107 protein-coding genes and 1 other RNA gene (2 of these 108 cut by a window edge) are annotated in these 114,267 nt (G+C 58.8%); 63 read left to right on the forward strand and 45 right to left on the reverse strand.

What is annotated here, in order from left to right:
• The 3 genes in view from ubiH to ACTZWX_RS08990 are tightly spaced (at most 12 nt apart) and all read right to left on the reverse strand, a layout consistent with a single transcriptional unit that may run on beyond the window.
• On the reverse strand, positions 1-974 hold the 5' portion of the coding sequence (gene ubiH / locus ACTZWX_RS08980; RefSeq protein WP_444713642.1) for a 2-octaprenyl-6-methoxyphenyl hydroxylase. Its footprint begins 313 nt before the window's first position; 974 of the gene's 1,287 nt are visible here — the first part of the coding sequence; the start codon lies at positions 972-974; its stop codon lies off the left edge, out of view.
• A 4-nt stretch (positions 975-978) separates the two neighbouring features.
• On the reverse strand, positions 979-2,298 hold the full coding sequence (gene pepP / locus ACTZWX_RS08985; RefSeq protein WP_444713643.1) for a Xaa-Pro aminopeptidase: 1,320 nt from the start codon (positions 2,296-2,298) through the stop codon (positions 979-981).
• A gap of 12 nt (positions 2,299-2,310) precedes the next feature.
• Positions 2,311-2,907, reverse strand: a complete 597-nt coding sequence (locus ACTZWX_RS08990; protein ID WP_431474233.1) for a UPF0149 family protein — start codon at positions 2,905-2,907, stop codon at positions 2,311-2,313.
• A 187-nt stretch (positions 2,908-3,094) separates the two neighbouring features.
• Between ACTZWX_RS08990 and ACTZWX_RS08995 the strand changes: the two genes are divergently transcribed.
• A complete protein-coding gene (locus ACTZWX_RS08995; protein WP_444713644.1) occupies positions 3,095-3,694 on the forward strand; it encodes a ZrgA family zinc uptake protein in 600 nt (199 codons plus the stop codon).
• Between the two features lie 12 nt (positions 3,695-3,706).
• Here ACTZWX_RS08995 and ACTZWX_RS09000 read toward each other — a convergent pair whose 3' ends face one another.
• Positions 3,707-4,222, reverse strand: coding sequence for a DUF3299 domain-containing protein (locus tag ACTZWX_RS09000; protein WP_152439154.1), 516 nt, complete (start codon positions 4,220-4,222; stop codon positions 3,707-3,709).
• A 126-nt stretch (positions 4,223-4,348) separates the two neighbouring features.
• Between ACTZWX_RS09000 and ACTZWX_RS09005 the strand changes: the two genes are divergently transcribed.
• From ACTZWX_RS09005 to ACTZWX_RS09030, 6 genes are all read left to right on the forward strand, one after another.
• A complete protein-coding gene (locus ACTZWX_RS09005; RefSeq protein ID WP_444713645.1) occupies positions 4,349-5,005 on the forward strand; it encodes an ATP-binding cassette domain-containing protein in 657 nt (218 codons plus the stop codon).
• The gene (locus tag ACTZWX_RS09010) at positions 5,002-6,279 is read left to right on the forward strand and encodes an ABC transporter permease (protein WP_444713646.1); all 1,278 of its coding nucleotides are present in this window, start codon (positions 5,002-5,004) and stop codon (positions 6,277-6,279) included. The genes ACTZWX_RS09005 and ACTZWX_RS09010 overlap by 4 nt, the downstream gene beginning before the upstream one ends.
• Before the next feature lie 119 nt (positions 6,280-6,398).
• Positions 6,399-6,605 (forward strand): TIGR02449 family protein, encoded by a 207-nt coding sequence (locus ACTZWX_RS09015; protein WP_061330711.1) that lies wholly within the window; start codon positions 6,399-6,401, stop codon positions 6,603-6,605.
• Positions 6,605-6,901: a cell division protein ZapA gene (locus ACTZWX_RS09020; RefSeq protein WP_444713647.1), complete on the forward strand. Its 297-nt coding sequence runs from the start codon at positions 6,605-6,607 to the stop codon at positions 6,899-6,901. The genes ACTZWX_RS09015 and ACTZWX_RS09020 overlap by 1 nt, the downstream gene beginning before the upstream one ends.
• Before the next feature lie 63 nt (positions 6,902-6,964).
• Positions 6,965-7,144, forward strand: a non-coding RNA gene (gene ssrS, locus ACTZWX_RS09025) — 6S RNA.
• A 4-nt stretch (positions 7,145-7,148) separates the two neighbouring features.
• Positions 7,149-7,784, forward strand: coding sequence for a 5-formyltetrahydrofolate cyclo-ligase (locus ACTZWX_RS09030; protein WP_444713648.1), 636 nt, complete (start codon positions 7,149-7,151; stop codon positions 7,782-7,784).
• Here ACTZWX_RS09030 and ACTZWX_RS09035 read toward each other — a convergent pair.
• Together ACTZWX_RS09035 and ilvA are read right to left on the reverse strand one after the other, a co-directional pair.
• A complete protein-coding gene (locus ACTZWX_RS09035) occupies positions 7,766-7,933 on the reverse strand; it encodes a hypothetical protein (RefSeq protein ID WP_444713649.1) in 168 nt (55 codons plus the stop codon). The two genes, ACTZWX_RS09030 and ACTZWX_RS09035, sit on opposite strands and share 19 nt — an antisense overlap.
• A gap of 341 nt (positions 7,934-8,274) precedes the next feature.
• Complete coding sequence (gene ilvA / locus ACTZWX_RS09040; protein WP_444713650.1) at positions 8,275-9,816, reverse strand: threonine ammonia-lyase, biosynthetic; 1,542 nt, start codon at positions 9,814-9,816, stop codon at positions 8,275-8,277.
• 133 nt (positions 9,817-9,949) lie between these two features.
• Here ilvA and rpiA point away from each other — a divergent pair, with 133 nt between their 5' ends.
• The 3 genes from rpiA to ppa all read left to right on the forward strand — a co-directional run bounded on the left by rpiA (position 9,950) and on the right by ppa (position 12,846).
• Positions 9,950-10,630 carry a ribose-5-phosphate isomerase RpiA gene (gene rpiA, locus ACTZWX_RS09045; protein ID WP_444713651.1) on the forward strand — a complete coding sequence of 227 codons (681 nt, stop codon included), beginning with the start codon at positions 9,950-9,952 and terminating at the stop codon, positions 10,628-10,630.
• Positions 10,631-10,773: 143 nt separating this feature from the next.
• Positions 10,774-11,913 (forward strand): acyl-CoA dehydrogenase family protein, encoded by a 1,140-nt coding sequence (locus ACTZWX_RS09050; protein ID WP_444713652.1) that lies wholly within the window; start codon positions 10,774-10,776, stop codon positions 11,911-11,913.
• A 405-nt stretch (positions 11,914-12,318) separates the two neighbouring features.
• Positions 12,319-12,846: an inorganic diphosphatase gene (gene ppa / locus ACTZWX_RS09055; RefSeq protein ID WP_058092462.1), complete on the forward strand. Its 528-nt coding sequence runs from the start codon at positions 12,319-12,321 to the stop codon at positions 12,844-12,846.
• Positions 12,847-12,919: 73 nt separating this feature from the next.
• On the opposite strand, the gene ACTZWX_RS09060 is transcribed toward ppa, so the two are convergent.
• Both ACTZWX_RS09060 and ACTZWX_RS09065 read right to left on the reverse strand, forming a co-directional pair.
• Positions 12,920-13,972, reverse strand: coding sequence for a DUF2333 family protein (locus tag ACTZWX_RS09060; protein ID WP_152439168.1), 1,053 nt, complete (start codon positions 13,970-13,972; stop codon positions 12,920-12,922).
• 25 nt (positions 13,973-13,997) lie between these two features.
• Complete coding sequence (locus ACTZWX_RS09065; RefSeq protein ID WP_444713653.1) at positions 13,998-15,977, reverse strand: EAL domain-containing protein; 1,980 nt, start codon at positions 15,975-15,977, stop codon at positions 13,998-14,000.
• A gap of 195 nt (positions 15,978-16,172) precedes the next feature.
• Between ACTZWX_RS09065 and ACTZWX_RS09070 the strand changes: the two genes are divergently transcribed.
• The 12 genes from ACTZWX_RS09070 to ACTZWX_RS09125 all read left to right on the forward strand — a co-directional run bounded on the left by ACTZWX_RS09070 (position 16,173) and on the right by ACTZWX_RS09125 (position 29,807).
• Positions 16,173-17,786: a diguanylate cyclase gene (locus ACTZWX_RS09070; protein ID WP_444713654.1), complete on the forward strand. Its 1,614-nt coding sequence runs from the start codon at positions 16,173-16,175 to the stop codon at positions 17,784-17,786.
• A 255-nt stretch (positions 17,787-18,041) separates the two neighbouring features.
• Entirely contained in the window at positions 18,042-18,482 is a 441-nt protein-coding gene (gene aroQ / locus ACTZWX_RS09075) for a type II 3-dehydroquinate dehydratase (RefSeq protein ID WP_444713655.1), read from the forward strand.
• A 27-nt stretch (positions 18,483-18,509) separates the two neighbouring features.
• Positions 18,510-18,974 carry an acetyl-CoA carboxylase biotin carboxyl carrier protein gene (gene accB / locus ACTZWX_RS09080; protein WP_106693879.1) on the forward strand — a complete coding sequence of 155 codons (465 nt, stop codon included), beginning with the start codon at positions 18,510-18,512 and terminating at the stop codon, positions 18,972-18,974.
• 18 nt (positions 18,975-18,992) lie between these two features.
• The gene (accC, locus tag ACTZWX_RS09085) at positions 18,993-20,339 is read left to right on the forward strand and encodes an acetyl-CoA carboxylase biotin carboxylase subunit (RefSeq protein ID WP_444713656.1); all 1,347 of its coding nucleotides are present in this window, start codon (positions 18,993-18,995) and stop codon (positions 20,337-20,339) included.
• A 2-nt stretch (positions 20,340-20,341) separates the two neighbouring features.
• Entirely contained in the window at positions 20,342-21,238 is an 897-nt protein-coding gene (gene prmA, locus ACTZWX_RS09090) for a 50S ribosomal protein L11 methyltransferase (RefSeq protein ID WP_444713657.1), read from the forward strand.
• 107 nt (positions 21,239-21,345) lie between these two features.
• Positions 21,346-22,611 (forward strand): DUF3426 domain-containing protein, encoded by a 1,266-nt coding sequence (locus ACTZWX_RS09095; protein WP_444713658.1) that lies wholly within the window; start codon positions 21,346-21,348, stop codon positions 22,609-22,611.
• A 203-nt stretch (positions 22,612-22,814) separates the two neighbouring features.
• Positions 22,815-23,810, forward strand: coding sequence for a tRNA dihydrouridine synthase DusB (dusB, locus tag ACTZWX_RS09100; protein WP_444713854.1), 996 nt, complete (start codon positions 22,815-22,817; stop codon positions 23,808-23,810).
• The gene (gene fis, locus ACTZWX_RS09105; RefSeq protein WP_106693883.1) at positions 23,807-24,124 is read left to right on the forward strand and encodes a DNA-binding transcriptional regulator Fis; all 318 of its coding nucleotides are present in this window, start codon (positions 23,807-23,809) and stop codon (positions 24,122-24,124) included. Before dusB ends, fis begins: the two co-directional genes overlap by 4 nt.
• Before the next feature lie 101 nt (positions 24,125-24,225).
• Entirely contained in the window at positions 24,226-25,806 is a 1,581-nt protein-coding gene (gene purH / locus ACTZWX_RS09110; RefSeq protein ID WP_444713659.1) for a bifunctional phosphoribosylaminoimidazolecarboxamide formyltransferase/IMP cyclohydrolase, read from the forward strand.
• Between the two features lie 22 nt (positions 25,807-25,828).
• Positions 25,829-27,115, forward strand: coding sequence for a phosphoribosylamine--glycine ligase (purD, locus tag ACTZWX_RS09115; protein ID WP_444713660.1), 1,287 nt, complete (start codon positions 25,829-25,831; stop codon positions 27,113-27,115).
• 106 nt (positions 27,116-27,221) lie between these two features.
• Entirely contained in the window at positions 27,222-28,157 is a 936-nt protein-coding gene (locus ACTZWX_RS09120) for an alpha/beta fold hydrolase (protein WP_444713661.1), read from the forward strand.
• 78 nt (positions 28,158-28,235) lie between these two features.
• A complete protein-coding gene (locus ACTZWX_RS09125) occupies positions 28,236-29,807 on the forward strand; it encodes a cation:proton antiporter domain-containing protein (protein WP_444713662.1) in 1,572 nt (523 codons plus the stop codon).
• On the opposite strand, the gene senA is transcribed toward ACTZWX_RS09125, so the two are convergent.
• The 3 genes from senA to ACTZWX_RS09140 all read right to left on the reverse strand — a co-directional run bounded on the left by senA (position 29,777) and on the right by ACTZWX_RS09140 (position 35,739).
• Positions 29,777-31,123 (reverse strand): selenoneine synthase SenA, encoded by a 1,347-nt coding sequence (gene senA / locus ACTZWX_RS09130; protein WP_444713663.1) that lies wholly within the window; start codon positions 31,121-31,123, stop codon positions 29,777-29,779. The two genes, ACTZWX_RS09125 and senA, sit on opposite strands and share 31 nt — an antisense overlap.
• Positions 31,124-31,459: 336 nt before the next feature.
• Complete coding sequence (locus tag ACTZWX_RS09135) at positions 31,460-34,573, reverse strand: efflux RND transporter permease subunit (RefSeq protein ID WP_444713664.1); 3,114 nt, start codon at positions 34,571-34,573, stop codon at positions 31,460-31,462.
• A complete protein-coding gene (locus tag ACTZWX_RS09140) occupies positions 34,573-35,739 on the reverse strand; it encodes an efflux RND transporter periplasmic adaptor subunit (RefSeq protein ID WP_444713665.1) in 1,167 nt (388 codons plus the stop codon). Before ACTZWX_RS09140 ends, ACTZWX_RS09135 begins: the two co-directional genes overlap by 1 nt.
• Positions 35,740-35,910: 171 nt before the next feature.
• Between ACTZWX_RS09140 and ACTZWX_RS09145 the strand changes: the two genes are divergently transcribed.
• Positions 35,911-36,507 (forward strand): TetR family transcriptional regulator, encoded by a 597-nt coding sequence (locus ACTZWX_RS09145; protein WP_444713666.1) that lies wholly within the window; start codon positions 35,911-35,913, stop codon positions 36,505-36,507.
• Between the two features lie 6 nt (positions 36,508-36,513).
• On the opposite strand, the gene ACTZWX_RS09150 is transcribed toward ACTZWX_RS09145, so the two are convergent.
• Together ACTZWX_RS09150 and ACTZWX_RS09155 are read right to left on the reverse strand one after the other, a co-directional pair.
• Positions 36,514-38,331, reverse strand: coding sequence for an SLC13 family permease (locus ACTZWX_RS09150; RefSeq protein ID WP_444713667.1), 1,818 nt, complete (start codon positions 38,329-38,331; stop codon positions 36,514-36,516).
• 188 nt (positions 38,332-38,519) lie between these two features.
• The gene (locus ACTZWX_RS09155) at positions 38,520-40,112 is read right to left on the reverse strand and encodes an isocitrate lyase (protein ID WP_444713668.1); all 1,593 of its coding nucleotides are present in this window, start codon (positions 40,110-40,112) and stop codon (positions 38,520-38,522) included.
• Between the two features lie 307 nt (positions 40,113-40,419).
• On the opposite strand from ACTZWX_RS09155, the gene ACTZWX_RS09160 reads away from it, so the two are divergent.
• From ACTZWX_RS09160 to ACTZWX_RS09170, 3 genes are read left to right on the forward strand one after another with little or no spacing between them, the layout of a single operon-like run.
• On the forward strand, positions 40,420-41,907 hold the full coding sequence (locus ACTZWX_RS09160; RefSeq protein ID WP_444713669.1) for a DUF1538 domain-containing protein: 1,488 nt from the start codon (positions 40,420-40,422) through the stop codon (positions 41,905-41,907).
• Complete coding sequence (locus tag ACTZWX_RS09165; protein WP_444713670.1) at positions 41,904-42,254, forward strand: P-II family nitrogen regulator; 351 nt, start codon at positions 41,904-41,906, stop codon at positions 42,252-42,254. The genes ACTZWX_RS09160 and ACTZWX_RS09165 overlap by 4 nt, the downstream gene beginning before the upstream one ends.
• Before the next feature lie 13 nt (positions 42,255-42,267).
• Positions 42,268-42,657 carry a CBS domain-containing protein gene (locus ACTZWX_RS09170; RefSeq protein WP_444713671.1) on the forward strand — a complete coding sequence of 130 codons (390 nt, stop codon included), beginning with the start codon at positions 42,268-42,270 and terminating at the stop codon, positions 42,655-42,657.
• 19 nt (positions 42,658-42,676) lie between these two features.
• Here the strand turns inward: ACTZWX_RS09170 and ACTZWX_RS09175 are convergent, their stop codons facing one another.
• Positions 42,677-44,620, reverse strand: coding sequence for a CASTOR/POLLUX-related putative ion channel (locus ACTZWX_RS09175; protein ID WP_444713672.1), 1,944 nt, complete (start codon positions 44,618-44,620; stop codon positions 42,677-42,679).
• Positions 44,621-44,694: 74 nt separating this feature from the next.
• On the opposite strand from ACTZWX_RS09175, the gene ACTZWX_RS09180 reads away from it, so the two are divergent.
• Positions 44,695-45,936: a hypothetical protein gene (locus tag ACTZWX_RS09180; protein ID WP_444713673.1), complete on the forward strand. Its 1,242-nt coding sequence runs from the start codon at positions 44,695-44,697 to the stop codon at positions 45,934-45,936.
• Positions 45,937-45,941: 5 nt separating this feature from the next.
• Here ACTZWX_RS09180 and dauA read toward each other — a convergent pair whose 3' ends face one another.
• Positions 45,942-47,687 (reverse strand): C4-dicarboxylic acid transporter DauA, encoded by a 1,746-nt coding sequence (gene dauA / locus ACTZWX_RS09185; RefSeq protein WP_444713674.1) that lies wholly within the window; start codon positions 47,685-47,687, stop codon positions 45,942-45,944.
• Positions 47,688-47,784: 97 nt separating this feature from the next.
• On the opposite strand from dauA, the gene ACTZWX_RS09190 reads away from it, so the two are divergent.
• From ACTZWX_RS09190 to ACTZWX_RS09200, 3 genes are read left to right on the forward strand one after another with little or no spacing between them, the layout of a single operon-like run.
• Positions 47,785-47,973 carry a CopG family transcriptional regulator gene (locus tag ACTZWX_RS09190; RefSeq protein WP_444713675.1) on the forward strand — a complete coding sequence of 63 codons (189 nt, stop codon included), beginning with the start codon at positions 47,785-47,787 and terminating at the stop codon, positions 47,971-47,973.
• Between the two features lie 9 nt (positions 47,974-47,982).
• Positions 47,983-49,002: a ChaN family lipoprotein gene (locus ACTZWX_RS09195; protein ID WP_444713676.1), complete on the forward strand. Its 1,020-nt coding sequence runs from the start codon at positions 47,983-47,985 to the stop codon at positions 49,000-49,002.
• 29 nt (positions 49,003-49,031) lie between these two features.
• The gene (locus tag ACTZWX_RS09200; protein WP_444713677.1) at positions 49,032-49,739 is read left to right on the forward strand and encodes an SIMPL domain-containing protein; all 708 of its coding nucleotides are present in this window, start codon (positions 49,032-49,034) and stop codon (positions 49,737-49,739) included.
• 7 nt (positions 49,740-49,746) lie between these two features.
• On the opposite strand, the gene ACTZWX_RS09205 is transcribed toward ACTZWX_RS09200, so the two are convergent.
• The gene (locus ACTZWX_RS09205; protein ID WP_444713678.1) at positions 49,747-50,814 is read right to left on the reverse strand and encodes a beta-N-acetylglucosaminidase domain-containing protein; all 1,068 of its coding nucleotides are present in this window, start codon (positions 50,812-50,814) and stop codon (positions 49,747-49,749) included.
• A 180-nt stretch (positions 50,815-50,994) separates the two neighbouring features.
• Here ACTZWX_RS09205 and ACTZWX_RS09210 point away from each other — a divergent pair, with 180 nt between their 5' ends.
• The 7 genes from ACTZWX_RS09210 (at position 50,995) to ACTZWX_RS09240 (ending at position 58,454) form a co-directional block, all read left to right on the forward strand.
• Entirely contained in the window at positions 50,995-52,065 is a 1,071-nt protein-coding gene (locus tag ACTZWX_RS09210) for an acyltransferase family protein (protein WP_444713679.1), read from the forward strand.
• Positions 52,066-52,205: 140 nt separating this feature from the next.
• Positions 52,206-52,664, forward strand: coding sequence for an ATPase (locus ACTZWX_RS09215; protein WP_444713680.1), 459 nt, complete (start codon positions 52,206-52,208; stop codon positions 52,662-52,664).
• A 171-nt stretch (positions 52,665-52,835) separates the two neighbouring features.
• Positions 52,836-53,912: a TRAP transporter substrate-binding protein gene (locus tag ACTZWX_RS09220; protein ID WP_444713681.1), complete on the forward strand. Its 1,077-nt coding sequence runs from the start codon at positions 52,836-52,838 to the stop codon at positions 53,910-53,912.
• Positions 53,913-54,012: 100 nt separating this feature from the next.
• Positions 54,013-54,558, forward strand: coding sequence for a TRAP transporter small permease subunit (locus ACTZWX_RS09225; protein ID WP_342631259.1), 546 nt, complete (start codon positions 54,013-54,015; stop codon positions 54,556-54,558).
• The gene (locus ACTZWX_RS09230) at positions 54,555-55,853 is read left to right on the forward strand and encodes a TRAP transporter large permease (RefSeq protein ID WP_444713682.1); all 1,299 of its coding nucleotides are present in this window, start codon (positions 54,555-54,557) and stop codon (positions 55,851-55,853) included. The genes ACTZWX_RS09225 and ACTZWX_RS09230 overlap by 4 nt, the downstream gene beginning before the upstream one ends.
• Before the next feature lie 163 nt (positions 55,854-56,016).
• Positions 56,017-57,330 (forward strand): class I SAM-dependent methyltransferase, encoded by a 1,314-nt coding sequence (locus tag ACTZWX_RS09235; RefSeq protein ID WP_444713683.1) that lies wholly within the window; start codon positions 56,017-56,019, stop codon positions 57,328-57,330.
• Positions 57,330-58,454, forward strand: coding sequence for an NAD(P)/FAD-dependent oxidoreductase (locus ACTZWX_RS09240; RefSeq protein WP_444713684.1), 1,125 nt, complete (start codon positions 57,330-57,332; stop codon positions 58,452-58,454). The genes ACTZWX_RS09235 and ACTZWX_RS09240 overlap by 1 nt, the downstream gene beginning before the upstream one ends.
• 58 nt (positions 58,455-58,512) lie before the next feature.
• Here ACTZWX_RS09240 and ACTZWX_RS09245 read toward each other — a convergent pair whose 3' ends face one another.
• The 3 genes from ACTZWX_RS09245 to ACTZWX_RS09255 all read right to left on the reverse strand — a co-directional run bounded on the left by ACTZWX_RS09245 (position 58,513) and on the right by ACTZWX_RS09255 (position 62,049).
• Entirely contained in the window at positions 58,513-59,538 is a 1,026-nt protein-coding gene (locus ACTZWX_RS09245) for a porin (RefSeq protein ID WP_444713685.1), read from the reverse strand.
• A 204-nt stretch (positions 59,539-59,742) separates the two neighbouring features.
• On the reverse strand, positions 59,743-61,407 hold the full coding sequence (locus ACTZWX_RS09250) for a choice-of-anchor I family protein (protein ID WP_444713686.1): 1,665 nt from the start codon (positions 61,405-61,407) through the stop codon (positions 59,743-59,745).
• 168 nt (positions 61,408-61,575) lie between these two features.
• Positions 61,576-62,049 carry a Dps family protein gene (locus tag ACTZWX_RS09255; RefSeq protein WP_444713687.1) on the reverse strand — a complete coding sequence of 158 codons (474 nt, stop codon included), beginning with the start codon at positions 62,047-62,049 and terminating at the stop codon, positions 61,576-61,578.
• 223 nt (positions 62,050-62,272) lie between these two features.
• Between ACTZWX_RS09255 and ACTZWX_RS09260 the strand changes: the two genes are divergently transcribed.
• Positions 62,273-62,548, forward strand: coding sequence for a DUF2061 domain-containing protein (locus ACTZWX_RS09260; protein ID WP_444713688.1), 276 nt, complete (start codon positions 62,273-62,275; stop codon positions 62,546-62,548).
• A 22-nt stretch (positions 62,549-62,570) separates the two neighbouring features.
• On the opposite strand, the gene ACTZWX_RS09265 is transcribed toward ACTZWX_RS09260, so the two are convergent.
• On the reverse strand, positions 62,571-64,010 hold the full coding sequence (locus ACTZWX_RS09265) for a dihydrolipoyl dehydrogenase (RefSeq protein ID WP_444713689.1): 1,440 nt from the start codon (positions 64,008-64,010) through the stop codon (positions 62,571-62,573).
• Positions 64,011-64,187: 177 nt separating this feature from the next.
• Here ACTZWX_RS09265 and ACTZWX_RS09270 point away from each other — a divergent pair, with 177 nt between their 5' ends.
• Entirely contained in the window at positions 64,188-64,835 is a 648-nt protein-coding gene (locus ACTZWX_RS09270) for a LysE family transporter (protein ID WP_444713855.1), read from the forward strand.
• Here the strand turns inward: ACTZWX_RS09270 and ACTZWX_RS09275 are convergent.
• Positions 64,780-65,832, reverse strand: a complete 1,053-nt coding sequence (locus ACTZWX_RS09275) for a 3-deoxy-7-phosphoheptulonate synthase (RefSeq protein ID WP_444713690.1) — start codon at positions 65,830-65,832, stop codon at positions 64,780-64,782. The genes ACTZWX_RS09270 and ACTZWX_RS09275 overlap by 56 nt on opposite strands.
• A 363-nt stretch (positions 65,833-66,195) precedes the next feature.
• Between ACTZWX_RS09275 and ACTZWX_RS09280 the strand changes: the two genes are divergently transcribed.
• Positions 66,196-66,981: a secretin N-terminal domain-containing protein gene (locus tag ACTZWX_RS09280; protein WP_444713691.1), complete on the forward strand. Its 786-nt coding sequence runs from the start codon at positions 66,196-66,198 to the stop codon at positions 66,979-66,981.
• Here the strand turns inward: ACTZWX_RS09280 and ACTZWX_RS09285 are convergent, their stop codons facing one another.
• Positions 66,982-67,482 (reverse strand): DnaJ domain-containing protein, encoded by a 501-nt coding sequence (locus tag ACTZWX_RS09285; protein WP_444713692.1) that lies wholly within the window; start codon positions 67,480-67,482, stop codon positions 66,982-66,984.
• Between the two features lie 332 nt (positions 67,483-67,814).
• On the opposite strand from ACTZWX_RS09285, the gene ACTZWX_RS09290 reads away from it, so the two are divergent.
• The 6 genes from ACTZWX_RS09290 to ACTZWX_RS09315 all read left to right on the forward strand — a co-directional run bounded on the left by ACTZWX_RS09290 (position 67,815) and on the right by ACTZWX_RS09315 (position 76,037).
• Positions 67,815-68,912, forward strand: coding sequence for an efflux RND transporter periplasmic adaptor subunit (locus ACTZWX_RS09290; protein WP_152439207.1), 1,098 nt, complete (start codon positions 67,815-67,817; stop codon positions 68,910-68,912).
• Positions 68,912-71,995, forward strand: coding sequence for an efflux RND transporter permease subunit (locus ACTZWX_RS09295; RefSeq protein WP_444713693.1), 3,084 nt, complete (start codon positions 68,912-68,914; stop codon positions 71,993-71,995). The genes ACTZWX_RS09290 and ACTZWX_RS09295 overlap by 1 nt, the downstream gene beginning before the upstream one ends.
• Before the next feature lie 153 nt (positions 71,996-72,148).
• On the forward strand, positions 72,149-72,460 hold the full coding sequence (locus tag ACTZWX_RS09300) for a DUF3301 domain-containing protein (RefSeq protein WP_444713694.1): 312 nt from the start codon (positions 72,149-72,151) through the stop codon (positions 72,458-72,460).
• 118 nt (positions 72,461-72,578) lie between these two features.
• Positions 72,579-73,505 carry an esterase/lipase family protein gene (locus tag ACTZWX_RS09305; RefSeq protein ID WP_444713695.1) on the forward strand — a complete coding sequence of 309 codons (927 nt, stop codon included), beginning with the start codon at positions 72,579-72,581 and terminating at the stop codon, positions 73,503-73,505.
• Positions 73,506-73,515: 10 nt separating this feature from the next.
• On the forward strand, positions 73,516-74,607 hold the full coding sequence (locus ACTZWX_RS09310) for a lipase secretion chaperone (protein ID WP_444713696.1): 1,092 nt from the start codon (positions 73,516-73,518) through the stop codon (positions 74,605-74,607).
• A 74-nt stretch (positions 74,608-74,681) separates the two neighbouring features.
• The gene (locus ACTZWX_RS09315; protein ID WP_444713697.1) at positions 74,682-76,037 is read left to right on the forward strand and encodes a sensor histidine kinase; all 1,356 of its coding nucleotides are present in this window, start codon (positions 74,682-74,684) and stop codon (positions 76,035-76,037) included.
• Here ACTZWX_RS09315 and ACTZWX_RS09320 read toward each other — a convergent pair.
• Complete coding sequence (locus tag ACTZWX_RS09320; RefSeq protein ID WP_444713698.1) at positions 76,006-76,668, reverse strand: response regulator transcription factor; 663 nt, start codon at positions 76,666-76,668, stop codon at positions 76,006-76,008. The genes ACTZWX_RS09315 and ACTZWX_RS09320 overlap by 32 nt on opposite strands.
• Before the next feature lie 225 nt (positions 76,669-76,893).
• Between ACTZWX_RS09320 and ACTZWX_RS09325 the strand changes: the two genes are divergently transcribed.
• Together ACTZWX_RS09325 and ACTZWX_RS09330 are read left to right on the forward strand one after the other, a co-directional pair.
• On the forward strand, positions 76,894-78,189 hold the full coding sequence (locus ACTZWX_RS09325; RefSeq protein WP_444713699.1) for a pyridoxal phosphate-dependent aminotransferase: 1,296 nt from the start codon (positions 76,894-76,896) through the stop codon (positions 78,187-78,189).
• Positions 78,190-78,237: 48 nt separating this feature from the next.
• Positions 78,238-79,062, forward strand: a complete 825-nt coding sequence (locus tag ACTZWX_RS09330; protein WP_444713700.1) for an inositol monophosphatase family protein — start codon at positions 78,238-78,240, stop codon at positions 79,060-79,062.
• Positions 79,063-79,502: 440 nt separating this feature from the next.
• Here the strand turns inward: ACTZWX_RS09330 and slmA are convergent, their stop codons facing one another.
• From slmA to ACTZWX_RS09375, 9 genes are all read right to left on the reverse strand, one after another.
• Positions 79,503-80,090, reverse strand: a complete 588-nt coding sequence (gene slmA, locus ACTZWX_RS09335; RefSeq protein ID WP_444713701.1) for a nucleoid occlusion factor SlmA — start codon at positions 80,088-80,090, stop codon at positions 79,503-79,505.
• 109 nt (positions 80,091-80,199) lie between these two features.
• Positions 80,200-81,009 (reverse strand): thiazole synthase, encoded by an 810-nt coding sequence (locus ACTZWX_RS09340; protein ID WP_058091455.1) that lies wholly within the window; start codon positions 81,007-81,009, stop codon positions 80,200-80,202.
• Between the two features lie 51 nt (positions 81,010-81,060).
• Entirely contained in the window at positions 81,061-81,261 is a 201-nt protein-coding gene (gene thiS / locus ACTZWX_RS09345; RefSeq protein WP_058091456.1) for a sulfur carrier protein ThiS, read from the reverse strand.
• 17 nt (positions 81,262-81,278) lie between these two features.
• Entirely contained in the window at positions 81,279-81,632 is a 354-nt protein-coding gene (locus ACTZWX_RS09350; protein WP_444713856.1) for a DUF423 domain-containing protein, read from the reverse strand.
• A gap of 31 nt (positions 81,633-81,663) precedes the next feature.
• Positions 81,664-82,467 carry a symmetrical bis(5'-nucleosyl)-tetraphosphatase gene (locus ACTZWX_RS09355; protein WP_072676172.1) on the reverse strand — a complete coding sequence of 268 codons (804 nt, stop codon included), beginning with the start codon at positions 82,465-82,467 and terminating at the stop codon, positions 81,664-81,666.
• Entirely contained in the window at positions 82,460-83,293 is an 834-nt protein-coding gene (gene rsmA / locus ACTZWX_RS09360) for a 16S rRNA (adenine(1518)-N(6)/adenine(1519)-N(6))-dimethyltransferase RsmA (RefSeq protein ID WP_072676171.1), read from the reverse strand. The genes ACTZWX_RS09355 and rsmA overlap by 8 nt, the downstream gene beginning before the upstream one ends.
• A complete protein-coding gene (pdxA, locus tag ACTZWX_RS09365) occupies positions 83,290-84,300 on the reverse strand; it encodes a 4-hydroxythreonine-4-phosphate dehydrogenase PdxA (protein WP_444713702.1) in 1,011 nt (336 codons plus the stop codon). Before pdxA ends, rsmA begins: the two co-directional genes overlap by 4 nt.
• Positions 84,297-85,640 carry a peptidylprolyl isomerase gene (locus ACTZWX_RS09370; RefSeq protein WP_444713703.1) on the reverse strand — a complete coding sequence of 448 codons (1,344 nt, stop codon included), beginning with the start codon at positions 85,638-85,640 and terminating at the stop codon, positions 84,297-84,299. Before ACTZWX_RS09370 ends, pdxA begins: the two co-directional genes overlap by 4 nt.
• Positions 85,641-85,709: 69 nt before the next feature.
• The gene (locus ACTZWX_RS09375) at positions 85,710-88,031 is read right to left on the reverse strand and encodes an LPS-assembly protein LptD (protein ID WP_444713857.1); all 2,322 of its coding nucleotides are present in this window, start codon (positions 88,029-88,031) and stop codon (positions 85,710-85,712) included.
• Positions 88,032-88,269: 238 nt separating this feature from the next.
• On the opposite strand from ACTZWX_RS09375, the gene ACTZWX_RS09380 reads away from it, so the two are divergent.
• The 3 genes from ACTZWX_RS09380 to ACTZWX_RS09390 are packed head-to-tail and all read left to right on the forward strand — an operon-like array spanning position 88,270 to position 90,754.
• Positions 88,270-89,316 (forward strand): aminoglycoside phosphotransferase family protein, encoded by a 1,047-nt coding sequence (locus tag ACTZWX_RS09380; RefSeq protein ID WP_444713704.1) that lies wholly within the window; start codon positions 88,270-88,272, stop codon positions 89,314-89,316.
• Positions 89,313-90,002, forward strand: coding sequence for an N-acetylmuramate alpha-1-phosphate uridylyltransferase MurU (murU, locus tag ACTZWX_RS09385; RefSeq protein WP_444713705.1), 690 nt, complete (start codon positions 89,313-89,315; stop codon positions 90,000-90,002). The genes ACTZWX_RS09380 and murU overlap by 4 nt, the downstream gene beginning before the upstream one ends.
• On the forward strand, positions 89,999-90,754 hold the full coding sequence (locus ACTZWX_RS09390) for a DnaJ domain-containing protein (RefSeq protein WP_444713706.1): 756 nt from the start codon (positions 89,999-90,001) through the stop codon (positions 90,752-90,754). Before murU ends, ACTZWX_RS09390 begins: the two co-directional genes overlap by 4 nt.
• Before the next feature lie 30 nt (positions 90,755-90,784).
• Here the strand turns inward: ACTZWX_RS09390 and ACTZWX_RS09395 are convergent, their stop codons facing one another.
• The gene (locus tag ACTZWX_RS09395; protein WP_444713707.1) at positions 90,785-91,708 is read right to left on the reverse strand and encodes a DUF3530 family protein; all 924 of its coding nucleotides are present in this window, start codon (positions 91,706-91,708) and stop codon (positions 90,785-90,787) included.
• Positions 91,709-91,803: 95 nt separating this feature from the next.
• On the opposite strand from ACTZWX_RS09395, the gene rpe reads away from it, so the two are divergent.
• From rpe to ACTZWX_RS09430, 7 genes are all read left to right on the forward strand, one after another.
• Complete coding sequence (gene rpe, locus ACTZWX_RS09400) at positions 91,804-92,490, forward strand: ribulose-phosphate 3-epimerase (protein WP_072676164.1); 687 nt, start codon at positions 91,804-91,806, stop codon at positions 92,488-92,490.
• Positions 92,487-93,176: a phosphoglycolate phosphatase gene (locus ACTZWX_RS09405; protein ID WP_444713708.1), complete on the forward strand. Its 690-nt coding sequence runs from the start codon at positions 92,487-92,489 to the stop codon at positions 93,174-93,176. Before rpe ends, ACTZWX_RS09405 begins: the two co-directional genes overlap by 4 nt.
• 236 nt (positions 93,177-93,412) lie before the next feature.
• Positions 93,413-94,900 (forward strand): anthranilate synthase component I, encoded by a 1,488-nt coding sequence (gene trpE / locus ACTZWX_RS09410; protein ID WP_444713709.1) that lies wholly within the window; start codon positions 93,413-93,415, stop codon positions 94,898-94,900.
• Positions 94,901-94,916: 16 nt separating this feature from the next.
• Entirely contained in the window at positions 94,917-95,495 is a 579-nt protein-coding gene (locus ACTZWX_RS09415) for an aminodeoxychorismate/anthranilate synthase component II (protein WP_444713710.1), read from the forward strand.
• Positions 95,496-95,510: 15 nt separating this feature from the next.
• Positions 95,511-96,539: an anthranilate phosphoribosyltransferase gene (gene trpD, locus ACTZWX_RS09420; protein ID WP_444713711.1), complete on the forward strand. Its 1,029-nt coding sequence runs from the start codon at positions 95,511-95,513 to the stop codon at positions 96,537-96,539.
• Between the two features lie 164 nt (positions 96,540-96,703).
• Entirely contained in the window at positions 96,704-97,516 is an 813-nt protein-coding gene (gene trpC / locus ACTZWX_RS09425) for an indole-3-glycerol phosphate synthase TrpC (RefSeq protein ID WP_444713712.1), read from the forward strand.
• Between the two features lie 27 nt (positions 97,517-97,543).
• On the forward strand, positions 97,544-98,911 hold the full coding sequence (locus tag ACTZWX_RS09430) for an MATE family efflux transporter (protein WP_444713713.1): 1,368 nt from the start codon (positions 97,544-97,546) through the stop codon (positions 98,909-98,911).
• Here the strand turns inward: ACTZWX_RS09430 and ACTZWX_RS09435 are convergent.
• The 7 genes from ACTZWX_RS09435 to ACTZWX_RS09465 form a co-directional block, all read right to left on the reverse strand.
• Positions 98,908-99,186, reverse strand: a complete 279-nt coding sequence (locus tag ACTZWX_RS09435; protein WP_444713714.1) for a DUF2218 domain-containing protein — start codon at positions 99,184-99,186, stop codon at positions 98,908-98,910. The two genes, ACTZWX_RS09430 and ACTZWX_RS09435, sit on opposite strands and share 4 nt — an antisense overlap.
• Positions 99,187-99,210: 24 nt before the next feature.
• A complete protein-coding gene (locus tag ACTZWX_RS09440; RefSeq protein WP_152439235.1) occupies positions 99,211-99,996 on the reverse strand; it encodes an ABC transporter ATP-binding protein in 786 nt (261 codons plus the stop codon).
• Complete coding sequence (locus ACTZWX_RS09445; protein WP_444713715.1) at positions 99,993-101,087, reverse strand: FecCD family ABC transporter permease; 1,095 nt, start codon at positions 101,085-101,087, stop codon at positions 99,993-99,995. Before ACTZWX_RS09445 ends, ACTZWX_RS09440 begins: the two co-directional genes overlap by 4 nt.
• A complete protein-coding gene (locus tag ACTZWX_RS09450) occupies positions 101,084-102,232 on the reverse strand; it encodes an ABC transporter substrate-binding protein (protein ID WP_444713716.1) in 1,149 nt (382 codons plus the stop codon). Before ACTZWX_RS09450 ends, ACTZWX_RS09445 begins: the two co-directional genes overlap by 4 nt.
• A gap of 8 nt (positions 102,233-102,240) precedes the next feature.
• Positions 102,241-104,214 carry a TonB-dependent receptor domain-containing protein gene (locus tag ACTZWX_RS09455; protein ID WP_444713717.1) on the reverse strand — a complete coding sequence of 658 codons (1,974 nt, stop codon included), beginning with the start codon at positions 104,212-104,214 and terminating at the stop codon, positions 102,241-102,243.
• A gap of 88 nt (positions 104,215-104,302) precedes the next feature.
• Positions 104,303-105,649 carry a histidine kinase sensor domain-containing protein gene (locus ACTZWX_RS09460; protein WP_444713718.1) on the reverse strand — a complete coding sequence of 449 codons (1,347 nt, stop codon included), beginning with the start codon at positions 105,647-105,649 and terminating at the stop codon, positions 104,303-104,305.
• Positions 105,646-106,350, reverse strand: coding sequence for a response regulator transcription factor (locus tag ACTZWX_RS09465; RefSeq protein ID WP_444713719.1), 705 nt, complete (start codon positions 106,348-106,350; stop codon positions 105,646-105,648). The genes ACTZWX_RS09460 and ACTZWX_RS09465 overlap by 4 nt, the downstream gene beginning before the upstream one ends.
• Before the next feature lie 224 nt (positions 106,351-106,574).
• Between ACTZWX_RS09465 and ACTZWX_RS09470 the strand changes: the two genes are divergently transcribed.
• From ACTZWX_RS09470 to soxZ, 4 genes are read left to right on the forward strand one after another with little or no spacing between them, the layout of a single operon-like run.
• Positions 106,575-106,898 carry a c-type cytochrome gene (locus tag ACTZWX_RS09470; RefSeq protein ID WP_058091478.1) on the forward strand — a complete coding sequence of 108 codons (324 nt, stop codon included), beginning with the start codon at positions 106,575-106,577 and terminating at the stop codon, positions 106,896-106,898.
• Positions 106,899-106,926: 28 nt separating this feature from the next.
• On the forward strand, positions 106,927-108,249 hold the full coding sequence (locus tag ACTZWX_RS09475) for an FCSD flavin-binding domain-containing protein (protein ID WP_444713720.1): 1,323 nt from the start codon (positions 106,927-106,929) through the stop codon (positions 108,247-108,249).
• 9 nt (positions 108,250-108,258) lie between these two features.
• On the forward strand, positions 108,259-109,323 hold the full coding sequence (locus ACTZWX_RS09480) for a YeeE/YedE family protein (protein ID WP_444713721.1): 1,065 nt from the start codon (positions 108,259-108,261) through the stop codon (positions 109,321-109,323).
• 37 nt (positions 109,324-109,360) lie between these two features.
• Positions 109,361-110,137, forward strand: coding sequence for a thiosulfate oxidation carrier complex protein SoxZ (soxZ, locus tag ACTZWX_RS09485; RefSeq protein WP_444713722.1), 777 nt, complete (start codon positions 109,361-109,363; stop codon positions 110,135-110,137).
• A gap of 19 nt (positions 110,138-110,156) precedes the next feature.
• Here soxZ and ACTZWX_RS09490 read toward each other — a convergent pair whose 3' ends face one another.
• The 4 genes from ACTZWX_RS09490 to ACTZWX_RS09505 all read right to left on the reverse strand — a co-directional run bounded on the left by ACTZWX_RS09490 (position 110,157) and on the right by ACTZWX_RS09505 (position 113,307).
• Positions 110,157-110,756, reverse strand: coding sequence for a DUF4202 domain-containing protein (locus ACTZWX_RS09490; protein WP_444713723.1), 600 nt, complete (start codon positions 110,754-110,756; stop codon positions 110,157-110,159).
• 19 nt (positions 110,757-110,775) lie between these two features.
• Entirely contained in the window at positions 110,776-111,393 is a 618-nt protein-coding gene (locus ACTZWX_RS09495) for a glutathione S-transferase family protein (protein ID WP_444713724.1), read from the reverse strand.
• A gap of 74 nt (positions 111,394-111,467) precedes the next feature.
• Complete coding sequence (locus ACTZWX_RS09500) at positions 111,468-112,205, reverse strand: alpha/beta fold hydrolase (protein WP_072676153.1); 738 nt, start codon at positions 112,203-112,205, stop codon at positions 111,468-111,470.
• A gap of 1 nt (position 112,206) precedes the next feature.
• Entirely contained in the window at positions 112,207-113,307 is a 1,101-nt protein-coding gene (locus ACTZWX_RS09505) for a M14 family zinc carboxypeptidase (RefSeq protein WP_444713725.1), read from the reverse strand.
• Positions 113,308-113,458: 151 nt separating this feature from the next.
• On the opposite strand from ACTZWX_RS09505, the gene ACTZWX_RS09510 reads away from it, so the two are divergent.
• Entirely contained in the window at positions 113,459-114,100 is a 642-nt protein-coding gene (locus ACTZWX_RS09510) for a substrate-binding periplasmic protein (protein ID WP_444713726.1), read from the forward strand.
• On the opposite strand, the gene ACTZWX_RS09515 is transcribed toward ACTZWX_RS09510, so the two are convergent.
• Positions 114,073-114,267 carry the 3' portion of an META domain-containing protein gene (locus ACTZWX_RS09515; RefSeq protein WP_444713727.1) on the reverse strand. The gene runs 783 nt beyond the window's last position, so only the last 195 of its 978 coding nucleotides appear in the window; the start codon falls outside the window, past its right edge; the stop codon is at positions 114,073-114,075. The two genes, ACTZWX_RS09510 and ACTZWX_RS09515, sit on opposite strands and share 28 nt — an antisense overlap.

A 114,267-nucleotide genomic window follows, 5' to 3' on the forward strand; every position in this document is an offset into this window, starting at 1 on the left:
ATCAGCCCACGCAGGGCCAGGTTAAACCCCTGCCCGGCGACCGGGTGCAGCGCGTGGGCGGCATTACCCACCAGGGCAACGCCCGGGCGCACGGCTTCATCCACAGTGGTCAGTTTCAACGGGTAATGATGACACTCGCCTATCCGGGTAAAACGCCCCAGGCGCCAGCCAAAGCGCTCCTGCAGGGCCTGGCATCGCTGATCATCGGACAGCGCCAGTATCTGCTCCAGTGCGCTGTCGGTGAGCGTCCATACCAGGGCGGACTGGTTTGCCGCCGTCACCGGCGAACCATGGGGCAGCAAGGCCATGGGGCCCGCCTCGGTGAAGCGTTCGAAAGCGGTAAACCCGTGTGCGTCACTGGTGGAGACGTTGGCAATCAGGGCATTCTGACCGTAGTCCTCGGTGCGGGTCACAAACCCCAGCTGTTCCCGCAGGCCAGAGCGGCCGCCATCAGCCACCACCAGGCACTGCCCGGTCAGACTGTAATGTTCGTCACCCTTACGAATCTCGACACAAACACCACCAGGTATCGGCGTCATACCGGTAACTTCCGCCGGTGCCTGCCAGCTCACGCGGGTATCCAGCAGTGCCCGCATCAGGCTCAGACCCATCCAGCGGTTATCGGCAACATAGCCCAGGGCTGCCTGACCATGATCCTGCGCATGCAAACGGGTTGCGCCAAATCGCCCCCGGTCCGACACGTGGATGTGATGGATTGGTGTCGCATGTTCCGCCAGTACCGACCAAAGCCCAAGGTTTTCGAAGATCAGCCGTGAGCCCCAGGCCAACGCCGTGGAGCGTGCGTCGTAACTGGGCTGGTAGTCTTCGGGCAAAGCATCTGGCGATAGTGGAAAGGTTTCTACTACCGTTACCCGTAACTCCGGCACCACGCGCGCCAGCGCCAGCGCCAGGGTGGCCCCGGCCAGGCCGCCACCGGCAATGATCAGATCAGTATCGGTACGGGTGTCTGTCACAGTGTCAGTCCGCCATCAGCGCTTCGATCTCGGCAATGGTCTTTGGAACATCGCCGGTCAGAACACGGCAACCTTCTTTGGTGACCACCACATCGTCTTCAATGCGAATACCAATGCCTCGCCATTTGGCGTCTACATCGGCGTTGTCCGGCGCGATGTAGAGACCGGGCTCTACTGTCAGCGCCATGCCCGGCTCCAGTTCGCGCCAGGCATCGCCCACCTTGTAGTCGCCCACATCGTGAACATCCAGGCCCAGCCAGTGGCCGGTCCGGTGCATGAAGAAGGGCTTGTAGGCCTCGCCGGCAATGGCATCCTCAAGGGAGCCAGACAGCAGCCCCAAATCAATCAACCCCTGGGTAAGCACCTTCAGTGCCGCTTCGTGGGGATGGTTCCAGTGATTACCGGGCCGTACGGCATCAATCGCCGCGTACTGGGCCGCCAGCACCACTTCGTACAGGGCTTTCTGTTCCGGGCTGAACCGGCCGCTGACCGGGAAGGTACGGGTAATATCCGAGGCATAGCATTCCAGCTCGCACCCGGCATCGATCAACACCAGGTCTCCATCTTTCAGGGGCGCGCTGTTCTCAATATAATGCAGGATGCAACCGTTGGCACCGCCACCTACGATGGAAGGATACGCCGTCGAGCGGGCCCCGTGTTCCATGAAGGTGTGAATCAGCTCGGCTTCCAGGTTGTATTCATAACCGCCCCGGCGCGCCCGCTTCATGGCACGGCAATGAGCCTCGGCACTGATCTGACCAGCCTTGGCCATCACTTTCACTTCTGCCGCGCTCTTGTACAAACGCATGTCGTGCAGCAGGTGTTCCAGGGCCACAAACTCACCGGGGGGGTGGGCGCCTGCACGCACCTTGCTGCGGATAACCTTGACCCAGTCCATCACCCGGTTATCGAAGGCGTGGTCCTTGCCCAGCGGGTAATAGACCCGGCTGCGGCCTTCAATCATTCCGGGCAGGATGTCGTCGATGTCGGAAATCGGAAAGGCATCGTCCATACCGAAGCGCTCAATGGCGCCCTCCGGCCCCACCAGGAAACCATCCCACAGTTCTTTCTCCGGGTTCCGCTCTTTGCAAAACAGCACGGTTTCACCGTGCTCACGGCCGGGAATCAGAGCCAGCACTGCTTCGGGCTCACCGAAGCCAGTCAGATACTGGAAATCGCTGTCCTGGCGGAACGGATGCAACACATCCCGGTTTCTGACCCGTTCCGGGGCCGCCGGCAAAATAGCGATGCTGTCTGGTGCCATACGGTCCATCAACTTGCGCCGACGCTCAGCAAACTCTTTAACGGAAATCATTGAGGTCATGATGTCTCCAGGTCAATGCAGGGTCGGGGTGTTGGCCGGTTTTTCCGGTTCGTTAAACTCGGTAAATACCGCCAGGGCACCCAGCCGGATGTATTCGGTTATCTCCAGCAACTGCTGCTCGCTTTCTTCATCCGATTCTTCATCTTCCGACAACTGGCTGATAGCCACCATGTCTTCAATCAGCTCGCGAATCTCGTCCGGAGCCTGCCCCAGGGATGCTCCGGCCGCCAGTGCCATGCCTTCCAGGAAACCCCGAACCCAGGCCACCAGTGCCTCAAGGCGCTGATCAATGGCGTAATCGTCATCCGGCAGCAACGGGTGAAAACTGAGGTCTGACGACTGCAACTGCGCCAGCGCCGTCTGGTAGGCGCCGTTCATAAAGGGCGCCAGATCCCCGGACTCTTCCACGGCCTGGATGCCAAGCCCCATCTGTTCACAAACCATGGCCAGCCATTCGTCTTCCTGAATACGGGAACCGGCCGCCAATCGACCACACAATGCACCGTGCAGCTCAGAGGGGTGGCTGAACGCCTTGTGTGTGGTGTAAACGTTGGCCCAGCGTTCAAATTCAGCGGCGCGGGCAGCACCTGTGCTATCGGTGTCAGACATGAAACCCTGTGTTCCTGTGTCAGGGGAGCCTGGCCGTTCTACCAGCCGGGTTCCGTATACATTTGAGCAAGCCTCTATCCTAGCATTCCGGCAGACAAGTGGCACTTCCGGGTACCGGCAGGCTTGCTTTTGCACTGGCAAAAATCAAAAATGTTATAACGTATCAAAGCTGCGAGAGGTACCAACCATGTTTTACCCACGCGCATCCGCACGTTCTGCAACCCTGCTGCTATCACTCAGCCTGGCCGCATGGCCGGTTCTAGCCTCCGACAACCCGGGCGCACACCAGCATGGGCACGCCGATCTGCAAATGGCGATTGATAACGAGCGCGTAGATCTGCTGCTTCTGTCACCCGCCTACAACCTGATCGGCTTCGAGCACAAGCCCCGCACTGATGAACAGCAACAACGGGTGAACGACACCGAACAATGGGCCAGTGAAACTGCCATGATCAATACCGTGGCCGGCAACTGCACCCTGGTCTCCAGCGCCATGCACGTGGGCTGGGGTGAAGCGAAAGGCGACGGCCAAAAGCATGACCATGGTCACAGCCATAGCCATAGTCACAATCATGACCACGACCATGACCACGACTCCGGTCACGCAGACATCGAAATTACCCAGACGCTCAACTGCCCGAATCTATCGGAGTCCGCTCAGTTCGAAACCGGCCTGATGGCCCGCTTCCCTGAACTCCAACACCTGAACGTGCAGTGGGTCGGCCCACTGGGACAAGGCGCCACACGTCTGTCACCGGGTAACATCCAGTTCCGGCTGACCCGGTAGAAGCCCGGCGAACTACTCGCTGTAGGGTTTGACCGACGTCGCTACCAGCGAGTAGGAGGACGTACCGAGATCATTCTCGGTACGTTCGATGACCAATTCGCCTTCTATCCACACCGGGTCATACAAAGCCCGGAGCGTGAATCCTTCTTCATATTTGACGTGAATAATCTGGTTCGGTGGTGGCGGAGGCACATGAATGCAGGCGCCGTAGTAGGGGACCAGGAAGAACTCGAGGATACGCATGTCGTTGGTGACTTTCAGGGGCACGACAAAACCCGGAATCCGACCTTCAACGTTACCCATCTCCGGAACAACCCGGCCGGTCATGATTTCATCCGGCAACAGGGCGGGGCCGTCTCCTTCGTGTTCAATTTCCGGCATACTCTCCAGCAACGCCAGATCCTCGGCCGGCATCAGTTCCAGCCAGTCGATCTCCCGCGGCTCTGCCAGGGCAATGGATGAAACCATCAGCAGTATCATCGGTCCAAGCCGCGCAAGCAGGTTCCGGGTTTGCAAGGTATCGAACATGTACAACCACTCCCCATGGGGTCAACCGTGTAACGGACGCCATCATACAACGGCAAAGACAATACGGATATGAGCACCGAGACAGCAAGAAACCAATCCGGTTCCAGTATACCGGAACCTGCAATCGTGACACGCCAACTGGCCTTTCGATGGCCCGGCCAGACAACCGCCACGGCCTTTCCCGATATCCGGCTTGCCCAGGGAGAGCATCTGTTCCTGCATGGCCCCAGCGGCACCGGCAAGAGTACTCTGCTGGGATTACTGGCGGGTATGCTGGCCCCGGAGTCGGGCACTATCGAACTTCTGGGACAGCCGATGTCCAGCCTGAAGGCCGGCGCTCGCGACCGGTTCCGGGCAAATCACATGGGCGTGGTCTTCCAGCAGTTCAACCTGGTGCCTTACCTGAGCGCGTTGGCCAACGTGACCTTGCCCTGCCGCCTGTCTGCGGTACGCCGCACCCGCACCAGCCCAGACCCTGAGACATCGGCAGCGGACCTGCTCAGGCAGCTGGCGATCCCGGATGACCACTGGCACAAAGGCGTGACCGAACTCTCCGTTGGCCAGCAACAGCGGGTGGCGGCTGCCCGGGCACTGATTGGCGCGCCGGAAGTCATCCTGGCTGATGAGCCAACCTCGGCACTGGATGCCGACAACCGGGACCGTTTTCTGGACCTGCTACTGGCGTTGGCTGAACAGCGGCGCAGCTCGGTTGTCTTTGTCAGCCATGACCGCGCACTGGCCAGCCACTTCCATCACCAACAAGCTTTGGGAGCGACCCCATGAGCAAAGTCACACTTGCCCTCTCCCTAGCTACCGCCAGCCTCTGGTATCGCCGCCGGGTGCTCGTTCTGGTCTGCCTGACACTGACCCTGAGCGTGTCTCTGCTGCTGGGCATCCAGTACCTGCGCACCGAAATCCGCCAGTCTTTCACCAGCACCATCAGCGGAACTGACCTGATTGTCGGCGCCCGGAGTGGCCAGCTTAACCTGCTGCTGTACACGGTGTTTCATATTGGTGATGCCACTAACAACATCCGCTGGTCCAGCTTCCAGAAACTGGAGCAGGATCGCCGCATTGACTGGGCCATCCCCATTTCACTGGGGGACAGCTATCGTGGTTATCGGGTGGTCGCCACCAACGACCAGTTTCTGGCCCGGCTCCAGTTCGGCAACAACCAGTCTCTGGAACTGGCCCAGGGCGAGTGGTTTGACGACCTGTTCGACGTGGTCCTCGGCGCAGGTGTTGCCAGGCAGCTCGACCATCACCTCAACGATGAGATCGTCCTGTCTCACGGGGGCGGTCGCACCAGCTTCTCCAATCACACCGACCTGCCCTTCAGGATATCCGGCGTGCTTGCACCCACCGGAACGCCGGTCGACCAGGCCGTCTATATCAGCCTTGATGCCATGGAAGCTATCCATGTTGGCTGGGAATCCGGTGTCGCCATCCCTGGCCGGGGTTTATCCCCGGACCGCGCCAGAGCCAGGGACTTTACACCAGACGCCATCACGGCAGCCTTTGTCGGCCTGAGCCAGCCCATCCTCACGTTTCAGGTACAACGGGAACTGAACCAGTCCCGGGATGAGCCGTTATCCGCCATTCTCCCCGGTGTCGCGCTGAGTGAGCTTTGGCGCATGATGGGGCAGTTTGAAAAAGCGCTGCTCGGCATCAGCGCCTTCGTGGTTGTTACCAGTCTGATCGGACTGGTGGCGGTGCTGCTTACCTTGCAGGCTCAACGCCAGCGCGAAGTGGCAGTTTTAAGGGCCACGGGTGCATCCCCGGCGCTGATCGCATCGCTCTACAGTTTCGAGTGTGTGGTATTGGCCCTCACCGCCTGTCTGCTCGCCCTGATTGTCGGGGCTGGCGCAATTGCCGGCCTGAGTCCCTGGCTGCTGGAGCAGTTCGGTATCCAGATCAGCCTGCGCCCGTTGAAACAGGACGAATGGATATTGCTGGCTGCGGTTCCAGCGTCAGCCCTGCTGGTTTCTTTGGTGCCAGCCATCAGTAGCTGGCGAAAGAGTCGGAAACAGGGCTTCGGTGCAGCCAACGCAGACTGAATCTGAACCAAAGGTGATCGCCATCACGAGAAACAGTGCCATGACAATGCGTTAAATTGACCGGTCTGGCGTCGGCACTTATAGTTACTCACACTTACATCACCGTTGTTGGGCACGTCATGGAACAGTCCGAAGTACAGGCATTAGCGGACAAGCTGGACAAGCTGATTGAACGCTGCGAAAAGCTGGAGAAGGATAACGCCCTGTTGCGCGAGCTGCAGGACGACTGGAATCGGGAACGAGCCCAGCTAATGCACAAGAACGATCTTGCCAAAAACAAGATTGAAGCCATGATAGGCCGCCTGAGGGCGCTGGAGCACCACTGATGTCAAAGTCATCAACCACCGTTGAAGTCAGAATACTCGACAAGGAATACCTGGTGGCTTGCCCGCAGGAAGAGCAAGAGGCGTTGCTTCGTGCGGCCCGGCATCTGGACAACAAAATGCGGGAAATTCGCTCCAGTGGCAAAGTATTCGGAACCGAGCGCATTGCCGTGATGGCCGCGCTGAACATTACCCACGAACTGCTGGAGCGCGACACCATGTCTCACGCAACCAGCAATTTGCTCAGAGCCATGGACAACCGGCTGGACGAAGCCATCGGAGAATCGTCCGGAAATTGATTTCGGAAAGATTCCGGGAAATGGGGTTGCAATCGGCCCCGACCCTGCCCGTATAATGGGATTAACTTCCTGGGCTGTTCGCTGGTCGGGTACGTCCTCGAGCCGATGCGCACTACCCAGGTGGCCACTTCAGGGCATTGTGAGCACGTCCCCCAAGGGGGAAAGCCTAATATGTCACAGCGGCCACCGACCTTGAACTTTGGGTTCAAGGGCTACATCCGATAACGGCAGCCCGGGAAGCTTTATTTTGAGTCAGTTTCACTCTCCCCAACCGTTTGAATCCCATCCGGACACCCTGTCCAGGACGGAGCTCCGCAGGCACCTCAGGCAAAAACGCCGAGCTTTATCCCTAGAGCAGCAACAACAGGCCTCGGAACGACTGGCACTGAATCTTCTGAAACATCCGGCCCTTCACCGCGCCAGGCACATTGGCATCTACCTGCCCAATGACGGCGAGATCGACCCAAGCCTTTATATCGACTTGGGCCGGCGCAAGGGCATACGGTTTTACCTGCCGATTCTGCACCCGGTGTATCCGGGCAAACTGGTGTTCAGTCCGTACTTTGACGGTGTTGAACTGACCGCCAATCGGTTTGGTATTCCGGAGCCGGCGTTTCCGCGCTCAAGGCGCAGACCGGCCTGGGCACTGGATGCGGTACTGTTTCCGCTGGTAGGTTTTGATGAGCAGGGGGGAAGGCTCGGCATGGGCGGTGGGTTCTATGACCGCACGTTCGCCTTCAGCCGGATAAGGCCGGCCATGGCGCCCAAGCTGATAGGGCTGGCCCACGATTTTCAGAAAGTCCGTGAATTACCGATAGAATCCTGGGATGTGCCCCTGCACGGCGTGGTTACGGACCAGCGCTGTTACCGGTTCAGACCCTGATTGGCAGACTGGATAAACCCGACCGCTGGCGCAGCCGCTCGGTCGGCACGTTTGTCTTCTGAGGCCTGGATGGAAGTGAAGCCGGTAATGACAAGGCCGACAGCAAAGACTAGCACGATGGCGCGGATGATGTCAGGCTTGTTACCCATTACGTGTTTCCCGTTTCTTCTTGAATTGAATTAGTTGGAAAATCAGCCAGCTATTCTCGAGTTCGAGAATTAGACGAAAGACTAACACGTAACTTAGATTTTACAATTTTTGACTCGTTACAGTTATGTAAGGGTTTTTGGCGCCGGTGTGTCTCGCAGCTGATAAATGCCCGAAACCGGTACAACAGTTTGGCGAAAGCAGGCCGAATCGCTCCTGGGGCTCCTTTCCGGGAACCGCTACGAGCACATCCATGTGCGCTTCTCTCAGGCCATCCTTGGCCTTCGAAATTCCCGGAAAGGAGCCCCAGGACCGATTCTACTTGGGTGATTTGGCCCGATTTCTACTTTTCGTTTGCGCTTCCGTTACCTGAGCCCAGGAACAGCCGGTAGGCTTCGTTGTCGGTCATGTTCTCGTAGCGGAAGCCCACCTTCTCCAGCATCTTTTCGAAATCCGGAATCTCATCCTCATTCACCTGCGCGCCCAGCAGCACGCGGCTGTACGCAGCGCCGTGGTTGCGGTAGTGGAACAGGGAGATGTTCCAGCGGGTGCCGAGGGACATCAGGAATTTCAGCAGGGCGCCCGGGCGTTCGGGGAATTCGAACTGAAACACCACTTCGTTATCCACCGATGGCGCATGGCCGCCGACCATGTGGCGGATGTGTTGTTTGGCCAGGTCGCTGTCGGTGAGGTCGATCACCGAGTAGCCGTTTTCGCGGAGTTCCTTCACCAGGTCTTCCCGGCCGTGGCCGCCGGCCTGGATCTGGATGCCGACGAAGATGGTGGCGTCGTCAGAGTCCGAATAGCGGTAGTTGAATTCGGTGATGCTGCGCTTGTGCAAGGCGTTTATGAAGGTCTTGAAGGCGCCCGGGCGTTCCGGGATGGTGACCGCCAGGATGGCCTCGCGCTTCTCACCGATCTCCGTGCGCTCTGAGATGTAGCGCAACCGGTCGAAATTCATGTTGGCGCCGCTGAGCGTGGCAATCAGGTTTTCGTTTTCGATCTGTTCACGCTCGATGTATTTCTTGATGCCGGCAACACCCAAAGCCCCGGCGGGCTCGGCGATGGAGCGGGTGTCTTCGAACACATCCTTGATAGCCGCGCAGATTTCATCGGTGGATACCGTGATCACTTCATCCACGTAATCCTTACAGATTTCCCAGGGGTATTTGCCAATCTGCTTGACCGCGACGCCATCGGCAAAGATGCCCACTTCGTCCAGCACTACCCTCTTGCCAGCTTTCATAGCCGCTTGCAGGCAGTTGGAGTCTTCCGGCTCGACCCCGATCACCTTGATTTCCGGGCGAAGGTATTTGATATAGGCGGCCATGCCGGCAATCAGGCCGCCGCCGCCCACGCAGATGAAGATGGCGTGGATGGGCTGGCTGAACTGCCACATGATTTCCATAGCCACCGTGCCCTGGCCGGCAATCACATCCGGGTCGTCGTAGGGCGGGATGTAGGTATAGCCGTGTTTCTTGATCAGTTCCTGGGCATGGGCCGCAGCTTCATCAAAAGCATCGCCTTTGAGAACCACCCGCGCGCCATGGTCCCTCACAGAGCGCACCTTGATTTCCGGGGTGGTCTGGGGCATCACGATCACCGCCTTGATGCCCAGCTTCTTGGCTGCCAGCGCCACGCCCTGAGCATGGTTGCCGGCGGAGGCACAAATCACCCCTTTGGCTTTCTGCTCTTCGGAGAGCTGTGCAATCCGGTTGTAGGCGCCGCGAATCTTGAAGGAAAACACCGGCTGAAGGTCTTCACGCTTGAGCAGAATATTGTTGCCAAAGCGCTTGGAGAGGCTACGGGCTTCAGTCAGGGGTGTTTCGATGGCGACGTCGTAGACCCGCGCATCGAGAATCTTCTTGATGTAGCGTTGCGGCATGATGGTTCCGGTTGCTGGTGATTGGCTTGGAAAAACCTACAGTGTAGAAACTTTGCACGGCAGCCGTCTATAAGCAGAGACACTGGGCGCGTATAATGCGTGAAAAATCATCTTTTTTCTCCCGGAGCCCACCATGACGCAGGACGAACTCAAACAAGCCGTTGCCAAAGCAGCCGTGGACTACATTGCCCCGAAACTGGAACGCAGCAGCATTGTGGGCGTGGGCACTGGCAGCACGGCTAACTTTTTTATCGACTTCCTCGCCCAGTACAAAGATGAATTCGACGGCGCCGTGGCAAGTTCCGAAGCCACTGCGGAACGCCTGAAAAAGCACAGCATCGAAGTCTATGACCTGAACAGCGTCAGTGAGATGGAGTTCTATGTCGACGGTGCGGACGAAACCAACGCCAACCTGGAACTGATCAAAGGCGGCGGCGCCGCGCTGACCCGGGAAAAAATCGTGGCGGCGGTGGCGAAAACCTTCATTTGCATTGCGGACGACTCGAAAATGGTGAGCATCCTTGGCGACTTCCCGCTACCGGTGGAAGTTATTCCCATGGCACGCAGCCATGTTGGCCGGGAAATCGTGAGGCTCGGCGGTGATCCCGTGTACCGTGATGGTGTTACCACAGACAACGGCAACATCATCATCGACGTCCACAACCTGGATATCTCCCGCCCGATCCAGATGGAAGAAAAACTGAACAACATCGTGGGCGTGGTCACCAACGGTCTGTTCGCCCGCCGCCCGGCGGACCTGTTGTTGCTGGGCACCAGCGAGGGCGTGAAGAGCATCCCTCGTAACAGCGCCTGACAGGTTACGGACTGCCTCCAGAAAGCTGGCCAACCGGGCCAGCTTTTTTTGTGCCCGGCGAAATGCAAACCAAGCGCTTGCTTGGTGGCGGAGATTGCGCGACACTTCTTCCATCGAAAAACAAGTACACCGGGAGCGAATCCGTGTCTGACTACTTCAACGAAACCCACGAGCAGGTGCGCCAGACCGCGCACAAATTTATCGAAACCCACGTACGCCCTTACATAGACGACTGGGAAGAAGCCGGCGAATTCCCCCGGGAAATCTACCAGCTCGCAGGCAACGCAGGGCTTCTGGGCATTGGCTTCCCTGAGGCTCTGGGCGGCATCGCTGAGGGTGACATTTTTATGAAAGTGGCGGTTTCCGAAGAACTGATGCGTTCCACCTCCGGTGGCTTTGTGGCCAGCATCGGCTCCCTGGACATCGGCCTGCCGCCGGTGGCCAAGTGGGCTAAAAAAGAGATTCGGGAGCAGATCGTGCCTCCCGTTCTGCGCGGTGAAAAAATTGCCGCCCTGGCCGTCACCGAGCCCGGCGGCGGCTCCGACGTGGCGAACCTGAAGACCCGGGCGGTAAAAGATGGCGATCACTACATCGTCAACGGCAGCAAAACCTTCATCACCAGCGGCATCCGCGCCGACCACTACACCGTGGCCGTGCGCACCGGCGGCGAGGGCCACGCCGGCATCAGTCTGCTGTTGATCGACAAGGACACCCCGGGCTTCTCCACCGGCAAAAAGCTCAAGAAAATGGGCTGGTGGGCGAGCGACACTGCCGAGCTGTTCTTTGAAGACTGCCGGGTACCGGCAGATCGCCTGATTGGCGCCGAAAACGCCGGGTTTATCGCCATCATGAGCAACTTCCTGGCCGAACGCCTGAGTCTGTCCATCATGGCCTACATGACCGCCCAACTGGCCTACGAGGCGGCCCTGGACTACACCAAACAACGCCAGGCCTTCGGCCGCAACATCGCCGGCTTCCAGGTCACCCGCCACAAACTGGTGGACATGGCCACTCAGATCGACATCGCCCGGGAATACACCTACCGCTGCGCCGCGTTGATGCAGGCCGGCAAGAACCCGATCAAACAGGTGGCCATGGCCAAGAATTTCTCTGTGGACGTGTGCGAAAAGGTTACCCGTGAGGCGGTTCAGCTGTTCGGCGGCATGGGCTACATGCGGGAATCCGTGGTAGAGCGGCTGTATCGGGATGCCAAGATTCTGTCCATTGGCGGCGGCACCACGGAGATCATGAAGGAGCTGATTGCCAAACAAATCAAGCTGTAGCCCTCTTATTCGGTGCATGGGGCATGTTGGGAGCCTTTCCCAAAACACGCTCCTTCGGCACGTCCATGTGGCGCTTGGGCTCCGCCATCCATGGCTCCGCACAGTTTTGGGAAAGGCTCCCAACACGCCCCCTCTGAGCTTGGAGGGGTCTCTGAAGGTATGTCTGAGACTTTGGGCGCCGGTGAGGTGGGCCTTCCCAAAACCCTTGAGGGCCAGGGATGGCCCGAACGGAGCGCACACGGACGTGCTTGTAGCGTGTTTTGGGAAGGCCCACCTCACCGGTGCTTGCACCACAGTTAAGCCACAGACCAAGGTTTAGTTTCGAATGGCAGGAGACTTCCGTATAATTGCGCCCACTTTTTGAACGCAGTTAAACGTACCTTAACGTAGCAGGAAGGATCGCACATGCAATTCGACAACATCCCCGCTGGCAAGAACCCGCCAGAAGACATCTACGTAGCCATCGAGATTCCGGCCAACAGCTCCCCGGTCAAGTACGAGCTGGACAAAGACATGGGCGCCCTGCTGGTTGACCGGTTCATGGCCACCCCCATGTTCTATCCGGCCAACTACGGCTTCATCCCCCACACCCTTGCTGATGACGGCGATCCCATCGATGTGCTGGTTGTTACCCCTTACCCCATCCAGGCCGGCTGCGTTATTCGCTGTCGCCCGGTAGGCGTGCTGAACATGGAAGACGAAGCCGGTGGTGATGCCAAGCTGGTTGCGGTACCCCATGACAAGCTGACCACCACCTACCACGATGTCAAAGAGATCGACGACCTGCCGGAGCTGCTGCGCAACCAGATCCGTCACTTCTTCGAAAACTACAAGACGCTGGAGCCCGGCAAGTGGGTGAAGGTACAGGGCTGGGGCAACGCCTCCGAAGCCAAAAAAGCCATTGAAGACGCGGTTAACGCCTACAAAGGCTGATCGCACTTCAGGCAAAGAAAAGCCGGGCAGTCATCACAACTGCCCGGCTTTTTTGTGCGCGAGATCTGGTCTCTTAGCCCCTGGACAGCAGATCCCGCATATCACTGATGGCCGCGTTCGCCCGCGACAGATAGGCCGCCATGGTAAGTGAGTGATTTGCCAGCACTCCGAAGCCACTGCCATTCAGAATCACCGGGCTCCACATGGGCTGTTGCGTGCCCTCAAGCTCAATAATGATCTGCTTCACGCTGGCCATGGCATTTTTGTCCTGCAGTACCTTGCGGAAATCCACCTCAATGGCCTTGAAGATGTGCAACAATGCCCAGGCGCTGCCCCGGGCCTCATAGAACACGTCATCAATTTTGGTCCAGGGCGTTTTCACGTCATCACCACCCGTGTCTTCCGCCAGCGGATCATCCGGGTTGACGTTCGCCAGGGCTTCCGAAACCGAGGCTTTCCCAACACTCTCGCTGAGCGTTCGTGACAGGCTGCCCAACCGGGTTTCAAGGTCTGCCAGCCAGTTATTGAGGTTGTCAGCACGGGCAAAAAACTGGGCGTTGGGCTGCTCCGGATGAGACAGCCGGTCCAGGTATCGTTTCAGCGCATTAATGCCCCGACGGTACTCCCGCTCCGTGGAGGGAATGGCCCAGCTACCGCTGTCAAAATGAAACTGCGGCTCGGCGATGATCAGGTCCGCGTCTTCAGCAGACTGGCTCTGAGAACGGCTGATGTCCTTACGCATGGCTCTGGACAGATCCCGCAACTGTACCAGCACACCAAACTCCCAGTTGGGCATGTTATCCATCCACAACCCGGGCGGGAAAATATCGTTGGAAATATAGCCACCGGGTTTGTCCAGCAAGGTTTCGGCAAGCTGGATCATGGTGGCCGTGGTGGCAAAACCGGTCACCGGCTCCCGGCCCATGTCATTGGCGAGGGCGCGGGTATGCTCTCGCACAGAAAAGGTATCTGGCTCACTGCTCCAGTACATACCAAGAATGGTGGTTATTACCAGATATACCAACAGGATCACCAGAACAAATTTGCCAATGACACCGTTGCCTCCGGTGTAATCCTGCATATCGTCTTTCTTGTCCCTGAAGTACTGTGTGATTTTGCCTGGCATAAGGCTGCAAGTCTCCCGTCAGTTGTCAGTCAGCGGCAAATGGCCTGCCAAGATGGTATCCCATGGCTCCATCAATACCCAACCTACAGAGTACCGAGTATTCTGCTGCCGTTTCCACTCCTGTCGCAAAAACCTTCACGCCCCGGCTGCGCGCAATGGCCAGCACGGACTCCAGCCAGAAGCGATTTTCATCATGGCTGTCGAGGTTATGGATGAAGCTGTTATCGATACGCATGGCCCGGAACGGCAGATTCTTCAGGTAGCTGAACGGCACGCCCCCCACCCCGAAACGATCCACCAGAACCGGCACCCCGAGCCGGACGAGCTCTCGAACCAGCGTGCTGACATCCTTGCGGTGATGGTGAATGGTCTGCTCGGCCACCCCAACCCAAAGACGACTGACCAGAGGCCCTGCCTGCCCAAGACTCGCCAGCAGATCCCTCCGGAACTCCGGGTCAGCAACGGACGCACTCCCCAGGGATACCGCCAGGCGCTCCCCCGGATGGCTCGCCAGGCGCTCCAGAACCCGCTCGATCAGCAGCCGGTCGATGTCCTTGATTAGCCCGAGGCGCTCGGCCACAGGTACAAACAAACCTGCCTTGAGAACCCCTTCAGGACTGTTGATACGGGAAAACACCTGATAGTGAACCACCGACTGCTCACCACCCTGAACCATGGGCTGTAACCACAGCGACAAACTGCGGTCACGTATCGCCTGGCTGATGATCACCCGCCAGGTTTCCATGTTGTGGTGGTTCTCCAGGCCGGTTTCGGACAGCCAGCAGCAGGATTCATTCCGCTGCTGGGCCGCCACCAGGGCCTCATCGGCAGCTGCCAGCAGGTCCCGGCTACCTAACCCTTCGGCTGTCACCGCGAGCCCGGCATGCACGATAGTATCCATCGGTGCGGCATGATCCGCATAAAGCCCATCAAGTTCCGCCACCAGTTCTTCCGCCCACACCCGGACATCTGCCGCGGATGCGCCCGGCAGGAAAACCGCGAATTCAGCCCCCGTCCTGCGCCCAGCGAAAGATTCAGTGTGCCGCTTCACAAAGCGCTGCAGACACCCGGCAATCTGCTTCAGGAGCAGGTCGCCCTCGCTGCGGCCATAGGCCCTGTTGTAGTCAACGAAAAAGCCGAGCTGGATCATAATCAGCACGCCCGGGGCAGCCTTTTCCTCGGATTCAAGCTCAGCCCGCAGTCGCTGATCAAAGGCACTCCGACTGGCCAGGCCGGTCACGGGATCTTCGTTGTTCACCTTGCGCAAATGCTGGATCAGCTTGCCTTGCCCCTCAAACAACTGGCCGAGGTCATCCGCCATCTGATTCATGGCTTCGGTAACCTGGTTCAGTTCCCGGGTTGACTTGATGTCGACCCGTTTCCGAAAATCCCGCTGTCCCAAAGCCCTGGCCTGAGCTTCCAACGCTTTCAGCGGGCTGAGTATTCGCCCCAGCAACAGGTGCAGGACGACCAGACCGGCACCGCCGATGGCCAGCACGCCCACCAACAGTCCCACGGTAATGCGCCAGAGATCGTCGTAAGCCCGGCCCGGATGACTGACCACACGAACCTTGCCCAGACGACTCCAGCCACGCACGACTTCGGCCTCAGCCATTGGCCGAGGCAGGGAGGCCAAACGGATAAACCAGCCAGGGGCGGCAGTACCCTGAAGCGGCATTCTTCTGCCCGCAATTAGGCTATCACTGTGATCAAGGTATTCCACAGACAAGTACCGGCCACTGTCGAACACGGCATCAATCAGCGACGCAGCTGCCACCGGATCTGAGCCATCAATGGCGTTCGACAAGGATAAGCCCGTGGCCGTGGCGCCGTCCCGGGCATGGTCACCGAGCTGATCGGCTACGTAGCCCCGAAAATAGCCGAAACTGGTGATGAACGCCACCGTGAGAATGAGCAACAGCAAGCCACCGGTAAACACCAGTAATAGCCCCTGAAGCGTAATCACGCCGTGCTGCTGATCTCTCTTTCCAAGCATCCCCGCCATAGCTGCTGGGGCTCCGGTCCGATAATTGGTTTGATAAGTGTCTGTGACCTGTACCGCAGAGTTGACAAACATTTACATAGCGCAACCTACGCCGACAACATTAAACACTATAGACTCTGCAAAAGGACTAAGGTTAAAAAGTCAGTCCTGCCGGATCGGACCATCAAAAAATGAAAACAGACAGGCCGGAGCACAATGAACGACGAAAGCCAGAAAGAAAAACTCAGGCAGCATTTCGCCCGCCGTGTGACCACCCAGGCCAGGGTGGTTCTGGATACCTGGCAGAAGATTCGCGAAGACAGGGATCAAGCCGCGGTTTACCGCGATGAGCTGGTCTCGGCAACGGACAAGCTGGTCCGCTATGCCAAACGGTTCGAAATGGAGAGCCATGCCGCCGCTGCGGAGCACATCCTGGGACTGCTAGAGCACTGGCACCAGAGCTCCCCCCTTGAGGATGACCAGGCGCGGCAACTGGAAGATGCCACCGAGACTCTGCGCCATTGCACCCAACGCCGTACCGACCAGGAAACCTCCGACACACCCCAGCAATACCGACGCACACCGGTCTACATTGCACTGTCCAACGGTGAAATGGCCGCCCGCCTGATCCGCCAGCTGGAATTTTTCGGGTTCCGGGCGTCCGCGTTCAGCAGTGCCTCTGACCTGATTGAAGCCTGCGCCCTGAGCAAGCCGGAAACCATCCTCATGGATGTCAACTTTGGCGGCGACACCAACAGTGGCATTGCCACTGTGGAGCAGCTACAGGAGCAGCACGACACGCCCATACCGATCATCTTCATGAGCGATGAAGACGGCAGTATTGAAACCCGCCTGCGAGCATCCCGGTGTGGTGGCGAGGAGTTTTTCTACCCGGCGGTGGACCCCGGCCAGCTGATCGAAAAGATCGAAACCTACACCCACGGCAATACGGTCGAGCCCTACAAGGTGCTGGTTCTGGATGACTCCCGGGCCCAGGCCAAATACATGGAAACGGTGCTAAAGAAAGCGGGCATGACCGCCCACATCATCACCGATCCGATGCAGATCATTCACGCCCTGGAAGAGTTTTCTCCGGAAATCATCATTCTGGACATGTACATGCCCGGCTGCACCGGCATGGAGATCGCCCGGGTGATCCGTCAGCAGGATCGCTTCCACAGCGTTCCCATCATTTACCTGTCCGCGGAAGAAGACGTCAGCAAGCAGCTGCACGCTATGAGCCTGGGGGGCGACGATTTCCTGACCAAGCCCATCGACCCCAAGCACCTGATTGCCACTCTGCACAACCGTGGCCGCCGGGCCCGGTCATTGCTGGCACTGATGATTCGCGACAGCCTCACCGGCCTGTATAACCACACCCATACCCTGCATCTGCTGGAGCAGGAAATCGTGCGGGCCCGGCAGAAAGACCAACTCCTGTGTTTCGCAATGCTCGACATCGACTACTTCAAAAAGGTTAACGACACCTTTGGCCACCCCATTGGCGACCGGGTGCTGCGAAGCCTGTCGATGTTTCTCAAGCAGCGACTGCGAAAAACGGATCACATCGGGCGTTATGGTGGTGAGGAGTTTGCGATCATTCTGCCCAACACACGGCCCGGTGACGCCCGCAACGTATTGAATGAAATCCGCGAGCGCTTCTCCGAGCTGGTACAGCCGGCCGGCGACCGGGAATTCAACGTCACCTTCAGTTGCGGCATCTCCGCCTGGCAGGGTGACAGCGCCCAGTCCCTGTGCGAGCGCGCAGACCGGGCGCTTTACACGTCCAAGGAACATGGTCGTAACTGCGTTACCCTGGCAGACGCCTGATCCCTTCGGGCCGGGCGCCCTGCCCGGCCCCATGAAACCAATGTCGAATACCGGCACAGCCCTCCTTCATCGACAATAATTGTCATCAACGAAATGTCATCGCGTGTACAGCAATTGCTGTGTACCCTTTTTAAGACCAATGTACGACAGGCAAGATTGTCAAAAAGTGTTGATCTGAGGCTAACAAGTACGCACCATTGGGGTAACGTGCCGTTATCTTCGGCGATCCTGTAAAACACCAAGGCAGACAGAACCATGTCGACCATACTTGTGCTCCATGGCCCTAATCTCAACATGCTCGGCACCCGGGAGCCCGAGGTCTATGGCTATGAAACACTGGCCGATATTGACGACCGCTTGCACCAGAAAGCGGCCGAGCAAGGTCACCACCTGCTGCATTTGCAATCCAATGCAGAGTACGAACTGATTGAACGGGTACACGAGGCCCGGGTTGAAGGTGTGGATTTCATCATTATCAATCCAGCTGCCTTCACCCATACCAGTGTCGCACTGCGGGACGCCATGCTGGCCTCCGGCATACCGTTTATAGAAGTACATTTATCGAATGTGCATGCGCGGGAACCTTTCCGCCATCACTCCTATTTTTCAGATATCGCCGAAGGGGTTATCTGCGGGCTGGGCAGCCAGGGCTACGACCTTGCCCTGCAGGCTGCACTGCAACGAATTCACCGATAGACCAGAGACAACGGGACTGGAACAGTTATGGATATTCGTAAAATCAAGAAACTGATTGAACTGCTCGAGGAGTCAGACGTCGAGGAGCTGGAGATTCACGAGGGTGACGATTCAGTTCGTATATCGCGCCGTCGGGAACAGGCCTCCGGTGGCCATTACGTGAGCCATTACTCAGCACCCGCGCCCCAGGCTCCGGCACCGACCCCAGCACCCGAGGCAGCGCCGGCTGAACAAACCTCTGCACCAGCCGCCATCAATGGTCATGCAGTGAAATCTCCGATGGTGGGCACCTTCTACCGCTCACCGTCCCCGAGCGCTGCAGCGTTTGTCGAAGTTGGCCAGAAGGTAAACGTTGGTGATGTCATCTGCATTGTGGAAGCCATGAAGATGATGAACCAGATCGAGGCTGACAAGGCCGGCACCATCACCGAAATCCTGGTCGAGAATGGCCAGCCGGTGGAGTTTGACCAGCCCCTGGTCGTCATTTCCTGAATTCGGTGATTGTTAACCATGGCCATGTTAGAAAAAGTTCTGATCGCAAACCGCGGTGAAATCGCCCTGCGAATCCTCCGCGCCTGCAAAGAGCTGGGCATCAAGACGGTAGCCGTGCACTCGCAGGTTGATCGCGACCTTATGCACGTTCGTCTCGCTGACGAAACCGTCTGCATCGGTCCCAACAGCGCGACGGAAAGCTACCTGAACATCCCGACCATCATCAGCGCTGCAGAAGTAACGGACTCCGTAGGCATTCACCCGGGTTACGGCTTCCTGGCTGAAAATGCCGACTTTGCTGAGCAGGTCGAGAAAAGCGGCTTTCGCTTTATCGGACCGAAGGCGGAAACCATCCGCCTGATGGGCAACAAGGTATCTGCCATTGAAGCCATGAAGAAGGCCGGCGTACCCACCGTGCCCGGGTCTGACGGCCCGCTGACGGACGACGACGAGCGCACCCTCCAGGTGGCCCGCCAGATCGGCTACCCGGTAATGATCAAGGCCGCTTCCGGTGGTGGTGGTCGTGGCATGCAGGTGGTGCATTCCGAGGCTGCATTGCTGAAAGCGGTACAAATCACCCAGACCGAGGCCAAGAACGCTTTTGGCGACCCGACGGTCTATCTGGAGAAGTTCCTGGAAACACCACGCCATGTGGAGATTCAGGTACTGGCGGACATGCACGGCAACGTGATACATCTTGGCGACCGGGACTGCTCCATGCAGCGGCGGAACCAGAAAGTCATCGAGGAAGCCCCGGCCCCGAATGTTGACCCGGTATCCCGGGAACGCACGCTCAAGGCCTGCGTCGACGCCTGCAAGGAAATCGGCTACGTGGGTGCCGGCACCTTTGAATTCCTGTACCAGGACGGCGAGTTCTATTTCATCGAGATGAACACCCGAGTACAGGTTGAGCACCCGGTCTCGGAGATGGTGACCGGTGTTGATATCGTCCGTGAGCAGCTGCGCATTGCCAGCGGCCTGCCGCTGCAATACAGCCAGGACGAAATCCATATCTCCGGCCACGCCATCGAGTGCCGGATCAACGCCGAAGACCCGCAAACCTTCGTACCCAGCCCGGGCAAGGTCAAGCATTTCCATGCTCCGGGTGGCAATGGCATTCGTGTCGATTCCCACCTGTACAGCGGCTACACCGTTCCGCCGTACTACGATTCCCTGGTGGCCAAACTGATCACCTGGGGCGACGATCGGGAAATCGCGCGCCGGCGTATGAAGAACGCGCTGGACGAAATGCTGGTCGAGGGCATCAAGACCAACCAACCCCTGCATCGAAAACTGGTACGCGATGGTGGCTTTAAACAGGTAGACTTCACCATCCACTACCTTGAGAAACTGATGCGGGATTAACCATGCCCTGGATACAACTCCAGATTCCAGCTGATCCGGACACCGCGGATCAGCTGGAAGACCTGTTAATGGAAATGGGCGCAGACGCCGTTTCCATGGAAGACGCAGCCGACCAGCCCCTGTACGAACCCGACCCTGGCACTACCCCCTTATGGAGCCAGACCACGGTTACCGGCCTGTTCCAGTCCGACCGCAACACCGAGCAACTGTTAGCGGATATCCGCGACGCCTGGCATCAGCAAACCCAGCAGTCCCTACCCGAAATCGACGTTACCCTGGTAGAAGACAAAGACTGGGAACGGGCCTGGATGGACGACTTCCATCCCCTACAGTTTGGCAAGCGCCTGTGGATTGTCCCCAGCTGGCACGAAGCGCCAGACCCGGATGCGGCCAACCTGCTGCTGGACCCGGGCCTCGCCTTCGGCACCGGCACCCACCCCACCACGGCGCTGTGCCTGGAATGGCTTGACGGCCAGGATGTTGCAGGCAAGCAGGTGACAGACTACGGCTGCGGTTCCGGCATCCTGGGCCTGGCCGCCCTGCTGCTCGGCGCGGACCATGTCATTGGCGTGGATACCGATCCGCAAGCGCTGGAAGCCAGCCGGGACAATGCCCGTCGGAACGGCGTGGAAGACAACCGTCTGGATCTCTTCCTGCCCGGTAAGGATCCGGACACCCGAGCCGACATCATGCTGGCCAATATCCTGGCCCAACCGCTCATTGGCCTGGCTCCGAGACTGGCGGAACTGACCAGGCCCGGCGGGGATCTGGTACTGTCCGGCATCCTGTTCAATCAGGCCCGGGAGGTGATGGACGCCTACGAGCCCTGGTTCACCATGGACGAGCCGGAACAGAAAGAAGACTGGATGCGCCTCACAGGACGGCGCAAGGACGGATGACGAGCCCGGGCTTTACGACTAAACTGCCTCCTTTGTAGTGACAGATGTAGTGATAGATCAATGATCGAGAATCGATCTATCCGCGATCAAGCTTTCAGGAACGAAGCATGACCCAAAGCAGCCTGCAGACTCAGTGCCCTAATTGCGAAACCCGTTTCCGGGTGACTGACGAACAACTCAGTATCGCCGGGGGAAAAGTCCGTTGTGGCAGCTGCCTGAAAGTTTTCAACGCCATTGAGCACCAGGTCGTCAAATCCACCGGCAGCGCTGCGCCAGCCGCCACAGGTGGCAAAGCAGCAGGGGAAACCCCTCCTCCGCCCGCAGACACCCACGCAGGGCAAGATGAAGAAGACTTTATCTTTGCCGACAACCCGGAAGAAGATGCCACAGAAGGTCGCTATGCCGGCAGCAAGCTGACGTTTTCCGATGACGAACTGAGCGACAGTTTCCGCTCATTTGATGAACCGGAAGAGTCCGGCTACCACGATGACGACCTGACCCCGGAAAAGCAGGACGTTGACGAAAGCTGGGCGGAAGCCATGCTGGCGGACGATCAACCGGCACGGGCGCCGAAAGCACCGGCCAAACCTGAACCACAAACGCCAGAACCGGAAAACAAACCTGAGCCGGATCTGCAGCTGACACCCCAGGATTCGCCATCATCCGGGACACCTGACGCCGCCGACAGCCAAGAAACACCCGAGCCGCCAGCGCCAGGCAAAAGCAAGTCAACCAGCCCTGCAACCGCTCCCGAAGAGCTTACGCTGGCGGCAACCGATGACGACCGGCCTGCGGCCCCGAACGAACCGGCACGCAAGGCTGATCAGGCGCCCGACACCCTGTATCGGGACCTGCGCCGCGACCCGGTATCGATTGGCCAGGGCCGCAGTCGCCTGAGAACCGCCCTGTGGACGCTCGTCGTTGTAGCCTTACTGGGCGCGCTGGTTGCCCAGGTAACCTGGTTCCAGTTTGATCGGCTGTCTGCCATTCCCCAGCTCCGGCCATTCTACGAGAAAGGCTGTGAACTGGCGGGCTGCCAGCTGAAACCGCTGATCAACGTAGAAGCCATCCAAAGCAGGAAACTGGTAGTCCGGACCGACCCTGACAACCGCACCCAACTGATTGTCGACGCCGTCATCATTAACCGGGCCACCTTCGAACAGCCGTTCCCGGCCATCGCCCTGACCTTTTCCAATCTTAACGGCGATGTGGTTGCGCAAAGCACCTTTACCCCGGCGGAATATCTTGCCGGTGAGGCGGAATCTCTCAGCGCCATGCCCTCTGAGACCCCGGTACGGATTGCGATCAGTATCCGCGATCCGGGCCGCGACGCGGTCAATTACAACCTGAGCTTTCGGCCCTGGACACCCTGATGAGGGGCCGGGGCGACAGTTGACAGCGCAAAAGTCAACCAAAAAGCACGAAAAATAATCAATTTTTTCAGCACTTTTCCCCTTCAATCAGACCCCCTCCGGCGGTATCATTACCGCCCTTCGGAGACTGAAGCGGTCATAATTTAACCAGCCGCTTCCGGCCGAATCTTGCTTAAATCGCTGTGACACGGACTCAGATCATGCTGCCGACGGCAAAAATCGGGCCGTATACCCTGCCCAACCCATTGATAGTTGCACCCATGGCCGGTGTAACCGATCGACCCTTCCGGCAGCTTTGCCGGCGGATGGGAGCCGGCCTGGCAGTATCAGAAATGGTCATAGCAGACAGCAAACTCTGGCATACGCGCAAATCCCAGACTCGCCTGAACCATCAGGGCGAACCGGAACCCCGGTCTGTTCAGATTGCCGGTGGCGATCCGGACATGCTGGCCGATGCGGCGCGGCAAAACGCCGCCTTCGGGGCCCAGATTATCGACATCAACATGGGCTGCCCTGCCAAGAAGGTCTGCAATAAAGCGGCAGGTTCTGCCCTGATGAAAGACGAAAAGCTGGTCAGGGCCATCCTGGAAGCAGTAGCCAGTGCGGTGGACATTCCGGTCACGCTGAAAATGCGCACTGGCTGGGATCAGGACAACCGGAACGCACCGGTGATCGCGAGAATGGCCGAAGATGCCGGGATACAGGCCATAGCTGTCCACGGCCGTACCCGTGCCGACAAATACAATGGCGACGCGGAATACGACACCATCGCAGAAGTGAAGGCCAGCGTTGGTATTCCGGTATTTGCCAATGGCGACATCACCACGCCGGAGAAAGCCCGGCGGGTACTGGCACACACTGGCGCGGATGGCCTGCTGATCGGCCGAGGCGCCCAGGGCCGGCCCTGGATCTTCCGGGAAATCCTGCACTATCTGGAAACCGGTAAACATCTTCCGGAACCACCCCTGAATGAGGTGGAGCAGATCTTGTCGGAACACTTGGCAGAGCTACACGCTTTCTACGGCGAAAAAATGGGCGTGCGTATCGCCAGAAAACACGTGGGCTGGTATCTGCAGTCCCACGACCAGAGCAAACAGTTCCGCAAACGCTTCAACGCCATCGACGATGCGCTGGAGCAGAAAGACAGCATCGAGCAGTATTTTTCAGGCTTACGAAATGGAGAGGTATTCGCAGCATGACCGCTGAGACTTTGGCAAACGACACTCTGAGCACACCGGCCAATGATGATCTGCATCAATTGCACACGGTGAACAACAGCGGCAACAGCGTCACCCTGCGTGACAGCGTGGAAGTTGCTCTGAAGAACTACTTCGCGCAACTGGACGGCGCCCCAGTATCCGATGTTTACCAGCTGGTACTGTCGGAAGTGGAAGCCCCACTGCTGGAGCAGGTGATGAAATACACCCGCAACAACCAGACCAAGGCTTCGACCATGCTCGGACTGAATCGCGGTACCCTGCGCAAAAAACTCAAGCAGTACGGTCTGCTATAATCAGACTCGTCCCTGAAGGGCCTCCCGGATGCGTTCGCGAGGCCCTTGTTCTTTATATCCAGGCTATCCCCGGCTTATCTGAACAGCGAAGAAAGTGACCCATGGCAAACCAGGTTAACACCCCCGTCCGTCGCGCCCTGATCAGCGTGAGTGATAAAACCGGCATCGTCGATTTTGGCCGTGCCCTGACTGAACGCGGCGTTGAGCTGCTCTCCACTGGCGGCACATTCCGCCTGCTTCAGGAAAACAATGTGCCGGTCACCGAAGTGTCCGACTACACCGGTTTCCCGGAAATGATGGACGGCCGGGTGAAAACCCTGCATCCGAAGATTCACGGTGGCATTCTGGGCCGTCGCGGCACCGACGACACCATCATGGCTGAGCACGGCATTAACCCCATCGACATGGTGGTGGTGAACCTGTACCCGTTTGAAGAAACCGTGGCCAACCCGGACTGTGATCTGGCTACCGCCATCGAGAACATCGACATCGGCGGCCCCACCATGGTCCGCGCCGCTGCCAAGAATCACAACGACGTGGCCATCGTAGTGAATGCCTCCGACTACAGCCGTGTTATCAATGAACTGGATGACAACGACAGCCAACTGACCTACAACACCCGCTTCGACCTGGCAGTAAAAGCCTTCGAGCACACCGCCGGATACGACGGTGCCATCGCCAACTACCTGGGCGGCCGCACACCGGACAACGACAACGCCGACTTCCCCCGCACCTTCAACGCCCAGTTCGTGAAGGTTCAGGACATGCGATACGGTGAAAACCCGCACCAGCGTGCCGCGTTCTATGCCGAACGTAACCCGAAGGAAGCCTGCATCGCCACCGCCAGGCAGCTGCAAGGTAAGGAACTGAGCTACAACAACGTGGCCGACACCGATGCCGCCCTGGAATGCGTGAAGCCCTTCGCCGACCCGGCCTGTGTCATCGTCAAGCATGCCAACCCCTGTGGCGTGGCCATCGGCACCGATATTCTGCAGGCCTACGACCTGGCCTTCGCCACTGATCCGACGTCCGCCTTCGGCGGCATCATCGCCTTTAACCGGGAACTGGATGCAGCCACCGCCAAGGCCATCGTTGACCGTCAGTTCGTGGAAGTGATCATTGCCCCGAGTGTTGCCCCCGAAGCGGTTGAGATTGTCGCCGCCAAGAAAAACGTGCGCCTGCTGGCCTGCGGCGAGTTCGATGGCGAGCGCGCCCAGACCATGGACTACAAGCGCGTGACCGGCGGCCTGCTGGTGCAGGACCGTGACCTGGGCATGGTCGCCATGGAAGACGTAAAGGTAGTGACCGAGCGCCAACCCAGCGAACAGGAACTGAACGACCTGCTGTTCGCCTGGGAAGTAGCCAAGTATGTGAAATCCAACGCCATCGTGTACGCCAAGGCCGGCCGTACCATCGGCGTGGGCGCAGGCCAGATGAGCCGCGTTTACAGCGCCAAAATCGCTGGCATCAAGGCCGCCGACGAAGGCCTGGAAGTGAAAGGTTCGGTCATGGCCTCTGACGCTTTCTTCCCCTTCCGGGACGGCATCGATGCCGCTGCGGCGGCCGGCATCACCGCCGTTATCCAGCCGGGCGGCTCCATGCGCGACCAGGAAGTGATCGACGCGGCTAACGAGCACGGCATTGCCATGGTCTTCACCGGCATGCGCCATTTCCGTCACTGATCAAAGAACTCAGGAGCAACACATGAACATTCTGGTTATTGGCAGTGGCGGGCGTGAACACGCCCTGGCCTGGAAAGCCGCGCAATCCCCGCTGGCAGACAAAGTTTTCGTAGCGCCGGGGAACGCCGGTACCGCCCGGGAACCGAATCTGGACAACGTCGACCTGGACGTGATGGACCTGGACGGCCTGGCCAACTTCGCCGAGCAGAACAACGTGGGCCTGACCATCGTCGGCCCGGAAGCCCCACTGGTGGCCGGCGTGGTGGACAAGTTTGAAGCCCGCGGGCTGCGCATCTTCGGCCCCAGCGCTGGTGCTGCCCAGCTGGAAGGCTCCAAGGCCTTCACCAAGGACTTCCTGGCCCGCCAGAAGATCCCGACCGCCGACTACGCCAATTTCACTGATGTCGATGAAGCCCTCGCCTATGTACGTGAAAAAGGCGCGCCGATTGTGGTCAAGGCCGATGGCCTGGCCGCCGGTAAAGGCGTAATCGTCGCCATGACCCTGGCCGAAGCCGAAGACGCCATTCGCGACATGCTTGCGGGTAACGCCTTTGGCGATGCCGGCAGCCGCGTAGTGGTTGAAGAGTTCCTGGACGGCGAGGAAGCCTCCTTCATCGTGATGGTCGACGGCAAGAACGTGCTGGCCATGGCCACCTCCCAGGACCACAAACGAGTGGGCGATGGCGACACCGGCCCCAACACCGGCGGCATGGGCGCCTACTCCCCCGCCCCGGTGGTCACTGCGGATGTCCATCAACGCATCATGGACGAAGTGATCTACCCCACCGTCAACGGCATGGCCGCTGAAGGCCACCCCTACAAAGGGTTCCTGTATGCTGGCCTGATGATCGACACCAGCGGTGCACCGAAGGTGATCGAGTTCAATTGCCGCTTTGGCGACCCGGAAACCCAGCCGATCATGCTGCGCATGAAGTCAGACCTGGTGGCACTGTGCCTGGCCGCCGTGGATGGCAAGCTGGACCAGTGCGATTCCGAGTGGGACGACCGCGCCTCTGTCGGCATCGTGCTGGCGGCCGGTGGCTATCCTGCTGACTACAGCAAGGGCGATGCAATCTCCGGCCTGCCAGAAGGCGAAACGGAAGGCGAGAAAGTGTTCCACGCCGGCACCAAACTGGACGGGGACAATGTGGTTACCGCCGGTGGCCGCGTGCTGTGCGCCACCGCCCTGGGCAACACGGTGACCGAAGCCCAGCAGCGTGCTTACCAGCTGGCGAAGACAATCAGCTGGAACGGCATGTTTTACCGCAACGATATTGCCTATCGGGCCATTGCCCGGGAAAAGAGCTGACATTCAGCGACAATCCCACGGAAACAGCGTCAGCCCGGTCATTGACCGGGCTTTTTTCTGGGGTAGTGTTAGCGTTCATAACGACCACAACGAAAAGGAGTTCTCCGTGCCCCGAAACGCGCTCAACCTTGCCCTGCTGCTCGTCACCACCCTTCTTATCAGCGCCTGCTCCAAGCAAAGCATATACGACAGCGCCATTGGCTGGGAGCGCTCCAGCGCCGGTCTTGAGACTGCCGAGGTCACGGTTGGCGAGCTGGACATCACCTACCTGCGCAGTAAAGAAGCTGTAGAAGGTGACACCCTGGTGCTGATACACGGATTCGGCGCCAACAAGGATAACTGGACCCGGCTGGCCAAGGAGTTCAAGGGCGAGTTCAACGTCTACGCCATTGACCTGCCCGGCCATGGTGACAGCAGCAAACCCCTGGGCATCGGCTACCGGTTTGAAGACCAGGTGAGCTACCTGAATCGGATCCTGGACAAACTGGGCGTGAAGCAGTTCCACATGATGGGCAATTCCATGGGAGGCGCTATCACCGCGCTCTACGCCGCTACCCACCCGGAGCAAATCCAGACAGCGGTATTGTTTAATCCCGCCGGCATCTTTGAGTACGAAAGCGAGCTGGTAGACCGGGTCATGGATGGTGACAACCCTCTGATTCCGGAAAAAAAAGGCGATTTTGACAAGCTGCTGGACTTCGCCCTGGAAAATCGCCCATTCGTGCCCTGGCCGATTTTCGATGTGATGGAGGAAAAGGCCATTGCGAATCAGGAAGTGAACGAAGTCATCTTTTCAGCCATTCGGGACACCGGATTCGAGCCGGACTTCCGCAACGCCATCACCCACATTGAAGCCCCGGTGCTGGTGATCTGGGGCAAGCTGGACCGGGTAATCGACTACCGCAACGCCGATGTGTTTGTGGAGGCCATTCCGGTTGCCAGGAAGGTGATTCTTGATGACGTTGGCCATGCGCCCATGGTTGAGGTACCTGAAGAATCAGCACGACTGTTCCAGGCATTTCTGACTACCAGGCAACCCTGACACCAAGTGCTACTACATTTGAACGAGGAAAAAAGGTAGGCTTCCGGCTGTCTTTCCTGTTCCCGATAAGTATGGGTTATGCCTGAAGCCACCTGGATCACCTTTGCCTTTGTCCTCGGACTGTTTGTAAAAGCCGTTGGCCTGCCACCTTTGGTGGGCTACCTGGCTGCCGGCTTCGCCCTGAGCGGCATGTCAGTGATGACGGGCATACCGATAGAGGAAACAGCGGTTCTGCAGCATATTGCGCATCTGGGCGTTTTGTTACTGCTGTTCACCGTTGGCCTGAAACTCAAGCTCAGGTCCATCGTCAGCCCGGAAGTGATCGGCGGCAGCCTGCTGCATTTTTCCATTACCTGCCTGGTGTTCACCCCTGGCCTATACTGGCTTCTTGACCTGGACTGGACAACGGCGCTGATGCTGGCCATCGCGCTGTCGTTCTCCAGCACTGTGCTCGCCGCCAAGGTCCTTGAAAGTAAACGGGAACTCAGGGCGTTCCACGGCCGCGTTGCCATTGGCATCCTGATCATGCAGGACCTGATCGCCCTGGTGGTAATGAGTGTGGCCGCAGGCAAGTCACCTTCCGAATGGGCATTGATGATTTTCGGCCTGCCGCTGCTTCGGCCACTCCTGTTCAAACTGCTCGATGCCAGCGGCCACGATGAGCTGCTGGTACTGCTCGGTCTGTTGCTGGCTCTGGTCGTCGGAGGCCTGGGTTTTGAAGCTGTCGGGCTCAGTTCTGAACTGGGCGCCCTCATCTTCGGAGCCATGCTGGCCAACCACCCGCGCTCCCAGGAACTGGCCAAATCACTGTGGAGCGTCAAAGAAGTCTTCCTGGTGGGCTTCTTCCTGCAGATTGGCATTGGTGGCCTGCCAGACCAGCAGGCTCTGATGTTTGCCGTTGTCACCGCACTGGTTCTGCCGCTCAAGGGCATTCTTTTCTACTTCTTGCTGCTGCTGTTCCGCTTGCGAGCCCGCAGCAGCTTTCTGACCTCTTTGTCGCTGACCAATTACAGTGAGTTCGGGCTGATTGTTGCCAGTGTGGCACTGCCGCAATGGCTGGTACCCCTGGCCATTACCGTCTCTCTGTCATTCGTCATCTCGGCGCCGCTAAACCGCTTTGCCCACCGGATTTATGAGCGCATCGCACACCGGATCGCCCGCTTTGAAAGCCATAAACGCCACCCGGACGAGCAGCCGATTTCACTGGGCGGCACGAAGATTCTTGTTATGGGGATGGGGCGAACAGGCACAGCTACCTATGACTGGCTGCTGCCCCACGAACCTCGCCTGATGGGGCTGGATTCAGACCCGGCGAAAGCGGATAAACACCAGAAAGAGGGGCGCAACGTGGTGTTCGCGGATGCCGAAGACACCACCTTCTGGGAGGGCCTACATATGCCAGACCTGGAATCCGTGGTGCTGGCCATGAACGATATCGAGGGCAAGCTGATCGCCGCCAGGATGCTGCGCAAACTCGGTTTCGAAGGCTACATCGTGGCCCACACCATGTTCGCCGACGAGGCCGAGAAAATCCGCGAAGCCGGCGCCGACGACGCCTACCTGACCATGAGCGAAACCGGGGTCGCACTTGCCAGCCACCTGATGGAAAACACGATACGTCAGCCAGCGCAGGTGCGGAACCCGGTATAGACATCACTGCGAAACGGCAGGTAAGCCTGCCGGTAAGTGCCACGGATCAGATTGGATGACGTGGCGCAGCTGCCACCCTTGGTAACCTTGTGGGTGGCAAACTGCAAGGTGGACATAAACGGATACATGTCCACCTTGAACCCGTCGTAAGGCAGGAAATCGTTGGTAGTCCACTCCCACACCGCACCGATCATTTGCCGGCAACCATAGGGGCTGTCGCCGGCTGGATAATCCCACACCGGATTGCGGGCCATGGTGCGGCCATCCATATCGGCTCTCAAGGCATCCGGTACCTCATTGCCCCAGGGATAACGACGGAACGTGTCCCCGGGCCGGTTGCCCAGCGCAGCCACTTCCCACTCATATTCTGTCGGCAACCGACGCCCGGCCCACTTGCAGTAGGCTTCCGCCTCCCAGTAGGTGACATGGGTAACCGGTGCATCTGGCTCCAGGGGTAACCACTGGTCAAACACCCGCTCCTGCCAATGGCCGTCGTGCCAGCGCCAGTACAACGGGTGCCGGGGTGAGCGCATCAACGGCTCTTTTACCCCGTGCACCAGACTGACATCCTGCTCTGACTCCAGCCACTTCCTGCCTCCGAAAGACCACAGCTCCGGACGCTGGTAACCGCAATCGTCCACAAACGCCTGAAACTCCCGATTGCTCACCAGCGTGCGACTGATAGCAAATGCCGGCAGCTCAATCTCGAAGCGGGGTTTCTCGGCATCGAAGGCAAAGTCGTCTGTTGCGTAGTGTTGAGACTCGCCGGGCATGCCAATCACCCAACGCCCGGCAGGGATTTCCACATCCCCGGTGATTGCCTCACCAGGGGCTGGCCGGTCACCCTTGAAGTCCACAGGCGCCGAATACCCCACCGTCTGCCGGCACCAGATCAGTGATTCAATGTGCATGTTCTGGTGGTAAATCGCATAGCGGTAGAGGTACAGCTCCCGCTCGGTCAGTTCCCGGCTCTTGATGCGCTCTGCTACCCGGTCGTAAATGGTATTGAAATACGTGAAGGTTTCTTCCCGGCCGGGAAACAGATCCCGCCGCCAGCGCTCCGTATGTTCGACATGGAAGGAGTCCCAGAGATCATCCATGGATGGATCGAAGCTGGGTGTGCCACCCAACAGGTTGAACACGAAGACCTCGTAGAAGAACGCAGAATGCCCCATTTCCCAGAGAGGCGGGTTCACACCAGGATGGTAGGGAACATCCAGTTGCTGCTCCGGCAGCGTGCAGATCAGCTGTTTGGTGCGAGTCCGAGCCAGTTCCAGATCTTCCAGAACCTGTATTTTCTTGTCTTCAGCAACCATTTGTTCTAACTCCAGAGCGTTTCACTCCCACAGTCTGGGGATCTGTGATGGGGAGGGGCTTTCTGAAACCTTGCGGAGCCATGGGTGGAGAGCGAACAGCTCTTCACGGGCTAGCCATGGATGGCTATCACTGGACCCTTGGCGCGACGCAGGAGCAATTAGCGCCAAGGGGCGGAGCAGAGCGTACACGGATGTATTCACAGCGTGTTTCAGAAAGCCCCTCCCCATCACTGATTCCTGCACCCAAACAGAATAACAAAGAAAAAACCGCCGGGGGCAGAAACCCGCGGCGGTTCAGTCGCTATCAATGCGATAGGCGCAGAAAATCAGGCCACCTCAGGCAGCCTTCTTGCGCTTACGCCGCCAATCGGCCAGGTCTTCGATCAGCTTGTAGAACAGCGGCACGAAGAACAGCGCCAGGGTACTGGCCGCGAGCATACCGCCCACCACCACCGTGCCGATCTCCTGACGGGAAACCGCACCCGCACCGGTACTGAAGGCCAGCGGCATGGAACCCACGATGAAGGTCAGCGCCGTCATCATAATGGCCCGGAAGCGCTGGCGTGCAGCGGTGCTGGCAGCATCAAATGAACTCATGCCGCTTTTCCGGTTCTGGGCGGCGAATTCCACAATCAGGATCGCGTTCTTCGCTGCCAGGCCAATCAGCACCAGCAAGCCCACCTGGAAGTAGATATCGTTGGGGAAACCACGGAGTAGCGATGCCAGAGCAGCACCAAATACCCCGAACGGGACAGCGGTGGCCACCGCCACCGGCAAGCCCCATCGTTCATACTGGGCGGCGAGGATCAGGAACACCAGCAACAACCCCATGCCGAAGGCAAGGGTGCCGGAGTCGGCGGAGTCCTGCAACTGATAAGCTTCACCGGTCCAACCCAGCAGGGTGTTACGATCTAACTGTTCGCCAGCCACCGCCTGCAGGGCCGCCAGGGCGTCACCGGTGGTGAAGCCCGGCGACGGATCTGCCAGCAGTTTGGCCGCCGGGTACACGTTGAACCGGTTCAGGATATCGGGGCCGCTGACCCGCTCCAGCTCCACCAGGGAGCTCAACGGAATCATCTCGCCGTAGTTGGAGCGCACAAACACCCGGCGCAGGTCGTCCGGATGGCTCCGGAACTCGCCCTCAGACTGCAGGTTTACCTGCCAGTTGCGGCCCTGCAGGGTGAAGTCGTTCACGTACAGGCCCCCGAAGGTGCTCTGCATGGTGGTGAAGATCTGGTCAATCGGAACCCCGGCCGCCTGGGCTTTTTCCCGGTCCACATTGGCCTTGTAACGGGGGATGCCGGTATCCAGCGTCACCCGCACATTCTGCAGTTCCGGGCGTTCGTTGGCGGCCTGGATGAACTGGTCTGCCATGGCCTTGATCTCGGCCGGGGTACGGCCACCCCGGGCCTGGATATAGCCTTCCACACCGCCAGTGGTGGACAATCCCTGAATCGGAGGTGGGGTAAAGGCGATCACAAACGCTTCCGGCATGCCAAAGCCAATGCCCATGATCTTGTTGGCTATGTCGGCCGCCTTCTGGCCCTCGCCTTCCCGTTCGGCCCAGTCTTCCAGGGTCACGAACGCTACGCCACTGTTGGTTCGCAAAGCGCTGGAGATGATGTCGAAACCGGCAAAGGACACCACGTCTTTTACTTCTGGCAGCTGCATCATCTGCTCAACCAGCTGGTCGCGAGTGTCCGCCGTCCGGCTCAGGGCCGAGGTGGGGGGCAGCGAGTAGGCCGCCAGCACAAAGCCCTGGTCTTCCTGTGGCACCAGGCCGGAGGGCATTTTGTTCAGCAGGAAGGCAGTGCCGCCAAGCATGGCGGCAAACAACAGCACGCCAATCACCGCATGGCGCAGCAGCCAGTCCACCACGGCAGAGAAGCCGTTGGTGAGTTTGTCGAAGCCGGCGTCAAACCAGCGGAATACCGTCAACTGCTTGCCTTCATGGCCCAGCAGCAACGCACACATGGCCGGTGTCAGGGTCAGCGCCACGATGCCGGATATCACCACCGACACCGCAATGGTTATGGCAAACTGTCGGTACAGCTCACCGCTGAGCCCGCCCAGGAAGGCCACCGGGGCAAACACCGCCACCAACACCAGGGTGGATGACACCACCGCACCGGACACCTGCTGAATGGTCAGAACCGCCGCATCGTAGGGGGACAAGCCCTGTTCTTTCATCAGGCGCTCGGTGTTTTCCATGATGATGATGGCGTTGTCCACCACCACCCCGATGGCCAGGATCAACCCGAACAGGGTCAGCAGGTTGACCGAGAACCCCAGGGCCTGCATGCCGGCAAAGGTACCGATCAGCGACACCGGAATGGCAATCAGCGGAATCAGCGTGGCGTTGAAATGCTGCAGGAACAGGAAGGTCACCAGCACCACCAGCAACACCGCCACAATGAAGGTCGAGATCACCTCCTGGATCGAGATATCAATGAACCGGGTGGTGTCGTAGGGCACGTTATATTCCAGGCCTTCCGGGAAGCGGTCTGCAATTTCTTCCATGGCCGCGTTCACGGCATCGGCAGCGTCCAGGGCATTGGCCCCGGGCTGCAGGTACACCCCCATGGGCACTGTGGCGCCACCATTGTAGACTGCTGCGAAGTCGTAGTTCTGGGCACCCAGCTCGATTCTGGCTACGTCTTTCAGGCGCAGGGAGGCACCCTGTTCATCACTGCGCAGGATCACCTCGCCGAACTCTTCAGGGCTGGTAAGCCGGCCCGGGGCCGATACGCTGAAAGTGAACGCCTGCCCTTCAGGTGCCGGCTCTGCTCCGATTCGGCCTGCGGCAAACTGGGCATTCTGGGCACGTAAGGCAATGGCTACATCGTTGGGAGTCAACTCGTACTGAGCGAGTTTGTCAGGCCTCAGCCACACCCGCATGGAATAATCCTGTGCCCCGAACAGCGAGGCATCGCCAATACCGGGCAACCGAACCAACTCATCCAGCACGTTCAGCAAGGCATAGTTGGAGATCTCCACCACATCCATAGTATTGTCGGGAGAAGACAGGGTAATGACCTGGAGGATGGACGTGGAACGGGCTTCTACTTTCAACCCCTGGTTACGAACGGACTGGGGCAGGCGTGCCAGCGCCTGCTGCACCCGGTTATTGACGTTGATGGTGGCCTGGTCAGGATCGGTACCAATCTCAAATGAGACGGTCACCCGGAAGCTGCCGGAATCCGTGGCGCTGGATTCCAGGTAGATCATGTTGTCCACGCCGTTGATTTCCTGCTCCAGCGGAGCCACCACCGAATCCGAAATCACGTCCGCGCTGGCACCCGGGAAGCGGCCATCCACCACCACCTGAGGCGGCACCACGTTCGGGTACTGCTCAACGGGCAGGCCAATCAGCGCCAAAAGGCCACCAAGGGTGATGATGATGGAAACAACCGAGGCAAAGATCGGCCGATCAATAAAGGTACGGAGCATCAGTCATCGCCTCCCTCATCATCCTCGTTGGTTACGTCAACCTCGGCGCCATCACGCAGATTGACGAGACCGCTGACGATGTAACGGTCACCTTCTTCCAGGCCGCTAAGAATGATCTGACGACCCCCACTCACAGGGCCAAGCTCTACCCGACGCGCCTTTGCCGTGCTTTCACCATCGACCACATAAACCACCGGGCCGTTCGGCCCCTGAGTCACGGCTCTTTCCGGAATGGCAATGGCATCTTCAAAGCTCTGCAATTCAACCCGCACCCGCACGAACTGGCCCGGCACGATCACATTCTCAGGATTGGCGAAGATCGCCCGGGCCGACACCGTGCCGGTGCGCGGGTCCAGGGTGGAGGCAGTGAAGTCGATCTGGCCATCCAGTTCATATTCCTGGCCGTCGGCCAGTATCAGGCGGGCCGCCACTTCCTGCTCGCTGGCACCGCGCATACCTTCCCGGGCAGCGCGGCGAATGTTGGCGTCGTTCTCAGGCAAGGCAAAGCGCACATGGATCGGATCAAGCTGGACAATCGTGGTCAGCAGGGTACCGGAGCTGATCAGACTACCCTCGGGAAAATCCTCCAGACTGGTGACACCACTGACCGGCGCGGTTACCGAGGTATAGCCCAGGTCCAGCTCGGCTTGGGCAACGCCGGCATTGGCCACCGCCAGATTGGCCTGGGCCAGCTCCAGTGCGGACTGAGCAGCATCCCGCTCACGCTCACTCACCGCGTTACGCTGGAACAGGGAGGATATCCGGTTCCACTCCCGCTCAGTCTGGCGCCGGTCGGCCTCGGCCACCTGGCGCTGAGCCTGAGCCCGTTGCAAGGCGGCTTCCGCAGGCTTGCGATCGATCCGGAACAGCGGGTCGCCTTCCTTTACCATCTGGCCTTCTTCATACAGGCGCTCTTCAAGGATTCCCTGAATCCTTGCCCGCACTTCCACCTCACGGGCACCCCGCGCGCGGCCGGCATAATCCTGGCGCACACTGATGTTTTCGGCCTCAGCTCGCTCAACCACCACGGCGGCCGGCGGCATACCACCGCCCTGCTGACCACCGGCGTTGTCATTACTGCAACCGGCCAGAAGCAACAGGGATGACAAACCTGCAACCAAAAGCCCTTTGTGAACCATCGGCCGATGAACGTTATCAATGCGCATGGCGCGGTCTCCTGAAACCGGTTTAAAGACATAAGGGCGAGCCGTGATGAGATAACGGGCCCGGGATGATACTTAGCGTTAATTGGGCGCTAAAATACATCCATTCATGTATGTATGTAAACTGATTTCCTTTATACTCCGTTTTTTCCCATCAGATGACGGCGATTAACCATGGCCCGAAAAACAAAAGCCGAAGCTGAAGCCACCCGGGAAGCCATTCTCGATGCGGCGGAATGCGTTTTTATGGACAAAGGCGTTGCGAAAACCTCACTGGAGGAGATCGCCCGCAAGGCTGGTGTTACTCGCGGCGCTGTGTACTGGCATTTCCGTAACAAGGCAGACATTCTGGATGCCATGCTTGAACGGGTAAGAGCGCCCCTGGGCGAAATGATGGATGAAACCGCGGAGGCCAATCGAAGCCTTGAGAACCTGAAAAAACTGTGTATTGTCGCACTGCGCAAACTGGCCCAGGACGCCCGCTACTTTCGCGTGTACATGATCCTGTTCCATCGCAACGAATCTGACCAGGCCATCGCCAAACACCGGGAACTGGCCCGGGAAGCCATCGGGTTTGTCACGGAAATCCTGGAGCGTCCGGAAAACCGGGTAAGACTGCATCCGCAACTAACGCCCGCACAGGCCGCCTACTTGCTGCATACACAAATGTTGGGGCTGTTTTTTGACTGGCTGGCCGAGCCGGAGCAATGGCCACTGGCGGAGATGGCCCCTACGTTTGTTGAGAGCTATTTTCGGGGAGTGCTGGCCTAAGGTTGATCAGCCCCAGACCCACAGGATCATCGGCACTCCGATAACCGTAACCAGCACTGACAACGGCAAGCCAAGACGCCAGTAATCACCGAAACGATAACCTGCAGGCTCCATTACCAAGGCATTGGACTGATGCCCGATCGGGGTAAGGAAGGCACAGGAAGCCCCCACTGCAACCGCCATCAGCACCGCGTCCGAAGCCAATCCGAGCTGACTGGATACCCCGAGGGCAATCGGGGCAACCAGGATAGCGGCGGCCGCGTTATTGACCACGTTTGACAACAGCATGGTGCCCACCAGAATGATAGTCAGCGCCACCCAGGCCGCCTGCCCCTGAGCAATAGTGAGAATCTGCTCCGCGATTAACGCCGCACCCCCCGTGGCTTCAAGGGACTGCCCTACTGGAATCATTGCGGCAAGCAACACAATCACCGGCCAGTCAATGGCGCGGTAGGCATCGCCGGGGTCCATCAACCGAACCAACACCATGGCCACGGCACAGGCCACCAGCGCCACGGGTGGCGTCAGCAGACCCGAAACGATGATCACGATGGCCGACAGAAATAACCCACCTGCCAGCCAGAGGTTGTGTTCCCGGCCCAGCGTCAGACCCCGCTCCGCCAGCGGCAGGCAACCCAGGGTTTGCAGTGTCGATGACAGATTCTCTTCATAGCCCTGCACCAGCAGAATATCGCCAGAGCGAAACTGGATATCGGCCAATCGCCGTTTCAGTCGATGCCCCTGGCGGGCAACGGCCACCACGTTCAAGCCGTATCGCTCCCTCAAGTTCAGACGGTTGGCGGTGCGCCCGATCAAACGGGAGGAAGGTGAAATCACCGCTTCCGTCAAGCGAACGTCGCCGGTTGCTACTTGCGCCTCGGTACCCTCACGGGATTTCCCCGGCGCAGCCTCCTCGTCCTCCTCATCTTCTTCGTTCACTGCATTGGCAAGGACCAGCCCGGTATGCTCAACAAATTCCTGCAAGCTCTCTGTGTCGGCTTCCACCAGCAGCACATCGCCGTCTCTGAGCACACTGAATGTTGATGGCGCTGACGAAGTCTCCTCTCCCCGAATCAGCGCCAACACCACCAGGCTCTGTTCGGTGCCACCGGAGGTAAGCAGGTTGTGCAAGGTGCCACCAGCAAAGGGCGAGTCTTCCGGCACCTTCAACTCCGTCACGTACTCCCCCACACTGAACAGTTTGTCGCCACTGGCCGGGTCGTCACGCTTCGGCGTCAGGCGCCAGCCAACCAGGCCGATGAACACGATGCCAACCGCGGTAATGGCGAGCCCGACAGGTGCAAAATCAAACAGCCCGAACGAGCCTGCTTCGCGGTAACTGGCAATAATGATATTGGGGGGGGTACCAATCAGAGTAATCGTGCCACCCAGCAAGGAACCAAAGGCAAGTGGCATCAGCAGCAAAGACGGTGAGCGGCCAGACTGCCGTGACATCCAGATGGCCACGGGCATCAGCAGCGCCAATGCACCCACGTTATTGACAAAGCCGGAACACAAGGCAATCACCAGGGTCAGGGTGACGACCTGCAACATGGCGTTCCGGCCAACCTTGCCGAGCAATCGGGCGACCGCATCCACCACCCCGCCATTCACCAGCCCCTGGCTGATCACCAACACGGCGGCCACGGTAATCACCGCCGGGTGGCCAAAGCCGGAGAACAGCTGGTCGGGGGCAACCAGCCCGGTAACCGCAACTGCCAGCAAGGCCAGCATGGCCACGATATCAAAGCGCAGGCGGTTCCAGACGAAGAGGGCGAGGGTAGAACCCAGAATAGCAAATACAATCCATTGATCAGCGGGCATAAACGGGCGTGCGCCTCCTTGACAAAATATCGCGATAGTCGACCGGAAACCATGAGACTACACCAACCAACAAAACCCGCAACACCAGGTAATCCATAAAACAAAACCCCGCAGGGCAGGCGCCATACGGGGTTTTCGGGGTCGGCAAGCTCCCGGGGGGAGCCTGCCGGACAACCTGAACCGGTCGATTAACCGAACTGGTTCATGGTGTTGTCTTTACCACCGGCTTTCAGAGCCGCTTCACCAGCGAAGAACTCTTTGTGGTCATCACCGATGTTGGAACCGGCCATGTCCTGGTGCTTCACAGTCGCGATGCCCTGACGGATTTCCTTACGCTGAACACCTTCAACGTAGGCCAGCATGCCTTCGTCACCGAAGTAGCCCTTGGCCAGGTTGTCGGTAGACAGAGCCGCAGTGTGGTACGTCGGCAGAGTGATCAGGTGGTGGAATACACCAGCTTCACGGGACGCATCACGCTGGAAGTTACGGCACCACTCGTCAGCCAGCTGACCCAGCTCAGTGTTGTCGTACTCGGCGCTCATCAGCTTGGCGCGGTCGTAAGCAGATACATCCTTGCCTTCTTCCTTCATGGCATCGAATACCTGCTGACGGAAGTTCAGGGTCCAGTTGAAGGACGGGCTGTTGTTGTAAACCAGCTTGGCGTCGGGCACCACTTCCTTGATGCGGTTAACCATGGCAGCGATCTGACCAACGTGCGGCTTCTCGGTTTCGATCCACAGCATGTCGGCACCGTTCTGCAGACTGGTGATGCAGTCCAGAACAACACGGTCTTCGCCAGAGCCCGGCTTGAAGCAGAACAGGCCAGAGGCCAGACGCTTCGGCTTCAGCAGCTTGCCGTTGGACTTGATCACAACGTCGCCGTTCTCGATCTGGGAAGCGTCTTCGATGTACTCCCCGTCCAGGAAGCTGTTGTACTGGTCGCCCAGGTCGCCCGGCTCGTTGGTGACAGCGATCTGCTTGGTCAGGCCAGCACCCAGGGAGTCAGTACGGGCAACGATAACACCGTCGTCCACACCCAGCTCCAGGAACGCCAGACGAACCGCGTTGATCTTGGACAGGAAGTCAGCGTGCGGAACCGTTACTTTACCGTCCTGGTGGCCACACTGCTTCTCGTCAGATACCTGGTTCTCGATCTGGATACAGCAAGCACCGGCTTCGATCATCTGCTTGGCCAGCAGGTAGGTCGCCTCAGCGTTACCGAAACCAGCGTCGATGTCGGCAATGATGGGCACAACGTGGGTTTCGTGGTTGTCGATCTGCTTGATCAGCTCTTCAGCCTTGGCAGTGTCGCCAGCGTTTTCAGCTTCTTCCAGGGCACGGAACAGGTGGTTCAGTTCCCAGGCATCCGCCTGGCGCAGGAAGGTGTACAACTCTTCGATCAGGCCAGAAACCGCAGTCTTCTCGTGCATGGACTGGTCAGGCAGCGGGCCAAACTCGGAACGCAGGGCAGCAACCATCCAGCCAGACAGGTACAGGTAACGACGCTTGGTGGTACCGAAGTGCTTCTTGATGGAGATCAGCTTCTGCTGGCCGATAAAACCGTGCCAGCAACCCAGAGACTGGGTGTACTGGGAAGAGTCGGCGTCGTACGCGGCCATGTCTTCACGCATGATCTTGGCGGTGTACTTGGCGATGTCCAGACCAGTCTTGAATTTGTTCTGGGCGCGCATGCGGGCAGCGTGCTTCGGGTTGATGGCATTCCAGGTCGGGTTCTGCTTCAGGATGGAAGCGATTTGGTCGACGTCTTGTGCGTAGGGCATGGTCTCTATCCTTTCTACGTTAGTGTTCAAAAGGTTCGGAAACGCTGCTGCCAGCAGCCTCCGGAGCCAACCGCCTGCTCATACAACCCGGCAGGGGATGACGTTGGGCGTAACTTTAGTGCTTTCCGATTTATAATTGAAATTTATATGGTGTATTTTCAGCATTTTTTCAGTGAATACCAAAGACACCCCTTAACTACTTTGAGTTGAGCAGGATCATGGTGGGCATGATCGGGCATGCTACTATTTAACGCATCCATGACTTTTGTCATACGCTGGCACCGCCCCAGGACAACAGGACACCGCTGTGTTTTACCTGACATCTTTTGGCCACGCCCTGCTCCACGCACTCAAGAATCTACTGCCCATCGTGGTCGTGGTTGTATTCTTTCAGCTGGTCATTCTGCAACAGGTGCCGGATAACCTGGCCAGCATGACCATTGGCCTGCTGATCGTTGCCGTAGGGGTTGCCCTGTTCCTTCAAGGACTTGAGCTTAGCATTTTCCCAATTGGTAAAAGCCTGTCCAACCAGTTCGCCAAGCGCGGCTCCATGGCGATACTGCTGAGCTTTGGCTTTGCCATGGGTTTCTCCGCCGTGATCGCCGAGCCGGCCCTGATCGCCGTCGCCGAGCAGGCCCAGAGCATCAGTGGTGGCCGCATCGATGCCTTCACCCTGCGGATGCTGGTGGCGCTGTCAGTGGGACTGGTTGTGGCTCTCGGTATCTTCCGCACTATTTTTGGATACCCTCTGCACTGGTTCATGATCATCGGCTACATCACGGTGGTGATTGTGACCTGGTTTGCGCCGGAAGAGATTGTCGGCCTCGCCTACGACTCCGGCGGAGTCACGACGAATGTGGTGACCGTGCCCCTTATCGCCGCGCTGGGCATCGGCCTGGCGGCGTCTATCCGGGGGCGCAATCCGCTGACGGACGGCTTCGGGCTGGTTGCACTGGCGGTGATGGTTCCGATGATTACCGTGCAAATCTACGGCATGGTGGTTTACACCAGCAATCCCGACAGCGGCGAGCTGAATCTGGCCGGCGATGGCGATACCAAGACGTCTTCCGGTCCTGTCGCCATGCTGATGGATCTCGCGGAAATGGTCCGGGATGTCCTTCCAATTATTCTGACTGTGGTTATTTTTCAATATCTTGTATTGCGCAGAAAACTGAGCAACCCGCGAAAGATCATCTTTGGCTTTGTATTGGTCATCCTCGGTTTGTACGCCTTTGTCGTGGGCCTGAAAATGGGGCTGTTCCCGATCGGAACCAGTATGGCCGAGCAACTCACGGCGAGAGGCAATTACACCTATATTTATCTGTTTGCCCTGTTGATCGGTTTTGCCACGACCATGGCGGAACCCGCCCTTATTGCCATTGGCAAGCAAGCTGAAGAAGCCGCCGGGGGGGCGCTCAACGGGAACGCCATACGAATTCTGGTGGCTGTCGGGGTAGCCATCGGAATTACCATCGGTGTCCATCGCATTTTTACCGGCGACTCCATTCACTACTACATCATGGCTGGCTATATTCTGGTGATCCTGCTCACCGTGCTGGCTCCCAGGTACATTGTTGCCCTGGCTTACGATCTGGGCGGGGTAACCACTTCGGAGGTAACGGTTCCGCTGGTAACGGCCCTGGGTATCGGACTTGCATCCAGCATTGAGGGCAGGAATGTGTTGATTGATGGTTTCGGGCTGATTGCTTTTGCGTCTATCTTCCCCATCGTTACGGTGATGGCATACGCCATCGTGTCTCAAATAGTTTCAGATCACAGGAAGGCAACCCAATGAAATTTTCGGCACTGGTCGCAATCGTTCCCGAAGATCTCGAACAGGATTGCGTTGATGAAGCCCGTGAACTGGGCGCCGGTGGTATCACGGTGATGTCTGGCCGGGGGATCAGCAACACCGCAAAGAAGACCTTTTTCGGGCTGACTTATGACGGCAGCCAGAGCGTGTTGCTGATGGTTCTGGAAAAGGGGCTGTCGCTGGAGATACTCAAAGCCCTGCAAAAGGTAGTCATGCCCGACTCCAAAGACTCCCAGGGGCTGATCTTCACCGTGCCCCTGGAACACCTCGGGGGCATCGATATGGCCCAGGTCGAAAAATTCGAACAACACCTGAAAGACTCACTCTGATCGGAGCGCTGCAATGAAACTGGTCAAAGATGTCATGGTTACCGAGATTATCAAGACTTCCCCCTTCTCAACGCTGCGTGAAGCGCTGTCACTGATGAAACGGCACAACGTGAAGTCGCTGGTGGTCGAGCGCCAGAACGAGCACGATGCCTGGGGCCTGATCACCTATACCAACGTACTCAAGGCCGTCATTGCCGAGGACGGGGATATTGATCTGCTGAATGTTTACGACGTGTGCGCAAAACCCGTGATCAGCGTTGGTGAGAGTCTTTCAATCCGGCACGCCGCCAGCCTGATGACAGAGCACCGGGTAAAGCGTCTGCTGGTTCTCGCGGACAACGAACTGAGAGGCTTCGTGGTGATGGACGACATCATGCAAGCGCTGCTGGACACCATCGACTGAGCGCCACATCACAAGGTTTTCAGTGCCTGGCGAGAACCAGCAACTGGTCACCCTCACCGAGGTCCAGATAGAGGTTCCGGGGCGGATTCATCAGCACGTGACGACCACGCTCATCGGCCGTCTTACGAAAGAGGCCGAGCGCGATCTCACCCTTGTCCGCAACGATTTTCTCAAGTAGCTGGAAATCTGTGCTGGCGGGCAGCGGATAATCGTGAGGATCACGAAACTGAATCTCGGCACCACCCACCGTGAATAATTCATCCAGCACCACCCGAAGCTCGCGACGCAGAGCTACCTGGGCCAGAACATGGCTCAGGATCATCGGGCTGATCAACATCTCACTCTGGTGGCCGTAGAGCAGCTGGCGGTTGTTGGGATCACTCAACTCCATGATCACCTGCGGGCGCCGGGGCGCCTCGGCCAGAATCTCTTCCAGCTGCAGGTAACCAACCATGGCCCTGGCATCTGCCTCTTCCCCGGAACCAAGGCGGTCACTGCTCAGCAGAATGACCGTATCGTAGCTGGCGGGGTTCAGTTTTCGCAGATCGTCTTCCACCATGTAGTCAGCTTCCAGCAACTGACCGTCGATGGCTTCAAGATCAACGCCGTAACGGTCAATTTCTCGCTGGCGTTCTTTTAATGGGGTAGCAGACACCATGTCCAACATGAATTTGCGCCCTTTGTAGCTGCTGAACTCCGCCGCCAGGCTTGGTACCCGGCGGTTCCAGCCCAATACCAGCACCCGATGAGTCCCCGAACCGCCAGTCACGTGGGGCCGTGCAGTGCTCCTTTGAACAACCGGCAGCGGTTCCGCTTTCGGGTTTGCGCCCGTATGCTCGTAATCACTGGCCAACAGCACCACGCGGTCTTCGCGGCGAATAATCGTGTCTGCGGGTGCCAGCAGGTTGACGTTCCAGCCGCTACCGGCAGGCTGCAACAAACCAAGAACAATGGCATTCGGGCGTTGGGCCGCCAGTTCGCCCAGACTCAAGCCTTCGGCGGTTTCACCGCCCCGGACAAAAATTTCACTGCCTTCTCCGGCCGTCAGCAGTTCGTTATAAACCTCAGAGAGATGGGGATGCAGAACGTTCTGCACCATCAACCTGCTGATGGTGACATCGCCCGCAACCACCTCTACCGCCCCCGGATAAGCACGTTCAATCACCGACAGTTTGCGCATGTCCTGTATCTCAGCCAATACAAACGGCAAAGGCGCATTCAGATGGCGCGCCTGGGCAGCGATGGACAGCAGCGCTTTGACGGTTTCAACATCCGACGTCACCAGACTCCCGGCGTCGTGAATCTGGCTGGGTACAATCACTGCAGCGGCATCCAGGCAGGCCACCCGATGCAGGGCATCTGGCTGAATCGCTGAGCCACTGCGAAGAATGACCTCCCGGGCCCGGCGCCCAACGCCGGGCTCATTCCCCAGCTGATGCACCTGCGCGGCACTGGCCTCCTCCGCCAGGACCACCAGCCGTAACTTCTGTGTGTCGTGTTTCTCCAGGAAACGCTTCATCCGCCCGGTTGATCCGAACAGCTCTGCTACCAGTGGCGGCGTTTGCGCTGTCCAGCCAAGCACCACAAAGTGGTTTTTGAGCGTGACAGGTGTCAGGCCTCGCTCCAGCTCCTCCATCTTGGCAATCAACCAGCGGGTGAGGATGGCCACCAGGGTACCCATAAACACTACGTAGCCCAGCAAGGTCAGCAACGTGGAGACCACCCGTTGCCAGGCGCCCACGTCATCGCCTAGATAACCTGGATCGGTCAGCCTCAGAAACGCCCACCAGACAGCCGAGCCCGGGTCGTCGAATTCCCCCCCCTGGGGCACCACAAGCATCCCGCCGATCAGCGAAATAAGACCAATAAAGAAGCCGACAACCAGTAACTGGAATCCAGCCCCTTTGACGAGCTGGCGCTCTATGATGAACTTCAGACGGTCAACAACCCGGAATGGCAACATGGTGGTCCTTTTTGCGAATCGTCAGTGTTGGACATAGGATAGAACAAAGCCTGTCAGGAAGGTGACCTCAATCCATGACGACAACCTCAACTCGAAGCCCTGCCTCCCGTCGGATGATCGTGGCACTGGCAATCACTCTCTCCAGCACCGCAAGCGCCAGCAATGGCCATATCCCGCAACCCTGGCGGTCTGATGCGGTGGTACTGGGCCGGGATGAGGCTTATGACACAGAGCGTTTTCTCCATGAATTGACGTTTGATCATCGTCAGACCTTACCGACCGCAACGGACGACGGCATTCGTGGTACTGGGGGCAGTGTCAGCAGCCGGAGACTGTATTTCGATTTTCGCTACCGCCAGGATTTCGGCTTTCGTGATGACCAGAACGGCTTTCTGCTGGATATTCAGCGGGCCGAGGATCTCGACGGTTCCTACCAGCGGCAGTTGGTGGGCTTCAGGCAAAATCTTGGTGAACGCACGGAGGTGTGGCTGCAAGGCGATGTGTTTTCCGACAAGGCGGAATCCGACATTTATCTGGGCGCCCGGCACCGATTTACAGACAAAAGCTGGTTGCACGGAAGCGTAGTTCTTCCGAATTATTACTTCAATGAAAAAACCGATACCGCCGACCGTTTCGACAAGCAGCCCCGTTCCTATTTCCTGCAGTGGCATCGCCAGGGATCATCTGCCGTGGAAGGCACGACGGTCTCGCTCAATCTGTCCCCCGATTCCCGGTTCATCAGCCAGCAGCAGGAGCTGGCCGTCAGCAACGAAACCCAGCGCGGGGCCATCAGCCACCGCCAGCAAACCGGAGACTGGCTGATCGGGTTACACCTGGAAGGTGAGCGCACACGGCGGGATTACACGCTGCAGCGGAGCGATGAAAACAGGGCCACCGGATTCGAGCGGGATCACCTGAAGGCCCGGGGCTCCGCTACTCTGATGCGGCACCGGCTTACCCCCACAGTTGGCCTGGCCTGGCTGCAACTGGATGAAACCGGATTTTTCGGGCGAGAGCTGAATGATGAGGGGCGTATTCGGCGCCGGGAACCCACGGTTTTCGCCGAGATCACCCTGAGCGCCAGCCAGCACACCAGCATCAGCCCAGGCATTTACCTGAGTGCGCCCGAGATTCGGCAGACGTTCGAACAGGCGGAGGAACAGCGCCGGCATACCGGCTTTACCGGCAAGCTGGCCGTGCCTATTGAAATCCGGCTGCCCCCCAACAACCAGGCCGTACTAACCCTGAACCCCACCTTCTATCTGCACAAATTCGGGTTTGGCGGCGGCAACCTGCAGCTGCACTGGCCGCTGTAAGCGGATCAAACCATCTGCGGCGCGCTGCGGCGGGAACTCAGGAATTCAAGAGCCGAGGCCAGCGATGGATAAAAACTGCTGACGCCGGGTTCCGGCTTCAGCCCTGCCCGTGCCAAGGCCCGGAGGGGCTGAAACTGAAGGTCAGCGATCATGATTTCGGTGCCGTTTTTCCGGCACTGGTCAATCAGTTTGTTCAACGCCGCCAGGCCGCCGGCATCCAGCACGGTCACGCCATCCATATACAACACAAAGCCGCGGCTTTCCCGGGACAGATCCGCCAGCTCACCAAAAACTCGGTCAGCGGCGGCAAAGAACAGCGGGCCGTTGATCTTGAACACCCGCCAGCCTTTCGGCAACCCGGCCTGCACTACCCGCTTGTTATCGCTGATGTCTGTCACCTTGGTCATCTGAGCCATTTCACGCATGAACAGCACGGCCGCCAGTAACACACCGGTGGTAATGGCAATGACCATGTCCAGCGCGACGGTCAGACCAAAACAGGTCAAAAACACCAGCACATCGCTGCGCGGTGCGGTTTTCAGCAAATGCACGGCCTTGGGGGCCTCACTCATGTTCCAGGCCACCATGATCAGCAGGGCAGCCATGGCCGGCATGGGCAGGTAAGCCAGAATACCCGCCAGTGACACCAGCGCCAGCAACACCACCAGGGCATGCACCATGGCGGCCACCGGTGACTGGGCCCCGGCCCGATAGTTGGCAGCTGAGCGGGCAATGGCTGCAGTGGCGGTAATACCCCCGAAGAAAGGCACCACAATGTTGCCAATGCCCTGCCCCATCAGCTCACTGTTGGCGCTATGGCGTTTACCGGTCATACCATCCAGCACCACGGCACACAGCAAGGATTCAATGGCCCCGAGCATCGCAATGGCAAAGGCCGCCGGCAGCAACTCGCGAACCATATTCCAGGACAGGCCCACTGGCTCGCCCTGGGCATTCAGTTGCTGCCAGGGCCAGGCAAACTCGGGAAGGAACGGGGGAATGCCGGCACCGGTGCTGCCATCGGGCAACAGGTAACTGAAGCGGGAACCGATGGTCTCTATGGCAGCCCCATTGGCATTAAACCAGATCGCCAGCAGGCTGCCGATAATCACCGCAGGTAAATGCGGCGGCACCGGCGTTTTCAGCCGGGGCCAGAGCAACATCACCGCGAGGGTGATAACCGCCACCAGCGTACTCATGGAATCCAGGGCTGGTAATTGCTGGGCCAGCATCGCCAGTTTGTCCCAGTAATGCTCCGGCATGGCGTCGACGGACAGGCCGAAAAAGTCTTTCACCTGCAAGGTGGCGATCACCACCGCAATACCGCCAGTGAACCCCAGGGTGACGGATTCCGGGATATACTCGATAAAACGGCCCAGGCGCATCACCGCCATGATCACCAGAAGCACCCCGGACATCAGGGTGGCCAGCAGCAGGCCACCGAGGCCATAACTCTGGGCAATCGGGTACAGAATCACAACAAACGCCGCTGTGGGGCCAGAGATGCTGTAACGGCTTCCGCCGAACAGGGCAATCACAAAACCGGCAATGAAGGCGGTATACAGGCCATACTGAGGGGCAACACCACTGGCAATCGCCAGCGCCATGGCCAGGGGGATGGCAATAATGCCGACGGTCACGCCGGCCATCAGGTCTTTCAGGAAGCGGCCACCGGTATAACGCTCATCCACGCAGGCTTCACGGACTGCATGGGCCATTCTCAGTGAAAACAGATGCGCGCGATGCGACATGGGGCACTTCCCGGTTGCGGCTATAGCTCAGTCATTATATGCTCATCCTGATTACATTCAATGTTAACCTGATTAACATCAATGAGCGCTACGACCAATGTCCAAGGAAAACCGAACAGCCCGATTGACGCTACTGATCGATCCGGAAAAGAAAGCGGTCTTTGAGGAACTGTGCAAAGCAGAGGATGTCACTCCTTCCCAGAAAGTCCGCCAGTTTATCCGCGAATACGTTGAACAAAGACTGGGCGAAGACTGGCGCAAACGTCGCACCGACAAACCTGACTGAGCATCGCCGATGGCCTCACCCAAACGCTTTCGCCACCCTTTGCTGGCCATCTGCCTGGCGCTGATGGCCGGTTGTGCCCAGCTGCCCCAACCGTCCGATACAGAGTCAGCACAACTGAAAACCCTGTATGACAGCGCACTGGTCGACAGCCAATCCGGCCAGCTTTTAAGCCTGGAAGACCTCGCCCGCGCACTGGCCAAAGCCGATGTCGTGGTGATTGGTGAGTATCATGGCCACCAGGCCTCACACCTTCTGCAGGCCCGGTTACAGCAACGGCTTTACCAACAGCGTCCGCGCCAGGTGCTGACCCTGGAGCAGTTCAACCTGGACCATCAACCAGCGCTGGACAGCTATCTGGCCGGGATGACTGGCGAGACCGAAATGATCGAAGACGCCAGTGCCTGGGACAACTACCGGGGCTCTTACCGGCCGCTGGTGGAATTTGCCCGCCGCCACGATCTTCCCGTTTTAGCCGCCAACGCCCCAGCCGATGTCGTTCGTTGCGTGGGCCGCACCGGCCCGGACTACCTCGAGCGCTTGCCCGCCAACCAACGGCAAACGCTGCCTGAGCAGCCCTTCCGGGACACACCCGCTTACCGGGAGAAGTTTGTCGAAGCGATCAGCGGCAGCCACGGCCAGGGCGACCCCTCCATGGCCGAGCGCATGGATAACACCTACAAAGCCCAACTACTGCGCGACAACACCATGGCCATGCGCATCCTGCAGGCCCGCCAACAACACCCGGACCATCAGGTTGTGCACCTGACAGGCACCTTCCACAGCGAGCAGGGCCTGGGCACCGTGGCGTTACTCAAACAGCAGGCCCCTGAGCTTTCCGTGGCGGTGATCAGCCCGGTGTTCTGGCCAGACGACGAATCACAGGCACCGTTGGCCAGCAACCTCGACAAAGGCGATTACCTGTATCTGATCCAAACCCTGCCACCGGAATTCCGGGACACGGATCGGCGGAAGAACGCCATGCGGGAACGCTTTCGCAGTGGACCAGAGGTTCACTGCATCACAGAATAGGCATGTTGATACACACAAGAGACTGAACCATGAAAGTTGTTGTTGCCATTATTCTGGGCATAAGCCTGATTCTCTCTGCGTCGTTATTGAAAGAAGGGCTCACCGGCCTGAAAACCTCGGATCGCTATGTCACCGTCAAAGGCGTTGCCGAGCGGGAGGTGCAGGCGGACCTGGCACTCTGGCCAATCCGCTTTGTGGCGACGGGGAACTCCCTGGAGCAGGCCCAGGAAAAAGCACGCAGCAGCCGCGAAGCCATCTATGCCTTCCTGGAATTACAGGCCATCGACAAAAACGCGGTTGAACTGCAACGGCTGGATGTGACCGACACCCGCGCCAACCCCTATCAGGGTGAGGGCGAACAGAAGTTCATCATTAACCAGACATTGATGGTCCGCAGCACCCAGATTGAGCGCATTCGCCAGGCGGCCCAGAACGTCAGTGAACTGGTGGATTCCGGGGTACTGCTGACTACGGATTATGGGCCCGGCGGCCCTACCTACCTGTTTAGCGGCCTGAACGATATCAAACCGGCGATGATTGCCGAAGCCACTGCCTCCGCGCGGGAAGCCGCCCAACAGTTCGCCAGGGATGCCAACGCCAGCGTTGGCGGTTTGCGCCGGGCCAATCAGGGGGTGTTCCAGATTCTGGCCCGGGATCAGGCACCGGGGATTTCTGAGCAACAGCAGCCGGTGAAAACTGTGCGGGTGGTGTCCACCGTCGACTATTACCTGGAGTAATACCCGGCTACTGGGTTTGCACCATCTCGTCCGTCACCTGATAGTCACCGGCCAGCCAGCGCAGGATCTCGTTGGCGGCCGGGTGATCAAAAGCATCGTATGTGTGGATCAGTGCCCGCCTCTTTTCGTCACTGATCCGCTCCAGCCCGGCATCCTGCAGCACCAGCAGATCGGTTTGAAGCTGATTGGCAAGGTCTACCCCCAGCAACTCCCGGGCGGCATGATGAAACGCCTGGCCATACTGATAGTTCGGCCCCTGCCGGTACGATTCCGCGAGGGTGAGCGCGGGTATCGCCGTCAACGCCGGCTGTAATGCCGGGTTGATGGCGTGGCCGGCCAGATGAGCAGCATTGTTCGCGGGGCGGCCGGTGAAGGCCCGCAGGTGCAGGTGCCGGGACATCCGGTCGCCATCATTCACCGGGTAGTTATCCCACAGCACCGGTTTGCGGCCCAGGCGATCGCCCACCCGCTTCAGGTGACCCGGTGAAATCTCCCGGGAACAGACCTCCTCTCCGGTCCAGAACACCCGCACGTCTTTTGGCAATTCCGCGCCCAGGGTTTCCAGGTAATCCGCCGGGCGCTCACCAAATACCCGGTCGAGCACCGAATCGTCGGAATAGTAGGTGGGGCACATGCTTATGGTGGTGGCCTTGGTGTTATCCCGAATCCAGCAGACAATCTCGGCCTGGGTTCGGGCCAGCTCTGGCACTTCAGAGCGCATGTCATCGAACAGGATGGCCAGCTCCTGAATACCCGCCTTGTCGAGCATCCGGAGCTTGGCCGCCAGCGCTTCCCGGGCGGCATCATCAAACCGGTTGAAAATCTCGAATGGGCTGAGGCCCACCCCGAAACGCACGCCCTCACGACGGCACAACCGGGCAAAGGTCTCCAGCTCTGCCGCCTGGTCTGCAGGATGGGGTTCCTGCCAGCGACGGCGCAGATACGGATCCGCCTTGGGGGCATACAGGTAAAAACTGTACCCATGGGCGGCCAGTGAGGTGACCAGCCGCCCCCGCTCTGCCCAACTCCACATCGGACCATAGAAACCTTCGATAACGCCCAGCTCAACTGTCATGGCCTGCTCGCTCCCTGATTACCGTGTGTCTTCGTCATACCCCCAAGTGTACTCCGGATCGGGCGAATCACCATGAACGAAACGTCAGTGGCCGGCAAGGCAATCGTATACTCCGGCGATAGGCGCCCGACAGCCGGCAGGATAAACTGCTAGCTCGCTCACAACGGAACCCGGCTCACCATGCACGATGCCCGAAATCGCCTGACAGCTCTGGACGCCCTGCGTGGCCTCGCGGCTCTGGCTGTGGTTCTGTTCCATTACCTGCCTTACTACCAAAAGCTCTACGGCCATTCATTCAACAGCCCCGGTTTCCTGGATTTCGGGCGCTATGGCGTGCACCTGTTTTTTATGCTCAGCGGCTTTGTCATTTTCATGACACTGGAACGCACACAATCCTGGCGGCAGTTTGCCCTGGCCCGAGCGTTCCGGCTGTTACCCGCCCTGTGGGCAGGCATTGCGCTCACCTATCTGATGGTCCACTGGCTCGGGCCGGAGGATCGTATGGTTAGCTTCGATGCGGCACTGATGAACCTGACGCTGTTGCACGAATACCTGGGCTACCCCCACGTTGACGGTGCATACTGGAGCCTGGTGATTGAAGCTACCTTCTATGTGTGGATTGCCCTTCTGTTCTATGGCCTGGGCGATTGGCGCAGGATTCGGCCGATACTCTGGGCCTGGGTGCTGGTCAGTTATGCCGGCGTTATCTGGTGGAAGGCCATTCCGGATGCCCTGGATTTTCTGCTGAAAGATTTGCTGTTTGTTCGCTATGCGCCACTTTTTATCAGCGGCATGGTGATCTACCGGGCCTATCATGATCGCCGCTTGCCTGCCATCGATATTGTGCTGCTGGCCGTGAGCATCGGCCATTGCCTGGTCGCCTACAAAGCACCATTCAATATCTTCGCGCTGGCCTGCTACGGCATTTTCGCACTGGCGGTCGCCGGCCACCTGAATGTGCTGTCACGCCCCAGCCTGCTCTGGCTGGGAAGCATTTCCTATACGCTGTACCTGGTTCATCAGAACATTGGCTATGGGCTGATCGACCTGACCTATCAGGCAGGCCTTCCGGGACAACTGGGGGTAGTGCTGGCACTGGCTGTGGCGATTGCCCTGGCCGCTGTCCTGCACTCCGGCATCGAGAAGCCAGCCCTGGCCTATTACCGACAATGGCGCGCCAAACGGCCGACGCCGACAGCACGCACGGTCATTAGGGCGGAGCGCCCTCAAGAACAATCAGGACGGGGCTGATAGCAGGAAATAAAAAGGTTTTGAAGGATCCATCAAGCTCCTGATCCCGATCAAAAGTCCGCCAACATGGAAGGTGGAAAATATCGTCTAAACTTACAGGAAATTGTCGAACCACTTCATTTTGAAGAGAGTTTACTTATATGGAAATCAAAACCTTTTCAGACCTGATCGACTGGACCCGGCAACTGCACGCCCATTTGGGCCGCTGCCTGCACGAATCTGCCGCCCTGAATAAAGATGAGCGAGCCAGTGCCCTGCTTGATTACATAAGTCGTCACGAGCAACTGCTGGCAAAAGCCGTGGAAGAATACGAAAAGCAGGCCGATTCGAAAGCCATGAACACCCGCCTTTACGACTATGGCGTGCACAAACCTATCGAGAATGAACGCACCTGCGACACCCACTACAACGATCTGGATTTTGCCGGCATTGCGCGGGAAATTTTCGATTTCCACGACCAGGTAATGAACCTGTATGACAACCTGATTGGTAAGGCCGAGATTCCCGAGGCCAAAACCCTGCTGGAAGACCTGAAATCCCTCGAGGAACACGAGGCCATGCGCATGGCCAGCCAGATCGGCCGCATGCAGGATGTGTAAACTTCTCTCCTCCCAATGACCTTAGACCTATGTCGTACATAGGTTATTTTTTGCTGCAGAACGACCGCGGTAGTTGCTAACCTGAACTAGACTGTCCGGACGGTGGTTTCCTCAAGGGAACCGGGTCCATCGGAAACGACAAATACAATAAGACAAGAGGATAGAAGAGCAATGAAGATCCGTTCTGTTCTTTCCGCGGCTGTGCTGGCTGTGGCAACTACCTTTGCCGCCACTCAGGCGCTCGCCCAAGACACCTTCACCCTCAAACTTGCAGAAACCTGGGGACCTAATTTTCCGATATTTGGAGAGGCCACCAAAAGCATGGCCCAGATGGCGGAAAAAATGTCCAACGGCCGGCTGAAAATCCGCATCGATTCTGCCAATAAGCACAAGGCCCCGTTTGGTGTATTCGACATGGTTAAAGCCGGTCAATACGACATGGGCCACTCGGCTTCCTATTACTGGAAAGGCAAGGTACCCAACACGCTGTTCTTCACCAGTATGCCCTTCGGCATGACGGCCCTTGAGCAGTACGCCTGGTTCTACTACGACGAGGGCATGGATCTGATGCAAGAGGTGTACGAACCTCACAACATGCTGTCCTTCCCCGGCGGTAACACGGGCAACCAGATGGGCGGCTGGTTTCGCAACGAAATCAAGTCACTGGACGACCTGAAAGGCCTGAAAATGCGCATCCCCGGTTTTGCCGGCGAGGTGTTTGCGGAAGTGGGCGTTAACCCCACCAACATCGCCCCGGGCGAACTCTATACTGCCCTGGAGCGTAACACCATCGACGCCTTGGAGTGGGTAGGTCCAGCACTTGATCTCCGTCTGGGCTTCCACCAGATCGCAGATTACTACTACACCGGCTGGCACGAACCTGCCACCGAACTGCAGTTCTTGATCAACAAACGCGTGTGGGAACGCCTGCCAGCAGACCTGCAGGAAATCCTGCGCGTTGCCATGCGTACTGCAGCCTACGATATGCTGATTCACTCCCAGCATGAAAACGCCAAGGCGTGGGCTAACATCAAGCAAGACTACCCCAACGTGCAGATCAAGAACTTCCCGGACGATGTTTTCCAGGCCATGTATGACGCCAATCAGAAATTGCTCAAGGAAGCCGCCGGCAACAATGAGCAGGCCGCGCGTATCGTAAAGTCTCTTGAGGACTACCAACGGGATTCCCGTGCTTACACTCGCATTTCTGATAACGCCTATCTCAATACCATGGCTGAAATCGAGTAACGTTAAGGCACTGAAGTAACAGAGCCGGGATCGCTCAACGCAGTGATCCCGGTTTTTTCGTTTCACAGATACGCATCCGCTTTGCGGAGGACGACGTTCCATGTACTGGATAATCAAACTCGACAAGAGCCTGGCCTGGCTCTCGAAACTGTGCGGCGTGATCGCCTGCCTGGCCATGATCCTGATGGCCGTGAACGTTTTTTACGATGTCGTTGCCCGTTACGTCTTCAACGATGTGTCCATCGCCATGCAGGAAATGGAATGGCATCTGTATTCCGTGGTTTTTCTGCTGGGTATTCCCTACGCCCTGCGCACGGATGGCCACGTTCGGGTAGACGTGTTCTATACCCGCTGGGGCAACAAGACCAAGGCCTGGGTCAACATTCTGGGTGCCCTGATTTTTGTCATTCCCTTTGCTTATCTCATTGGCCGTTACGGTTACAGCTTCGCTCTCGATTCCTTTCAAATGGGCGAAGGCAGTGGCGACCCGGGCGGCCTGCCTCATCGTTGGGTGATCAAAGCGGTGATACCTCTCAGTGCCGTATTCATGGCCACCGCCGGTCTGAATATGGTGACCTATGCCATCCGGGTACTGTCGGGCGAGAAAGAATACGTCGGCGAGCATAGCGCGGGGGGCCTGGCATGATTGGTATGATTATGTTCGGCGTGGCCCTGATCATGCTGATGTTCGGTTTCCCTGTAGCCTTTACGTTTGGTGGTGTGGCCCTGGTGTTCGGCATCTATGCCGAGGGCATGGACCTGTTTGCCTTCATGCCGTACCGCATCATGAGCGTGATGCAGAATACGGTACTGATGGCGGTGCCCTTGTTCATATTTATGGGGGTAGTACTGCAGCGCACCAAATTGGCTGAGCAACTGCTCACCTCCATGGGTCGTCTGTTTGGCGGCTTACCGGGTGGTTTGGCTATTTCCACCATTCTTGTGGGCGCGCTGCTGGCCGCCTCGACCGGCGTGGTGGGCGCCAGCGTTGTGGCCATGGGCCTGATATCACTTCCGGTCATGCTGGCGCACAAATACGACAAACGGCTGGCAACCGGCACGATTTGCGCTTCTGGCACTCTGGGGCAGATAGTTCCCCCCTCCATCATTCTGATCATTCTGGGTGATGTACTTGGGCTGCCGGTTGGCGACCTGTTCCGGGCCGCCGTGGGACCTGGCGTGCTTCTTATCGGCCTGTACATCGTTTACATACTTATCCTTACCCGGTTAAAGCCGCAGACCGCACCTGCAATGCCCAAGGATGACGACAGCATTAGCCGGGGCAAAGAGATACGCGACGCCCTGCTGGCAATTATCCCCCCGCTTGCATTAATCATCGTGGTGCTTGGATCCATCTTCACCGGCATTGCCACCCCCACTGAGTCTTCCGCCCTGGGCGGTATCGGCGCGGTGGTGCTGGCTCTGATCTACCGGCAGTTCTCCTTCAAAATGGTCTGGGATGCGGCAAAAGACACCGTCAGCGTGACCGCCATGGTCTTTGCCATTCTGATTGGCGCGACGGCCTTCTCGATGGTGTTCAGCTACACCGGTGGCGACTACCTGCTTGAAGAGTGGCTGCTGATGCTGCCAGGCGAGCAGTGGGGCTTCATCATTCTGGCCATGCTGGTCATCCTGATTCTCGGCTTCTTCATCGACTTCGTGGAGATTTCCTTCATCATCGTGCCCATTCTGGCACCGGTGGCAGAGGCTCTGGGCATCAACATGCTGTGGTTTGCCATTCTGGTGGCCATGAACCTGCAAACCAGTTTCCTGACCCCACCCTTCGGGTTTTCGCTGTTCTATCTCAAGGGGGTAGCACCGCCGAATGTCCGAACCATCGACATCTATAAGGGCATCGTGCCCTTCATAATGATCCAGATTCTGGTGTTGGCACTGATCGTGATCTTCCCGGAGTGGTTCGGCATGAGCTCCACTTACTGACCCCTGTGCAGGGTCTGGCCAGCAGCCCGACCCTGCCCCTTCCTGCCTTTTTGCTTCAAACCTGACAAAGTCTGATCATTTCCTATACTGAATCAGAAACGCGACTCTCAGCATTGCATTCGGGAAGACGCCGAGTAACGCACTTTGAAGGGAGAAAGGTTTCATGGCACAGGGTACAGCCCCCAAAACGGACTATTCCGACAAACACTACAAAGCCCATGTTCTGAGCCTGCCGCTGGAGAATGGCCAGGTTGACCGGGAACCCCACAACTACGAGCGCTGGCTGATTGCCAAACTGATGCGCATGGCGGGGTCACCGCCGATCCGGTTCCTCCTTTGGAACGGCGATGTTATTGAACCAGAGCAGGGCCCGGCCCGGTTTACCTTGCACCTGAAGGACCACAAAGCGCTTTATTCCCTGGTCGCCAACCCCAACCTGGCGTTTGGTGATCTTTACAGTGCTGGCCGCCTGGAGATCGATGGCGACCTGCCAGACCTGATGGAAAGCCTGTACCGATCGGTCCACGCGGCCCGCCAGAAATGGCCCCGATGGCTGGATGCGCTCTGGCGCAACCACAACCCCCGCTCAACCGGCATTTCCGAGGCAAAGGAGAACATTCACCACCACTATGACCTGGGCAACGAGTTCTACCAGCTGTGGCTGGATCAGGCAGAAATGCAATACACCTGCGCCTACTATGAAAGCACAGACAAAACCCTGGAGCAGGCGCAACTGGCCAAGCTGGAGCATGTGTGCCGGAAACTGCGCCTGAAACCCGGCATGACGGTGGTGGAAGCTGGCTGTGGCTGGGGCGGCCTGGCCCGTTATATGGCCCGCAACTACGGCGTGAAAGTTCACTCCTTCAACATATCCCGTGAACAACTGGCATACGCCCAGGCCGAGTCTGAACGCCAAGGGCTCGATGATCTTATTACCTATGTCGAGGACGACTACCGCAACATCACCGGCCAGTATGACGCATTCGTCTCGGTTGGCATGCTGGAGCATGTTGGCAAGGAAAACTACCAAGCCTTGTCGGAGCTGATCAAGCGCAGCCTGAAACCCAACGGCATAGCCCTGCTCCACAGCATTGGGCGCAACCGGCCCATGCTAATGAATGCGTGGATAGAGAAGCGGATCTTTCCCGGCGCCTACCCTCCCAGTATCGGCGAGTTTATGGAAATCTGTGAGCGCGGCGACTTCTCGGTGCTGGATGTGGAGAACCTGCGGCTGCACTATGCCCAGACCCTGAGCCACTGGACGGAGCGCTTCGAAGCCAATGCCGAGCGCGTTACCGAGATGTACGACGAACACTTCACCCGCGCCTGGCGGCTTTATCTGGCGGGCTCCATTGCGGCATTCCGGGCCGGTTCTCTGCAGCTGTTCCAGGTGGTGTTTACCCATGGCGATAACAACCAGCTGCCCCAGAGCCGGCAGGACTTGTATGCGTTTCCGGCAACACCGGAGGGCAACTGATGGATCACTACGATGTGATCATTGTTGGTGCCGGTCCGGCCGGTTCCACCCTGGCACATAGCTTGGAGGATGCCGGGAAGAATGTACTGGTCATCGACAAAGCCAGCTTCCCCCGGGACAAAACCTGCGCGGGCTGGGTAACACCTACCGTTATGGAGAGCCTGGACATCAACCCGGCGAATTACGCCAATGGCCGAACTCTTCAACCCATTCGTCGTTTCCGCATCGGCATGATGGGGCAACCTGCCGTGGAGAATGACCACCACGGCATTGTCAGCTATGGCATACGCCGCTGCGAATTCGACGCTTTCCTGCTCGACCGCGTAAACTCTCCGAAGCAACTGGCCACACCGGTCAAATCCATCGTCCGGAACAACGGCAACTGGGTGATCAACGAGCAGTGGCAGGCGCCGCTTCTGATCGGCGCCGGGGGCCACTTCTGCCCGGTTGCCAGACTACTGGGCACTGGCCCCGGTAAACACGAGACGGTGGTGGCCGCCAAGGAAGTGGAGTTTGAGATGACACCGGAACAGGCCGATGCCTGTGAATCCCGGGGGGATACCCCGGAACTCTGGTTCTGCCGGGATCTCAAGGGTTATGCCTGGGTGTTCCGTAAAGGTAACTTCCTGAACATTGGCCTGGGGCGTGAAGACAATCTCCGGCTGACGGACCATCTCGAAGCCTTTGTGGACGACATGAAGCAGGAAGGACGAATTCCGGCCGACCTGCCTGGCCGGTTCAAGGGCCACGCCTACCTGCTCTATGCCCATGCCGACCGGCCACTGGTAGACGACGGCGTGCTGCTGATCGGCGACGCAGCAGGGCTGGCCTATACCCAGAGCGGTGAGGGTATCCGGCCGGCCATTGAATCTGCCCTGATTGCCGCCGACGTCATTCTTAACGCCTCAGACTTTTCTGCGGTCTCGCTCCAGCACTACGGTGAGCGCATTGCCGAACGCTTTGGCAACCGTGCGGGCAAGCAGGAACCCGGATGGGAATTACCGGAATGGCTAAAACAGCCGGTCGCCAGCACCTTGATGCGTTCACACTGGTTCACCCGCAAGGTAGTGACCGAAAAATGGTTCCTGCATCAGGATATACCCACCCTGAAACTGGCGGTCTGAAACGCAAAAAGCCGGGCCTTTTTGGGGCCCGGCGAAATGACGCTACATGAAAAGGGTATTACATGGAGAATTTGTGCTCGAAGCCGATACCGAAAGTGGTGTCGTCAGTCGCAAGACCTGTGTTCTTGTCCGCTTCAACCTTGGCGAAATAACCGAACATCTTGCTGCTCTTGCCAACTTTGTAATCTGCGCCGACGGCCATCAGAGTCAGGTCATCATCAGAAGCATCCATATCGGTCATGCCGTACTGGGCTTTCAGCTTCCAGCGATCCAGTTTAACCGCCGCGCTCAGAATGTAAGTGGTGTCCTCGAAATCACCGCCATCAAACGCAGAATCTGAGTTTTCAGACTGCTGGAACAGCGCACCCAACTCGAAGTTCTCAATATTCAGCTTGGCTGCAACGTGAAGGGCATCTACCAAGGTATCACTATCGCCCAAGTCAAAGAGATTCGTTTCAACTTCAGAATCGTAACCCATTGATGCGTAAAGCATGCCGTTGTCGAAGACTACAGAGGTTGAAAAGCCATCAGCAACGCCATCACGGCGATCTGCGAAGTCCTCGTCACCCTCACCCGGAATCATCGCCAGGTTCAGGGTAATAACTTCAGCCAGTTTCGGAGTGGTGTACTGAATGATGTTGCTGGGACGCTCAGAGCCACCCACGATTTCGTTGATGTCACCACGCAGGTCACCGAACTGGTCTACTTTACCCTGAGAAACCTTGAAAGGGGTATCAAACTTACCAGCCTTCAGAGTGCCCAGTTGGCTGTGTTTGAAGCCACCGAAGATATTACGCTGAGAAAATGGGCTGCTGTTACTTCCACCGCGATTACCATCATCCACGTCGACCTGGAATTCAGCTTGATAGATAGCAACGACATTCTCAATATCGAGGTCCAGTTCGCCTTTAACACCAATACGAGAGGCGTTGCTTTCCAGCTCCCACTGATCCTCAGCGCCGTTATCCTGATTCTCATAAGAAACGTTCACTTTACCGTATACGATCGGGCCCTTATCAGCCATCGCCACAGACGGCGCGACAACCATGGAACCGATAGCCAGTGCCAGCAATTGCTTTTTCATTACGTTCTTCTCCATCAGTGATCATTGTTGATCGGTGTTGAAATTCGTGATGTCACTATGGCGATGGTTTATGAACGATTTGTTAACCATATATGTCAGTTATGTGAAACCTGAACATTAGCAAAGGGTTGCGAGTAAAATGCACAAACCCCGTCCATGGGACAGGGTTTGTCAGGTCAGAATTTACCGAAGAAATAGAACCAATCAGTTCGCCGACAGCTCGATGACATCGATACCGAACAGAGTGGTTGTTCCACTGACTTCGTTCCCTACAACCAGAACGGGTTTTCCGTTCGGGCTGTTCTCGGCGGAGATAAATGTCAGTCCCTCCGCACCCAGATCACCCACCAGGCCATTCTCGATCTGGTCGTTGGCTACGCTGAAGTCCCGATTGTTGATGTACTGAACAAACTGGGGATTTTGGGGGTTGGTCACGTTGTACACCATGATACCGCCAACCCGCTCAAGACCAATGAAAGCGAAGGTTTGACCATTGATCACACCAACGGTGACACCCTCAGGCTCTGGCCCTTTGTCATCGGAGCGTGCTTCGAAATTATTGGCGCTGTTGTTACTGTTGAAGAACTCCGGAGCCACCCGCGCTGTAATCCGCTCAAACTCACTGCCGCTATCGAACACCAATCGACCCTCTTCCGACCAGATGGAGAAAGAGCGGGCGCCATACGCATACAGTGTGTCGTATTCACACTCGGCCTCCACATCTGTGGCAAGGTCAGAGGGATCACAACCATTACTGACACCCAGGGTGGAGGTCACTCTTAAACGACCAAGATTCTCGTCATCTTGCAAGCCCACCCAGTCTGCCAAATCACCGGAAAGGGTCAGGTCCTTGACCCTGAACTCTTCACTCCAACCCGCGTAATCACGCGCATCACCTTCATTAGCGGTGATATAGTAGGTCTTGCCATTGAACGCATAGCTGGCAATGGCGTCTGGTTGGTAGATCCCGAATACCGGCCAGTTACGGATACTGATCCGACCGTCACGGTCGCTGGCATCCAGCTCATTACCCAGGATGCTGAAATCTTTGAACCCGAAAGGCAGAATTTCCGTGATCTCCCCGGCTTCAATATCCAGTACCGCGGCGGCGTTGTTTTCCTGAAGCGCAACCCACGCGGTTTTACCGTCAGCGGAGAGCGCAATGTATTCCGGTTCGAAATCCTGAGCGGCACTGGCTCCCGGCCCGAAAATTCTCACACCACGCTCACGCAGAGCTTCTTCCTGGCCGTTAAACGCCGTGAAATCTGCAGTGGTGACCGTTGGATTCGCTGCCCCCTGAGAAAGGTCTATGATGCTGACGGATCCCTCAGGATCGATCAGATAGTCATCGCTGGGCTCCCCTTCGTTGGCAACGAGTACCTTCTGACCATCACGAGTAAACACCAGCATATCGGGCAGCGCTCCAACCGTGACTTCCGACAACTGCTCCAGAGTGACCGCATCGTAGAAAACCACCCGGCCGTTATCCGTGCGTAGTGGCGCGGCAATCGCTACGGCCACCAGGCCGTCTTTGACATCAACGCTGTTGGCTTCACCACCGTCAGAGGAGGTATCGATTGTGCTCAACAGGAGGGGATTAGCCGGGTCATTCACGTCAAGTACATCGATGTCGGCCGATGCGGCATTCACCACAAACAACCGCTGCGTGCCGGGATCGTGGGCTACGATCTCTGCTGCACTTTCGCCAAAGATGCCGCTGGCATAGGAACCGAGGACATTCAGCTCGATCAAGGTCTGGCTGGTGCCTGCCTGCCCGTCTAACCCATCACGGCCATCATCACCATCACAACCGGCAAGTCCAATCACGGACGCCAGCACTGCTGTACTGAGAAGAGTTCTGGAAAACATCATACAAACCTCATTTACTTTGCGAATGTGTCATTTCACGACACACCCTATAAAGGCTGCATGACAAGAAAGCGTCAGATTGAAGACAGTTCAGAGTAAGATTTGTTACACCGACACAAAAATGGCGGCCAACTGGCCGCCATTCGCTTTAAAGCGTGAACACAGGCTTTACTGCCCCAGGTAACTCCGGTACATCCACACAGTTTTTTCCTGCTGAGAGATATAGTCACTCATCAGGGCAACGGTGCCTTCATCTTCGGCTTCGCCAGCCAGATTCAGCAGATCACGCTGTTTGGCGATCAGCTTGGCAAAGCTCTCCACGATATTGCCCATGGCTTCTTTACCGTCAGACACGTCTTTGCGCTCCGGCACATCGGACTTCTCGATGTAGGTGCTGTATGCATGTGCCGGACGGTGGCCAAGAGTCAGTACCCGCTCGGCAATTTCATCAATTTTCAGCAGAAGGTCATCGTACAACTCTTCAAACTTGGCGTGCAGTTCAAAGAAGTTGGAGCCTTTGATGTTCCAGTGGTAGCCGCGAACATTCATGTAAAAAATCTGGTAATTGGACAGAAGCTCGTTGAGCGAGTCCGCCAGCTTCTGGGTTTTTTCGGTGTCCAGACCAATAAAATTCTTACCCATGTTGAACCTCCTGATTCGCGTTTGGGTTTTGATATTACTTACTCTATCCACTCATTGGGTATAGCTGAAGTTTAGTTCTTCAATACCTGCGATAGCGCCAGATTATATCATAAAGCCGAAGGCCATAGCCCTTCACTATCGACGACAATCACACGATCTATTTGGAAACAATTCTCGTTTAGTCTTTAATGAATCCATAGACGTTACATTTATGGAGTTGATCATGAGCGCGCTGAAACTGTTTGTTCACAACCACAGTGCCACAGTTGACCAGTCACTGGTGAAAACCATCACCTTTGCGATCACTCACTTTGTGGTGGCGTTCTCCGTGGCCTACCTGCTGACCGGGGATATCATGATTGGCAGCCTGATTGCCATGGTAGAACCAACCATCAACACCGTTGCTTACTTCTTCCATGAGAAGATATGGGCACGGCACCAGCGGAATGCAACCGCTAACGCTTTGAGCGTACGACAAAATACCGCCCAAAGCTGCTGATTCAGATCAACTGTGGGCCGGATCAGACCCCCGGCCCGCAGTCCATACAACCCTCTGCAGGCTCCGGGCCCAACTTCAGTTTCCGGTTCAGGTCTTTCAGGGCGGTACGCAAGCCTTCCTCAATCACCGGGTGGTAATAAGGCATTTCCAGCATTTGACTGACCGTCATCCGCTGCTGCGCCGACCAGGCAAGTAGGTGGGCGATATGCTCCGCCGCCGGGCCAAACATCTCTGCGCCCATGAACAAACCACTGCCGTGTTCACCATACACCCTGAGCAACCCCCGGTTCTTACCGATTACCTTGCTGCGGCCCTGATTCTCGAAGCTCACCTCACCCACGGCGAAGCATCCCTGGCACTTCTCATCCACCTGGTGCACGGTCAGCCCGACGGAGGCAATCTGCGGGTCACTGAACACCACGGCAATCGGGGTTTTGCGTAGGCCGGTCCGTACCTCCGGATACGCTGCGGCATTGTCGCCGGCGATCCGGCCTTCATCGGCTGCCTCATGCAGCAGAGGCCGATGGTTGTTCACATCGCCGGCGATGAAAACATGGCTTTCGCCACAGCGCAGTGTGTAGGGATCAAACTCCGGCATGCCCCGGTCATTCAGTTCAATGCCGGCATTCTGGATATTTAGGTTATCCACATTGGGACGGCGGCCGGTGGCCGCCAGCAGATAGTCAAAGGTTTCCTGATGCTCCTCGCCGTTCTCGAGCCAGGTAACGCGAACACCGCCCTCAGTGCGTTCGACCCTGCGGGTCTCCGCCTTCAGGCTCAGTGCCAGTTCTTCCCCGAAGACGCCCTTCGCATAGTCACGGATTTTCTCGTCCCGCAGGCCGCCAATACCACCGCTGACCCCAAACAGCCGAACCCGCACGCCCAGCCGGCTCAGTGCCTGGCCCAGTTCCAGGCCGATGACACCGGGGCCGAATACCGCTACAGATTCCGGCAGATCCTGCCAGTCAAACACATCGTCGTTAACGATTAACCGGTCCTTGGCTTCTTTCAGGATGCCCGGCACGTTAGGTCGGGAGCCGGTGGCAATGATAATGCGATCGGCATGCACTTCAGTGTGTTCGCCAACCACTAGCCGGTGGCTGTCGACAAACCGTGCATGGCCCATCAATCGGTGTTCCTCCGGCAGTTTTTCCATGGACCGAACCACCGGTGCCACAAAGTTGTCCCGCTCTGCCCGCACCCGCTCCATGACCAGCCGGCCATCAATCCGTACATCACCCGCCAGCACACCGAAGTCATCGGCGGTTTTCAGGTCGTGGGCTCTTTCGGCAGCGGCAATCAACAGTTTGCTGGGCATGCAGCCCACCCGCGCGCAGGTGGTGCCGTACTGTTCTCCCTCGATCAAAACCACTTTGTCGGTGGCTTTACGAGCCCGCTGGTACGCCACCATACCGGCAGTCCCGGCACCGATAATGGCCACATCCACCTCACGTTTGTTCATTTTGCCTCCCGGTAAGCTAGAATTCGGCAATCAGACTGAAAGTATAGAAACCCTATCATTGCCTGACAGGTGAAACCGGCAAAAAATCCTCAGCAGTGTGCAGGCTTACCTTCAGTACGTTCGTCTGGCAATGACAATACCCGGAGATCTCAGGTGCAGAATTACTGGCTGGAATTTATGACCGTGGCGCTGGTTCATTTACTTGCGGTGGCAAGCCCGGGCCCGGATTTCGCTATTGTGCTGCGCCAGGCGCTTACCCAGTCCCGACGCAATGCCTTGCTGAGCGCAGCCGGCATTGGCATTGGTATCTTGCTGCACGTGGGTTATTCATTGCTGGGCATTGGCTTCATTATTCAGCAGTCGGTGATGTTGTTCACCGTACTGAAGGTGGTGGGTGCCCTGTACCTTTTGTGGATTGCCTGGCACTGCCTGCGAGCAAAACCTGGCGGCATACATGTGGATGACAAGGGTAGCAACGGCCAGACGGGTTGGGCGGCGTTCCGGCTCGGGTTCCTGACCAATGTACTCAACCCCAAGGCCACCCTGTTTTTCGTATCGCTGTTCTCGGTGATCATTAACCCGGGCACGCCCGTGCTTCTGCAAGCGGGCTATGGCCTTTACATGGCTTTGGCCACAGGGATCTGGTTTGCCCTGGTCGCGATATTCTTTACCCACCCCCGTGTCCGCCGGGGCTTTAACCGGTTCGGACACTGGCTCGACCGGGCCATGGGGGGCATCCTGGTATTGCTGGCCGGGCAGCTGTTGCTGTCTACAGTGAGCGGATCAGAGCCTCCGTCTGCTCCCAGCCCAGGCACGGATCGGTAATCGAGCAGCCGTAGATCAGCTCTTCGCCGTCGTCCTGCCGGCCGAATTCCAGGAAGCTCTCCAGCATCAGCCCCTTGATGTGCCGGTTGCCGCTGCGCTTCTGGGCCATCACCTCCCGGGCGATATCCAGTTGCCGCTCGGCCTGCTTGCAGGCGTTGTCGTGGCTGCAGTCCACCATCACTGCCGTCGACAAGCCGGCTTTCTCCAGTTCCGCCACCGCCTTGGCGATGCTCAACTCATCGTAATTGGTCACGCCCCGGCCACCGCGCAGCACCAGGTGGGTGTCCGGGTTACCGGAGGTAGAGATCATCACCGGCGCGCCGTTATGGGAAATACCCATATGATGGTGCGGGTGCGAGGCAGACTTCATGGCATGGCTGGCCACGGTAATGCCGCCATCGGTACCATTTTTGAAGCCGGTGGGCATGGGCAGGCCGCTGACCATTTCCCGGTGGATCTGGGATTCGGTGGTGCGGGCACCGATGGCAGTCCAGCTCACCAGGTCACCCAGGTAATCCATCATGAATGGGCTCAGGGCTTCCGTCGCCAGCGGTAAACCCAGCTCGGACAATGCCAGCAGTAGCTTTCGGGAGCGTTCAAGACCCTGCTTCAGATTGCCCTGGCCGGTGCGATCAGGATCGTACAGAAGGCCTTTCCAGCCAACCGTGGTGCGTGGTTTTTCCAGGTAGGCGCGCATCACTATCAGGAAGCGATCACTCACCTCGTCCGCCAGGGTTTTCAGACGGGTGGCGTAATCCAGGGCGGCCTGTTCATCGTGAATCGAACACGGGCCCATCACAATCAGGGTTCGGTCGTCCTGACCGTGCAGCACGGCGCGGATCTGCTCACGGTAACTGGCAATGGCCCGAACCAGGTGCTCACCGGCAGGAAACTGCTGGCGCAACTCGCCCGCCGTTGGCAGTGTGGCTTCCTGTCGGTGCTGGCAAGCACTTGCGATTTGCTCGCCCAGCGTTTCGGATTTCAGCGGCATGTTCATGTCTGTGTTCCCGTTTCCCTGTGTCAGAATCAAAAAAGCCCCGGCTGGGCTACCAGTCGGGGCTTTTTGGAGTCCGGTGGCAGCCTGGGTTGCTTGCCGGGCTGCCTTCCTCGTTAAATTCGGTCGATGAAGATCTTACGGGCGGCCCGGGCTCTGGCTAAAATAAAAGCCATAACCAAACCACCAAAAATACACAGCAGAACCTGCGGCCTTCAGTTTCTCACCGAAAGCTTTCAAAACATTCAATTGACAGGCTGCGTGTGTGGTCTTCATGCTTTTCACTATAACCCCGCGGTTTTCAGATTGGCAACCCGCAATCCGGAATATTTTTGGCGGGTATGTGTAACGGCTCCGGAGGCCCCGATGACTGAACGCATGACCCACTCCATCACAACCAGCCTGTTGGCACTGGTGTTCGCCCTGTTTTCAACCCTTGCCCTCGCCCAGGAGTCTCGCGTTTACCAGCTCAACAACCGCACCTCTGCTGACGTTGCCAACCAGATTAAAGAACTCTATCAGCAGGCTCCCGTCTCAGTCTCCGCCCGGGGACAGCAACTGGTGGTTCGTGGGGAGCCCGGATTACTGGATGAGATCGGCACGCTGATTGAATCCATCGACGTACCGCCCGTGCAGATGCGCATCAGCGTTCGCTACCGGCAGGACATCGGCGGCAAGCAGTCCGGTGGCGGCGTGACGATTTCCGACAACCGGGCCGGCGCCAATGTCGAACGCCGCACCATAAGCACCAATTCCAGCACTGAACGGCAACTGGTGGTCCAGGATGGCCAGTCCGCCCACATCACCTCCGGCAATGTGCGCACCCTACCGTTTGCGGTCCAGGGCGGACGCAACCCGGCGGCGATACTCGAACAGGTAGAAACCCGCAGCGGCTTTATCGTGACACCCCAGGCCATATCCGACCAGACGGTAGAGCTGAATATCGTCTCGTTTGAGGAAAATCCGGCCAGTATCCAGGGCTATGAAACCGAAGCCCTGATGACCATTCGACGGGTTGAACCCGGTCAGTGGGTGTCCCTGGGTGGCACCAGCACATCCCAGAGCCACCGGCAGGATGGCATTACCTACCGGGTAACCGGTAACCGTTCTGAAAATCAGTCGGTGGATGTGAAAGTCGACATTCTGCCCTGATCAAGCTGCCCGTTTGCCGAGCAGCAGGTCCCGGGCCTCATTGAGCTTGGCCGCCAGGTAATCGTTACCACCCCGGTCCGGGTGTACCTTAAGCATCAGCCGCCGGTGGGCCGCGGTCACTTCCTCCCGGCTGCAGCCGGGCTTCACACCGAGGATGTCACAAGCTTCCTGTTCGGTCATCGGGCCCTGAGTTGCCACATTGGCTCGGGCACCTGACGCTCCACCCGGAGCTGGCCCTTCGTTATCACCCATCGCTCGGCGAACCAGGGGGGCAAACTTCAACAGCGCCGGCAGCTTGCGCAGCAACGGAATGATCGCGGCAACCGCTGCCGTCAACACATGGATCCGCCCGGTCAGCACCATAAACAACAACAGGGCGCCGCCTACCACCAGCACCGCTTTCCATATGGCGGCTTTCTGGCCTTCCGGTGACAGGGCACCCCATTTTTTCAAGATGACAAACACGGCGGCCGCCAGGGCCAGGCCGAGAATTAGCTGCATTCGATCCTCTCACCCGTTCACATCGTGACAGGAGCATAACAGATACACTCCCGTGCCATTATGTATGCGAAACTGCGATTTTACATCCGTAAAGCACAAGATCCGGCAAGACGACGTCATCGTAGTTTCATAGCAGTAGATATACTGAGATTTAGAGGCAAACTGGTGACAAACCGAAGTGCTTTTTGTAGCATCCTATTGGTTGTCGTTAAGCTGACGCATTCTCATTAAGCGTCCGCCTGTCGCCGCCCCCTGATGCGCAAGGAAAGCTGTCAGCCTTCCCATCCCGGCGACGTTATCCGTCTAAAGAACCCTAGCCCAGGAACAGACCTATGCGTACCGCATCCCGTTTTGTCATCGTCATCATTTTTCTGGGTGTCGTCCTCGGCGGCATCTTCGGTTACAAGTTCTATGAATTCGGCCAGATGCAGGAGATGTTCTCCCAGCCTCAGCCCCCAGCCATCATTTCCGTGACCGACGCCACCACGGAAAACTGGCAGCCGAGTATCAAGGCCGTGGGCAGTGTAAACGCCATTAACGGTATCGAGGTGGCCAACGAGGTGCCGGGGGTCATTGAGTCCATCAACTTTGAATCCGGCGATACCGTGCAGAAAGGTGACGTACTGATTCGCCTGGATGCCGCCATCGACGAAGCGGCGCTGCGCACTCGCCGGGCAGAGGCCCAACTGGCGGAGCAGGAATTCAAGCGGGTGTCTGACCTGTTGCCCAAACGCGCGGTATCACAATCACAGTACGATGAGGCCAAGGCCAACTACGATGCCGCACGAGCCCGGGTAAACGAAGCCGAGGCTCAACTGAGCAAAAAAGTGATCCGGGCACCGTTTGACGGCACCCTGGGCATCCGGATGGTCGACCAGGGGCAGTACCTCCCGACGGGTACACCTATTGTCGAGATCAATATGCTGAACCCTATCTACGTGGATTACACGCTGTCCGAGAAGTACCTGCCGGAGGTTGACCGTGGTTACCCGGTAACGGTCACGGTGGCCGCTGTGCCGGATGAGGCATTCAGTGGTGAAGTCAGTGCCATCAACACATCGGTCAACCCGGAGACTCGTACGGTTCGTATCCGCGCCACCCTCAACAACGAAGATGGCAAATTGCGCCCGGGAATGTTCGCAACGATTCAAACAGGCCAGCCCAGGGACAACGAAGTGGTCACGGTCCCCAGAACCGCCATCTCCTATAACACTTACGGCAACTTTGTGTTCGCCGTGAAGGAGAATAATGATGGCGAACTGGTCGTTGAGCGCCGTACCGTCACCACGGGCGAGGTCCGGAACGAACGGGCTGCGGTTCTCTCAGGCCTTGAATCCGGCGAGACCGTGGTCTCGAAAGGTTTGCTGCGGCTGCGAGCAGGCCAGCGGGTAGAAATCCAGGACGAGTCCGGGCAGGAGGCGTCTGAGTAATGAAATTCACCGACATTTTTGTCCACCGGCCGGTGCTGGCCACCGTGGTCAGCCTGCTGATTCTGCTGATCGGTGCCCGGGCAGCCATGGAAATGGAAGTCCGCCAATACCCGAAACTGGAAAGCACCACGGTAACGGTCACCACCGCTTACCCCGGGGCCAGTTCTGACCTGATCAAGGGATTTATCACCACGCCCCTGCAGCAGGCCATTGCCGAGGCCAGCGGCATCGACTATCTGACCTCTACCAGCTCCCAGGGCGTGTCAACGATTCAGGCCAAGATGGTTCTGAATTACGATGCCAACGACGCCCTCGCTGAAATTCAGGCCAAGGTTGCCAGCCAGCGCAACGTGCTGCCCGGCGATGCAGAAGACCCGGTGATCACCTCCACCACCGGTGACGACACGGCCCTGATGTATATTGCTTTCTACAGTACCGAGCTGGAAGTCCCCCAGATTACCGATTACCTGACCCGGGTGGTTCAGCCCAAGCTGCAGGCGCTGTCTGGCGTTGGCAAGGCCCAGCTGTTGGGGCGTGCTTTCGCTCTGCGGGTGTGGCTGGACCCGGAGCGGCTGGCCGCGGTGGATCTTACCCCGGTCGAAGTGGCAGACAAGCTGCGAGCCAACAACTATCAGGCCGCTGTCGGCACTACCCGGGGCCAGTACACCGAGATTGCCCTGACCAGTGATACCGACATTGCCGATCCAGAAGCCTTCCGTAACCTGGTGGTCAAGCAGCAAAACGGTACCCTGATTCGGTTACGGGACATTGCCGAGGTGGAGCTTGGCTCTCAAACCTACAATCAGCTGGCGCTTTATAAGGGCGAGCCCGCTACCTATGTCGCCATCGAACTGGCGCCGGGGGCCAACCCGCTGACCGTCGCCGGCCTGGTGAAAGACGAGTTACCGGACATCGAAAGCCAGCTACCCAGCGGCCTGAATGTGCGCCTGGCCTACGATGCCTCCGACTTCATTGAAGATTCCATCAACGAAGTCATCCGTACCCTGATGGAAGCTATGCTGATTGTTCTGGTGGTGGTGTTCCTCTGCCTCGGCTCGATTCGCGCTGCTATCGTGCCATCTGTGGCGGTGCCTCTGTCGCTGATTGGCGGCGCGTTTATCATGCTGATCTTCGGTTTCTCACTGAACTTGCTGACCCTGCTATCCCTGGTTCTGGCGATCGGGCTGGTGGTGGACGATGCCATTATCATGGTGGAGAACGTGCACCGGCACATTGAGCAGGGCGAATCACGGTTTGACGCTGCGCTCAATGGCGCCCGTGAAATGGCCACACCGATCATCGCCATGACCACTACGCTGGTGGCGGTGTATGCGCCAATCGGGTTTATGGGCGGCCTGGTGGGCTCGCTGTTTACTGAATTTGCCTTCACCCTGGCGGGTACGGTTGTGATCTCCGGCATCGTTGCCCTGACACTCTCACCCATGCTCTCCGGCAAGGTGCTGAAACCCCATGGCAATCCCGGGCGCTTCGAGGTGCTGGTTGAAAAAACCTTTAATGGCCTCGCCAATGCCTACAAAGCTGCGCTTACCTCGTTGATGCAGACCAAGTCGGTGGTGGTGTTCTTCGCCGTCGTGGTATTGGGTTCTATCTATTTTATGGTGATGATGAGCCAGAATGAGCTGGCACCCACCGAGGACCAGGGCATCCTGTTTTACCAGGGGCTGGGGCCGCAAACCTCGACGCTGGAGTATCTGTTTGATCATGGCCAGGAGGTTCAGGAGCGGATGTCCGGCGTGCCCGGCTACAACGAGGATTTCATGATTCTTGGTATCACCAGCCCGAACGCCGTGTTTGGTGGTTTCAAGCTGGCTCCGTGGAGTGAGCGGGAGATCAGCCAGTTCGAGGTACAGCCCATGCTGGATTCCGAACTCAAAAAAGTGACCGGATTGCAGACGGCGGTGTTCCCGTTACCGGCCCTGCCTGGTTCGGGTGGCGGCCTGCCGTTCCAGTTTGTAGTGACCACCGGTGGCACCTACGAACAGTTGAATGAAGTCGCCGACGAACTTCTTGGCAAAGCCATGCAGAGCGGCAACTTCATGTTCCTGCAGAAATCCATCAACTTCGACAAGCCCGTTACCCGCATCAACGTAGACCGGGACCGGGTGGCAGACCTGGGCCTGTCCATGCGTGATGTCGGCCAGTCGCTCGCCAGTATGCTCAGCGGCGGATACATCAACCGCTTCAATATGGAAGGCCGCTCCTATCAGGTGATTCCGCAGGTGGGTAATGACTTCCGTGCCAGCCGTGAAGCACTGGACGACTATTACATCCGCGCCGGCAATGGCCAACTGGTGCCACTATCCAGTGTGGTCAGCTTCAGTGAAGAGGTGGAACCTTCCAACCGGACCCAGTTCAACCAGTTGAACTCGCTGACTCTCGAGGGCGTGATCATGCCCGGCGTGGCAGCTGGCTCCGCCATGGACTTTATGGAGCAGGCCGCAGCCGAGGTATTCCCGCAAGGCTTCAGCTTTGACTATACCGGCGAGTCGAGGCAGCTGGCCACCCAGGGCAGCGCTCTGATGGTGACCTTCTTCCTGTCGTTGCTGGTTATCTACCTGGTACTGGCGGCACAGTTCGAAAGCTGGCGCGATCCGTTCATCATCCTGGTGTCGGTGCCCATGTCTGTTGCCGGCGCCATGGCGTTTATCGTGCTCGGCTTTGCCTCCATGAACATCTACACCCAGGTGGGGTTGATTACCCTGATTGGTGTGGTGTCGAAAAACGGCATCCTGATCGTGGAGTTCGCCAACCTGCTGCAGAAAGAGAAAGGCCTGAACAAGGTGGATGCGGTGATTGAAGCTGCGGCCATTCGCCTGCGCCCGATCATCATGACCTCCCTGGCACTGATCTTTGCCATGGTGCCGCTGCTGATTGCGGTGGGCCCGGGGGCCGAGAGCCGGTTTGCGATTGGCCTGACCATCAGTGCCGGACTGGGTATCGGCACGTTGTTTACCGTATTCGTACTGCCGGCCTTCTACATTCTGCTGGCACGAGATCATCATGGCTCTGCGGCCGATGAGGGCGACAACAATGCAGAGGCGGCCACCCTCGGCAGCCACTGATCACATAAAGCTGCGCCCGCGGCGGGCTATCGCCGTGGGCCGCAGACGATATCCGAAAACAGCAATTCCCCACACCGGCACAATAGGATAGTCTGGCGATCCAGCGGTTAGAACAACCGGCCAATCAACCCAAACATCGGGATTGTCAGCACTTTGACCCTCGGAAACCTCTTCTGGCTGTTTGTCGCCGGCTTTGCCATCTGGTACTGGTGGAAAGCCAAAGACATCAAAGACTTCGTGTTACAGGCGGCACACCGCTACTGCAAGACCATGGATGTGTTGTTACTGGATGACGCCGTCTACCTGCGTGGGCTCTGGTTCAAGCGCGACCGCAACGGCAAGCTCCGGGTATGGCGCAGGTTCCTGTTTGATTTCACCACCACCGGCGAAGAACGTTACACCGGGCGCATCATCATGCTCGGTCGCCACATAGAGCACATGGAGCTGGAACCCCACCGCTTCTGACCGCCCAGGAGGCCCTGGAAAACCACCTCACCCAAATGGGCGATTACCCCTGCACCAACGGCCGGGCAATACTTCCTGTTGCATTACGACAACCAAACAAAAACAACAGGAGTCTTTTATGCAAATTGCCATGCCTCTCCGGCTGATGGCCGCTGTCCTCATGCTGGTTTTCTCAATGGTGAGCCACGCCAGTTACACTCAGACCCGCCACCCGATCGTGCTGGTTCATGGGGTGACCGGCTTCAACACCATCGGTGGTCTGGTCAACTACTTCCATACCATCCCGTGGAACCTGGAGCGCAGTGGTGCAAAGGTTTACACCGCCAGCGTTTCGTTTGTGAACAGCAGTGAGCAGCGCGGTCAGCAGCTCGCGAACTATGTGAACAGCCTGGAGCATTCCAAAGTCAACCTGATGGCACATAGCCAGGGTGCGCCCACCTCCCGGGTAACCGCCTCCCTGATCCCCCACCGCATTGCCTCGGTCACCTCCATCAACGGCGTGAACAAAGGCTCAAAAGTCGCGGATGTTATCCGGGGCGTCCTTCCTCCCGGCAGTTACGTTGAAGGCGGCGTTGATGCCATCGCCAATGCCCTCGGTGGCCTGATCAACGCTTTGTCCGGTTCCAACAACCCTCAGGATGGCGTCGCCGCCCTCGAAACCCTGACCACGCCCGGCACCACCAACCTGAACAATGCCCTGGGCTGGAAAGGCGTCAATCGCAATGCCTGTGCCGGCACCGATGAAGACGTCTGGATCAACGGCAACCGGGTGAAGTTCTTCTCCTGGACCGGGCGCGGCATCTGGACCAACGTATTCGACATCACCGACCCGTTCCTTGGGGTAACCTCCCTGGCCTTCGGCAGCGAGCCAAGCGATGGCCTGGTGGGTGTTTGCTCCACCATGATGGGCAATGTCATCGGTACCCATTACGACATGAACCATGTCGATGCCATCAACCATCTGCTGGGCGCGCGTTCACTCTGGACCAACCCGGTCAGCCTGTACCGCAGCCACGCCAATCGTTTGAAGAACCGCGGATTGTGAGAAAACTATGATGAGAAAACCCATCGCATTGCGTCGATGGGTGCTTCCCGGAGCACTGCTGGCCGTTGTCGCCGGCAGTGGTCTCTGGTGGGCACTGACGCCGCAAGCAGAGACAGTCATTGCCAACACCACAACCCAGCCGGCCGACGAAGAATCCGCCCGCCCTTCTGGCTCAACACGCCATGAAGCGGCAGCCATCGGCGCCCCCAACACACCGGTTGCTGAAACCCGAACCCCGGCGTCCCTGGGCCCGAATCCATTTGCGCCCTCATTAGAGGGCACCGAGATAGATGGCGCTCTGCGGGCAGACGACAACGGTCAGCTGATCGTGAATCTGGAAGTCAGGGATTTCTTCGATTATTTCCTGAGCACCGTTGGCGAGGTGTCACCGGAAACCGCCATTGGCCAGATCCAGCAACTGGCTCGCCAACACCTGCCCGAGCGCGCGGCACAACAAGCCCTGGCGTTACTGGATCAGTACCTGGATTACAAACAGGCGTCCCTGGCGGTCATGCAAACCGAACTGGACCCGGCCCATCAGCATGAGCCTGCTTATCAACTGTCCGCCCTCGGCAATGCTCTGGCCCAGCTGAAAGGCCTGCGGCAGCACACCTTTACACCCGAGGCTCATCAAGCCTTCTTTGGCATGGAAGAAGCCTACAACGAATACACCCTGGCCACGCTCGCCATTCAGCAGCGTAGCGATTTGACTGATCAGGGCAAACAGGCCCTGGTGGAATGGCACCGAAACCAGCTGCCAGACACCTTGAAGACCACGGAACAGCAACTGGAGTCCAGCGCACAACAGCATCAGGAGCGGGTTCTGGCCGTAGAGTCCGCCACCTCCCCGGAAGCAGCAGGACAACGACTCACTGAGCTGGGGCTTGATCGCCAGAGCGTTGAGGGCGTAGTCAGCTATCTGCAACAACAGGAGGCATTCCAAAACCGGTTCGAGAGCTTCCGTAAAGACCTGCAAAGCAGCGTTACCAATGGTTTGGCCGATGAAGAACAACAGCAACATCAGGAGCAGCTACTGCAACAACACTTCCGGACTGAGCAGGAACAGACGTGGGCAAGACTGAAGCTGCTGGATCAAAGCTGATCAGAATGTGCGCCAGCGCCTGAACCCGGCGCGGCCACGTATTACAATCGGGTGACTACGCAGCAGGGCCCGATATGAACGCTGAACAAATCCAACAACAGCAAGCTTTGGGTTTCAGGTCGCTGAACTTTACCCCCGGGCTGGAGACGGTTTACCGGGATTCCAGATCCGCCATGATTCGGCAACGGGCGCGGCCCGTATCGATTGCCGGCCTGATGCTGTATCTGGTTTATGCACTCGTTGACATCCTCACCCTGCCTCCGGAGCTGGCCAGCATCACCGCCGGGGTGCGCCTGGGCTTAGTCTGCCCGATGATCATTCTGGTGCTCGTACTCGCCTTTCAGGACAAGCCTTCCGATCAGACGTTCGAGAGACTGTACACCACCGCTTATCTGGTCGGCGGTATCGGCGTGATTGCTATTATTCTGGCTGCCCGCCAACAGGGCTATCCACTGCCCTATGAGGGCATGATCCTGATGCTCATGTTCGGCTATTTCGCCATGGGGCTGCCTTTCAAAACCGCCACCATCAGTTCCGGCTTTCTAATGGTCACCTACCTGAGCGCAGAGGCCTTTGCCGGCACGCCTGTCACCGCCATCCTGAGTAACGGATTCTTTCTGCTGACCGCCAATGCCATCGGCATGATCGGCTCCTGGGTCAGCGAATACCGGCATCGCGCGCACTTTCTGGACCGCCAGCTGCTGGATCTGATGCACCAGGCCACCGAAGATGAAAGCCGGCGGAAAACCGAACTGATTACCGCCGCCAGCCACGACCTGCGCCAGCCGCTCAACGCCATTCACATCACGCTGGAGAACCTGAAGCCCGCCGGTCACAACGACCATCAGAGCATCGTTATAGCCCAACTGAAGGATATGGTGGCCCAACTGCGCCGCTTACTGGGTACCGTGCTCGACAGCGCCCGCCTAAGTGAAGGGATGATTCGGCCGGAGATACAGCCGGTCAGTCTGGAGGCGGTGGTTCAGGAGCTGGACGATTTGATGGCGGAGACACTGATACGGCGCGACATAACCCTCACCATTGCCGCGCCGCCCGCCGGTTATCCAGTCCTGGCCGACCCCGGCCTGTTACTGCGAATTCTCCAGAACCTGGTGATCAACGCAGCCGACCATAGCGGTGGCAATACCATCACCGTCAGCAGCCAGTGTCAGGATCACAGGGTAAGGCTGCTGGTGGCCGACAACGGCACAGGAGTAGAGCCGGAACTCAGGGAACAGCTGTTCCAGCCTTACATCCGGGGTTCCAGTCCGGCATCCTGCCCGGGGCTTGGCCTGGGACTGACCATTGTCCGGGAATTCACCGGCCTGATGGGTGGCCGCTGTGGTGTGGAATCCCCACCGAAACAGGGTAGCGTATTCTGGGTTGAGCTGCCCGCCGTTACAGCCAGCCGAGCTTGCGAGCCTTATTAACGCACTCCGTCCGGTTATGAACGCCAAGCTGGGTGAAAATCGCCTTCAGGTGGGTTTTCACGGTGTGCTCCGTCAGGTCAAGGCTTTGGCAGATGCGTTTGTTGGGGAAGCCCTGAGCCAGCAGTGACAACACTTCCCGCTGCCTTGGCGTCAGAGGAAGCTCATCAGTAGAGAAAGCCGTCACGCCACCGGGAAAGTAACTCTGCCCCTGCGCCACGGCCCGCATCATCCGCACCAGTGACGCCCTTCCGGCGGATTTGGCGAGGAACCCGCGGGCACCGGCGGCCCTGGCGGCTCGCACCGTTTCTTCATCATCACTGCTGGAAATAATAACAATGGGTGGCCTGGCGCGCTGATCAGACAGCCGGGCAAACAGAGAGAGGCCGACCTCACCGTTAAGGGCAACATCCAGCAGCACCAGGTCAATGCCGCCATCGTGCCTGAGAGCATCGGCGGCCACCTCAACCGACGAGACAATGTTCACCTGCGCTGCCAGCAGCTCCTGCTCAATCAGACCCGCCAGTCCCTGAGCAAACAGCGCATGGTCATCCACCAACAGCACCCTTTCAAAGAGCGATGCTGCCGATGCAGGGGTAGCTTCGGCACCCCAACCAGGCGTTGTCGCAATCATTCACAGTCTCCCGCACTGTTTCTTTTTGTTACTGCGGATACGCTACTATAAGCCAGTCAGGCCAGGCACTTTTTGGCCTGGTTAACAATTTTCTTATCCAGATTGAAAGATCATTCGACGAAGGTCTGCCCACAACCTTCGGCAATCCCCTATCCGCATCGGTATCGCAGATATGTTTGGGTTTCCTATACTGCCGTTGTCACCACCAACCAACAGACCGGGACAATGGACATCAAAAAAGACCACCGCTTCGCCATCAACCTGAACGTTCGGGGCATCCAGCCCTCTTCCACCCTGCGCATCAACGAGCTGAGTAACCAGCTACGATCCGAGGGCAAGGACATCATCAAACTGGGCCTGGGCCAGTCTCCGTTCCCGGTACCAGAGCGCGTGGTTGATGCCCTCAAAGAGCATGCCCACGAGAAAGACTACCTGCCGGTGAAAGGCCTCAAGGGCCTGCGTGAAGCCATCGCCGGTTACATCAACCGAGCGGAGCGCATGCGCTGCACCTGGGAAGACGTGCTGATTGGCCCGGGCTCAAAAGAGCTGTTGTTCATCCTGCAACTGGCCTACTACGGCGACCTGCTGATTCCGCGGCCGAGCTGGGTATCCTACGCCCCCCAGGCCCGCATCATCGGCCGTTCGGTACACTGGCTGCCCACCCATGCGGAAAACAACTGGCAGCTGACCGCGGAAGAGCTGGACATCATCTGCCGGGATGACCCGTCACGCCCGCGCATCCTGATCCTGAACTACCCGTCCAACCCCACCGGTTGCACCTACACCGAAGACCAGCTGCTGGCCATCGCCAACGTGGCCCGCAAGTACAACCTGATCCTGTTGTCGGATGAAATCTACGGTGAGGTTCACTTTGAAGGCCGGCACAAGTCCATCGCCCGCTATTACCCGGAAGGCACCATCATCAGCACCGGCATGAGCAAGTGGTTGGGTGCGGGTGGCTGGCGCCTGGGCACCTTCATCTTCCCGCCAGAGCTGCGCCCGCTGCAGGATGCCATGGCGATTATTGCCAGTGAGACCTTTACCTCAACCGCCGCGCCCATCCAGCACGCTGCCATCACCGCCTTTGACGGTGGCGAGGATATCGACGAGTACCTGAAGCAGTCCCGGCGGGTGCTGAAAGTGGTGGGTGAGTACGTTTATACCCGCCTCACCGCCATGGGCGCGGTGGTGCAGAAGCCAGAGGGCGCCTTCTACCTGTTCCCGGATTTCTCCAGCGTCAGTGACAAACTGGCCCGCAGGGATATCAAGACCGCCCAGGCGTTCTGCACCGCCCTGCTCGAAGACACCGGCGTGGCCATCCTGCCCTCCAGTGACTTCGGCTTTGTACCGGACCACATGGGTGCGCGCCTGGCGTTCGTGGATTTCGACGGCACCCAGGCCCTGGCTCTGGCCGGCGGTGACTATGCCGAACAGGAGCTGGGTGACGATTTCGTCAAACAAGCCTGCCCGCGCATCGTGCTGGCCATGGACAAGATGGAGAAGTGGCTGAACAGCCTGTAAGCCTGCCGTGTTAGACTGGCACCCTCACGTTTTCCAACCGGGGGTGCCATGTCTGATTCTGTTTCTCTGCGCGAAATCACCGATTTTGCCGAAGCCCTGGCCCGGGAGGCCGGCGAGCTGATCCGCCACGAGCGCGAACAAAATACTCTGCGCACCGACTACAAGCAGCAGACGGAACTGGTCACCCACGCCGATGTGATGGCCGACGAGTTCATCACCGGCGCCATCCGCGAACGCTTCCCCGATCACCGCATACTGTCTGAAGAAACCATGCCGGACCTGTCACAGGCAGAAGAACTGGACACCCCGCTGTGGATCATCGACCCCATCGACGGCACGGTAAACTACGCCTATGGTCACCCGCAGGTGGCGGTGTCGATTGCCTATGCGGAACGCGGTCAGGTGCAGGTAGGTGTGGTACACGCGCCGTTCCCGAATGAAACCTTCCGGGCCACCAAAGGCGAAGGCGCCACCTTTAACGGCCAGGCCATTAGCCACAGCGGCGCTACGGAACCCCGGCAAAGCCTGTTTGCCACCGGCTTCCCCTACACCAAGGACAACCTGGAACCGCTGGTAAGGCGGCTGGATGCAATGATTCACCAGTGCCGGGACCTGCGCCGCATTGGTTCGGCGGCCCTGGATATCTGCTGGGTGGCCTGTGGCCGGCTGGATATCTACTACGAGAACGTCAGCCCCTGGGACTTCGCCGCCGCCCGCCTGATCGCCTGGGAAGCCGGCGCCACGGTGGGCCACTTCGGCGACGTGCCCGATGACTACCCGGCCGATCTCTGGGGCCGCGATATCCTCATCTCCGCCCCGGCCGTATGGGAGCCCGTGCGTTCCATACTCCGTTCTGCTTCGGGGTATGACTGAAGCTGGGGTGTTTGTTTCTGGCGGTCTGGGTTGGGAGTTTGGGCACGCCTAGCCTGCGCAATTTGCGCGGTTGGGCACTGGCGGGAGGCCCTTTCCCGAAAACGCTACGAGCACATCCATGTGCGCTTCGCTCCGGCCATCCCTGGCCTCCGAGATTTCGGGAAAGGGCCTCCAGCCAGTGCCTTTCGAACTTCACGGAAATCGCATTAACAGCGCCACTTTTCTCTGTAAACCAGCGATAAATCCAGTTCGGTTTCAGTGAACTGGGTATATCACCGAAATCCGATCGTTGTGGGCGGGGGTTGCCTTCGCAGAATCTCGAAGGCCAGGGATGGCCGGAGCGAAGCGCACACGGACGTGCTTGTAGCGTTTCTGCGAAGGCAACCCCCGCCCACAACACTCCCAAAATCGACAGGCTAGGCGTAATAGAACTCCAAGGCTCAACCCCAGACGGCCTCGGAAACCAGACTCCAAGCCTCGTCGAAATCAGCCGAGGGCAAACGGGAGAATGAGGACCGCACGAACCGCTGGGTGCGGCCTTCCAGAAACACCATCACGAAATCTGCACCACGGGCCGCGCTGGTTCGAGGCCGCAGGCCCTGGCGGATTTCACCCTCTTTCAGAGTCTGGCGAAACTGGGTTTCCAAACGCTCGAAGAACTGGGATGCGCGCTTGCGCAGGGACTCATCCTCGCCCATCAGGGCATCGCCCGTCAGCACGCAACACAAACCCGGATTACGCTCAGCGAACACCAACACCAGATGCACCAGCTGCTGAAGGCGAACCCGCACATCTTCCTGCTCCTGAAGCACCACCTGGCAACGGGAGAACACCGCCTCCTCGGCAAATTCGATCAGGGCTTCGAACATTTTCCGCTTACTGGGAAAGTGCCGGTACAAGGCCGCTTCGGTGACACCCACGGTTTTAGCCAGGCCGGCGGTGGTAATCCGGGCCCCGGGGTCGTTTTGCAGCAATTCAACAACGGCCTGCAGGATGGTGTCCCGCCGGCTGGGTTTCTGAGTGGTCATATCAGTACTACAGCGCTCTGTTTTTTTGGCCACGGACAACACGGACCTGCACGGACACTGCGAGTAAGCTTTTTGTCCGTGCCGTCCGTGGCTAAGGTTTTATATTCTTTTAGAAGAAAGTGCCGTCAATCGGTGACGACGCACTGGCGTACAGCTTCTTCGGCATACGTCCAGCAAGGTAGGCCTCGCGGCCGGCTTCGATGGCCAGGCGCATGGCGTTGGCCATTTTGATCGGGTCTTTGGCCTGGGCGATGGCGGTGTTCATCAGTACGCCGTCGCAGCCCAGTTCCATGGCGATGGTGGCATCCGAGGCGGTACCAACGCCAGCGTCTACCAGTACCGGTACCTTGGCGTTCTCGACGATCAGCCGGATGTTGTAGCGGTTCTGGATACCCAGGCCTGAGCCGATGGGGGCGCCCAGGGGCATGATCGCCACGCAACCCATTTCTTCCAGACGCATGGCCAGCAGCGGATCGTCGGAGCAGTACACCATCACCTTGAAACCGTCTTTGATCAGCTCTTCGGCGGCGGTCAGGGTTTCCGGCATGTTGGGGTACAGGGTTTTGTGTTCACCCAGCACTTCCAGTTTCACCAGGTCGTGGCCGTCCAGCAGTTCCCGGGCCAGCTTGCAGGTGCGTACCGCGTCTTTGGCGGTGTAACAGCCGGCTGTGTTGGGCAGGATGGTGTAGGTGCTCGGGGAAATGACATCCAGCAGGTTCGGCTCGTCCGGGTTCTGGCCGAGGTTGGTACGGCGCACCGCCACGGTCACGATCTCGGCGCCACTGGCCTCAATGGCGTGGCCGGTTTCCATCAGGTCGTGATACTTGCCAGTGCCCACCAGCAAGCGGGACTGGTAAACCTTGCCTGCGATTTCCAGGGGTTTGTCTTCGGGGAGCTGGATTTCCGGGGTATCTGTCATAACCTACCTGAGTTCAGTGAAAAGAGGGGGCGCGTTCAGCTGAACGCAAACTTAACCGCCGCCGATGGCGTGCACCACTTCCACCCGGTCGCCATCGCTCAGGGTGAAACTCGGGTGCTGACTGCGGGGCACAATATCTTCGTTGACCTCAACCGCGACCCGTTTCCCGGCCAGCGTGAGGTGCTCAATCAAGGTCGCAATGGTTGCTCCACCGGGGAGTTCCATGTGCTCACCATTTACCTGGACCTGCATGGTTCGGATCACCTCCGCTACTTTTTCAGGGCCGCCGCAACCAGCAGGGCCCAACCAATCATGAAACAGACACCGCCAATCGGCGTAACCGGCCCGAGCCAGTGATGGCCGGACAACACCAGCAGATACAGGCTGCCGCTGAACAGCACAATGCCTGCGAGCCAGAAGCCGCAAGCGACGCCAAGTAGCCGCTGGGACAAGCCCAGAGCCGGCATCAGGCTCGCTACCACCAGCACCAGGGCGTGGTACATCTGGTAACTGACAGCCGTCTGGAACACTTCCAGGCCCCGCTCGCTCACCATGTGGCGCAAACCGTGGGCACCGAAGGCACCCGCCATCACCGCCAACAGGCCGGCCAAAGCCCCCATCATCAGAGCCCAGCGAATCACCGCTTCTGAGGGTTTAAGCGCAGTCACAGTGAATCAGCTCCCCGGAATCCAGATTCATCAGGGTCAGGGCGCCACCCCAGACACAGCCGGTATCCAGGCCGATAAACCGGTCACTGCCGGTGTTGCCTTCCAGCGCAGCCCAGTGGCCGAAGATCACCTTTACATCGTCTTTCCGGGGGTAGGTAAACCAGGGCGCGAAGCCCGGCGGTGCATTATCCGCCGACTCTTTGGTGGCCAGCTCCAGGCTGCCGTCTTCGGCGATAAAGCGCATCCGGGTGAAGTAGTTGGTGATCACCCGCCAACGGTCCATACCAGTGAGGGTATCACACCAGCGCTCCGGCTGATTGCCATACATTTGGCTGAAATATTCCTGCGCCTGCCCGCCCCGGATCACGGCTTCTACTTCCCGGGCACAGGCCACTGCCTGGTCCACGCTCCAGATATGAGGCAGCCCGGCATGGGCCATAACCAGGTTACGTTTTTCGTCGTGCACGCACAGATATTGTTGGCGCAGCCAGTGGATCAGGCGGTCATGGTCCGGTGCATCCAGGATATCGTGCAGGGTGTCTTTGCGCTTCGGGCTGTGGCCACCCAGGGCAACCGCCAGCAAGTGCAAATCATGGTTACCCAACACCACCACGGCAGCGTCGCCCAGGCTTTCAATGTAGCGCAGGGTTTCCAGTGAGGCCGGCCCGCGATTAATCAGATCGCCCGCCACCCAGAGCCGGTCCCGGGAGGGCGAAAAATCCACTTTCGCCAGAACATCCCGCAACCGGTCATAACAGCCCTGAATATCGCCAATGGCGTAGTCAGTCATTACTTACCTCATCCACCTCGACATTAAGCGGGCCGGAGTCCGCCAGCAAATCGGCTATCTTGACGTAATCGGCCAGGCTCAGGTTTTCCGGCCGCAGGCCGTCGTTGATGCCCACAGACTGCAACTGCTCCACCGTCACCAGGGCCGCCAGCGCCTTGCGCAGGGTTTTCCGGCGCGCGTTGAAGGCGGTGCGCACCACGGCCTGAAGGGTCTTCAGGTTCTTGGCCGGGTGCGGCAATTCCTTGTGGGGCACGAGCCGGACGATGGCAGAATCCACTTTCGGGGCCGGCCGGAAAGCGCCCGGGCCCACTTCAAACAGCGGCTGCACCTTGCAGAAGTACTGGGCCATGATACCCAGTCGGCCATAATTATTGTCACCCGGCGTGGCCGCCAGCCGCTGTACCACTTCTTTCTGCAGCATGAAGTGCATGTCCTGGACCACCCCGGACTGCGCCAGCAGATGGAAAATCAGCGGTGTTGAAATGTTATAGGGCAGGTTGCCGACAATTCGCAGTGGGCGACCATCGACCACCAGCTGGCTGAAATCGAAACTCAAGGCATCGGCTTCGTGAATCCGGAACTCCGGGTAATTGAAGAACTTGGTGCGCAGCACCGGAATCAGGTCCCGGTCCAGCTCCACCACCTGCAGGCGCGGATTAACCGCCAGAATCTCTTCGGTGATGGCACCCAGACCAGGGCCGATTTCGACAATGGCATCGTCCGGTTTCGGATTGATGGACCGGACAATCTTCTCGATCACGCCCGGATCATGAAGGAAGTTCTGGCCGAAGCGTTTACGGGCCTTGTGGCCAGGATGGTTACTCATGATGACTCTCCGGCAATAGCCGCCCGGCGGCAGCGGGCCATGTGTTCGCCTACGCGAATGGCGGTGTGCAGGCTACCGGCGTCGGCCTTGCCGGTGCCTGCCAGGTCCAGGGCGGTGCCGTGGTCTACCGAGGTACGGACAATGGGCAGGCCCAGGGTGATGTTGACCGCCCGGCCAAAGCCCTGAAATTTCAGTACCGGCAGGCCCTGGTCGTGGTACATGGCCAGCACCGCATCAGCGTTATCCAGCCAGTGGGGGGTGAACAGGGTATCGGCCGGCAACGGGCCGGTCAGTTTAATACCTTCGGCCCGGAGCTTATCCAGGGTCGGCTCGATCACTTCGATCTCTTCCCGGCCCAGGTGGCCACCCTCGCCGGCGTGGGGGTTCAGGCCCGCCACCAGGATGCGAGGCTGTTCAATGCCGAAGAAGGTCTTCAGGTCAGCATTGAGAATACGCGTTACCTGGCTCAGCCGTTCTGGCGTAACCGCCGCAGAAACGTCTTTCAGGGGTAAGTGAGTGGTTACCAGGGCCACCCGAAGCTCATCCGTGGCCAGCATCATCACCACCCGTTCAACACCACAGAGTTCCTGCAGGAACTCTGTATGGCCGCTGAAGGCAATACCGGCATCGTTGATCACGCCCTTATGCACCGGTGCGGTCACCATGCCGTCAAAATCACCGTTCAGGCAGCCCCTGGCGGCGGTGGTCAACGTATCGAGCACATACTGGCTGTTGCCAGCGTTCAATTGACCCGCCACCGTCGAGGTGCAGCCCTCCACGTGGCACACCGACACATGGCCAGCCCGGGTGTCCGGCGTCTGGCCCGGGCGCCAGTTATGCAGCACCACCGACAGGCCAAGCTGCCGGGCACGGTCAGCCAGCAGCGCTTTGCTGGCCACCACTACGATGCCGGCCTGGCGCGGTTCAAGGGCCAGCTGCAGGCACAGTTCCGGCCCTATGCCCGCTGGCTCGCCGGCGGTCAGAGCCAGAATCACCGGTGTCGTCATGACGCGTCGTTTTCCTCACTGTTCGGATTCAGGTCTGCATATTCTCCCTTGAATTCGACAAAGGCTTCATCGCGGATTTCCCTGAGCCAGTTCTGCAGTTCAGTTTCAAACTTGCGCTGATAGATAGCTTGCCGGGCCTGGGACTCCTGGTTTTCTGCAGTAACGTCCTGCTGCCGGCGCTCTTCAACCTGCAGAATGTGCCAGCCAAACTGGGACCGCACCGGCCCGTATATCTCGCCCACCTCGGCCTCCATCATGGCCTGCTCGAAAGCCGGAACCATCTGGCCTGGGCTGACCCACCCCAGGTTGCCACCATCAGAGCCGGACACCGGATCATCTGACAATTCCCGGGCCAGTGCCGCGAAGCTCGCACCGTCCTGCAGTTGCCGATAGATATCACGAATGCGGGTTTCAGCCTGCGCCTCGGTCACGGCTTCCGATGGGCGAACCAGGATATGACGCACCCGGTGCTGCTGGATCACCGTTACTTCCTCGCCGCCACGCTTGTCCATGACCGTCACCAGGTGGAACCCGCTGTTGTTCTCAAGCACCTCTGAGGGCACGCCTACTTCCATGTTCGGCACCACCGGCGCAACCAGTGATGGCAACTGACTCTCTGTACGCCAGCCCATATCGCCGCCTTCCAGAGCGTTGCCAGCATCCGATTCGGCAACCGCCACTTCCCGGAAGTCGCGACCATCGATGATCTGCTGGCGCAGGTTTTCCGCTTTTGCGCGAGCCTGCTCAACGGAATCCTCGTTACCGGGGTCATCTACCTGGATAAAGATATAAGCCAGGCGGTATTCCTCAGCATCCGGCCCCCGGCCGGCCTGGGCCTGCAGGTAATTCTCAACCTCCCGGTCAGTGATTCGGACCCGGTTGCCAACCCGGCGCTGCTGCACCCGGCCAGACAACATTTCATTACGGATCTGTTCCCGGGCCTGCTGGTAGGTAACGCCCTCTTCCGCCAGTTGCTCTTCAAACTGCTCCAGGCTCAAGCCGTTACTACGAGCAATATTGGCCAGGGTCTCGTTCAGCTCGTTATCGCTGATGCGCATCCCCATCTGGTCCGCCATCTGCAACTGGAGCGATTCGGAAATCAGCTGTTCCAATACCCGCTCTTCCAGCAATTGCCGGGGCGGCAGGCCAGTCCCCTGAGCACTGAGACGGCCAACGATTGTGTTCACCCGTGCATCCAGTTCGGTCTGGAGGATGACATCGTCGTCCACAATGGCAACCACCCGGTCCAGCACTTTTCGCTCGGCGTGGGCAGAAACCGACACAGCCAGCATGGCCATGGTCAGCAGCAGTGTCAGTCCGTGGCGTAACGTCGCCTTCATAATCACCTCTTGATGTGTACATTCCCAGCCAGGCCTTCAGAACAGGCTGGCTGATGACATTGGTTCGTTTTAACGGCGCGGAGTTCCAAAACGGCGGCGCTCGCGTTCGCCATAGCCGTAGATGGCATCAGAAATATTGTCGGAGGCGCCACCACTACCCCCGAGCCCTTTCAGTTCAATGCGGAACAGCACACGGTTATCCAGCTGTTCATCGTCCGTCAGGTAGTTCTGGTGAACTACCTGAACGCTCCAGCAGCAGTTGTTATATTCAATGCCCGCCAGGGTACCAACAGTACGCTCCAGGCCGGAATCATAAACCCAGCGGCCGATGCCGCTGATGCGGTTGGTCACCGGGAAAACAACGCCGACATCACTCTGTTCCAACTCTTCCGGTCGGCTGTAGGTGTGACCCAGGGTGGCAAGGTAACGATAATCCCGCGAGTGGAAGATAAGCTGGGTTCGGCCTTCTTCGGTTTGTTGGGTGTCGGGGTCCCACAGGCCGGCACTGCGAATCTCCAGGTTCTCCAGCGGATTCAACACCAGCTCACCGGCCAGCGGTGAGCGGCTTCTGTCGGAGGCACCCTGGCCGAACAGGTCCACTTCCCGGTCATCAAAATAGCGTACCTGCCCGATGCTGACCCTGGCACGCTCCGCCCCGGTCAGCAAGTCATTGAACCGGCTGGTCAGCGCCACGGTCAACTGGTTGGCGTCACCCACCCGGTCACCGCCAGTGAAGCGATCCCGCTCAAACAACTGGTCGAAGCGGAAGCTCTTGAGCCCGGTATCAAAGTCCGGGATGTGATTCTGGTCAGCATCGGCATCGGCCCAGGCGTAATACAGCCGGGGCTCCAAGGTCTGATTGTACGGCACATCGAACAAGCTGGAGCGGCGGTCAAAATACAACCCGTTATCCCACTCAAACACCGGCACCGTTCGGTCAAAGCTGCCGCTGCCCTGAGTGTAATCTTCCAGGTCATAGCGGGTGTAATCCAGACTGACCGACGGTCGGGTGAAACCCCAGAGCCTGCGCACAGGCAGGGCCAGCTCCGGAATGGCTCGAACCCGCTGGCCGTTGGCCCGGTCCAGGCCGGTCAGATTCTCGTTGTCGCGATAGAACCAGGTGTACTGGCTCTCGAGATTGGCCTCAACGTGCCCGAATTCGCCGGTTCCGGCGTAGAGAATCTCCGGCAACTGGGCGTAGGGCTTGTCGACATCGGCAATCCGGTCCCGGATGGTCTGGTAACCGTTCAGGTAGGCGTCGAAATACTGGTTATTGCCGGAATAACGCACACCACCGCGACGTTGCAGGTGCGTTGCCTGATCGATTTCCAGGGAGCGGTTGAGGTCGCTGAGGTAGTCCTGGTCAGAGACCACCGAATAGTCCCCGTAACCGGTCCAGCCGCTGCCAAACCGGGCTCGGGTGGTGAAATCCAGCGCCCAGCGATCGCCACCCTCGCCTGGATTGTCAGTCTTGAAGGCGGAATCGTTGTCGATATAACCCAGTTGCAGGACCGATTCACCAAAACGGCTCAGGTAACGCCCTTCTACTTCGGTGAACAGCCCACGGCCATGAATGTACTGGGGTGTCAGCGTGGCATCGTAATGGGGCGCCAGGTTCAGGTAATACGGTAAGGCCAGATAGCCGCCACTGCCGGCGCTGGAGGAGCCGAACTGGGGGTACAGGAAACCGGTTTTGCGGCGGTCATCAATGGGAAAGGTGATGTAGGGCCAATAGAACACCGGGGTATCCAGCACTTCCAGGCGAACGTGGCGGGCGGTGCCAAAGCCTTCCTCCTGATCGAGGGCAATATCGGAAGCGACAATAGACCAGTCGTTCTGATCAGGCCCGCAGGTGGTCAGCATGCCATCGGTGATCAGCATCTGGTGTTCCCCCACCCGGGACAACGACGATGCCCGGCCCCGCATCTCGGCGTCATGCAGCAGAAAGGTGGCGGTATTGATATCCAACTGCCCGGACTCCACCGAGTAGCGGGCACTGTCGCCGGTCAACAGGAACCCTTCGCCACGGCTGACCAGCGGGCCGACCAGATCCAGTTGCCCCGTTTGCTGGTTATAACGGGCTTCGGAGCCCGTGGCCTGGAACTCACCCTGGCGCAGTCGCACATCGCCCTGCAGGAACAACTCGGCATCCAGCTCATAGCGAGCGTTCAGGGCGCTGGCCTCAAGTGGTGCCTCACCCGTCTCCGCTCCGGACAGCAAGGGCATCTGGCCGCCAGCCGCCGACGATGGCAGGTATCCACCTTCACAAAATACCGGTAACCGATCCCTCACCTCGGGCGGCAGCTCACTGCGGGGGCGCCAGTCGATTTCCGCCGCACTGGGAGCCTGCTCCTGGGCATTTGCTACTCCGGAAACAGGCAAAAGCGCCATTGCCAACAGGAGCCTGGCGAACCGGTGCTGGGGCCACGACAGGTAACGGTAACGGCTGGGCACGGTAGCGAAGTTCCTGTTCCGGGTGAATAGGGGCTTGAAGAAAAACAGCTGCCTAGTTTACACGCGCCCCACGGGCTTGTTAACGGAAACACCGCTGCAAATCCGTTTTACGCTCTTTATACTGCTCTGCTAACGTTTGCACTCAGTCATTGAAATCAGGAAGCGCTGCATCATCATGGATATCCGCCTGCAACGGCTGACCGAACGGGTCAGGCACATACCCGGTTTCGAAACCGCCAGCCCCGAGCCGGTTTCCGGTGACGCCAGCTTCCGCCGGTACTTCCGGGTTTGGCAGAACGTCACGGGCAAAGCCGCCGCGCCGTTTATCGTTATGGATGCCCCGCCCGAGCATGAAGACTGCCAGCCCTTCGTCGCTATTGCCCGGCACTGGCGCCAGCAAGGCATTATGGTTCCGGCCATTGCCGCCGAAGACCTGGCCCTGGGCTTCCTGTTGCTGGAAGATTTTGGCGACCAGCTGATGCTGCCAGCCCTGGCCCAGACCAACGCCGAGACACTGTACCGGCAGGCACTGGATGAGTTGGTCAGGATCGGCCAGGCGTCCTCGCCGGGCAATTACCCGCTGCCACCTTACGATGAAGCCCTGCTGGACAGGGAGATGGCGCTGTTCCCCCACTGGCTGCTGGAGCAACACCTGCAACTGACACTCAGCAATCAGGAACGGGCACTGCTGGACACCACCTTTGCGCTCCTGAAGGAGAGCGCCCTGGCACAACCGGAGGTCACGGTGCACCGGGACTACCATTCCCGGAACCTGCTGGTACTTGCCGACTGCAAGCGCCCGGGGGTGATTGATTTCCAGGATGCAGTGCGCGGACCGGTCACCTACGATGTCGTTTCCCTGCTGAAAGACTGCTATGTGCGCTGGCCCGAACACCAGATCGCCGACTGGCTCGAATATTTCCGCACCGCCAGCCTCGCGGCCGGCCTGCATCGCGCCGATCCGGACACCTTCCGGCAATGGTTTGAGCTGATGGGCATGCAACGGCACCTGAAGGCCGCCGGTATCTTTGCCCGCCTGGCAATCCGGGATGGTAAAACAGGGTACCTGGACGACATCCCCCGCACCGTTTCCTACCTGCGAGACGCCAGCACCCGGCAACCGGCGCTCCGACACTTCCATGAATGGCTGTGCGACCGCGTACTGCCCGCCATTGAACAGCGTATCGGCCCCGTTCCCGGGCAGGAGAGCAGCCAGCAGTGAAAGCCATGATCCTGGCCGCCGGCAAGGGCGAACGCATGCGCCCTCTGACCCTGACCACTCCGAAACCACTCCTGGTGGCCGGCGGCAAACCGCTGATCGTTCATCACCTGGAGCACCTGCGGCATGCCGGCTTCCGCGATATCGTGATTAACCACGCCTGGCTGGGTAAACAGATAGAGCAGCATTTGGGCAATGGCAACCAGTTTGGCGTGAGCATTCGCTACTCGGCCGAAGGTGAGCCACTGGAAACCGCCGGAGGCATAGTCCGGGCCCTGCCGCTGCTGACCGACCAGGGAGACGACTGGTTTCTGGTGATCAATGGCGACATCTGGACCGATTTTTCGTTATCGGACCTGCAGCCGCCGCAGGATGACTGCCTGGCGGTTCTGGTGATGACGGATAATCCGGAGCACCACCCGGAGGGGGATTTTCACCTGGAAGCCGATGGTGCCCTGACCACCAATGGCGGCGGCAAACTCACCTTCACCGGCATCAGCCTGCTGCACCGAACGCTGTTCGATGGCCTCGATGACACAGCGGGCAAGCTGGGCCCGGTGCTCCGCCGAGCCATGATCAGCCACCAGGTACGCGGCATTTACCACAAGGGCGGCTGGGTGGATGTCGGCACCCCAGCACGACTGGCGGAACTGGACCGGCAACTAACCGGCGGCGGACAACAGGCATGAGCAAATCCAATACGCCACCGTTACCCGCACGACTGGAATCGGTGTTTTCCGACCTGCTGAGGGAGCTGTCCAGCTGCGGGCACCAGGCCAGCACCCTGATGGAGAGAGCAAGGCTGCCGCGCTGGTGCCGCAAACCCCTGTTCTTTTTCCTCGGCTACATTGCCAAGGCCGATGGCCGGGTGATGGGAGCGGATATCCGCTACGCCGAGGCCCTGATGAAAGCCCTTGGCCTCTCCAACCGCCAACGCAAGAAGGCCATTGACCAGTTCCAGCGGGGCAAGGCCGCCAGCCAGTTACCCCTGAGGCAGGGCCTGCTGTTCCGTCTGCTGGCAGCGATATGGCCCGGACCGGCCCTGAAGACGGCCATCTGCCTGTGCCACGGTGCCCAGGTACTGGGCCAGCCCGGCAAAGCCCGGCGCTACCGCTGCGAAGATGCCATCGACCACATCGGCCTGCCCGTGGCGGTCAGCGACGACATCTTTGAAAGCTACGCCAGCAAAGTCTGGATCCGTAACGCCGGCCCTGCAGCCAAACCGGATACCTATGAACAGGCCTGCCACATCCTCGGTGTGACCCGACGGGAAGACCTGGAATCCATCAAACGGACCTACAGAAAGAAGGTGTCCGAATGTCATCCAGACAAACTCGCCCAGCAGAAACTGACACCATCAGAACTGGCCATGGCCAAGGATCGACTGCTTCGCTACCAGCAGGCCTGGGAACTGATCAAGCAGCGCCACCGGCCGCTTTAATCAGATGTTGCGCCGCCGATGCTGTCCCGGTCATCGATTCATCCAGGCCTGAATCCGGCTGGCCACCCGCTCCGCATCGGCCCGTTGTGGTGGGTTTGACAATGCCATGGGTTGGCGCCGATAACCACTGACCTGCTCCCGCGCCAGGGCAGCCGCCCGCGCAACCGCCGGATGCCGGCCGGCGTCATCCATGGCGTGCAGGTCGAGAACCCGCCACGGCCTGTCTGCCGCCAACATACCCGGCAAATCTGACTGCCTTTCAGCTGAGAAACGCGGCGCCAGCCAGATCACCCCGGACAACGCCCCCTGGCCCAGTGCCCAGGCCGTCACATAATCGGCCGACCAGCCAATACCCGACACCGCCGGGCGCTCGTATCCGCGCCGCTCCAGCTCGCCAGCGGCGGCATCCAGCAGCTCGCGGATAGAGTTGCGGTAGTCTGACATCAGCTCCTCCAGGGCTTCTTCCTCAGCCACGTCAATCATCACCGAGGATTGCAGCTGGTCATCCTCAGGCGGAGCTGGCTCCCGAGGTTCTGGCACCAGCCGTTGTTGTCGGCGCCGAACCACACTTTCCGGAGGCGGCCGAAGCCCCAGTGTCATCACTGCCACGCCACGCTCCGCCAGGGTATCAAGAAGCCCGCCTGCCAGACCTTCAGCCGCGGTCTGCCCTTCGTCTGCCAGCACAATCAGAGCGCCACGTGCCGGTGTTTTCAGCTCTGGCTGGAACAGCGCCAGTGCCCGGGTCTCGTCATCCAGATCCAGCCACACCGCCCGCTCAGGAAACATCCGGGCCAACGACCACTCGCCCAGGCCGGTCACCGCCGTCGCCCTGCTTTCCATAGCCTGTTGTGTGCCCTGACCCGGTTCCGGCTCGCTCTCCTGGGCCGATACCGTCAATGCCAGCCCGGCCAACAGCAACCAGAGAACCCCAATACCTGCTCCACCTGTGATCAAAACCGCTTACCTCGCGCTGCGAAAATGCCTGGCAAACTGATAGACTAGCAGGGTTCCTGTGCCGCCGATAACTCACCTGATCAAGAGAGCCTTTGATGAACCCTTACCTGATTGCCCCATCCATTCTCTCCGCTGATTTCGCCCGCCTGGGCGAGGAAGTCGACAACGTACTGGCCGCTGGTGCCGACGTGGTTCACTTTGATGTGATGGACAATCACTATGTCCCCAACCTGACCATCGGCCCCATGGTGTGCGAGGCCCTGCGCAAGCACGGTGTGACTGCACCCATCGACGTGCACCTGATGGTCTCCCCGGTGGATGACCTGATCCGCATGTTCATTGACGCCGGTGCCAGCTACATCACCTTCCACCCGGAAGCCAGCAACCACGTAGACCGCTCCCTGCAACTGATCCGCGACGGCGGCTGCAAGGCCGGACTGGTGTTCAACCCCGCCACGCCCCTGAGCCACATGGATTACGTGATGGACAAGCTCGACATGGTGCTGCTGATGTCGGTGAACCCGGGCTTCGGTGGCCAGAAGTTCATCCCCGGCACCCTCGACAAGCTCAAGGAAGCCCGCAAGAAGATTGATGCCAGCAACTACAACATTCGCCTGGAAATCGACGGCGGCGTGAAGACCGACAACATCCGGGAAATCGCCGAAGCCGGCGCCGACACCTTCGTGGCCGGCTCAGCCATATTCAACACCCCGGACTACAAAGCCACCATCGACGCCATGCGCGAGGAACTCGAGCAGGCCCGCAAGGTGATTGGCGGATGAGCCTGAAAGGTCTGTTCAACGCCCGCTGGCCAGGCGTGGCCCTGTTTGATCTGGACGGCACGCTGGTGGACAGTGCACCGGATCTGGCCGCCGCCGTGGACCAGATGCTGGAGCACCTGGGGCGCAGCCCGGCAGGCCTGGACAAGGTTCGCAACTGGGTTGGCAACGGCGCCCAGGTTCTGGTGCGCCGGGCCCTGGCCGGAAAAACCGATTGGGAACCCGCCACCGCCAAAGACGACGCGCTGTTCAAAGACGCCCTGGCCATTTTCTATCACGCCTATGGCCAGATGAATGGCCAGCATTCCGTGGTATTTCCCGGCGTTCATGACTGCCTGGAACACCTGAAGCAACTGGGCTGCCGGATGGCCGTGGTCACCAACAAACCAGACCAGTTTGTTCAGCCCCTGCTGGAAAAAACCGGGCTGGCTCAATGGTTCGAACTCTCGGTCGGTGGCGATACCCTGCCAGTGAAAAAACCGGACCCGGCGCCCTTGCTGCACGCCATGGAAAAACTGGGCGGCACCCGGGGCACCACGGTGATGGTCGGGGACTCCAAAGCAGACGTCAATGCAGCCCTGGCAGCAGGTATTCCCTGTGTCGCGGTAAGGTATGGCTATAACTTTGGCGGCTCCGTTGACAGTCTCGGCGCAGATGCTGTTGTTGATTCGCTGGCCGAGCTTTTGTAATCTCGCAAGGAAGTTTTACTTTGAACACATCCATTCGGGAGATTCCTGCCGTGCAGGGACTGAATCTGACTGCAGCGCGAGGCATCCTGACAACCCGCGCAACACGATGGTGGCGATGGCGCACCGGCTGAGCAAGCCACGGGGCTGATGGCGCATGCCTGTTTGCCCGCACCACCGGTCACAACGGTGTAACACCGTTCTGACAAAACGCAGATCAGATTTCAGGAAACCGAACCATGACACCCGAGCAATTCCACGAGCTCGCTAACGCCGGCTATAATCGCATCCCTGTGTACCGCGAAGTTCTGGCGGATCTCGACACTCCCCTCAGCACCTATCTGAAACTGGCCAGCGGGCCATACTCCTACCTGTTTGAATCGGTGCAGGGTGGCGAGAAATGGGGCCGTTATTCCATCATTGGCCTGCCCAGCCAGGAAGTGCTGAAAGTCTTCGACCACCGCATTGAGGTCAGCCGCAACGGCGAAATGGTCGAGCAGGCCGAGGTGGACGATCCCCTGGCTTTCGTGGACGACTACCAGAAGCGATTCAACGCCCCGGATCTGCCCGAGCTGCCCCGGTTCAACGGTGGCCTGGTGGGCTATTTCGGCTACGACACCGTGCGCTACATCGAAAAGCGCCTGCGCAACAGTTGCCCGCCCGACAAGATCGGTACTCCGGACATTCTGCTGATGGTCTCCAATGAAATCGTGGTGTTCGACAACCTGCGCGGCAAGCTGCACCTGATTGTGCACGCGGACTCGTCAATTGACGGTGCCTACCAGACAGCACAGGCCCGCATCGACGAACTGGAAAGCCAGCTGCACCGCCAGACCGCCAACGCACCCCGCACCCCGGAACATCTGCGCGGCAAGGTGGTGGACGAAAGCGACTTTATCTCCGGCTTCAGCCAGGACAAATTCGAAGCGGCGGTGGACAAGATCAAGGGCTACGTTCTGGACGGCGACGTGATGCAGACCGTCATCTCCCAGCGCATGTCGATCCCGTTCGAGGCACCGCCGCTGAACCTGTACCGTTCGCTGCGCGTGCTCAACCCATCGCCGTACATGTATTTCCTGGATCTGGAAGACTTCCACATTGTCGGCTCGTCTCCGGAAATCCTGGCCCGGGTGGAAGACGAGGAAGTCACCGTGCGGCCCATTGCCGGCACCCGCAAACGCGGCGCCACCGATGCCGAGGACAAGGCCCTGGAAAAAGAGCTGCTGGCCGACCCGAAAGAGATCGCCGAGCACCTGATGCTGATCGACCTGGGCCGCAACGACGCCGGCCGGGTATCGGAAACCGGCACCGTGAAGCTGACCGACAAGATGATTGTGGAGCGCTATTCCCACGTCATGCACATTGTCTCCAATGTCACCGGCCGCCTGAAACAGGGCACCAGTTGCCTGGACGTGCTGCGCGCCACCCTGCCCGCCGGCACCCTCAGCGGCGCCCCGAAAATCCGCGCCATGGAAATCATCGACGAACTGGAACCGGTGAAGCGTGGCGTGTACGGCGGCGCCGTAGGCTACCTGTCGTTCAACGGCAACATGGACACCGCCATCGCTATCCGCACTGCAGTGATCAAGGACAACACCCTGCACATCCAGGCCGGCGCCGGCGTGGTGGCAGACTCCATTCCCCGCCTCGAATGGAAAGAAACCATGAACAAAGGCCGCGCGATTTTCCGTGCCGTGGCCATGACCTACAACGACTACGACCATTGAGGCGGAGGAACAGATTATGTTGCTGATGATCGATAACTACGATTCCTTCACCTACAACGTGGTGCAGTACCTGGCGGAGCTGGGTGCAGACGTGCAGGTATACCGGAACGACGAAATCACCATTGAGCAGATCGAAGCCCTGAATCCTGAGCGGCTGGTGATTTCCCCGGGCCCCTGCACGCCCAACGAGGCAGGCATCTCCATGGACGCCATTCGCCACTTCGCCGGCAAACTGCCGATCCTGGGCATCTGCCTGGGCCACCAGTCCATCGGCCAGGTGTACGGCGGCGATATCATCCGCGCCGGGCGGGTGATGCATGGCAAAGTATCGGCGGTGTACCACAATGATATAGGCGTGTTCCGGGGCCTGAACAATCCCTTGCAGGCTACCCGTTACCACAGCCTGGTGATCGACAAGGACACCCTGCCCGATTGCCTGGAAGTCACCGCCTGGACCCGCAACGAAGACGGTTCCATAGAGGAAATCATGGGCGTGCGCCACAAGACCCTGCCCATTGAAGGTGTGCAGTTCCACCCTGAGTCGATCATGACCGAGCAGGGCCACGAACTGCTGCGCAACTTCCTGAGAACATAACAAGAGGCCGACCCCATGGACATGAAACAAGCCCTGAACCGCATTGCCTCCAACCTGGACCTGTCCCGGGACGAGATGAAGGATGTGATGCGCATCGTGATGAATGGCGAGGCCACCGACGCCCAGATCGGCGCCTTCCTGATGGGCCTGCGCTTGAAGAGCGAAACCATAGAGGAGATCACCGGCGCCACCGAAGTCATGCGCGAACTGGCCACCGGCGTGACGGTTAACGCCGAGCCTTTGGTGGATATCGTCGGCACCGGTGGCGACGGCGCCAACCTGTTCAACGTATCCTCCGCCGCCTCGTTTGTGGTGGCGGCTGCCGGCGGTTATGTCGCCAAGCACGGCAACCGGGGTGTGTCCTCGAAGAGCGGCAGTGCCGACCTGATCGAGAAAGCCGGTATCAACCTGAACATGAAGCCGGAAGAAGTCGCCCGCTGTGTCGAGCAGATCGGTGTTGGCTTCATGTTTGCCCCGGCCCATCACGGCGCCATGAAACACGCCATTGGCCCACGCCGGGAACTGGGTTGCCGGACCATCTTCAATATTCTTGGCCCCATGACCAACCCGGCCGGCGTGACCCGTCAGCTGATTGGCGTATTCACCAGGGAACTGTGCCGGCCCATGGCGGAAGTGCTGCAGCGTCTGGGCGCCGAACACATCATGGTGGTCTGTTCGAAAGACGGCCTGGATGAAATCAGCCTGGCCACCGTCACCCATGTGGCGGAACTGAAAGATGGCGAAATCACCGAATACGACCTGACCCCGGAAGACCTGGGCATCAAGAGCCGGTCGCTGGTGGGCCTGTCGGTGGATGGCGCTGATGAGTCACTGGCACTGATCAAGGCCGCTTTCGGTCGCAACCACGACGAAACCACCGAAAAAGCCCGCGACATGATCGCGCTGAACGCCGGCGCGGCCATCTATGTCGCCGGCCTGGCCAAGACGACCAAAGAAGGCGTCGATATGGCACTGGATGCCATGGGTTCCGGTTTGGCGGCTGGCAAGATGTCGGAGCTGGCTGATTTTTCTCAGTGCTTTTGATCACGCGCCTTTAACTTTGCTGCTGGGCGACCGGCTGCGGGGAGGCTTTCCAAAACACGCCCACAAGTACATCCCTGTAGGGCTTCGCTGTAGCCATCCCTGGCTACAGAGAGTTTTGGAAAGCCTCCCCGCAACCGGTCTCGCATACTTAATACGGGCCTGCTATGACTGACAGACATTTGGATAAGACTCCCACCATTCTTCGCAAGATCGTTGACCGGAAATGGGAAGAAATTGATGAGCGTAAGCCCAAGGTTTCGATTGCGGACCTCAAGGCCATGGCCGGCGACCAAGCCCCGGCACGTGGATTTGCCAACGCCCTGCGGACTCGCATTGAAGCTCAGAAGCCTGCCGTGATCGCTGAAATCAAGAAGGCCTCTCCCAGCAAAGGCATCCTGCGTGATCCGTTTGAACCCGAACGCATTGCCGAGAGCTACGAACAAGGCGGTGCGACCTGCTTGTCAGTGCTAACTGACAGAGATTTCTTCCAGGGCCACGAAGACTACCTGAAAGCCGCCCGCGCGGCCTGCAGCCTGCCGGTGATCCGCAAGGACTTCATGGTGGCGCCCTATCAGGTGTATGAAAGCCGGGCCATTGGCGCCGACTGCATTCTTCTGATTGCCGCCTGTCTGACCAAAGACCAGATGCAGGACCTGGAAGGCATCGCCCATGAGATTGGCCTGGATGTGCTGGTGGAGGTGCATGATGGCGAGGAACTGGACGATGCGCTTACCCTGAGCACGCCGCTGGTAGGCATCAACAACCGCAATCTGCACAACTTTGAGGTGTCGCTGGACACCACCTTTGAACTGCACCATCGGATTGCCGAAAACCGACTGACCATTACCGAGAGCGGGATCATGACCCGTTCAGATGTTGAGGCCATGACCAGCCGGGGCATTTACGGATTTCTGGTGGGTGAGTCTTTCATGCGCGCGCCAGACCCAGGTGAGAAACTGCAGGAGCTGTTTGGCTGATTCACAGGATAAACGGGTGAGGCAAGTATGGACGCAGAGACCGGCAAGGACTCCGACAACCCGATACTGACCGGCCCCTTCTGGCCGGTTTTTTTCCGCTATGCCCTGCCTTCCGTGGCGGGGTTACTGGCACTGACCACCGCCAACATTGTTGACGGCATCTTCATTGGCAACTTCGCTGGCGCAGATGCCCTGGCGGCCCTGAATCTGCTGATTCCCTGGTTTACCCTGCTATTCGGCATGGCGCTGGCCCTGGCCATTGGTGGTACAGTTCGGGCTGGCCGCTATCTGGGCGAAGGCAGGACCGACGCCGCATCTGCCATCTTCAGCAAGTGCCTGATGGCTACTCTGGCCCTGGCCCTGACCGGGGCGCTGGCGGGGCTGTTGTTCCATGATGGGATCTATCGTGTGCTCGGCGCCTCCCCGGACATTTACCCGCTGATGTCCGAGTATTTTCTGGTGATCATCTGGGTGCTGGTGGCTCAGCTTGTCACCATGGTGTTGTATTACTTCGTGCGGGTGGACGGTTTTCCCGGGCTGGCAACCACGGCCCTGGTAACCGGAGCCGCCGCCAATATCCTGTTGGACGCCCTGTTGGTGGGCTATCTGGATTACGGTTTGCGTGGCGCCGCCATCGCAACTGGCCTGGCCCAGGTGCTGCAGTTCGGCGTTCTGGCCCGTTATTTTCTCAAGCCGGAGCGCAAGCTGCGCTTCGGGCTTTATCAAAAACACTGGCGGGAAGTGCCCCAGGCATTTGCCAATGGCATTTCAGAGTGGATCAACGAGCTGTCGGTGGGGCTGGTCATGCTGCTGATCAACTGGCTGCTGATGACCACTCAGGGTGTGGCCGGGGTAGCCGCTTTCACCGTCGTGAACTATCTGATTTTCCTGAGCCTGATGGTGTTCTACGGCATTTCAGATGCCATGCATGTGCTGATCAGCCACAACCTGGGGGCCGGCAACGCCGAGCGTATCCATCGCTTCATGGGCTGTGGGGCAACCGTCATCCTGAGCCTGGCACTGGCGCTGGTGGTCACGGTCTGGCTGTTCGGAAACCAGGTGGTCCGGCTGTTTCTCGACACCGCCGCAGACCCCGCCACCGCCGAACTGGCCGACCGGTTCCTGACTATCCTCTTACCGTTATTCCTGGTCAACGGTATTAACGTGCTGTTGTCGGTTTACCTGACCGCCATGCACAAACCCTTCCACTCCGCCCTGGTGGCCTTTTCCCGAAGCCTGATTCTTCCTGCGCTGTTGCTGATAGGCATTGCCCAGTTCGCGCCACAGTGGCCGCTGCTGGTGGCACTACCCCTTGCCGAATGGCTCACGTTCGGGCTGGCCATGGCGCTGTTTTTGCGCTTCCGTCCGACAAAACTGATCCCGTCGTCCGTCTAATTCCAGTGAACCTCATCCACCTCATCGCCGGCAAAGCGGATGAGGTGGGAAGCTACCACCTGGCCCAGCTCCTCCAGCTCCGTCTCGGTGGGTGACTGGCACCGCATAAGCAACTTACCGTCTGCTGCTTCGAGCCGGCATTCACCGATGGAGAAAGTCAGCCTGCCATCGGTCCCGGTCCACTCAGCCTCAATCTTGTGGCGAAAGTGTTTGCACAGGCGATTGATCAGGCGACCGGGATCGGTGGTGGCCACTTGGGCATTCATGGTTGGCATGGCAGATTCCTCGACATCAGTGGGTCAGTTAACACTGGCAGATAGCGGACGATCCGCCAGCACGATGGGGTGTCCACGAGAGCATTGTTCGATTCGGGCTTCGATACCATAGGTTTTGGCCAGCAGCTCCGGCGTCAGTACCTGTGCCGGTGAACCCAGCACGGCCTGGCCGCCGGGAGACAACACCAGAACCTGGTCGCAATAGCGCAGGGCCAGATTGAGATCATGGCTGGCCACCAGGGCAATCGAGCCGGTCCGGCTGGTGGCGTCACGCACTGCGTTGAGCACGTTGAGCTGCCAGTGCAGATCCAAAGCGCTGGTGGGCTCATCCAGCAGCATCAATGGCGTCTGGCGCACCAGAACCTGGGCCAGCCCTACCATCTGGCGCTGACCACCAGACATTTCCGACAGCCGCCGAAGCGCCAGTTGCCGGATACCCAGGGTGTCGAAGATCTCTTCAATCGCCAGCTCGGTCTCTTCCCGGGACCAGTCGCCGCGAGCAGAGCGGCAGGCGCTGAATACAGTTTCGTAGGCCACCAGGGGAATGGCCTGGGGCAGTGGTTGGGGCAGGTAGCCGACACGACGAATGCGCTGGTGGGCGGTAATCGCCGCCAGGTTTTCCCCAGCAAAGGTCATGGTGCCGGCAATCGGCAGCAGGCCGGCAATGGATTTCAGCAGCGTGGACTTACCCACGGCATTAGGGCCAACCACGGCCACCAGTGAGCCCGCGGGTATCTCGGGCAGGGTAAGTCCGGTGAAGACGGATCGATTCCGGTAGCCGGCGGTCACGGATTGCAGCTTCAGGGTCACAACGCGGCCCTCCTGCTGCGGCCAATGATCAGGGTGATGAACAGCGGGATACCCACCAGGGCGGTCACAATACCCACAGGCAATACCACTCCCGGCACCAGCAGCTTGCTGGCGATGGATGACAACGACAGCAGGACGGCCCCGGCCAGGGCGCTGCCCGGCAGCAGGAAACGGTGATCTTCCCCCAGCATCAAGCGGGCAATGTGGGGTGCCACCAGGCCGATAAACCCGATTTCGCCAACGAAACACATGGCCGCCGCCGTCAACAGGCTAACCCGCATCAGCACCACCAGGCGCATGCGCTCCACCCGGATGCCCAGACTGCGGGCCTGCTCTTCACCACTGCACAGCAGGGTCATGGCCCAGGCATTACGAAGTGAAAACGGCAGGCACACCGCCAGCACCAGGGCCACGATAGCCACTTTGTCCAGACTGGCCCTGGCCAGGCTGCCCATGGTCCAGAACACAATCTGCTGGACCGACTCGGCGTCGGCCATGAACTGGATCAGGCCGACCACCGCGTTGATACCGAATAACAGGGCAATACCGAACAGCACCACCGCATGCACCGAAGCGCCCAGGCTACGTGACAGTACCAGAACCAGTAACGAGGCGGCCGCAGCAAACACAAAAGCCGACAGCGGCAACAGCGCATGGGCCGCCAGCCCCAATACCGAAACATTGAAGGCGATAACCAGCGACGCCCCCAGGGTGGCAGCCGCGCCGACGCCCAGGGTAAACGGGCTGGCCAGGGGGTTGTTCAGTACGGTCTGCATCTCGGCGCCGGCCAGGCCCAGGCAGGCGCCTACCACCACCGCCATCAACGCATAGGGCAGCCGGATGTCCTGAATGATCACCAGGGTGCCGGCATTAAGGCTTTCAGGATTCAGCAGCCCGCGAATCACGTCCAGCAAACCCAGCATGGCCGGCCCCGAGGCAATGTCCACCAGCAAAGCAGCCACCGCCGCAGTCACCAGACTGGCCAGACACAGTACCCGCCGGAACACAAAACGGCGGTACTGGCTCGCCAGCCCGCCATCCGCCGGCGTGCCTGTCCGGTTGGCGGCAGCGCCTGCACTCGGCGACGTCATAGCGTTTCCTCGCCAAGCGTGATCCAGTAACGGCCATCCAGGGGCACTGGTTGAAACTCCCGGTAAAAGGTTTCCAGGGTTTGCCCCGGGTCCAGTTCAGACAGCGCCTCCGGGTGCAGCCAGCGAGCCAGCGCCTGAACCGCTACCACGTTCATCGGTGTGTTGTAGAAGTGATGCCAGATCGCCATGGCCCGCTGCTCCCGGATTGGCTCCAGGGCCCGAAGCCCGGGCCGGTCCGTCGCTCGGCGGAACGACTCGCGGGCCATCGGCCCATCAACACCTGCCCCCAGCATCACATAGGGCTGATCCGCGTCGGACACCTGGTAATTGCGCGAACCAATGGCCGTGGCCAGATAGCGATCGGGAGGGTCACTGAGCAGATACTCCAGATTCATCACACCGGAAACCCCGGGGACTCGGTCTGCCGCCACATTGCGCCCGCCCGCGGCGTCAATGAAGCGCCCCATCATTCCACGGACCATGGTTTCGCAGCAGCTGTCATGCAGGCCTAACCGGCTGTGGAGAAACACCCTGGGCCGGTTGTCCAGAGGGATGTCAGATACCACCTCACTGACCCGTGCAAGCTCCTCCCGGTAGAAACGGTTGAACCTCTGCGCCTCCTGCTCTCGGCCAAGCACATCTCCCAGCAGTGCCATACTTCGGGGTGTATTGACCAGGGGCTGCTGTCGGAAATCGACAAACACGACCGCCACGCCCGCCCGCTCAAGGCGCTCAATCAACGCCCTGTTGTGGGCGCCGGGACCATGGCCCTCCAGGCTGAAGATGGCCAGGTCGGCCCCGATGGCCAGCACCGATTCCAGACTGAAACTGTCGGCAGATGCATGCCCCACCTTGGGCACCTCCGCCAATGCGGGAAAGCGTTTCAGGTACTGGGCATAACCTCCAGGGTCGGTCTGTTCAAAATCCGGCAATATGCCAGCCAGGCGATCAATCGTTGCATCGCCGTCCAGAATGGCCAGCGCCGGTATATAGCGGCTCTCACCCAGTATCACCCGGTTCACGGACTCGGGGATGGACACCTGCCGGTCGGCCAGGTCCGTGACGGTTCTCGCCGCCTGGACCACACCAGCCTGGATCAGAAGAACGCCGCCCAGCAGGGCGGCGACAAACGGTGACAATGCCATCAGCAACCTCAGAACCGCATGGCCAGGCCAAGGCGAATATCACGACCGGGTTCGGGCATACCGACAATGCCTTCGTAGTCTTCGATATGCTGGTAATCGGCGTTACTGGCGTGATCCAGGTACTGCTTGTCACCGACGTTCTTGACCGTGAGGGTCAGTCTCAGGTTTTCACTGCCGGTGGGCAGCCAGTGGACAAACACGTCGTGTACGCCGTAGCCGGGCTTGTCGATGGTACCCACAGAGGTTTCCAGGCCATCAATACCCTTGACGAACCGGCCCTGCCAGCCGAACTCCAGGTTGCGGTCCCAGCGGTAGGCCAGATCAGCAATCCAGGTGTCGCCCATGGTGTTGCCAAGCAGGTTATGCTCGTAAACGGTCAACGGCTGGCCATCCACTTCGGCATCGTTGCTGTGGAAACTGAGCCCGGCAGACAGCGCCTGCCACTGGTAACCGGTTGAAATCAGGTAGCCATCAGACTCCAGGTCACCAATGTTCTTGTAGATGGACTCCCGGAAAGGCAGCAGCGGGTCGGCAATCGCATCCTTGATCTCGGAACGGTACACCTCCGCAGACAGGCGGAAGCGGTCATAGCGGTAATCGAAACCGACTTCGGTATTACGGGCCTTTTCCCCCTTCAGGTCGGGATCGTTTTCCGAGCCTTCCAGTTTGAAGGAGTCCTGGGTGGTGGGCCCACGAAATGCCTCGGCATAGCCGGCCTTCAGCGTCAAACCGTCGACCACCTCCCAGGCCAGGTTGGCGCTCGGACTGACCTCGTCCTCACTGAAGCGCTGGTCATTGTTGTCCTTGAGCCGGTAGTCATCATAGCGGGCACCGGCACTGAACAGCAGACGGCTGGTGAGCCATACATCACCCTGGAGGTAGATACCCAGCACTTCACCGGTCTGCTGTTCGGCTTTCTTGTCGTCCTCGTAGCCGGCGTTGACCTTGTCTTCCCGGTAGTCCACACCGTAGGTGAGGCTGTGCTCACCGAAACGGCTGGTATTGCGGAGGTCACCGCCGGTGTTCTTGCTGAACCCGAAGTAGCGACCCCAGCGGTCCTCAACGTTCTGCTCGATGTCGGACTCGGTGTGGTAAACGGTTGCTTCCAGATCCACCAGGGCATTGCCGGAGGGTGCGAATCCGTAATTCAGAGTGGTGGTATCCCGGCGGCCATCAAGGTCGTACAGGCGATTGAAACCACTGACGATCCACTGTGGGCGCTGGGGCCGTTCTCCCTTGTCGGTGCGGACTTCGTGACTGAGTTTCAGGGTCTGATCGGCCGGCAACTGGCCCACCAGTTTGGCAAAGCCAAGCTGTTGACGGGCATCGCTGCCGGCAACACGCTCACCGTTCCCATCCTTGAAGGGCTCGTGATCACTCTGGCTGACAGACACCAGGGTGCTCCAGTTATCGCTCAGCCGGCCAAAGGCTGTGCCGCTTGCCTTGTAGCCGTCGGTGTTGGAGAAAGAACCCAGCTTGACCAGGGCACCAGCGTTTTCTCCCGGTCGCAACAGGTCTTCCGGATCCCGGGTCACGAAACGGATTGAACCACCCAGGGCACCGGCGCCATCCGTGGCCCGACCGGCCCCGGCGTTGACCTCAACCTGTTTGAGCAGCTCAGGTTCCACCGACAGACGGCCGGAGTGATGAAACAGCGCCCCGGCCTGGGTGGCGCCATCCACTGACACGTTCAGCAGGAGATCTTCAAAGCCGCGCACATAGACTTTCTGGGCAATGCTGTTCGAACCACCCACATTGACATCCGGGCGGCCGGCAAACACGTCGTTCAGATCATCCGCCTGGTAACGATCCAGGTTCTGCCGGTCAATGACGATATCGCTGGCAGCTTCCCGCTCAGCGGTCACCTGTATCGGCTCAAGGGACACCGGGTCTGCATGGGCCAGGGGGGATGCGGCCAGGGCAAGCCACAAGGCTTTGCGACGAAAACCACCCACTCGGGATTCAGTTCCTAGATTTGCCATGGGTACTGCGCTCCAATACTGAAAATGATTCCTATTTGGGGCGCATTCTTGATTAGAAAATCGAGGAAGTGAACGACTTTTACATTTGTTACAAACGTGACGCAGGAAACCACAGATCCATTTGAAGTCCCCGGCCGGGCCGATTCCGAGCCTGAATCCAGCCACCAATGGCCTCAACCTGACGACGAGCCAGGGATAGCCCCAGTCCATGCCCGCCTGGCCCGGACTGACCGGTGCGGGAGGCCCGAAAGAATGGCTTGAAGATCAGATCAAGCTGCTCGGCCGGTACGCCCGGACCCTGGTCGCTGACCGACAGCCGGTATCCGTTGTCCTGGGGCTCCAGCACGATCCGGATACAGCCCTCCGCCGGTGTGTAGTGACAGGCATTACGCACGACATTCTCAACCGCCTGGGCTATGGCCCGGTGACTGCTTCCCGCCAGCATGGCCTGATCGGGCAATTCGGCCACAATCCTGCGGCTGGAGTTCTCGTAACGGGCATCCTCAACGATGGTGTCCACAAGGTCGGTCAGGTTCAGGTCTTCGTTGCCCAGGTCCGGCTGTTCGTTCTCGAGCCAGGCCAGCGTCAGGGTATCTTCCACCAACGCCCGCATCAGATCACACTCCCGCCGGATACGCGGCAGGAAATGGTGAGTATCAATGCCTTCCTCAACGCAACTGACGGCCATATCGATCCGGGTCAACGGGGTTCGCAACTCGTGAGAGAGGTCAGCAATCAGACGGCGCTGGGACAGGATCAGATCGCCAATACGCTCCGCCATGCGGTCAAAGGTATCCGCCAGAGCGGTGAGTTCATCATTACGATTACCCAGAAGGGCACGCACCCGGGTTCCCAGGTTACCTTCACTGAACTGACGGGTAGCCAGTTCCAATTGACGGATGGGATTCATCACATGCCGGTAAATGACCAGCGACAGCACCAACAGCACCACCAACGGCAAGGCCACTTTCAGGAACAGCTTCATCTCCGGCAGGTAGGTGCCCGGGCGCATCCGTTGCGGCAGGGTAATCAGAAAATGGGTGTGGCCATCGGCAAAGGTCATGTCCATGATCGGGTTGTCCGCGAAGTAGAGATGGATTTTCCACTCTACGTTCCGGCCAAGACGAAAGCCTTCCATAAACTGCCCGGACAACTCACTTCCAGCCAGCGGCTGCACCGACGACCGCACCACCGCCGCCCAGGTATCCTCCTGCACCTGAAGGTTTTCCAGCCAGTCTGCCAGCGCCTGTTCATCGCCGGATAGGTATAGTCGCTCGGCCGTTCGCCCCCATTGCTTCAGAGTGTCCTGATGGTGCTTGGCGATAAAGCTCATCTGCTGCTCGGTGGTGTCCCCCAGAAAGGAGATCACCCAGACCAGCACCAGCGTACCCAGGGCCAGGGTGCCGCAAAGGCGCCACCAGAGTTTTCGGTTCACAGAAAACAGTACCCCCGGCCATGGACAGTCTGCAGGCGGTCAGCCGCCATGCCGGCCTCAACCAGCTTGCGGCGCACCCGGCTCAAATGCATATCCAGACTCCGGTCATAACGGCTGAACTCCTTTTCCAGCACCACCTGGTACAGGTAGGGTTTGCTGAGAGTCTCCGACTGGTGCAGGACCAGCATCCAAAGCAGTCGAAACTGGATGGGCGTCAGGCAAATTGCCTCGCCGTTGCAAACCACCGACAGACTTGCGCGATTGAGCGTCAGATTACCAACCAACAGTTCCGTGGGGTCGGCACGCTGGTCGCCTGCCTTGAGGGTGCGCCGGAGCAGTGCTTCGATCCTGAGCAGCAATTCGGTAAAGCTGAACGGCTTGGGCAGATAATCGTCCGCACCCTGTTGGTAACCCAGGATACGCTCCTCCTCGGCGCCACAGGCGGTCAACATCATGACCGGCGTCTGGCGGGTCTTTCGCAGGCGCTCCAGGACATCAAACCCGTTCATCCTGGGCAACAACACATCCAGCAGGATCAGGTCCAGCCGCAGGCTGAGCCCGTCAAGCAGGGCCTGGTCGCCCTCAAAGCACTGTTGAACCTGATACCCCTTGCTGGTCAGCAGCCCTGATAGCTGATCGCTCAGGGTCTGGTCGTCTTCAACAATCAGGATTCTTGGGCGGGACTGGGTACCAGAGGACATTACCGGGCAACCTTAACTTATCAATTCACCTTATCATATGCAGTTGATTATCATTTATCAATCACGCGACTGCCAACGTTGAGACTTATTCCCAGGAACCCGAAATAACCAGGAATTCTAATAACCAAAGCGAATATCATATACCCCCATATTATTGGCCTACCCAAGGTCTGGCCCAGTAAATTAGCTGTTCTATCATCCAGTTAATCCGGGCAGACCACTCCATGAAGACAAGATTCGCTCTGACCTTTGCCTTGCTGCTGCCGGCCTTGCCGGCGCTGGCTGACGACCAGGCAAATGCCGCGCAAACCGCGCTGCTCGCCGCGTCATGCGCCAACTGCCACGGGACCGATGGCAAGCTGGCCGGTGTTATCCCGGCAATCGCCAACCGGCCCGCCACAGCGCTTGAAAACCAGTTGATGGAGTTCAAGCACAGTGACTCCACCCGGGCCACCGTCATGCCGCGGATTGCCAAGGGCTATTCCGATGACGAACTGAAAGCCCTGGCCCAGTATTTCTCGCGCATCGGCTCCGCCCAGCAGCGCTGATTATCACCACGACAGAAGAATCGAGACCATGACCAAATCAAACATCAAGAATCAGGGCCTGAACTCGTCCCGTCGTGATCTGCTCAAGTTGATGGGCGCGGCCTCTGCCCTGCCTCTGCTGGGCGCCTGCAGCAGCCTTGGCGGGCCAAGCCGTAAAGACCTGTCGGCAAGGGTTGTGGTGGTTGGCGGCGGCTTTGGTGGCGCCATCGCCGCCAAGTACCTGAAGCGCAACGCACCGGATCTGGACGTCACTCTGATTGAACCCAACAAGGTGTTCTACACCTGCCCGTTCTCGAACCTGGTACTGGCGGGCATGCGCACCATGGACAGCATCAGCCACAACTACAACGAGCTGCGTGAGCTGGGTGTCCGGGTCGTTCACACCACGGCCCAGGACGTTGACCCGGTGTCCCGCACGGTCAGCCTTGGCGATGGCAGCAGCATCCGTTATGAGAAACTGCTGTTGTCTCCGGGCATTGATATTCGCTGGAACGCCATCGAAGGTTATGACCAGGCCGCGGCAGAACAGGCGCCCCATGCCTGGAAGGCCGGCGACCAGACCCGACTCCTGCGCCGCCAGATCGAAGCCATGGACGACGGCGGGGTGTTCGTTTTGACGGCGCCCGCCAATCCGTTCCGGTGCCCGCCCGGGCCCTATGAACGGGCCAGCCTGGTGGCCCATTACCTGAGCCAGCACAAACCGCGCTCAAAGGTGCTGATCCTGGATGCCAAGGACAACTTCTCCAAGCAGGGCCTGTTCATGCAGGGCTGGAAAGACGTGCACGGCGACCGAATTGAGTGGGTCGGGCTGTCTGGCGACGGCAAGGTAACTCGCGTTGATGCCGGCAAGCGGGAAGTGGAAACCGAGTTTGGCACCATTCACAAAGCCTCGGTGCTGAACGTGGTGCCGCCCCAGAAGGCCGGCTTTATTGCTGACCGGGCGGGCGTGACCAATGAATCCGGCTGGGTGCCGGTAGACCCGGTTACTTTCGAGTCCACCCAGGTAAAAGACATCTACGTGGTGGGCGACGCCACCATTGCCGCTCCGATGCCGAAGTCCGGCTTTGCCGCCAACGCCCAGGGCAAGGTGGCCGCGGCGGCCATTATTGCCGCCCTGGAAGGGCAGCGGCCGCTGGAGCCGTCCTGGGCCAACACCTGTTACAGCCTGATCAACCCGGAATACGGCATTTCCGTGGCTGCGGTGTACCGGATTCAGGAAGGCCTGATTCACGAGTCCTCCGGCGGTGTCAGCCCCAGCGATGCCAATGCAACCTTCCGCAAACTGGAAGCCGATTACGCGTCGGGCTGGTACAGCGCCATCACTCAGGACACTTGGGGCACACGCCGCTAGGCCGGGACGATGGGTAACCTGTTTGCAAACCACCTGAGCGCCGTGCTCTGGGCCGGCGCCCTGCTCGGCGCGGCATACGGCATGATCGCCCAGTGGAGCCGATTCTGTCTGCTGCGGGGCCTGTATAATCGCTGGCAGCAGAACGACAGCCGCCGGCTCAGGGCCTTCGCCCTCGCCATGGCGGTCGCGCTGGTCAGCAGCCAGTGGCTGGCCTGGCAGGCAGGCATCAACCTCACCCGAACCCCCTACCACCCCACCAGTTTACCAGTGGCCGCCCTGCTTATTGGCGGCCTGCTGTTTGGCTATGGCATGGCCCTGGCCAACGCCTGTGGCGCCCGCTCGCTGGTGTTGCTGGGCACTGGCAATCTGCGCTCGTTACTGGTGTTGCTGGTTCTTGGCATTGCTGCCTATATGACCATGTCTGGCGTGCTGGCTGAATTCAGGTTATGGATGGAAGATCTTTACCGCCCAACCCTCCCGGCCACCGATCTGACCCTGCTGACGACGCCCCTGGGGCTCGACACCGCTACCGGTCGCCTGGTTCTGTCCGGTGCTCTGTCTCTGGCATTGATTGCCTGGGCACTGTCTTCCCAGGCATTCCGAACCTCGCCGCGGGACTGGCTTGGCGGGCTGCTGATCGGGCTTCTGGTGGCTGCAGGCTGGTGGATCACCGGGGTACTGGGCGCAGACGATTTTGACCCGGTTCGGCTGGCGTCTCTCACCTTTGTCGCACCGGTGGGCGACAGCCTTCAGTACCTGATGCTCTCCACCGGCACATCACTGCGCTTCGGGGTTACCGTGGTAGCGGGTATCGTAGTCGGTAGTCTTCTGGTGTCGCTGCTCACCCGGGAGTTTGCCTGGCAAAGCTTCACCAGCCCGGGCCACAATGGCCGTGCCATTGTCGGTGGTTTCCTGATGGGCGTGGGCGGCATCATGTCGGTAGGCTGCACACTGGGCCAGGGACTCAGTGGTTTTTCCACTCTGGCAATTTCCAGTTTTCTTGCCCTTGCCGGTATAGTAGCAGGCTCACGCCTGGCGCTTCGTTTCAGTGGCGGCGGTGCTGCCAGCCGCTAAGCGCACGGCCAATGGTTCTGATCAATTCGAGGTAGTCATGATATCCCGTTCCCTGCTCGCCGCTCTTGCCCTGATGTTCGTTATGGGTACCGCCAACGCCGATCAGCGTTGGCAAAGGGTAGAAGCCGTGACCCAGGCACTCGACAACCGGGTACCTGAACTGGAAGGCCTGAGCCTTGAGCTTCCCCTGGTGGCGGAAGACGGCAGCAGCGTTGCGTTGTCCGTGTCGTTTACCGGCAGCCTGGAAGATGGCGAACACATCAAAAAGATCCGCCTGTTTGCCCCCGGCAATCCACGCCCAGAGGTAGCCGATATTACCCTGGGCCCGCTGGCTTCACCCGCCAACATTGCCACCCGGATTCGCCTCAGCGAAACCCAGCAGGTGGTGGCCCTGGCCATCACCAACCAGGATCGCGTCTTTCTGACAACCCGGGATGTAAGAGTGACGGTCAGTGGCTGTCTGGTGGGCGGCGGTGATGCGTCTGCCATGGCCATGGCGACCCCGCGCCTGGCACTGGCCGGCAGTGTACGCCAGGGCCAGCCGGTGACCGTGCGTTCGCTGATCAATCATCCTATGGAAACTGGCCTGCGGCCGGACGGCCAGGCTGATAACAGCATTGAACAACAGCTGGTTGAATCGCTGACTGCCACCCTGAACGACGGGCCGGTACTGACCGCCCGCTTTTTCACGGGCACCTCTGCCAACCCCTACCTGCAGTTCCAGCTGACGCCGGAAGTGGAAGGCGAGCTGAAGCTGGTCTGGCAGGATCAGAAGGGTGAACAGATGGAAGCGAGCCAGCCGGTCAGGTTCTGAACCGCCTCCACAACCAGCTTTATTCCGCCAAGGCCTCCTGCAGTAATTCCTGAAGATGGCCTGGCAGATTGCCGGCCAGCTTCAGCGCCGCCTCGTGGCCACGAGGGGTCATCTTGCCCCAAGTTCGGCGCACAATGCGCAGCCACTTCTCTTTGTCGTAATCGGGTTTCTCGTCGAAAAAGTCGGCGAAGTAACGTTCCAGAAACACCATGCAAGCGACATCTTCCAGCAACTGGGTGTCTTCATCCTCCCGCAGCTTGCGCTTGGTGAGAATCAGCTCCACCCGCTCGCATTCCTCCGGCGGGTAGCCACACTGGGCCATAATCTCCGCCGCCCGCCGGCCATGCATGCGGCCACAGGCCTGGCGCCACTGGTAATAGTTTTGCCGCCCCTCCCCGTAATCACTACGGGGCATGGTCCAGCGTTCAATATGCTGGGCCCGGCAGGCAATCTGCATGCGCTCGGAAGGCGCCGGTTCCAGCTCAAACAACCAGCGGGTCATATGCAGGCTGTAGGCATATTCCCTGGGCAGTGTTTCTCCCTCTACCAACTCCCGATTCGGATCGGCCAGGTTGGCTTGATCAATGGCGCTCAGGGTGCAATCCAGTTTCTGGCTCATGATTACCTTTATTGTTGGTTCATACCTGGGCGGAGGGCCGGGCCTTGATCCGGTCATACCAGGCTTGCAGGTTGGCCTGTTCCGGCTTGATGCGGATATTCACCACCCGGGCAAAGGCGATGGTGGTGAAGGCATTGATGTCGGCGGCGGTAAAGCGGTCGCAGCAGATGTACTCGTTGCCTTCCAGGTGCTTATCCAGGAAGTGCATGAATTTCTCAACACCCTTCCCGCATTCCTCTCCCCACTCTTTGATCGGGTTCATCCGGTCCTTGAAGTATCCGGTGGTATGCTGGAAGCACATGCCGGTGGGCATGAAGAAATAGAATTCCAGCCAGCGCAGCCACTGCTCCACCAGCGCTTTTTCGACCGGGGTTTCCCCCAGCAGTTTGGGCGTGTCCGGGTAGGCTTCTTCGAAGTAACGGCAGATGGCCATGGTTTCCGCAATGCAGGTGCCATCGTCCAATTCCATGACCGGCACTTTCTTCATCGGGTTGCGGGCTACGTATTCCGGTGTCAGGTTCTCGCCTTTTTCGATATCCACCTGTACAAACTCGGCCTTGTCCAGAAGGCCCTTTTCCGCCATAAACACGCGTACGCGACGAGGATTGGGGGCAGACTTGGTCTCAAAGATTTTCATATTGTTATTGGCTCCGTTGATCTGACATCAAGGCCTTGAGAGTGAACGGAAAAAACGGTTGCGTCAAGCAACTGCTACTGGCCCGGCAACCATTCCCGAATCTGCCGGATAACCCAGGCTGGCTCGTCCAGGGGCAGGTCGTGACCCGCATCCGGATGCACTTTCAGGGTCCAACACCAGCGCTTTTCCAGCTCCGCACTGCACTGCCAGTGCACAATCCGGTCCCCTTTGCTGGCTAACAGCAAGGCGTCCGCCATCGGTGCCTTGGCTCCAGGTTTGTAACGAGCGGCGGCAGTCAACTGCCGGACCGTGGTTTGGAACGACACCGGACGCTGGCGCTGAATGCTGTACCAGGATTTGCAGAGAGCCAACGGTACCTCGCGGTTGGAGGTCAGTTTCAGTATATCCCGTTCACGATGAAACAACTCGCGCCTGGCCAGCAGCCGAAGCACCCTTGGCCAGGTACCGGGCCGCATCCGTCGCCAGGGTGGGCTAAAGCCTGAACTGGTGTTGATCAGAACCAGATGTTGCAATTCACCGCACTCAGCGTGTTGCGCCCAGTCCAGCGCCACCATCCCGCCCATGGATAACGCCACGATGGAGAACGGGCGCGGGATGTGGCCAACCTGCTCAAGTACCTTCTGCCGGATACCGGCAATGGTCCCGGGGCTGTCATCCCGATAGTGAATACCGGTACCAGGCAGATCCACCAGATGCACATGGTCGTCCGGCATCGCCGCTCGCAATTGCTCGGCAAAGGGGCCCCAGTGACCGTGTTCGCGCGTCAAACCCCTGAGCAGTATCCAGTGCATATCATCGGGTATCCCTGTACCAGTGCATGATGGCCGCTTCTCTCAGCATGGACTGCTGCTCACCGATGGGCAACCAGTTCTGGTGACTGGCCGCCGCACTGATCAGAAAATCCATCCAGGTCAGATGGCTACGCAGTACGCGCTGATGCCGGTGTGGCACCAGCGGGTTGAAAAATCCATCCAGCCGGAACAGTTGCCGTGGGCGTTTGCGTATCCAACGCCAGGACCCCATTTCCAGGGTCAGGGGCAGAAATACGCCGCTGTTTTCCCGGTTGACCTGTTTGTAGAAATAGTCCCACAGATCGCCATGGGTCAGGTAGTGGGCAGACTGGGGCTCAAACCGGTAGTTGTGATTGGGGTAGGCCTGCTCCCAGATCAGTTTAAGCGCCATAACCGAATCAATACGTCGCATCGGGCGGCGGCGATAAGCATAAGGAAACCAGATCTGGTCCTGCCAGCCAAAACCGGAATGGCAATCCAGTGCCAGGCTGAACGGTCGGTTTGGCAACAGGTCCTGAATCACTGCTTCCAGCGCCTGATTTTCCACCTCCATCCCCTGCTCTGGCCGGCCCCGATACCAGGGTAACCGAGATGACCATTGCTGGCCGCCCAGTAAAAAGGCACTGCCGTCCTGCGCGGTAATGGGCGCGTTGCGCATCAGATCCACTCCGCTGGGATTGCTGCGCTGGTTCAGATACATGCCACCGGGGTTCAGGATCGGCAACAGGGTAATGTGGACTTTCTCAAGCAGGGCGTTGAGATGCTGGTCCCAACCCAGGCGGGCCAACAGGGAATCCAGCCAGGCCATCACCACCTGGCTGCCAATACGTTCCAGCCCATGCACCCCGCCCACAATAAACACCACCGGCACATCCGTCGCGGGCGTGCCAAGATCCACCCGATAGATCGGCAACCCCATGGGGCCAACAACCACTCGGCCAGCCACCTGGGTACTGACGAAATCCGGTGCTTCAGCCAACTGTCGCTCCAGTTGCACCAGCTCCGGCAGAAAGGTTCTGAGCAGTCGTTTTTGATGGCGATCCCGGCTGGCCTGTTCAGCCGGAATGACGCTGTGGGGAGTCAGGGCCCGTAGTTCGGTCATGGTGCAATCTCTGGTCGCTGAGCCCCGGAGTCTACCTCCAAAATGCTGCAATAGATTGACAGCGTTACAGCCCCAAATATGCAATACAAACTATTCAGGAAGCGATATGATTAAGGTATCTGCCCCGATACTGATGGCGGTTTAACCTTTCATGTTCAGAACCCTGTTGCTCTCTGCGTTTTTCCTGCTATCGGCCTGTTCTGACCAGGCGCCAACGGGTTCACCAGAAACCGACGCTCCGAACCAGGCCGACCTTTCCAGTGCCGCTCCCAAGCAGGCGACAGCCGCCGGTGCCGCCATTCGGCGCGTGATACTCGCCGCGGACCCATGGTGCCCCCACAACTGCCTGGCAGGCGCGCTGCAAGAGGGCTACATGGTGGATATTGCCAGGGAGATCTTCGCGGAGGCGGGCTACGAATTCGATTACCAGAATTTCGGCTGGGCACGCTCGCTGCAGCTGGCGCGGGAGCAATTAATTGACGGAGTGGTTGGCGCACTGAAGGGCGATGCTCCGGACTTCATCTTCCCCGAGACCAGCCTTGGCGAAGCCCGCATTACGCTATATACCCACCCGCAAAGTCAATGGGAGTATGACGGCATTGACTCCCTGCAGGGCAAGACCTTACTGGTGATTAACGGGTACGCCTACTCTCCGGAACTTGATCAGTACATCAGCGAATACACGGATGATTCCGAGCGGATCTGGATTCTGTCTGGCCTGGCCCGGCTGACGGCCAATGGCAGGCTCGCCGCCATCCTGTCGGCTTACAGGCTCTCTGACCCGGATTTATAAGCGGTAATAGTGTCACCGGACGCCGTCCGCAACAGCAGCTCGCCATGGCGGCCAATTCGGCCATCGACCACCTCTGACATCAGGTCGAGAAACCGCTGCTCCTGGTTCATCAATGCCGGCGCGCAGGCCATCAGCGTGGTGGCCGGCTGCGTAAAGCTCAGGCCTTC

Origin of the sequence: Marinobacter sp. NSM (assembly GCF_052380025.1) — a bacterium.
Classification (GTDB): Bacteria; Pseudomonadota; Gammaproteobacteria; order Pseudomonadales; family Oleiphilaceae; genus Marinobacter.

Coding starts and splice junctions, on each gene's coding strand:
- pepP (WP_444713643.1), bottom strand. CDS start 2,298: ATGACCTCAATGATTTCCGTTAAAGAGTTTGCTGAGCGTCGGCGCAAG.
- ACTZWX_RS08990 (WP_431474233.1), bottom strand. CDS start 2,907: ATGTCTGACACCGATAGCACAGGTGCTGCCCGCGCCGCTGAATTTGAA.
- ACTZWX_RS08995 (WP_444713644.1), top strand. CDS start 3,095: ATGTTTTACCCACGCGCATCCGCACGTTCTGCAACCCTGCTGCTATCA.
- ACTZWX_RS09000 (WP_152439154.1), bottom strand. CDS start 4,222: ATGTTCGATACCTTGCAAACCCGGAACCTGCTTGCGCGGCTTGGACCG.
- ACTZWX_RS09010 (WP_444713646.1), top strand. CDS start 5,002: ATGAGCAAAGTCACACTTGCCCTCTCCCTAGCTACCGCCAGCCTCTGG.
- ACTZWX_RS09015 (WP_061330711.1), top strand. CDS start 6,399: ATGGAACAGTCCGAAGTACAGGCATTAGCGGACAAGCTGGACAAGCTG.
- ACTZWX_RS09020 (WP_444713647.1), top strand. CDS start 6,605: ATGTCAAAGTCATCAACCACCGTTGAAGTCAGAATACTCGACAAGGAA.
- ACTZWX_RS09035 (WP_444713649.1), bottom strand. CDS start 7,933: ATGGGTAACAAGCCTGACATCATCCGCGCCATCGTGCTAGTCTTTGCT.
- ilvA (WP_444713650.1), bottom strand. CDS start 9,816: ATGCCGCAACGCTACATCAAGAAGATTCTCGATGCGCGGGTCTACGAC.
- rpiA (WP_444713651.1), top strand. CDS start 9,950: ATGACGCAGGACGAACTCAAACAAGCCGTTGCCAAAGCAGCCGTGGAC.
- ppa (WP_058092462.1), top strand. CDS start 12,319: ATGCAATTCGACAACATCCCCGCTGGCAAGAACCCGCCAGAAGACATC.
- ACTZWX_RS09060 (WP_152439168.1), bottom strand. CDS start 13,972: ATGCCAGGCAAAATCACACAGTACTTCAGGGACAAGAAAGACGATATG.
- ACTZWX_RS09065 (WP_444713653.1), bottom strand. CDS start 15,977: ATGGCGGGGATGCTTGGAAAGAGAGATCAGCAGCACGGCGTGATTACG.
- ACTZWX_RS09070 (WP_444713654.1), top strand. CDS start 16,173: ATGAACGACGAAAGCCAGAAAGAAAAACTCAGGCAGCATTTCGCCCGC.
- aroQ (WP_444713655.1), top strand. CDS start 18,042: ATGTCGACCATACTTGTGCTCCATGGCCCTAATCTCAACATGCTCGGC.
- accB (WP_106693879.1), top strand. CDS start 18,510: ATGGATATTCGTAAAATCAAGAAACTGATTGAACTGCTCGAGGAGTCA.
- accC (WP_444713656.1), top strand. CDS start 18,993: ATGGCCATGTTAGAAAAAGTTCTGATCGCAAACCGCGGTGAAATCGCC.
- prmA (WP_444713657.1), top strand. CDS start 20,342: ATGCCCTGGATACAACTCCAGATTCCAGCTGATCCGGACACCGCGGAT.
- ACTZWX_RS09095 (WP_444713658.1), top strand. CDS start 21,346: ATGACCCAAAGCAGCCTGCAGACTCAGTGCCCTAATTGCGAAACCCGT.
- fis (WP_106693883.1), top strand. CDS start 23,807: ATGACCGCTGAGACTTTGGCAAACGACACTCTGAGCACACCGGCCAAT.
- purH (WP_444713659.1), top strand. CDS start 24,226: ATGGCAAACCAGGTTAACACCCCCGTCCGTCGCGCCCTGATCAGCGTG.
- purD (WP_444713660.1), top strand. CDS start 25,829: ATGAACATTCTGGTTATTGGCAGTGGCGGGCGTGAACACGCCCTGGCC.
- ACTZWX_RS09125 (WP_444713662.1), top strand. CDS start 28,236: ATGCCTGAAGCCACCTGGATCACCTTTGCCTTTGTCCTCGGACTGTTT.
- senA (WP_444713663.1), bottom strand. CDS start 31,123: ATGGTTGCTGAAGACAAGAAAATACAGGTTCTGGAAGATCTGGAACTG.
- ACTZWX_RS09135 (WP_444713664.1), bottom strand. CDS start 34,573: ATGCTCCGTACCTTTATTGATCGGCCGATCTTTGCCTCGGTTGTTTCC.
- ACTZWX_RS09140 (WP_444713665.1), bottom strand. CDS start 35,739: ATGCGCATTGATAACGTTCATCGGCCGATGGTTCACAAAGGGCTTTTG.
- ACTZWX_RS09145 (WP_444713666.1), top strand. CDS start 35,911: ATGGCCCGAAAAACAAAAGCCGAAGCTGAAGCCACCCGGGAAGCCATT.
- ACTZWX_RS09150 (WP_444713667.1), bottom strand. CDS start 38,331: ATGCCCGCTGATCAATGGATTGTATTTGCTATTCTGGGTTCTACCCTC.
- ACTZWX_RS09155 (WP_444713668.1), bottom strand. CDS start 40,112: ATGCCCTACGCACAAGACGTCGACCAAATCGCTTCCATCCTGAAGCAG.
- ACTZWX_RS09165 (WP_444713670.1), top strand. CDS start 41,904: ATGAAATTTTCGGCACTGGTCGCAATCGTTCCCGAAGATCTCGAACAG.
- ACTZWX_RS09170 (WP_444713671.1), top strand. CDS start 42,268: ATGAAACTGGTCAAAGATGTCATGGTTACCGAGATTATCAAGACTTCC.
- ACTZWX_RS09175 (WP_444713672.1), bottom strand. CDS start 44,620: ATGTTGCCATTCCGGGTTGTTGACCGTCTGAAGTTCATCATAGAGCGC.
- ACTZWX_RS09180 (WP_444713673.1), top strand. CDS start 44,695: ATGACGACAACCTCAACTCGAAGCCCTGCCTCCCGTCGGATGATCGTG.
- dauA (WP_444713674.1), bottom strand. CDS start 47,687: ATGTCGCATCGCGCGCATCTGTTTTCACTGAGAATGGCCCATGCAGTC.
- ACTZWX_RS09190 (WP_444713675.1), top strand. CDS start 47,785: ATGTCCAAGGAAAACCGAACAGCCCGATTGACGCTACTGATCGATCCG.
- ACTZWX_RS09195 (WP_444713676.1), top strand. CDS start 47,983: ATGGCCTCACCCAAACGCTTTCGCCACCCTTTGCTGGCCATCTGCCTG.
- ACTZWX_RS09200 (WP_444713677.1), top strand. CDS start 49,032: ATGAAAGTTGTTGTTGCCATTATTCTGGGCATAAGCCTGATTCTCTCT.
- ACTZWX_RS09205 (WP_444713678.1), bottom strand. CDS start 50,814: ATGACAGTTGAGCTGGGCGTTATCGAAGGTTTCTATGGTCCGATGTGG.
- ACTZWX_RS09210 (WP_444713679.1), top strand. CDS start 50,995: ATGCACGATGCCCGAAATCGCCTGACAGCTCTGGACGCCCTGCGTGGC.
- ACTZWX_RS09215 (WP_444713680.1), top strand. CDS start 52,206: ATGGAAATCAAAACCTTTTCAGACCTGATCGACTGGACCCGGCAACTG.
- ACTZWX_RS09220 (WP_444713681.1), top strand. CDS start 52,836: ATGAAGATCCGTTCTGTTCTTTCCGCGGCTGTGCTGGCTGTGGCAACT.
- ACTZWX_RS09225 (WP_342631259.1), top strand. CDS start 54,013: ATGTACTGGATAATCAAACTCGACAAGAGCCTGGCCTGGCTCTCGAAA.
- ACTZWX_RS09230 (WP_444713682.1), top strand. CDS start 54,555: ATGATTGGTATGATTATGTTCGGCGTGGCCCTGATCATGCTGATGTTC.
- ACTZWX_RS09235 (WP_444713683.1), top strand. CDS start 56,017: ATGGCACAGGGTACAGCCCCCAAAACGGACTATTCCGACAAACACTAC.
- ACTZWX_RS09240 (WP_444713684.1), top strand. CDS start 57,330: ATGGATCACTACGATGTGATCATTGTTGGTGCCGGTCCGGCCGGTTCC.
- ACTZWX_RS09245 (WP_444713685.1), bottom strand. CDS start 59,538: ATGAAAAAGCAATTGCTGGCACTGGCTATCGGTTCCATGGTTGTCGCG.
- ACTZWX_RS09250 (WP_444713686.1), bottom strand. CDS start 61,407: ATGTTTTCCAGAACTCTTCTCAGTACAGCAGTGCTGGCGTCCGTGATT.
- ACTZWX_RS09255 (WP_444713687.1), bottom strand. CDS start 62,049: ATGGGTAAGAATTTTATTGGTCTGGACACCGAAAAAACCCAGAAGCTG.
- ACTZWX_RS09260 (WP_444713688.1), top strand. CDS start 62,273: ATGAGCGCGCTGAAACTGTTTGTTCACAACCACAGTGCCACAGTTGAC.
- ACTZWX_RS09265 (WP_444713689.1), bottom strand. CDS start 64,010: ATGAACAAACGTGAGGTGGATGTGGCCATTATCGGTGCCGGGACTGCC.
- ACTZWX_RS09270 (WP_444713855.1), top strand. CDS start 64,188: ATGACCGTGGCGCTGGTTCATTTACTTGCGGTGGCAAGCCCGGGCCCG.
- ACTZWX_RS09275 (WP_444713690.1), bottom strand. CDS start 65,832: ATGAACATGCCGCTGAAATCCGAAACGCTGGGCGAGCAAATCGCAAGT.
- ACTZWX_RS09280 (WP_444713691.1), top strand. CDS start 66,196: ATGACTGAACGCATGACCCACTCCATCACAACCAGCCTGTTGGCACTG.
- ACTZWX_RS09285 (WP_444713692.1), bottom strand. CDS start 67,482: ATGCAGCTAATTCTCGGCCTGGCCCTGGCGGCCGCCGTGTTTGTCATC.
- ACTZWX_RS09290 (WP_152439207.1), top strand. CDS start 67,815: ATGCGTACCGCATCCCGTTTTGTCATCGTCATCATTTTTCTGGGTGTC.
- ACTZWX_RS09295 (WP_444713693.1), top strand. CDS start 68,912: ATGAAATTCACCGACATTTTTGTCCACCGGCCGGTGCTGGCCACCGTG.
- ACTZWX_RS09305 (WP_444713695.1), top strand. CDS start 72,579: ATGCAAATTGCCATGCCTCTCCGGCTGATGGCCGCTGTCCTCATGCTG.
- ACTZWX_RS09310 (WP_444713696.1), top strand. CDS start 73,516: ATGAGAAAACCCATCGCATTGCGTCGATGGGTGCTTCCCGGAGCACTG.
- ACTZWX_RS09315 (WP_444713697.1), top strand. CDS start 74,682: ATGAACGCTGAACAAATCCAACAACAGCAAGCTTTGGGTTTCAGGTCG.
- ACTZWX_RS09320 (WP_444713698.1), bottom strand. CDS start 76,668: ATGATTGCGACAACGCCTGGTTGGGGTGCCGAAGCTACCCCTGCATCG.
- ACTZWX_RS09325 (WP_444713699.1), top strand. CDS start 76,894: ATGGACATCAAAAAAGACCACCGCTTCGCCATCAACCTGAACGTTCGG.
- ACTZWX_RS09330 (WP_444713700.1), top strand. CDS start 78,238: ATGTCTGATTCTGTTTCTCTGCGCGAAATCACCGATTTTGCCGAAGCC.
- slmA (WP_444713701.1), bottom strand. CDS start 80,090: ATGACCACTCAGAAACCCAGCCGGCGGGACACCATCCTGCAGGCCGTT.
- ACTZWX_RS09340 (WP_058091455.1), bottom strand. CDS start 81,009: ATGACAGATACCCCGGAAATCCAGCTCCCCGAAGACAAACCCCTGGAA.
- thiS (WP_058091456.1), bottom strand. CDS start 81,261: ATGCAGGTCCAGGTAAATGGTGAGCACATGGAACTCCCCGGTGGAGCA.
- ACTZWX_RS09350 (WP_444713856.1), bottom strand. CDS start 81,632: ATGATGGGGGCTTTGGCCGGCCTGTTGGCGGTGATGGCGGGTGCCTTC.
- ACTZWX_RS09355 (WP_072676172.1), bottom strand. CDS start 82,467: ATGACTGACTACGCCATTGGCGATATTCAGGGCTGTTATGACCGGTTG.
- rsmA (WP_072676171.1), bottom strand. CDS start 83,293: ATGAGTAACCATCCTGGCCACAAGGCCCGTAAACGCTTCGGCCAGAAC.
- pdxA (WP_444713702.1), bottom strand. CDS start 84,300: ATGACGACACCGGTGATTCTGGCTCTGACCGCCGGCGAGCCAGCGGGC.
- ACTZWX_RS09370 (WP_444713703.1), bottom strand. CDS start 85,640: ATGAAGGCGACGTTACGCCACGGACTGACACTGCTGCTGACCATGGCC.
- ACTZWX_RS09375 (WP_444713857.1), bottom strand. CDS start 88,031: ATGGCGCTTTTGCCTGTTTCCGGAGTAGCAAATGCCCAGGAGCAGGCT.
- ACTZWX_RS09380 (WP_444713704.1), top strand. CDS start 88,270: ATGGATATCCGCCTGCAACGGCTGACCGAACGGGTCAGGCACATACCC.
- ACTZWX_RS09390 (WP_444713706.1), top strand. CDS start 89,999: ATGAGCAAATCCAATACGCCACCGTTACCCGCACGACTGGAATCGGTG.
- rpe (WP_072676164.1), top strand. CDS start 91,804: ATGAACCCTTACCTGATTGCCCCATCCATTCTCTCCGCTGATTTCGCC.
- ACTZWX_RS09405 (WP_444713708.1), top strand. CDS start 92,487: ATGAGCCTGAAAGGTCTGTTCAACGCCCGCTGGCCAGGCGTGGCCCTG.
- trpE (WP_444713709.1), top strand. CDS start 93,413: ATGACACCCGAGCAATTCCACGAGCTCGCTAACGCCGGCTATAATCGC.
- ACTZWX_RS09415 (WP_444713710.1), top strand. CDS start 94,917: ATGTTGCTGATGATCGATAACTACGATTCCTTCACCTACAACGTGGTG.
- trpD (WP_444713711.1), top strand. CDS start 95,511: ATGGACATGAAACAAGCCCTGAACCGCATTGCCTCCAACCTGGACCTG.
- trpC (WP_444713712.1), top strand. CDS start 96,704: ATGACTGACAGACATTTGGATAAGACTCCCACCATTCTTCGCAAGATC.
- ACTZWX_RS09430 (WP_444713713.1), top strand. CDS start 97,544: ATGGACGCAGAGACCGGCAAGGACTCCGACAACCCGATACTGACCGGC.
- ACTZWX_RS09435 (WP_444713714.1), bottom strand. CDS start 99,186: ATGCCAACCATGAATGCCCAAGTGGCCACCACCGATCCCGGTCGCCTG.
- ACTZWX_RS09445 (WP_444713715.1), bottom strand. CDS start 101,087: ATGACGTCGCCGAGTGCAGGCGCTGCCGCCAACCGGACAGGCACGCCG.
- ACTZWX_RS09450 (WP_444713716.1), bottom strand. CDS start 102,232: ATGGCATTGTCACCGTTTGTCGCCGCCCTGCTGGGCGGCGTTCTTCTG.
- ACTZWX_RS09455 (WP_444713717.1), bottom strand. CDS start 104,214: ATGGCAAATCTAGGAACTGAATCCCGAGTGGGTGGTTTTCGTCGCAAA.
- ACTZWX_RS09465 (WP_444713719.1), bottom strand. CDS start 106,350: ATGTCCTCTGGTACCCAGTCCCGCCCAAGAATCCTGATTGTTGAAGAC.
- ACTZWX_RS09470 (WP_058091478.1), top strand. CDS start 106,575: ATGAAGACAAGATTCGCTCTGACCTTTGCCTTGCTGCTGCCGGCCTTG.
- ACTZWX_RS09475 (WP_444713720.1), top strand. CDS start 106,927: ATGACCAAATCAAACATCAAGAATCAGGGCCTGAACTCGTCCCGTCGT.
- ACTZWX_RS09480 (WP_444713721.1), top strand. CDS start 108,259: ATGGGTAACCTGTTTGCAAACCACCTGAGCGCCGTGCTCTGGGCCGGC.
- soxZ (WP_444713722.1), top strand. CDS start 109,361: ATGATATCCCGTTCCCTGCTCGCCGCTCTTGCCCTGATGTTCGTTATG.
- ACTZWX_RS09490 (WP_444713723.1), bottom strand. CDS start 110,756: ATGAGCCAGAAACTGGATTGCACCCTGAGCGCCATTGATCAAGCCAAC.
- ACTZWX_RS09495 (WP_444713724.1), bottom strand. CDS start 111,393: ATGAAAATCTTTGAGACCAAGTCTGCCCCCAATCCTCGTCGCGTACGC.
- ACTZWX_RS09500 (WP_072676153.1), bottom strand. CDS start 112,205: ATGCACTGGATACTGCTCAGGGGTTTGACGCGCGAACACGGTCACTGG.
- ACTZWX_RS09505 (WP_444713725.1), bottom strand. CDS start 113,307: ATGACCGAACTACGGGCCCTGACTCCCCACAGCGTCATTCCGGCTGAA.
- ACTZWX_RS09510 (WP_444713726.1), top strand. CDS start 113,459: ATGTTCAGAACCCTGTTGCTCTCTGCGTTTTTCCTGCTATCGGCCTGT.